Source organism: Mycolicibacterium pulveris, from assembly GCF_010725725.1.
Taxonomy (GTDB): Bacteria; Actinomycetota; Actinomycetes; order Mycobacteriales; family Mycobacteriaceae; genus Mycobacterium; species Mycobacterium pulveris.
On the sequence record NZ_AP022599.1, the window covers coordinates 52,773 to 161,324 of the forward strand.

Annotated in this window: 131 protein-coding genes and 2 pseudogenes (2 of these 133 running past the window's edge); 81 read left to right on the top strand and 52 right to left on the bottom strand. The window is 67.7% G+C overall.

Translation table 11 applies throughout. From position 1 onward, the window contains the following. The 27 genes and pseudogenes from G6N28_RS00365 to G6N28_RS00490 form a co-directional block, all read left to right on the top strand. Positions 1–300, top strand: partial view of a nucleoside triphosphate pyrophosphohydrolase family protein gene (locus G6N28_RS00365; RefSeq protein WP_163896461.1) — the 3' portion only. 150 nt of this gene lie to the left of the window's left edge; 300 of the gene's 450 nt are visible here — the last part of the coding sequence; its start codon lies off the left edge, out of view; the stop codon is at positions 298–300. Positions 301–400: 100 nt separating this feature from the next. Continuing rightward, positions 401–667 carry a hypothetical protein gene (locus tag G6N28_RS00370; protein WP_163896527.1) on the top strand — a complete coding sequence of 89 codons (267 nt, stop codon included), beginning with the start codon at positions 401–403 and terminating at the stop codon, positions 665–667. Further along, complete coding sequence (locus G6N28_RS00375) at positions 664–855, top strand: hypothetical protein (protein WP_163896528.1); 192 nt, start codon at positions 664–666, stop codon at positions 853–855. The genes G6N28_RS00370 and G6N28_RS00375 overlap by 4 nt, the downstream gene beginning before the upstream one ends. Continuing rightward, the gene (locus G6N28_RS00380; protein ID WP_163896529.1) at positions 852–1,304 is read left to right on the top strand and encodes a hypothetical protein; all 453 of its coding nucleotides are present in this window, start codon (positions 852–854) and stop codon (positions 1,302–1,304) included. The genes G6N28_RS00375 and G6N28_RS00380 overlap by 4 nt, the downstream gene beginning before the upstream one ends. Continuing rightward, positions 1,301–2,233, top strand: a complete 933-nt coding sequence (locus G6N28_RS00385) for a DUF5131 family protein (RefSeq protein WP_163896530.1) — start codon at positions 1,301–1,303, stop codon at positions 2,231–2,233. The genes G6N28_RS00380 and G6N28_RS00385 overlap by 4 nt, the downstream gene beginning before the upstream one ends. Positions 2,234–2,274: 41 nt before the next feature. Beyond that, positions 2,275–2,583, top strand: a complete 309-nt coding sequence (locus tag G6N28_RS00390; protein WP_235674423.1) for an ASCH domain-containing protein — start codon at positions 2,275–2,277, stop codon at positions 2,581–2,583. A 21-nt stretch (positions 2,584–2,604) separates the two neighbouring features. Then, a complete protein-coding gene (locus G6N28_RS00395; RefSeq protein WP_163896462.1) occupies positions 2,605–2,781 on the top strand; it encodes a hypothetical protein in 177 nt (58 codons plus the stop codon). Between the two features lie 14 nt (positions 2,782–2,795). Further along, positions 2,796–3,086, top strand: coding sequence for a hypothetical protein (locus G6N28_RS00400; RefSeq protein ID WP_163896531.1), 291 nt, complete (start codon positions 2,796–2,798; stop codon positions 3,084–3,086). Continuing rightward, positions 3,079–3,348 carry a hypothetical protein gene (locus tag G6N28_RS00405; RefSeq protein ID WP_163896532.1) on the top strand — a complete coding sequence of 90 codons (270 nt, stop codon included), beginning with the start codon at positions 3,079–3,081 and terminating at the stop codon, positions 3,346–3,348. Before G6N28_RS00400 ends, G6N28_RS00405 begins: the two co-directional genes overlap by 8 nt. After that, the gene (locus tag G6N28_RS00410) at positions 3,341–3,577 is read left to right on the top strand and encodes a hypothetical protein (RefSeq protein ID WP_163896533.1); all 237 of its coding nucleotides are present in this window, start codon (positions 3,341–3,343) and stop codon (positions 3,575–3,577) included. The genes G6N28_RS00405 and G6N28_RS00410 overlap by 8 nt, the downstream gene beginning before the upstream one ends. Continuing rightward, positions 3,570–3,950: a hypothetical protein gene (locus G6N28_RS00415; RefSeq protein WP_163896534.1), complete on the top strand. Its 381-nt coding sequence runs from the start codon at positions 3,570–3,572 to the stop codon at positions 3,948–3,950. Before G6N28_RS00410 ends, G6N28_RS00415 begins: the two co-directional genes overlap by 8 nt. After that, positions 3,950–4,276, top strand: coding sequence for a WhiB family transcriptional regulator (locus G6N28_RS00420; RefSeq protein ID WP_197745770.1), 327 nt, complete (start codon positions 3,950–3,952; stop codon positions 4,274–4,276). Before G6N28_RS00415 ends, G6N28_RS00420 begins: the two co-directional genes overlap by 1 nt. Next, positions 4,273–4,608 carry a hypothetical protein gene (locus G6N28_RS00425; RefSeq protein WP_163896535.1) on the top strand — a complete coding sequence of 112 codons (336 nt, stop codon included), beginning with the start codon at positions 4,273–4,275 and terminating at the stop codon, positions 4,606–4,608. The genes G6N28_RS00420 and G6N28_RS00425 overlap by 4 nt, the downstream gene beginning before the upstream one ends. Next, a complete protein-coding gene (locus tag G6N28_RS26690; protein ID WP_170307876.1) occupies positions 4,605–4,745 on the top strand; it encodes a hypothetical protein in 141 nt (46 codons plus the stop codon). Before G6N28_RS00425 ends, G6N28_RS26690 begins: the two co-directional genes overlap by 4 nt. Before the next feature lie 132 nt (positions 4,746–4,877). Next, positions 4,878–5,093 carry a helix-turn-helix transcriptional regulator gene (locus G6N28_RS00430; protein WP_163896536.1) on the top strand — a complete coding sequence of 72 codons (216 nt, stop codon included), beginning with the start codon at positions 4,878–4,880 and terminating at the stop codon, positions 5,091–5,093. Then, a complete protein-coding gene (locus G6N28_RS00435; protein ID WP_163896537.1) occupies positions 5,086–5,442 on the top strand; it encodes a hypothetical protein in 357 nt (118 codons plus the stop codon). Before G6N28_RS00430 ends, G6N28_RS00435 begins: the two co-directional genes overlap by 8 nt. After that, positions 5,443–5,796, top strand: a complete 354-nt coding sequence (locus G6N28_RS00440; RefSeq protein ID WP_163896538.1) for a hypothetical protein — start codon at positions 5,443–5,445, stop codon at positions 5,794–5,796. It abuts the gene before it with no gap. After that, complete coding sequence (locus G6N28_RS00445) at positions 5,796–6,965, top strand: hypothetical protein (RefSeq protein WP_163896539.1); 1,170 nt, start codon at positions 5,796–5,798, stop codon at positions 6,963–6,965. The genes G6N28_RS00440 and G6N28_RS00445 overlap by 1 nt, the downstream gene beginning before the upstream one ends. A gap of 109 nt (positions 6,966–7,074) precedes the next feature. Beyond that, positions 7,075–7,542, top strand: a complete 468-nt coding sequence (locus tag G6N28_RS00450) for a hypothetical protein (protein ID WP_163896540.1) — start codon at positions 7,075–7,077, stop codon at positions 7,540–7,542. Beyond that, entirely contained in the window at positions 7,539–7,877 is a 339-nt protein-coding gene (locus G6N28_RS00455) for a flagellar hook-length control protein (protein ID WP_235674413.1), read from the top strand. The genes G6N28_RS00450 and G6N28_RS00455 overlap by 4 nt, the downstream gene beginning before the upstream one ends. A 764-nt stretch (positions 7,878–8,641) precedes the next feature. Next, positions 8,642–9,214 (top strand): hypothetical protein, encoded by a 573-nt coding sequence (locus G6N28_RS26915; RefSeq protein WP_220097481.1) that lies wholly within the window; start codon positions 8,642–8,644, stop codon positions 9,212–9,214. A gap of 266 nt (positions 9,215–9,480) precedes the next feature. After that, positions 9,481–10,041 (top strand): annotated as a pseudogene (locus tag G6N28_RS27390) (recombinase family protein). Then, positions 10,041–10,214: a hypothetical protein gene (locus tag G6N28_RS00470; RefSeq protein ID WP_163896541.1), complete on the top strand. Its 174-nt coding sequence runs from the start codon at positions 10,041–10,043 to the stop codon at positions 10,212–10,214. The pseudogene G6N28_RS27390 and the gene G6N28_RS00470 overlap by 1 nt, the downstream one beginning before the upstream one ends. A gap of 185 nt (positions 10,215–10,399) precedes the next feature. Beyond that, on the top strand, positions 10,400–10,696 hold the full coding sequence (locus G6N28_RS00475) for a hypothetical protein (protein ID WP_163896542.1): 297 nt from the start codon (positions 10,400–10,402) through the stop codon (positions 10,694–10,696). Between the two features lie 353 nt (positions 10,697–11,049). Continuing rightward, positions 11,050–13,629: pseudogene (locus G6N28_RS00480) on the top strand (UPF0182 family protein); the annotation flags it as partial. A gap of 148 nt (positions 13,630–13,777) precedes the next feature. Next, a complete protein-coding gene (locus G6N28_RS00485; protein WP_163896543.1) occupies positions 13,778–14,701 on the top strand; it encodes an ABC transporter ATP-binding protein in 924 nt (307 codons plus the stop codon). Beyond that, positions 14,698–16,329, top strand: a complete 1,632-nt coding sequence (locus G6N28_RS00490; protein ID WP_163896544.1) for an ABC transporter permease — start codon at positions 14,698–14,700, stop codon at positions 16,327–16,329. The genes G6N28_RS00485 and G6N28_RS00490 overlap by 4 nt, the downstream gene beginning before the upstream one ends. Positions 16,330–16,437: 108 nt before the next feature. Here the strand turns inward: G6N28_RS00490 and G6N28_RS00495 are convergent, their stop codons facing one another. From G6N28_RS00495 to G6N28_RS00515, 5 genes are all read right to left on the bottom strand, one after another. Further along, a complete protein-coding gene (locus G6N28_RS00495; protein ID WP_163896545.1) occupies positions 16,438–16,914 on the bottom strand; it encodes an MSMEG_6728 family protein in 477 nt (158 codons plus the stop codon). A gap of 39 nt (positions 16,915–16,953) precedes the next feature. Beyond that, a complete protein-coding gene (locus G6N28_RS00500; RefSeq protein WP_163896546.1) occupies positions 16,954–17,457 on the bottom strand; it encodes a hypothetical protein in 504 nt (167 codons plus the stop codon). Between the two features lie 60 nt (positions 17,458–17,517). Next, positions 17,518–17,940, bottom strand: coding sequence for a hypothetical protein (locus tag G6N28_RS00505; protein WP_235674426.1), 423 nt, complete (start codon positions 17,938–17,940; stop codon positions 17,518–17,520). 513 nt (positions 17,941–18,453) lie between these two features. Then, on the bottom strand, positions 18,454–19,671 hold the full coding sequence (locus G6N28_RS00510; protein ID WP_235674427.1) for a class I SAM-dependent RNA methyltransferase: 1,218 nt from the start codon (positions 19,669–19,671) through the stop codon (positions 18,454–18,456). After that, the gene (locus G6N28_RS00515) at positions 19,668–21,671 is read right to left on the bottom strand and encodes an APC family permease (protein ID WP_197745771.1); all 2,004 of its coding nucleotides are present in this window, start codon (positions 21,669–21,671) and stop codon (positions 19,668–19,670) included. Before G6N28_RS00515 ends, G6N28_RS00510 begins: the two co-directional genes overlap by 4 nt. 78 nt (positions 21,672–21,749) lie before the next feature. Between G6N28_RS00515 and G6N28_RS00520 the strand changes: the two genes are divergently transcribed. Both G6N28_RS00520 and G6N28_RS00525 read left to right on the top strand, forming a co-directional pair. Then, entirely contained in the window at positions 21,750–22,421 is a 672-nt protein-coding gene (locus tag G6N28_RS00520; protein ID WP_163896548.1) for a potassium channel family protein, read from the top strand. 6 nt (positions 22,422–22,427) lie between these two features. Further along, on the top strand, positions 22,428–23,093 hold the full coding sequence (locus G6N28_RS00525; protein WP_163896549.1) for a potassium channel family protein: 666 nt from the start codon (positions 22,428–22,430) through the stop codon (positions 23,091–23,093). 61 nt (positions 23,094–23,154) lie between these two features. Here G6N28_RS00525 and G6N28_RS00530 read toward each other — a convergent pair whose 3' ends face one another. Genes G6N28_RS00530 through G6N28_RS00540 form a run of 3 tightly spaced genes read right to left on the bottom strand, consistent with a single transcriptional unit; the run spans position 23,155 to position 25,704 of the window. Further along, complete coding sequence (locus G6N28_RS00530) at positions 23,155–24,642, bottom strand: MFS transporter (RefSeq protein ID WP_163896550.1); 1,488 nt, start codon at positions 24,640–24,642, stop codon at positions 23,155–23,157. Next, entirely contained in the window at positions 24,632–25,336 is a 705-nt protein-coding gene (locus tag G6N28_RS00535) for a DUF3159 domain-containing protein (RefSeq protein ID WP_163896551.1), read from the bottom strand. Before G6N28_RS00535 ends, G6N28_RS00530 begins: the two co-directional genes overlap by 11 nt. Then, positions 25,333–25,704 carry an OB-fold nucleic acid binding domain-containing protein gene (locus G6N28_RS00540; protein WP_163896552.1) on the bottom strand — a complete coding sequence of 124 codons (372 nt, stop codon included), beginning with the start codon at positions 25,702–25,704 and terminating at the stop codon, positions 25,333–25,335. Before G6N28_RS00540 ends, G6N28_RS00535 begins: the two co-directional genes overlap by 4 nt. Before the next feature lie 135 nt (positions 25,705–25,839). On the opposite strand from G6N28_RS00540, the gene G6N28_RS00545 reads away from it, so the two are divergent. Further along, positions 25,840–26,589: an alpha/beta fold hydrolase gene (locus G6N28_RS00545; protein WP_163896553.1), complete on the top strand. Its 750-nt coding sequence runs from the start codon at positions 25,840–25,842 to the stop codon at positions 26,587–26,589. Here the strand turns inward: G6N28_RS00545 and G6N28_RS00550 are convergent. Together G6N28_RS00550 and dut are read right to left on the bottom strand one after the other, a co-directional pair. Beyond that, positions 26,586–27,332, bottom strand: a complete 747-nt coding sequence (locus G6N28_RS00550; protein WP_163896554.1) for a DUF3710 domain-containing protein — start codon at positions 27,330–27,332, stop codon at positions 26,586–26,588. The two genes, G6N28_RS00545 and G6N28_RS00550, sit on opposite strands and share 4 nt — an antisense overlap. Next, the gene (gene dut / locus G6N28_RS00555; RefSeq protein ID WP_163896555.1) at positions 27,332–27,796 is read right to left on the bottom strand and encodes a dUTP diphosphatase; all 465 of its coding nucleotides are present in this window, start codon (positions 27,794–27,796) and stop codon (positions 27,332–27,334) included. The genes G6N28_RS00550 and dut overlap by 1 nt, the downstream gene beginning before the upstream one ends. 25 nt (positions 27,797–27,821) lie before the next feature. Here dut and G6N28_RS00560 point away from each other — a divergent pair, with 25 nt between their 5' ends. Next, complete coding sequence (locus tag G6N28_RS00560; RefSeq protein ID WP_163896556.1) at positions 27,822–28,304, top strand: DUF3093 domain-containing protein; 483 nt, start codon at positions 27,822–27,824, stop codon at positions 28,302–28,304. Positions 28,305–28,327: 23 nt separating this feature from the next. On the opposite strand, the gene G6N28_RS00565 is transcribed toward G6N28_RS00560, so the two are convergent. Continuing rightward, positions 28,328–28,630, bottom strand: a complete 303-nt coding sequence (locus tag G6N28_RS00565; protein WP_069406643.1) for a DUF4193 domain-containing protein — start codon at positions 28,628–28,630, stop codon at positions 28,328–28,330. Between the two features lie 162 nt (positions 28,631–28,792). On the opposite strand from G6N28_RS00565, the gene cei reads away from it, so the two are divergent. Beyond that, positions 28,793–29,452: an envelope integrity protein Cei gene (cei, locus tag G6N28_RS00570; protein ID WP_163896557.1), complete on the top strand. Its 660-nt coding sequence runs from the start codon at positions 28,793–28,795 to the stop codon at positions 29,450–29,452. Between the two features lie 54 nt (positions 29,453–29,506). Here cei and G6N28_RS00575 read toward each other — a convergent pair whose 3' ends face one another. Then, on the bottom strand, positions 29,507–30,355 hold the full coding sequence (locus G6N28_RS00575) for an inositol monophosphatase family protein (RefSeq protein ID WP_163896558.1): 849 nt from the start codon (positions 30,353–30,355) through the stop codon (positions 29,507–29,509). 106 nt (positions 30,356–30,461) lie between these two features. Between G6N28_RS00575 and ppgK the strand changes: the two genes are divergently transcribed. Next, the gene (gene ppgK, locus G6N28_RS00580) at positions 30,462–31,271 is read left to right on the top strand and encodes a polyphosphate--glucose phosphotransferase (protein ID WP_163896559.1); all 810 of its coding nucleotides are present in this window, start codon (positions 30,462–30,464) and stop codon (positions 31,269–31,271) included. 203 nt (positions 31,272–31,474) lie between these two features. Continuing rightward, the gene (locus tag G6N28_RS00585; RefSeq protein ID WP_235674428.1) at positions 31,475–32,998 is read left to right on the top strand and encodes an RNA polymerase sigma factor; all 1,524 of its coding nucleotides are present in this window, start codon (positions 31,475–31,477) and stop codon (positions 32,996–32,998) included. Positions 32,999–33,040: 42 nt separating this feature from the next. Here G6N28_RS00585 and G6N28_RS00590 read toward each other — a convergent pair whose 3' ends face one another. Beyond that, positions 33,041–33,823 carry a hypothetical protein gene (locus tag G6N28_RS00590; RefSeq protein ID WP_163896561.1) on the bottom strand — a complete coding sequence of 261 codons (783 nt, stop codon included), beginning with the start codon at positions 33,821–33,823 and terminating at the stop codon, positions 33,041–33,043. A 47-nt stretch (positions 33,824–33,870) separates the two neighbouring features. After that, a complete protein-coding gene (locus G6N28_RS00595) occupies positions 33,871–34,230 on the bottom strand; it encodes a DUF952 domain-containing protein (RefSeq protein WP_163896562.1) in 360 nt (119 codons plus the stop codon). Positions 34,231–34,360: 130 nt separating this feature from the next. Between G6N28_RS00595 and G6N28_RS00600 the strand changes: the two genes are divergently transcribed. After that, positions 34,361–34,552, top strand: coding sequence for a DUF7455 domain-containing protein (locus G6N28_RS00600; RefSeq protein WP_163896563.1), 192 nt, complete (start codon positions 34,361–34,363; stop codon positions 34,550–34,552). 62 nt (positions 34,553–34,614) lie between these two features. Continuing rightward, positions 34,615–35,619 (top strand): YihY/virulence factor BrkB family protein, encoded by a 1,005-nt coding sequence (locus G6N28_RS00605; protein WP_163896564.1) that lies wholly within the window; start codon positions 34,615–34,617, stop codon positions 35,617–35,619. Here G6N28_RS00605 and G6N28_RS00610 read toward each other — a convergent pair. Beyond that, positions 35,609–35,845: a DUF3039 domain-containing protein gene (locus G6N28_RS00610; protein ID WP_163896565.1), complete on the bottom strand. Its 237-nt coding sequence runs from the start codon at positions 35,843–35,845 to the stop codon at positions 35,609–35,611. The two genes, G6N28_RS00605 and G6N28_RS00610, sit on opposite strands and share 11 nt — an antisense overlap. Before the next feature lie 65 nt (positions 35,846–35,910). Here G6N28_RS00610 and G6N28_RS00615 point away from each other — a divergent pair, with 65 nt between their 5' ends. The 3 genes from G6N28_RS00615 (at position 35,911) to G6N28_RS00625 (ending at position 38,257) form a co-directional block, all read left to right on the top strand. Beyond that, positions 35,911–36,324 carry a DUF3099 domain-containing protein gene (locus G6N28_RS00615; RefSeq protein WP_163896566.1) on the top strand — a complete coding sequence of 138 codons (414 nt, stop codon included), beginning with the start codon at positions 35,911–35,913 and terminating at the stop codon, positions 36,322–36,324. A gap of 147 nt (positions 36,325–36,471) precedes the next feature. Further along, positions 36,472–37,431, top strand: a complete 960-nt coding sequence (gene sigB, locus G6N28_RS00620; protein WP_170307877.1) for a sigma-70 family RNA polymerase sigma factor SigB — start codon at positions 36,472–36,474, stop codon at positions 37,429–37,431. 130 nt (positions 37,432–37,561) lie between these two features. Further along, entirely contained in the window at positions 37,562–38,257 is a 696-nt protein-coding gene (locus G6N28_RS00625; protein WP_163896568.1) for an iron-dependent transcriptional repressor DtxR, read from the top strand. Here G6N28_RS00625 and G6N28_RS00630 read toward each other — a convergent pair. Both G6N28_RS00630 and G6N28_RS00635 read right to left on the bottom strand, forming a co-directional pair. Continuing rightward, positions 38,254–39,285: a DUF4192 domain-containing protein gene (locus tag G6N28_RS00630; protein ID WP_163896569.1), complete on the bottom strand. Its 1,032-nt coding sequence runs from the start codon at positions 39,283–39,285 to the stop codon at positions 38,254–38,256. The genes G6N28_RS00625 and G6N28_RS00630 overlap by 4 nt on opposite strands. A 102-nt stretch (positions 39,286–39,387) precedes the next feature. Continuing rightward, positions 39,388–40,062: a hypothetical protein gene (locus G6N28_RS00635; protein ID WP_235674429.1), complete on the bottom strand. Its 675-nt coding sequence runs from the start codon at positions 40,060–40,062 to the stop codon at positions 39,388–39,390. Between the two features lie 161 nt (positions 40,063–40,223). Here G6N28_RS00635 and sthA point away from each other — a divergent pair, with 161 nt between their 5' ends. The 4 genes from sthA (at position 40,224) to G6N28_RS00655 (ending at position 44,503) form a co-directional block, all read left to right on the top strand. Next, positions 40,224–41,630 (top strand): Si-specific NAD(P)(+) transhydrogenase, encoded by a 1,407-nt coding sequence (sthA, locus tag G6N28_RS00640; RefSeq protein WP_163905668.1) that lies wholly within the window; start codon positions 40,224–40,226, stop codon positions 41,628–41,630. A gap of 95 nt (positions 41,631–41,725) precedes the next feature. Further along, positions 41,726–42,715: a proteasome assembly chaperone family protein gene (locus G6N28_RS00645; protein ID WP_163896570.1), complete on the top strand. Its 990-nt coding sequence runs from the start codon at positions 41,726–41,728 to the stop codon at positions 42,713–42,715. Between the two features lie 32 nt (positions 42,716–42,747). Continuing rightward, positions 42,748–43,770 carry an alpha/beta fold hydrolase gene (locus G6N28_RS00650; protein WP_163896571.1) on the top strand — a complete coding sequence of 341 codons (1,023 nt, stop codon included), beginning with the start codon at positions 42,748–42,750 and terminating at the stop codon, positions 43,768–43,770. Between the two features lie 46 nt (positions 43,771–43,816). After that, entirely contained in the window at positions 43,817–44,503 is a 687-nt protein-coding gene (locus G6N28_RS00655) for a PhzF family protein (protein ID WP_163896572.1), read from the top strand. Between the two features lie 5 nt (positions 44,504–44,508). Here G6N28_RS00655 and nrdR read toward each other — a convergent pair whose 3' ends face one another. Next, positions 44,509–44,979: a transcriptional regulator NrdR gene (gene nrdR / locus G6N28_RS00660; RefSeq protein ID WP_163896573.1), complete on the bottom strand. Its 471-nt coding sequence runs from the start codon at positions 44,977–44,979 to the stop codon at positions 44,509–44,511. A 160-nt stretch (positions 44,980–45,139) separates the two neighbouring features. After that, entirely contained in the window at positions 45,140–45,589 is a 450-nt protein-coding gene (locus tag G6N28_RS00665) for a LysM peptidoglycan-binding domain-containing protein (RefSeq protein ID WP_163896574.1), read from the bottom strand. Between the two features lie 207 nt (positions 45,590–45,796). Here G6N28_RS00665 and lexA point away from each other — a divergent pair, with 207 nt between their 5' ends. After that, a complete protein-coding gene (gene lexA, locus G6N28_RS00670; protein ID WP_163896575.1) occupies positions 45,797–46,498 on the top strand; it encodes a transcriptional repressor LexA in 702 nt (233 codons plus the stop codon). Between the two features lie 20 nt (positions 46,499–46,518). On the opposite strand, the gene G6N28_RS00675 is transcribed toward lexA, so the two are convergent. Together G6N28_RS00675 and G6N28_RS00680 are read right to left on the bottom strand one after the other, a co-directional pair. Further along, positions 46,519–48,546 (bottom strand): LGFP repeat-containing protein, encoded by a 2,028-nt coding sequence (locus tag G6N28_RS00675; protein ID WP_163896576.1) that lies wholly within the window; start codon positions 48,544–48,546, stop codon positions 46,519–46,521. 222 nt (positions 48,547–48,768) lie between these two features. Further along, complete coding sequence (locus tag G6N28_RS00680) at positions 48,769–49,929, bottom strand: acyl-CoA dehydrogenase family protein (protein ID WP_163896577.1); 1,161 nt, start codon at positions 49,927–49,929, stop codon at positions 48,769–48,771. A 255-nt stretch (positions 49,930–50,184) separates the two neighbouring features. On the opposite strand from G6N28_RS00680, the gene mbp1 reads away from it, so the two are divergent. Continuing rightward, positions 50,185–50,427, top strand: coding sequence for a microaggregate-binding protein 1 (mbp1, locus tag G6N28_RS00685; RefSeq protein WP_163896578.1), 243 nt, complete (start codon positions 50,185–50,187; stop codon positions 50,425–50,427). Between the two features lie 78 nt (positions 50,428–50,505). On the opposite strand, the gene hflX is transcribed toward mbp1, so the two are convergent. Genes hflX through G6N28_RS00710 form a run of 5 tightly spaced genes read right to left on the bottom strand, consistent with a single transcriptional unit; the run spans position 50,506 to position 55,344 of the window. Next, positions 50,506–51,921, bottom strand: coding sequence for a GTPase HflX (hflX, locus tag G6N28_RS00690; protein WP_197745772.1), 1,416 nt, complete (start codon positions 51,919–51,921; stop codon positions 50,506–50,508). A gap of 45 nt (positions 51,922–51,966) precedes the next feature. Next, positions 51,967–52,839 carry a diaminopimelate epimerase gene (gene dapF / locus G6N28_RS00695; protein WP_163896580.1) on the bottom strand — a complete coding sequence of 291 codons (873 nt, stop codon included), beginning with the start codon at positions 52,837–52,839 and terminating at the stop codon, positions 51,967–51,969. A gap of 4 nt (positions 52,840–52,843) precedes the next feature. Next, on the bottom strand, positions 52,844–53,752 hold the full coding sequence (gene miaA / locus G6N28_RS00700; RefSeq protein ID WP_163896581.1) for a tRNA (adenosine(37)-N6)-dimethylallyltransferase MiaA: 909 nt from the start codon (positions 53,750–53,752) through the stop codon (positions 52,844–52,846). Further along, positions 53,749–54,435: a class III extradiol ring-cleavage dioxygenase family protein gene (locus G6N28_RS00705; protein WP_163896582.1), complete on the bottom strand. Its 687-nt coding sequence runs from the start codon at positions 54,433–54,435 to the stop codon at positions 53,749–53,751. Before G6N28_RS00705 ends, miaA begins: the two co-directional genes overlap by 4 nt. A gap of 9 nt (positions 54,436–54,444) precedes the next feature. Further along, positions 54,445–55,344, bottom strand: a complete 900-nt coding sequence (locus G6N28_RS00710; RefSeq protein ID WP_197745773.1) for a DMT family transporter — start codon at positions 55,342–55,344, stop codon at positions 54,445–54,447. A 157-nt stretch (positions 55,345–55,501) separates the two neighbouring features. Here G6N28_RS00710 and G6N28_RS00715 point away from each other — a divergent pair, with 157 nt between their 5' ends. Beyond that, complete coding sequence (locus G6N28_RS00715; RefSeq protein WP_163896583.1) at positions 55,502–56,938, top strand: DUF349 domain-containing protein; 1,437 nt, start codon at positions 55,502–55,504, stop codon at positions 56,936–56,938. A gap of 22 nt (positions 56,939–56,960) precedes the next feature. On the opposite strand, the gene G6N28_RS00720 is transcribed toward G6N28_RS00715, so the two are convergent. Genes G6N28_RS00720 through miaB form a run of 3 tightly spaced genes read right to left on the bottom strand, consistent with a single transcriptional unit; the run spans position 56,961 to position 60,184 of the window. Next, positions 56,961–58,028: a S1C family serine protease gene (locus G6N28_RS00720; protein WP_163896584.1), complete on the bottom strand. Its 1,068-nt coding sequence runs from the start codon at positions 58,026–58,028 to the stop codon at positions 56,961–56,963. Between the two features lie 9 nt (positions 58,029–58,037). Further along, positions 58,038–58,634, bottom strand: a complete 597-nt coding sequence (locus G6N28_RS00725) for an Rv2732c family membrane protein (RefSeq protein ID WP_179961995.1) — start codon at positions 58,632–58,634, stop codon at positions 58,038–58,040. After that, on the bottom strand, positions 58,631–60,184 hold the full coding sequence (miaB, locus tag G6N28_RS00730) for a tRNA (N6-isopentenyl adenosine(37)-C2)-methylthiotransferase MiaB (RefSeq protein ID WP_407664935.1): 1,554 nt from the start codon (positions 60,182–60,184) through the stop codon (positions 58,631–58,633). The genes G6N28_RS00725 and miaB overlap by 4 nt, the downstream gene beginning before the upstream one ends. Before the next feature lie 148 nt (positions 60,185–60,332). Here miaB and G6N28_RS00735 point away from each other — a divergent pair, with 148 nt between their 5' ends. The 4 genes from G6N28_RS00735 to G6N28_RS00750 are packed head-to-tail and all read left to right on the top strand — an operon-like array spanning position 60,333 to position 63,455. Then, entirely contained in the window at positions 60,333–61,061 is a 729-nt protein-coding gene (locus G6N28_RS00735) for an amino acid ABC transporter ATP-binding protein (protein ID WP_163905672.1), read from the top strand. 16 nt (positions 61,062–61,077) lie between these two features. After that, positions 61,078–61,884 (top strand): glutamate ABC transporter substrate-binding protein, encoded by an 807-nt coding sequence (locus tag G6N28_RS00740; RefSeq protein ID WP_163896587.1) that lies wholly within the window; start codon positions 61,078–61,080, stop codon positions 61,882–61,884. Between the two features lie 15 nt (positions 61,885–61,899). Further along, positions 61,900–62,580 carry an amino acid ABC transporter permease gene (locus G6N28_RS00745; RefSeq protein WP_163896588.1) on the top strand — a complete coding sequence of 227 codons (681 nt, stop codon included), beginning with the start codon at positions 61,900–61,902 and terminating at the stop codon, positions 62,578–62,580. Next, positions 62,577–63,455: an amino acid ABC transporter permease gene (locus G6N28_RS00750; RefSeq protein ID WP_163896589.1), complete on the top strand. Its 879-nt coding sequence runs from the start codon at positions 62,577–62,579 to the stop codon at positions 63,453–63,455. The genes G6N28_RS00745 and G6N28_RS00750 overlap by 4 nt, the downstream gene beginning before the upstream one ends. Positions 63,456–63,476: 21 nt before the next feature. On the opposite strand, the gene G6N28_RS00755 is transcribed toward G6N28_RS00750, so the two are convergent. Then, positions 63,477–64,625 (bottom strand): transporter substrate-binding domain-containing protein, encoded by a 1,149-nt coding sequence (locus G6N28_RS00755; RefSeq protein ID WP_235674430.1) that lies wholly within the window; start codon positions 64,623–64,625, stop codon positions 63,477–63,479. Positions 64,626–64,925: 300 nt separating this feature from the next. Here G6N28_RS00755 and G6N28_RS00760 point away from each other — a divergent pair, with 300 nt between their 5' ends. Further along, positions 64,926–65,996 (top strand): hypothetical protein, encoded by a 1,071-nt coding sequence (locus tag G6N28_RS00760; protein ID WP_163896590.1) that lies wholly within the window; start codon positions 64,926–64,928, stop codon positions 65,994–65,996. A gap of 6 nt (positions 65,997–66,002) precedes the next feature. On the opposite strand, the gene G6N28_RS00765 is transcribed toward G6N28_RS00760, so the two are convergent. From G6N28_RS00765 to recA, 3 genes are read right to left on the bottom strand one after another with little or no spacing between them, the layout of a single operon-like run. Then, positions 66,003–66,824: a TIGR03560 family F420-dependent LLM class oxidoreductase gene (locus G6N28_RS00765; protein ID WP_163896591.1), complete on the bottom strand. Its 822-nt coding sequence runs from the start codon at positions 66,822–66,824 to the stop codon at positions 66,003–66,005. A 9-nt stretch (positions 66,825–66,833) separates the two neighbouring features. Then, positions 66,834–67,358: a recombination regulator RecX gene (gene recX / locus G6N28_RS00770; protein WP_163896592.1), complete on the bottom strand. Its 525-nt coding sequence runs from the start codon at positions 67,356–67,358 to the stop codon at positions 66,834–66,836. Continuing rightward, on the bottom strand, positions 67,324–68,376 hold the full coding sequence (recA, locus tag G6N28_RS00775; protein WP_064918395.1) for a recombinase RecA: 1,053 nt from the start codon (positions 68,374–68,376) through the stop codon (positions 67,324–67,326). Before recA ends, recX begins: the two co-directional genes overlap by 35 nt. A gap of 249 nt (positions 68,377–68,625) precedes the next feature. Between recA and hypA the strand changes: the two genes are divergently transcribed. The 19 genes from hypA (at position 68,626) to G6N28_RS00865 (ending at position 84,388) form a co-directional block, all read left to right on the top strand. Then, complete coding sequence (hypA, locus tag G6N28_RS00780) at positions 68,626–68,955, top strand: hydrogenase maturation nickel metallochaperone HypA (protein ID WP_046753229.1); 330 nt, start codon at positions 68,626–68,628, stop codon at positions 68,953–68,955. Between the two features lie 2 nt (positions 68,956–68,957). Continuing rightward, entirely contained in the window at positions 68,958–69,737 is a 780-nt protein-coding gene (gene hypB, locus G6N28_RS00785) for a hydrogenase nickel incorporation protein HypB (protein WP_163896593.1), read from the top strand. Between the two features lie 122 nt (positions 69,738–69,859). After that, entirely contained in the window at positions 69,860–70,915 is a 1,056-nt protein-coding gene (locus G6N28_RS00790) for an NADH-quinone oxidoreductase subunit B family protein (RefSeq protein WP_163896594.1), read from the top strand. Between the two features lie 83 nt (positions 70,916–70,998). After that, positions 70,999–72,795 carry a nickel-dependent hydrogenase large subunit gene (locus G6N28_RS00795; protein ID WP_163896595.1) on the top strand — a complete coding sequence of 599 codons (1,797 nt, stop codon included), beginning with the start codon at positions 70,999–71,001 and terminating at the stop codon, positions 72,793–72,795. A 3-nt stretch (positions 72,796–72,798) separates the two neighbouring features. Beyond that, on the top strand, positions 72,799–73,698 hold the full coding sequence (locus G6N28_RS00800; protein WP_163896596.1) for a NifU-related iron-sulfur-binding protein: 900 nt from the start codon (positions 72,799–72,801) through the stop codon (positions 73,696–73,698). Beyond that, positions 73,698–74,339, top strand: coding sequence for a DUF5947 family protein (locus tag G6N28_RS00805; protein WP_163896597.1), 642 nt, complete (start codon positions 73,698–73,700; stop codon positions 74,337–74,339). The genes G6N28_RS00800 and G6N28_RS00805 overlap by 1 nt, the downstream gene beginning before the upstream one ends. Then, a complete protein-coding gene (locus G6N28_RS00810) occupies positions 74,336–74,980 on the top strand; it encodes a DUF6084 family protein (protein WP_163896598.1) in 645 nt (214 codons plus the stop codon). Before G6N28_RS00805 ends, G6N28_RS00810 begins: the two co-directional genes overlap by 4 nt. After that, on the top strand, positions 74,977–76,308 hold the full coding sequence (locus G6N28_RS00815) for a hypothetical protein (protein ID WP_235674431.1): 1,332 nt from the start codon (positions 74,977–74,979) through the stop codon (positions 76,306–76,308). Before G6N28_RS00810 ends, G6N28_RS00815 begins: the two co-directional genes overlap by 4 nt. Then, positions 76,299–76,418, top strand: a complete 120-nt coding sequence (locus tag G6N28_RS27395; RefSeq protein WP_407664936.1) for a DUF6893 family small protein — start codon at positions 76,299–76,301, stop codon at positions 76,416–76,418. The genes G6N28_RS00815 and G6N28_RS27395 overlap by 10 nt, the downstream gene beginning before the upstream one ends. A gap of 4 nt (positions 76,419–76,422) precedes the next feature. Continuing rightward, positions 76,423–76,917: a hydrogenase maturation protease gene (locus tag G6N28_RS00820; RefSeq protein WP_235674432.1), complete on the top strand. Its 495-nt coding sequence runs from the start codon at positions 76,423–76,425 to the stop codon at positions 76,915–76,917. A gap of 3 nt (positions 76,918–76,920) precedes the next feature. Beyond that, positions 76,921–77,175, top strand: a complete 255-nt coding sequence (locus G6N28_RS00825; protein WP_128107071.1) for a HypC/HybG/HupF family hydrogenase formation chaperone — start codon at positions 76,921–76,923, stop codon at positions 77,173–77,175. Beyond that, positions 77,172–79,448: a carbamoyltransferase HypF gene (gene hypF, locus G6N28_RS00830; RefSeq protein WP_163896599.1), complete on the top strand. Its 2,277-nt coding sequence runs from the start codon at positions 77,172–77,174 to the stop codon at positions 79,446–79,448. Before G6N28_RS00825 ends, hypF begins: the two co-directional genes overlap by 4 nt. Further along, positions 79,445–80,158, top strand: a complete 714-nt coding sequence (locus G6N28_RS00835) for a DUF6390 family protein (protein WP_163896600.1) — start codon at positions 79,445–79,447, stop codon at positions 80,156–80,158. Before hypF ends, G6N28_RS00835 begins: the two co-directional genes overlap by 4 nt. Before the next feature lie 3 nt (positions 80,159–80,161). Then, positions 80,162–80,902, top strand: coding sequence for a hydrogenase assembly protein HupF (locus tag G6N28_RS00840; RefSeq protein ID WP_163896601.1), 741 nt, complete (start codon positions 80,162–80,164; stop codon positions 80,900–80,902). After that, complete coding sequence (locus tag G6N28_RS00845; RefSeq protein WP_163896602.1) at positions 80,899–81,573, top strand: D-sedoheptulose-7-phosphate isomerase; 675 nt, start codon at positions 80,899–80,901, stop codon at positions 81,571–81,573. The genes G6N28_RS00840 and G6N28_RS00845 overlap by 4 nt, the downstream gene beginning before the upstream one ends. Then, complete coding sequence (hypE, locus tag G6N28_RS00850) at positions 81,570–82,676, top strand: hydrogenase expression/formation protein HypE (RefSeq protein WP_163896603.1); 1,107 nt, start codon at positions 81,570–81,572, stop codon at positions 82,674–82,676. Before G6N28_RS00845 ends, hypE begins: the two co-directional genes overlap by 4 nt. Positions 82,677–82,700: 24 nt before the next feature. Further along, a complete protein-coding gene (locus tag G6N28_RS00855; protein WP_046753221.1) occupies positions 82,701–82,982 on the top strand; it encodes a HypC/HybG/HupF family hydrogenase formation chaperone in 282 nt (93 codons plus the stop codon). 1 nt (position 82,983) lies between these two features. Then, positions 82,984–84,111 carry a hydrogenase formation protein HypD gene (hypD, locus tag G6N28_RS00860; protein WP_163896604.1) on the top strand — a complete coding sequence of 376 codons (1,128 nt, stop codon included), beginning with the start codon at positions 82,984–82,986 and terminating at the stop codon, positions 84,109–84,111. Between the two features lie 58 nt (positions 84,112–84,169). Further along, the gene (locus G6N28_RS00865; protein ID WP_163896463.1) at positions 84,170–84,388 is read left to right on the top strand and encodes a hypothetical protein; all 219 of its coding nucleotides are present in this window, start codon (positions 84,170–84,172) and stop codon (positions 84,386–84,388) included. Positions 84,389–84,463: 75 nt separating this feature from the next. Here the strand turns inward: G6N28_RS00865 and G6N28_RS00870 are convergent, their stop codons facing one another. Beyond that, positions 84,464–84,658 (bottom strand): DUF3046 domain-containing protein, encoded by a 195-nt coding sequence (locus tag G6N28_RS00870; RefSeq protein ID WP_163896605.1) that lies wholly within the window; start codon positions 84,656–84,658, stop codon positions 84,464–84,466. A 9-nt stretch (positions 84,659–84,667) separates the two neighbouring features. After that, the gene (locus G6N28_RS00875; protein ID WP_163896606.1) at positions 84,668–85,831 is read right to left on the bottom strand and encodes a glycosyltransferase; all 1,164 of its coding nucleotides are present in this window, start codon (positions 85,829–85,831) and stop codon (positions 84,668–84,670) included. 42 nt (positions 85,832–85,873) lie between these two features. Here G6N28_RS00875 and G6N28_RS00880 point away from each other — a divergent pair, with 42 nt between their 5' ends. Both G6N28_RS00880 and G6N28_RS00885 read left to right on the top strand, forming a co-directional pair. Then, on the top strand, positions 85,874–86,314 hold the full coding sequence (locus G6N28_RS00880) for a limonene-1,2-epoxide hydrolase family protein (protein WP_163896607.1): 441 nt from the start codon (positions 85,874–85,876) through the stop codon (positions 86,312–86,314). Positions 86,315–86,342: 28 nt separating this feature from the next. After that, positions 86,343–86,759 carry a DUF5313 domain-containing protein gene (locus G6N28_RS00885; protein WP_163896608.1) on the top strand — a complete coding sequence of 139 codons (417 nt, stop codon included), beginning with the start codon at positions 86,343–86,345 and terminating at the stop codon, positions 86,757–86,759. Between the two features lie 2 nt (positions 86,760–86,761). On the opposite strand, the gene pspM is transcribed toward G6N28_RS00885, so the two are convergent. The 4 genes from pspM to pgsA form a co-directional block, all read right to left on the bottom strand. Continuing rightward, the gene (gene pspM / locus G6N28_RS00890) at positions 86,762–87,580 is read right to left on the bottom strand and encodes a phage shock envelope stress response protein PspM (RefSeq protein WP_179961996.1); all 819 of its coding nucleotides are present in this window, start codon (positions 87,578–87,580) and stop codon (positions 86,762–86,764) included. 18 nt (positions 87,581–87,598) lie between these two features. Then, entirely contained in the window at positions 87,599–88,411 is an 813-nt protein-coding gene (gene pspA / locus G6N28_RS00895; protein WP_163896609.1) for a phage shock protein PspA, read from the bottom strand. Between the two features lie 119 nt (positions 88,412–88,530). Further along, positions 88,531–88,857: a transcriptional regulator ClgR gene (gene clgR, locus G6N28_RS00900; RefSeq protein WP_163896610.1), complete on the bottom strand. Its 327-nt coding sequence runs from the start codon at positions 88,855–88,857 to the stop codon at positions 88,531–88,533. Between the two features lie 97 nt (positions 88,858–88,954). Next, on the bottom strand, positions 88,955–89,542 hold the full coding sequence (gene pgsA / locus G6N28_RS00905) for a CDP-diacylglycerol--glycerol-3-phosphate 3-phosphatidyltransferase (protein ID WP_163896611.1): 588 nt from the start codon (positions 89,540–89,542) through the stop codon (positions 88,955–88,957). A 41-nt stretch (positions 89,543–89,583) separates the two neighbouring features. On the opposite strand from pgsA, the gene G6N28_RS00910 reads away from it, so the two are divergent. After that, positions 89,584–90,093 carry an amino-acid N-acetyltransferase gene (locus tag G6N28_RS00910; RefSeq protein WP_163896612.1) on the top strand — a complete coding sequence of 170 codons (510 nt, stop codon included), beginning with the start codon at positions 89,584–89,586 and terminating at the stop codon, positions 90,091–90,093. A gap of 49 nt (positions 90,094–90,142) precedes the next feature. Here G6N28_RS00910 and G6N28_RS00915 read toward each other — a convergent pair whose 3' ends face one another. After that, positions 90,143–92,599, bottom strand: coding sequence for an FtsK/SpoIIIE family DNA translocase (locus tag G6N28_RS00915; RefSeq protein WP_179961997.1), 2,457 nt, complete (start codon positions 92,597–92,599; stop codon positions 90,143–90,145). Between the two features lie 99 nt (positions 92,600–92,698). On the opposite strand from G6N28_RS00915, the gene G6N28_RS00920 reads away from it, so the two are divergent. The 3 genes from G6N28_RS00920 to G6N28_RS00930 are packed head-to-tail and all read left to right on the top strand — an operon-like array spanning position 92,699 to position 94,336. Continuing rightward, a complete protein-coding gene (locus tag G6N28_RS00920; protein WP_046753652.1) occupies positions 92,699–93,151 on the top strand; it encodes a DUF2834 domain-containing protein in 453 nt (150 codons plus the stop codon). A 58-nt stretch (positions 93,152–93,209) separates the two neighbouring features. Then, a complete protein-coding gene (locus G6N28_RS00925; protein WP_064892535.1) occupies positions 93,210–93,524 on the top strand; it encodes a putative quinol monooxygenase in 315 nt (104 codons plus the stop codon). Next, positions 93,524–94,336, top strand: coding sequence for a mycofactocin-coupled SDR family oxidoreductase (locus tag G6N28_RS00930; RefSeq protein WP_163896614.1), 813 nt, complete (start codon positions 93,524–93,526; stop codon positions 94,334–94,336). Before G6N28_RS00925 ends, G6N28_RS00930 begins: the two co-directional genes overlap by 1 nt. An 86-nt stretch (positions 94,337–94,422) precedes the next feature. Here G6N28_RS00930 and G6N28_RS00935 read toward each other — a convergent pair whose 3' ends face one another. From G6N28_RS00935 to thyX, 3 genes are all read right to left on the bottom strand, one after another. Continuing rightward, complete coding sequence (locus tag G6N28_RS00935; protein WP_163896615.1) at positions 94,423–96,099, bottom strand: ribonuclease J; 1,677 nt, start codon at positions 96,097–96,099, stop codon at positions 94,423–94,425. Next, positions 96,099–96,947: a 4-hydroxy-tetrahydrodipicolinate synthase gene (dapA, locus tag G6N28_RS00940; protein WP_235674708.1), complete on the bottom strand. Its 849-nt coding sequence runs from the start codon at positions 96,945–96,947 to the stop codon at positions 96,099–96,101. The genes G6N28_RS00935 and dapA overlap by 1 nt, the downstream gene beginning before the upstream one ends. 133 nt (positions 96,948–97,080) lie before the next feature. Next, a complete protein-coding gene (gene thyX, locus G6N28_RS00945) occupies positions 97,081–97,845 on the bottom strand; it encodes an FAD-dependent thymidylate synthase (RefSeq protein WP_163896617.1) in 765 nt (254 codons plus the stop codon). Between the two features lie 146 nt (positions 97,846–97,991). Here thyX and G6N28_RS00950 point away from each other — a divergent pair, with 146 nt between their 5' ends. Further along, on the top strand, positions 97,992–98,291 hold the full coding sequence (locus G6N28_RS00950; protein WP_163896618.1) for a DUF4193 domain-containing protein: 300 nt from the start codon (positions 97,992–97,994) through the stop codon (positions 98,289–98,291). A 2-nt stretch (positions 98,292–98,293) separates the two neighbouring features. Here G6N28_RS00950 and G6N28_RS00955 read toward each other — a convergent pair whose 3' ends face one another. Genes G6N28_RS00955 through G6N28_RS00965 form a run of 3 tightly spaced genes read right to left on the bottom strand, consistent with a single transcriptional unit; the run spans position 98,294 to position 100,836 of the window. Further along, complete coding sequence (locus G6N28_RS00955) at positions 98,294–99,511, bottom strand: winged helix-turn-helix domain-containing protein (protein WP_163896619.1); 1,218 nt, start codon at positions 99,509–99,511, stop codon at positions 98,294–98,296. A gap of 42 nt (positions 99,512–99,553) precedes the next feature. Then, a complete protein-coding gene (locus G6N28_RS00960; RefSeq protein WP_163896620.1) occupies positions 99,554–100,039 on the bottom strand; it encodes a dihydrofolate reductase in 486 nt (161 codons plus the stop codon). Continuing rightward, positions 100,036–100,836: a thymidylate synthase gene (locus tag G6N28_RS00965; protein ID WP_163896621.1), complete on the bottom strand. Its 801-nt coding sequence runs from the start codon at positions 100,834–100,836 to the stop codon at positions 100,036–100,038. The genes G6N28_RS00960 and G6N28_RS00965 overlap by 4 nt, the downstream gene beginning before the upstream one ends. 42 nt (positions 100,837–100,878) lie before the next feature. Between G6N28_RS00965 and G6N28_RS00970 the strand changes: the two genes are divergently transcribed. After that, the gene (locus G6N28_RS00970; protein ID WP_163896622.1) at positions 100,879–101,619 is read left to right on the top strand and encodes a dienelactone hydrolase family protein; all 741 of its coding nucleotides are present in this window, start codon (positions 100,879–100,881) and stop codon (positions 101,617–101,619) included. Positions 101,620–101,673: 54 nt separating this feature from the next. Further along, complete coding sequence (locus G6N28_RS00975) at positions 101,674–102,597, top strand: HpcH/HpaI aldolase/citrate lyase family protein (protein WP_163896623.1); 924 nt, start codon at positions 101,674–101,676, stop codon at positions 102,595–102,597. Here the strand turns inward: G6N28_RS00975 and G6N28_RS00980 are convergent. Genes G6N28_RS00980 through dapB form a run of 4 tightly spaced genes read right to left on the bottom strand, consistent with a single transcriptional unit; the run spans position 102,591 to position 104,711 of the window. Then, the gene (locus tag G6N28_RS00980) at positions 102,591–103,052 is read right to left on the bottom strand and encodes a hypothetical protein (RefSeq protein WP_163896624.1); all 462 of its coding nucleotides are present in this window, start codon (positions 103,050–103,052) and stop codon (positions 102,591–102,593) included. The genes G6N28_RS00975 and G6N28_RS00980 overlap by 7 nt on opposite strands. 2 nt (positions 103,053–103,054) lie before the next feature. After that, complete coding sequence (locus G6N28_RS00985; protein ID WP_163896625.1) at positions 103,055–103,513, bottom strand: flavodoxin family protein; 459 nt, start codon at positions 103,511–103,513, stop codon at positions 103,055–103,057. Then, positions 103,510–103,977, bottom strand: a complete 468-nt coding sequence (locus G6N28_RS00990) for a tetratricopeptide repeat protein (RefSeq protein ID WP_163896626.1) — start codon at positions 103,975–103,977, stop codon at positions 103,510–103,512. The genes G6N28_RS00985 and G6N28_RS00990 overlap by 4 nt, the downstream gene beginning before the upstream one ends. Continuing rightward, on the bottom strand, positions 103,974–104,711 hold the full coding sequence (dapB, locus tag G6N28_RS00995) for a 4-hydroxy-tetrahydrodipicolinate reductase (RefSeq protein WP_163896627.1): 738 nt from the start codon (positions 104,709–104,711) through the stop codon (positions 103,974–103,976). The genes G6N28_RS00990 and dapB overlap by 4 nt, the downstream gene beginning before the upstream one ends. A gap of 172 nt (positions 104,712–104,883) precedes the next feature. Between dapB and G6N28_RS01000 the strand changes: the two genes are divergently transcribed. Continuing rightward, complete coding sequence (locus tag G6N28_RS01000) at positions 104,884–105,789, top strand: NAD-dependent epimerase/dehydratase family protein (protein ID WP_163896628.1); 906 nt, start codon at positions 104,884–104,886, stop codon at positions 105,787–105,789. A 13-nt stretch (positions 105,790–105,802) separates the two neighbouring features. Here the strand turns inward: G6N28_RS01000 and G6N28_RS01005 are convergent, their stop codons facing one another. Beyond that, positions 105,803–106,318 (bottom strand): HTH-type transcriptional regulator AldR, encoded by a 516-nt coding sequence (locus tag G6N28_RS01005; RefSeq protein ID WP_163896629.1) that lies wholly within the window; start codon positions 106,316–106,318, stop codon positions 105,803–105,805. Between the two features lie 91 nt (positions 106,319–106,409). Between G6N28_RS01005 and ald the strand changes: the two genes are divergently transcribed. Further along, positions 106,410–107,525 (top strand): alanine dehydrogenase, encoded by a 1,116-nt coding sequence (gene ald / locus G6N28_RS01010; RefSeq protein WP_163896630.1) that lies wholly within the window; start codon positions 106,410–106,412, stop codon positions 107,523–107,525. A 192-nt stretch (positions 107,526–107,717) separates the two neighbouring features. On the opposite strand, the gene bla is transcribed toward ald, so the two are convergent. After that, positions 107,718–108,552: the 3' portion of a class A beta-lactamase gene (gene bla, locus G6N28_RS01015; protein WP_163896631.1), read on the bottom strand. Its footprint extends 53 nt past the window's final position; 835 of the gene's 888 nt are visible here — the last part of the coding sequence; its start codon lies beyond the right edge, outside the window; the stop codon is at positions 107,718–107,720.

The window sequence follows — 108,552 nt, forward strand, 5'->3', positions numbered from 1 at the left end:
CAGCAGCGCACCATCGAAACAGTCGAGGAGCTGGTGAGGTTTGAGTTCCCCGATATCTGGACGCATGTCACGCAGCGTTGGCCCACCAGCACGCCGTTCACGCAGGCATGCAAGGTTGCCGAGGAAGCCGGTGAGGTAGTCGGGGCAGTAATCAAGCAGCGGGAAGGTCGGCGAACCGAGGAAGCCGTTCTAGATGAGTTGGCCGACACAGTGATCGCCGCGATTTCAGCTATTCAAGCGCGCAGTGATTCGGCTGAACAAGTAGTCCTTGACCGCTGGGTGCAGGTGAGATCGCGATGACTGAATCGAGCCGCGACTGGTATGCCGTTGGCGACGGAGTGAGCCCGGCGGCCGTAACCCTCCCCGCCGCCCTGTTGTGGCTTCCCGAGTGGGGCAACAAATGAGCGCCGAGTACATCGTGATCACACCGCAGATCGAGGGCAGCCCCGAGTGTGGATACGCCATCCGCTACTACAGCGACCACCGCCGCTACGCATCACTCACTCAGGCGGTTCGACACGGCACCGTTGACCTAGACCGCTGTGATGACTTCCTCATCGGCAACGTCCAAGGCCGCCGCCTGACAGCGGTGCAGTGGATGAACGAATGCCGCGACGATGAGCGTGAACGCCGTGAAATCGCCGACCAGTTGGGACTGGACGAATGAGCTTCGCAGCGAAGTACCCCGGCGTGTGCGCGTACGGCGACCGTATCGAACCCGGCGAGCTGGTCGAGTATGTCGACGACGAGCTGGTGCACGTTAACTGCGATGTCCCATCGCTACCCAATGACCGCGACGACCTCACGAAGGTCTGCCGCACCTGCTTCACTATCCACGCCGGGGAGTGCCTATGACCCGCCGCCTGCTCGCCCTTCTGGCGCTGGGTTGGTTGATTGCCGCCGGGATCAAGGTTGCTGCCCCCGCCTCCGCGATGCCCCTGCCTGAGGTTGTGGCGACGATCCGCGACTCCGGCGGCCACTACCAGCGCGGCGCAGCGTCTCTCACCGCCGCTGACTGTTCCGGGCTCGTCTCCGTTGCGCAGTCGTTGGCCATGGGAGGCAAACCCAAACGGTTAGGCAACACGCACAGTTTGTTGGCCGGGCAGTGGCCCCACGCGATCCCTGGAGCCACACCCGATGATGTGTTCATCATCGGGGCTTCCCGTAGCCACATGTCAGCCCAAATCGACGGGGTGAGGGTAGAGGCGACGTGTTGCGGCCGGCCGTTCAAAGTCGGGCCGGGTGCGCGTGACCCGTTCACCTACCCGCACGTATTCCACGTCAACCCGGAGGTACTCGCGTGAGCCGCAACAGTTCCATCGAGTGGTGTGACGACACCTGGAATCCGGTCACTGGATGCACCGAAGTGTCGCCGGGCTGTGATCACTGCTACGCCAAGACATTCGCTGAACGGTGGCGTGGCACGCCCGGCCACTACTTCGAGAACGGGTTCGACGTCCAACTACGCCCCGACAAACTCGACCAGCCGCTCCGATGGCGCAAGCCGCGCCGCATCTTCGTCAACTCCATGTCCGACCTGTTCCACCAGGCGGTCCCCGACGACTACATCGCCCGGGTGTTCGCCGTGATGGCCCAGGCACCCCAGCACACGTTCCAGCTGCTGACCAAGCGTCACGCCCGGATGCGGCACCTGTTGTCCAACACCGGCTTCCAGGCCAAGGTGTACCACCACAGCGGGTCGATGACCTGGCCGCTTCCCAACGTGTGGGTTGGGGTCAGCGCCGAGAACCAGCAGTGGGCCGACACCCGCATCCCCGTGCTGCTCGACACCCCGGCCGCTGTGCGATTCGTCTCAGCAGAACCGCTTCTCGGGCCAATCGACCTGCACACAGATCCGATCGAGGCGGGCTCACCGTTCTGGGGTAGCCAGCTTGACTGGGTGATCGTCGGCGGCGAGAGCGGCCCCGGCGCAAGGCCGATGCATCCCGACTGGGCACGCTCACTCCGAGACCAATGCGCCGCCGCTGGTGTCGCGTTCCTGTTCAAGCAGTGGGGCGAATGGGTGCCCGAACGGATGTTGCTGCACGCGGATAACGCGCCCGCCGTGTTCCTCGCCAGTGATGGCCGGGTCCGCCCGCTCGTCAACGGAAAACCCACCGCAGCGCCGATGAGCCGCGGCGACGACATCACCATCCGCCGCGTCGGGAAGAAAGCTGCTGGCCGTGAGCTGGATGGCCGCACACACGACGACTACCCCCAGGCGGTGCGCTGATGGCGCGGTTGATGAGTGTGTCGTTGACAACGGAAGCTGTTGTGGCGCGGCAGAAAACCGTCACCCGCCGGCTGGGCTGGCTGATGTTGAATGCCGGTGACCGGCTCACCTTGTGCGAGAAGGTGATGGGCCGCAAAAAGGGTGAGCCGTTGGTGCGGCTGGTTGACGTCGAGGTCGTGTCGACCCGGCGGGAGCGGTTGGACGCGGTGACCGCAACCGACGTTGCGCGTGAGGGCTTCCCCGGCATGACACCCGCGCAGTTCGTCGAGTTCTTCTGCGCCACGCACAAAGGCTGCCACCCGGACACGGTCGTGACGCGGATCGAATGGCGCTATTTAGAGGAGGACTGACAAGTGGATTGTTATGTGGTCGTGGACGGTTCGCGCGTGGTTGGTATCAGCGCGAGGTTGCAAGGCGCGGAACTGATCCGCGCTGATGAGGCCCGCCGCCTGGCGGTCGGGATGGACGGGCAGGTCACCGACGAGGACTACCGCACCTGCTACGAGCGGGTGCGGATCGAAAACCACGAACTACAAGACCTCGACTGACGGGAGAGCGCCGAATGCCTAAACAGACGCCGCAGTTTGATCGGTTCGCCGCGCTCAACGACAGCATGAAACGCGTCGCCGACGAAATGACCGGACTGATCGCCCAAGCCCACCGCGAGGGCATCAAAGACGGCGTCGACCTCGCCGCCCAATACCTCGACGAGACGGCCAGTAATGCGCGCGCCGCGCTCGCGCAGCACCCGAACGAGTTGTGCGCCGCGTTCACCGACCTGACCGAGCAGCTGCGTGACGGGATCCGGCTGCTGGCCCACCAGATACCCGACGCGGAGGTGACCAATGGCTGACGTGGACCGAGACGCGATCCGCGCCGAGATCGACCAGTTGTTGCGCTCGGGGATGCCTGAGTCGGTGGCGGAAGGCTTCATGCAGGCGAAGGTGCGGGCGATCGCCGACCGACACGGCGCGGCGGGCTGGGACAAGCTGCGCGACTACTTCGATGAGGTCGGCGCCCAGGCGCACCAGGGCGACCCGGTCAAGAAGGCGCGTGTCGAGAAGTTCAACGACATGCTGATCGCCGAACTGAAGGCGCGGAACAGCAATGGGTGAGCGTCGCTTGTGTGATGTGCGGGGCGCTGTCTGCCGCCCGATCTGCCCGGACTGCGAAGCCGCGCTTTCGGTGATCGCCGACGAACTCAACACCTGTGACGTCGAAATCCCCGGCCACTGCAGCCTCATACCCGACGACAAACGTCACTTCTGCGAAGGCGACGACGGGCACGACGGCGCGCATGAATGCGCCTGCGGACACCGATGGAAAGACGACGACGATGACTGACAGTGTTGCGATGTGGTGGCCCGACGGCCCGAACAAGGTGCTGCGCACAGACTTCGGTGTCGTAGACCACCCCCGGCCCTACCCTGAGAGCGGCGACGTCGGCGAGCTGGTCGCCGCGTCGGTCGAGTTCGTCGACGCTCTGCTCGAGATCGCCGCGCAACGCGAAACCAACCCCGGCCACCCCGCGCTCGCCGAACTGACCTACGGCGGGCAGCCAGCCGGGTGGCGGGCACGCGCACGCGACGGCCGCGTGTTCCTTACCCTGCACTACCTCGGACAGGCGTGGACGTGGGAGATGTTCGAGGCGCACTGGGCGCCCGACTCCCCGCACCAGGAGGGCGGCGACTTCTGTATCGGGAGGTGGCCCGACTGATGAACGTCGATGAGGATTGGCCGCGGCGGGCGGTGTGCCGCGGCATGGACCCCGAATTGTTCTTCCCGGGCGAGAAAGACACCCCGGCGCAGCGGGCCGCGATCGCGATCTGCCAACGCTGCCCCGTCCGTGAGCCGTGCCTGGCGTCGGCCAAGAGGTCGGGCGTCACCTACGGGGTGTTCGGCGGCGTGTTCATCAACCACGTGATGACCGGGCGGCCGGGCCGGCCGGAAGCGCCGTGCGGGACGAGCGGGGCGCGGATGCGTCACCGTAACCGCGGCGAAACCTGCCGAACCTGCGGCATCGACCAGACGGCACGCCGATGAGCTTCCCCGACATCCGCAGCCACACCGCAGGACGCGCAAGACCCTGCATCCACATCCTCGGCCCAATCCCGCCACTGATCCGGGTCGACGCCGCCGCCGCCGCACGACTGACCTGGCAGCCCGTCATCGCCGGGAACATCATCGCCTCCCGCGTCGGCGACACCCTCACGCTGGCAGCCGACGCGCTTGGCCCGCACCGCGATAACAAGCCCCACTACCCCGAAAGCGGCGCGTTCAACCCGCGGCTGCGGTGGCACTACCGGCTGCACGGCGACGGCCCGGTCCTGACCGGCGAGCTCATCGCTGACGCCACGGAAAGCGGTGCGCTGTGACCGACCCGAAGATCCGCGTGCTGTTCACCCCCTCGCAACTGCGCTCGTTCGGCCGCTGCCCCGACTGCGGGCACCACCCCCCGACACAGGACCACCACCCCGACTGCCCCAACCCCGACGCACAGGAGGACACGTGAGCCGCGCCCGCCCCCGCCGATCCATGGCACCTCACCAGCCGACCCGCACGCGAATAAGCCATGCACCCACCCCTAATACCGTCCTGAACCCCCGCTATTCGTCGAGAACCGTTGGAGAGGAGCGCCGGAGCGTTGACCACCACCGCCGCTGAACCGCCGCCGCGCCGCTGGGCGAAGAAACCCGACGCCGCCGCCTATGTCGACGTCTACCCCGAAACCATCGACAACTGGGTCGAACGCGGCCTGATCCGCGCCTACAAATTCGGGCCACGTCTCGTCCGCTACGACCTCAACGAAATCGACGCGATGGGTGCCGCCGCAACAGCCCAGGAGGCAGCCAATGGGTAGCGCGACGTCGAACCCTGACCTCACCAAGAACGTCTGCGGCTGGTTCAAGCCGATCTGGTACGGAGCCGCCGACGCAGCCGGATACAAAGAGCCCGCCACCCTCATGGACACCGGCGAACTGGTCCTGAAGACGATCGCGCCGCGCCCAGACAACTGGATCGACACCGTAGCCGCATTCCTCGCCGCCGGCCTGCCGAAACAACTGATCGAGCGCGCTGTCACCGCCGCGATGGACGTCCCCGTGCCCCACGACGCCCGGTGGCGTTACTTCTGCGGCTACTGCTGCGCCGAACTGCGGGAACTGCGCCGCATCGCCCAAGACGTTCTCAACGCCGAGGAGATGATCTAGATGAGCGACCTGTACAAGCGGACCGTCGCGTTGTGCGCCGACCTTGCCGGGCAGTCAGTCGCCGAGTTTGAACGGCGAATTTCGGGCCAACACCCGCACACCCAGAACGGGCGCGCCGTGGCAGCCGTCATCTTCTACCGGGCCGGTGACTACTGGTCGGACTTCTTCGACATGTCCGACCCCACCGCACTTGCGATCTGGGCCAGCATGTTCGACCAATACCAGCCCTTCGTCACCCCCGAGGTCGCCGAGAAGGCCGTCGATGCCGTCCACGCGGCAGGGGTCGAGCATCCGGCGATCAGCCACTTCCTCCAAGCAGCGGAACGAATCACACAGGAAGGCGGTGCCGTCTGATGGCACGCGAGTACGCCCGGATCCGTATCAGCATCAACAGCGACGACGACTTCGCCAACCTCACCCCCGAGGGCCAGTGGTTCTACACCCGCATCGTCATCCCCGAGCCGACGCTGAACCACTGCGGCGTGTTCGACTGGCGGCCCGCGCGGATGCTCACTCGCGCCCGCGGCCTAACCATCGACTACCTCACCGCCGCCGCCGCCGACTGCGAACGCGGCCGGTTCGTCCTGTTCGACCCCGACACCGAAGAGGGCCTGGCGCGGTCCTACATCCGCAGCGAAGAACTGCTACGCAACCCGAAGATGGCCGTGGCCGTCATGGGCGCCTACCGCGCCGTCGCGTCCAAAACGCTGCGCGCCGCCATCGTCACCGAGATCCGCCGAGCAAACTCCGAGCACCCCGAATACTCGTGCTGGGGCGCCCGCGACATCGGCCTGCAGCTCGCCGAAATCATGGCCCACAAGTCCTCGGATGAGGTCCGATATGTGGACACCATCACCAACCCGAATACCAATCAGATTAGTAATCCGATTACCAACCCGAATACCAATCAGATTAGTAATCCGATTACCAACCGGAATACCAACCACAACGGTAACCACATTGGTAATGCCGAACCGGTGCAGAACACCAATCCGATTACCGATCCCCATACCCAATCGGAATACCAATCCAAATCGGTCCCGATTCCCTGCAGCATGCAACCTGCAGATACTTCCCTGCAGCATGCAACTTCCCCAGGGGGGGAACCTAAGTCGGGTACGTCACCACACCAACCCCACCCCCTCGGCGACGAACCCCCCCGCCGATGCACCAAACACGAAGACACAGACGACCCACCCCCATGCGGCGAATGCGCCGACGCCCGACGCGCAAACGACCGCTGGCAACTCGCAAAGCGCAAACACGACGCCGACACCGCCAACGCACAAAACCTCGCCGCCATCAACGAACGCCGCACCCAAGCCCAAGCACTCCAAGACGCCATCAACAACTGCCCACTCGGATGCGCCCAAAACGACGGCTACACCCCCACCGGCACCGTCTGCAACCACAACCCCAACCAACAACAGATCAACGCCCGCGGCCTCGCCGCCGTCAAAGCAGCCCTAGCCGGACAACCGCCCGACGACCAACCACACCAGGAAGACCCCGAAAGTGCCTAGGAACGCCATTCCGGCGGCAAGAAACCACATCTGTGTAACTCGACAGCACCCCAACCGACCACCCACTAGACAACAACCACCAGCACCCCCAACAGGAAAACTGACAAACATGACCGCCCTCGGCCCCCGCCGCGCCTCCCGAGCCCGCGCGCGAGACGCCTACCGCCTCCGCTGCCAACACAAAACCTGGGACGACATCGCCGCAGCATGCGGCTACGGATCAGCCGCCGCAGCCTGCAAAGCCGTCACCCGCTACATCGAACGCATGCCACCCGAAGAAACCGCCATGGCCCGCGCACTATCCGCCGGCACCTACCGCATGGTCATCAACGAACTCCACCAAATCGCCGAAGCCGCCCAACAGCAGAACAAGCACACCCCGGCACTGCAAGCGCTGCAGGCCATCGCCGACGTCCAAGAGCGCCACGACAAGCTCATCGGGATCGCCCCGGTCGCCCCGGCCACTGAGGTCAACGTGAACATCGGCGCGGCCGAGGCGCTCGAGCAGATGCGGTCACAGTTGACGCGGGTGATCGACGCCGAGGTCATCGGCGAGGTGCGGGAGCTGGGGGCGTGAGCGGCGACCAGGCCGCGGTGAAGGCGGCGAAGAAGGCGGCTGTGGGTGCGGCGATGGACCTGGCCGAGGACATCGCGATGGGCCGCGTCGACGTCGCCGAACTGCGCGCGCTGGTCGCCGAGGAGTGCCGGGCGCTGTTCGGGACGGTGGTCGGGCCGGCTGATCCGCTGTGGGGGCTTCAGTGCGATGTGATGCGGCAGTGCGCGGCGTTGGGTGGGATGTCGTGGGAGGAGCACGCGGAGTGGGCGGCGGTGTTCCGGCCCGCCGACGCCGCCGAGCCGGGGGTGTCGTGGATCGAGCAGGTGTTGGCCGAAGGCGCCGACGACGACGGCTAGCCGTCTATTTGGGGTACACCCGTGTGAGACACCGTGGGTGGGGGGCACGGTGGTGGGGTGACCTGCACTGATGTGTGTCTAAAAAAGTTGTAGACGGCTTGATAGACGCTGGTCTATCATGGTCTAGACACCAGTTGGACACCGAGATTGAGGGGGGACCAAATGACCACCACCGCCACCGAGCGCCAGATCGCCTACGCCCGCCAGCTGCAGGCCGACATCCGCGAGCGCATCACCTGGGAGTTCAACCGCGACACCGTTCGCGGCAGCTTCACCAGGCTGAACCCGAGACGATGGCGCGGGTGCGCGCTGCGCGCCGAGGGCCGCCGCGACGAAGGCGCTGACCGCCGAGGCCCGCGCCGATCAGCGCGCCGCCGCCGACGCCGCCATCGACGCCTACCTCGTCCGTCGCCAGGAGCTCGCCGACGCCGACATCGACAGCATGGACCGCGACCAGATCAGCGCGTACATCGACGACGCCAAGCGCGCGATCTTCTGACCACCACCAACCACACCATCCACGAGAGAGATCAGGAGGACACCATGATTCGAGTCCACGACACCAACACCGGGCGTTCCGCGGTCATCGCCGGCGCTGATGATCTGCCGGAATCCGGCCCTGGTACCCGGACGCCCTGGACGAGGTGTACGAGGTGATCGACCGGCTCGCCGACAACATCCGCAATGTGGAGCCGACGCACGAGGAGTGCGCGTCGGCATCGAGTGGGAGTGGGCCGACGATGACGAGTCGTGAGGAGCGTCTGATGCTGAGAGTGGTTTTCGCCGTGGGGGTGCTCGTCGGCGCGGCGCTGGGTGTGCCGGTCGGCCCGGCGATCATCACCGCCTACGCCGACCCTGCGCCGGTCGTCGACCAGTTCGACCAGCGTTCGTTCCCGTGCCAGGAGGACGTGCTCGGTTACGCGCCGCAGTTCGGGCCAGATCGGGTGGGCTGCATCCACATCGAGGATCTGACCCCGGTGACCGCCGACGGTTCGCAGCAGGCCGTCCCCGATGTGGGGGCGGCCTCGCCGCAAGATGTGATCGCTGAACGGTTCCACGGTGAACGGTGGCTGGACCCATCCTCGCTCGAGGACTTCGCAGAGATCGCCGCCGATGCGGCCCGTGACTGGCGTGAGGCGTGCATGATCCGCACGGTCGAGCAGCTCGACGCGCTACCGGCTGGCGCGGTGATCCGTGTTGGCCGCGGCGGCGTGCTTCAGCGTGGGCGTAGTGGCTGGTTTTCGCCGGGTTTCGAGGTCGGGCAGGACGGCGAGGATCTCGTCGAGTCGGGCGCGGAGATCGTGCTGGTGTGGCACCCGGATTGGAGCGACCAGTGAGCGGCGGGGAACGTCTGACGGCCCGGCAGCTCGAGGTGTTGCGCTCTGCGTGACGCGCCGCCCGGAACTGCGAGCGCATCGGGGCGTCTGGGTACTTCCGCCCGCAGGATGTGGGCCACCGCGTATCCGAGGTGCTGGCGCAACTCGACGCGAAAGGTCTGGTTGAGCGCAGCCCAAAGCGGCCAACGACGTCGAACGCGTTGTACCGGCTGAGCGATTTCGGCGCGGCTGTTGCGGCCGCCGACGCCACTGAGGCGGGATCAGCGATGACCGGCCAGCATGTCGGCTACGTCCGCGTCTCCACCGTCGACCAAAACACCGAACGCCAACTCGACGGCATCGAACTCGACAAGGTGTTCACCGACCACGCCAGCGGCAAAGACACCCGCAGGCCGGCGCTCGAGGAATGCCTCGACTACGTGCGGGAGGGTGACACGCTCGTCGTGCATTCGATGGACCGGCTCGCCCGGTCGCTGGTGATCTGCGGACGGTGGTCGACGACCTGACTGGCCGGGGCGTCGATGCGGTTCGTGAAGGAGAGTTTGACGTTCACGCGTGACGAGTCGGATCCGTGTTCGGTGCTGATGTTGTCGATCATGGGGCGGTCGCGGAGTTTGAGCGGTCGATGATCCGGGAGCGGCAGCGTGAGGGATCGCGATCGCGAAGGCGAAGGCCTACCGGGCCGCAAGCCGGCGCTCACGCGGGCGCAGGTGGTGGAGTCGCAGCGGTTGGCGGCTGGTGAGTCGGCGACCAGGTTGGCTGAGTTCGGGGTGTCGCGGGCGACGGTCTACAACACGCGGTCCCGGGCCGTGGAAGGTGGGCAGTGATGGATCGTGACGAGGTGCGCCAGTTGGTGCGGGATGAGTTGCAGCGGATGGCTGAGGACGGCGAGCTCGAGCGGCTGCTGGAGGTATCGCGGGCGTGCGCGCCGTACCGGGCTGCCGGGGTAACCCGCCGCAGGCAGTCGCGGGCCTGTGACCGGGCGCTCGACGACATCTGACCACCCTGGGCTGACACCCTCGTGGGCATGCGGGATTTGGTGCGGACCCGGCGCGGCGGGTGGCGCGCCGCGACATCCGGCCGCGGCCGAGCTCGCCCGCCGGCTGGACCCGAAGTTCGTCGTAACCCCCACGATCCGGCTCTTGAGCGATATCGCGGTGCGGGCGTTCCACCAGCCTGACCAGCGTGACGTCGTGTCCTGCCCGCCACGAACCGAAGTCGCGACTGCTGGCGATCTGGCTGATCATCTGGGCGTTGATGGAAGACCCGGACAGCGAGAACGTGCTGGTGTCCTACAGCGACGAACTGGCGCAGGCGCACAGCCGTGAGGCGCGCCAGTTGATCAACGAACACGCCGACTTCCTCGGCTACCGGCTGAGTCCGGACAAGACGGCTGTGGGCCGGTGGCGGGTCGAGGGCCGTTGGCCTGTTGGCGACGGGCATCAACTGGTGACCGGGTTCGGTGTACGGGGATTTTGGTGATTGACGACCCGGTGAAGGACGCGGCGGCAGGCGCCCACCAAACCGCCACGGCTGAGGACGGGTTTGTGAATGATCGGTATCGGTCGACGTTGGCGACGTCTTGCTGGTCGTCGACGCTGCTGGTGATGACTCGCTCGGAGTCTGATCTGGCGGGTGAGTTATCGGGGCAGGATCACCGTGTGTGGCCCGCCTGCTGACGTTCGCTGTGGCCGCCGCCGTGGTGGGCGGCAGGGGTGCCGATGGTGTCGGCGTATCGGGTCACGGCCGAGCTTTGCGCCGGTGCGAGAACGCCCGATCGGGCGATCGGACCCTGGTATGAGCGGATCCTGGGTGGCGTTCGGCGCCGGAGGGCGGTCGGGCTGATATCGGGCTTGATCGCGCAGACGAATTGGGCCACCGTTCAGAGGTTTCTCCACGGTGGTTCGTTCGGCGTCACCGATCTCGAGTTCGGCCATGACATCGGGTTCTTTGTATTCGACCTCCCGTTCTACCGCTCCGTGCTGAATTGGCTTTTCGTCGCCGTCTGCCTAGCGCTGGCGGCGAACCTGATGACGCACTACCTGTTCGGCGGTGTGCGGCTTGGCTCCGGCGAAGGTTTGCTCACCGCGGCGGCCCGCGTCCAGTTGGCAGTGCTCGCGGGAATCCTCATCCTGCTCAAAGCCGTCGCTTACTGGTTCGATCGATATGATTTACTGACCTCCTCGCGCAAGGAGCCGACGTTCCGAGGCGCCGGTTATACCGACATTCATGCGGTGTTACCCGCCAGGCTGGTGTTGCTGGCCATCGCGGTGCTGTGCGCCGCATCCTTCTTCGCCGCGATCTTCCTGCGCGACATGCGGATACCAGCGATGGCCGCCGCGCTGCTGGTGCTGTCGTCGATGCTGGTCGGTGGAGGCTGGCCACTGTTGATGGAACAGTTCTCCGTGCGCCCCAACGCGGCCGACGTCGAGCGCCCGTACATCCAGCGCAACATCGAAGCGACTCGGCAGGCTTTTCAGCTCGAAGACGACCAGCTCGAATACCGCCCGTACCCCGGCGTGGGAACCAAGAATCCACGCGACATTCCCGCCGATGTCACCACCATCGCCAACGTGCGGCTACTAGACCCGAACGTACTGTCACGGACTTTCACCCAACAGCAGCAACTCAAGAACTTCTACAGTTTCGCCGACGAACTCGATATCGACCGCTACCGCATCGACGGTGAACTCCAGGACTACATCGTCGGAGTTCGGGAGCTCTCGCCGGACAGCCTGACTGGGAACCAGACCGACTGGATCAACCGCCATACCGTCTATACGCATGGCAACGGGTTCGTCGCCGCCCCGGCGAATCGCGTGAACGCCGCGGTGGGGGACGCCGCTGAAGCGGCCGAAAGCAACAGCGGTTACCCGATTTACGCGGTCAGCGACATCGCGACGCAAGCCGCCGGCGATCAGGTCATACCCGTCGAACAACCGCGGATCTACTTCGGTGAGGTCATCGCTCGGTCGGCGCCGGACTACGCGATCGTCGGCGGTGCCATCGATTCCGCGCCGCGCGAATACGACACCGACACTTCGACCTACACCTACACCGGTGCCGGCGGGGTTCCCATCGGTAACTGGCTGAATCGCACGATATTCGCGGCGAAGTTCGCCGAGCGCAACATCTTGTTCTCCCGTGCCATCGGTTCGGAGTCGAAGGTCATCTTCCATCGCGATCCGCAACAACGGGTACAACGGGTGGCGCCGTGGCTGACGACCGACTCGAACTCCTATCCGGCCGTGGTTGACGGACGTATCGTGTGGATCGTCGATGCCTACACCACGCTCGACGACTACCCCTACGCTCAGCGTAGTTCGCTGGAAGGAGCCGTCACCACGGCCACCGGGGTCGTCCGTCCCGGTAAACAGGTTGCGTACGCGCGCAATTCGGTCAAAGCCGTCGTCGACGCCTACGACGGCACCGTGACGCTATATGAGTTCGACACCGAGGACCCCGTTCTCAAGACCTGGATGCGTGCCTTCCCGGACACTGTCACGCCCGAGAGCGACATCCCAGATGCACTGCGTACCCATTTCCGGTACCCCGAGGACATGTTCAAGGTGCAACGCGATCTGCTAGCGAAGTACCACGTAGACGAACCGCGAGAATTCTTCACCACCAATGCATTCTGGTCAGTTCCCAGCGATCCCACCAACGACGCCAACCCGACTCAACCGCCGTTCTACATTCTCGTGGGCGACGAGGAGACGACCCAACCCTCATTCCGACTCGCCACTGCGATGGTCGGCTACAACCGCGAGTTCTTGTCCGCATACATTTCGGCGGATTCCGACCCGGAAAACTACGGCAAGATCACGGTGCTGCAGTTGCCGACCGACACCCTCACCCAGGGACCGCAGCAGATACAAAACTCCATGATTTCGGACACCCGGGTGGCGTCGGAACGGACTCTGCTCGAACGCTCCAACCGCATCCACTACGGCAACCTGCTCACCTTGCCGATCGCCGACGGCGGCGTGTTGTATGTGGAACCGCTGTATACCGAACGGATTTCGACCAACCCCAACAGCTCGACGTTCCCGCAACTGTCTCGGGTACTGGTGAGCTTCCGGGAACCGGGCGCCGGCGGTGTGCGCGTCGGATATGCACCGACGCTCGCCGAGGCACTCGATCAGGTATTCGGGCCAGGAACCGGACGTGCGGCCACCGCACCGGGAGGTGACGCGGCGAGTGCGCCGGCGGCACCGCCTCCAGACCGGCCGGCCACGTCGCCCCCTGCCGAAGGTCCCACGCCGCAGCGACCACCCGATGCAGTCACCCCACCGGGTGCCGGCAGCGAGTCCCCGGAGACGGCCGCCGAACTGCGCGAGGCGTTGGCCGAAATCCGCGCTGCACTCGAACGGATGGAGAGCGCCGTCGACGCCATCGATTCCCCTAGCCCGTAGCGCCTGCCACCCGACATCGCCGAACGGCGGAAGGCCGTCGGCCCGAACCATTGTCTGGCGCCGGGACACATTCACGCGTAGATTCCTCGACAGGTGCGCCGGGAAGCCTGGTCGGCTGTTGATGCTCGACGTCAGGAAAGGGACCCGGATGCACGATCTGCCCACCACGCCTGCGCGTGCGCAATCGCGATTTGCTGTTCAGATCGATGGCCTGACCAAACGTTTCGGGCGAATCGTCGCGGTCAGTGCCCTCGACCTGACCGTGCAGCGGGGTGAAGTGTTCGGATTTCTCGGCCCCAACGGGGCCGGGAAGTCGACGACGATCCGCATGATGCTCGGCCTCATCCGCCCTGATGCGGGACGGGTCACCGTCCTCGGCACCGACGCCGCTGATGTCCGTCGGGCTCACGAATGTCTGGCGTATGTGCCTGCCGACGTCAGCCTCTGGCCGTTCCTCACCGGCGCGGAGATCCTGGAGTTGATGGCCAATCTGGGCCCACCGGTCGACCTCGAGTACCGGGCAGAACTCGTCGAACGCTTCGCGCTGGATCTCGACCGGCCGGCCAAAGCCTATTCCACCGGCAACCGGCAGAAGGTGGCGATCGTGGCGGCGTTCGCCACCCGGGCCCCGCTGCTGATCCTCGATGAACCCACCAGCGGTCTGGATCCATTGATGGAAAGGGAGTTTCGGCGTTGCATCGACGAGGCCAAACAGCGGAACCAGACGGTGTTCTTGAGCTCGCACCAGCTCGCCGAAGTCGAGGCGGTGTGCGATCGGGTCGCCATCCTGCGTTCCGGCCGCCTCGTCGAAATCGACACCATCGCCGACCTGCGACGGCTGCGCCGAACCGTGGTGGAGGTGTCCTTCCAGCATGACGAGCCGCGACTCGCCGATGTGCCTGGCGTCACCGACGTCGATCGTATCGGAGACAACCGGCTGCGGTTCAACATGTCCGGCCCGCCGAGCGCCGCGCTGCGCGCCCTGGCCGCGGTCGAGATCAGCAGCGTCGCCATGCGCGAGCCCAACCTCGAGGAGATCTTCCTCGATTATTACGGCGAGCTGTCGCGATGACCACCGGAACGGTCACCGCCAGGCATGCCGCGCCCGCACGGCCAACGCCGAGAAGTGCGACCACCAGGCTCGCCACCCGGCAGGTTCGTCGCGGCACTGTGATCGTGTTCGCAGTGTGCGCCGGGATGTCGTTCCTTGTTGCCGCACAATACAAGTCGACATTCCAGGACGCGCTGAGCCCGGAAGCTCTCCGCGCGCTGGCTGAAAACCCAGCCATCCGAGTGCTTTTCGGCACACCAATGGCACTCGACGACGCGGGCGGCTTCACTGTCTGGCGGACGGGCACTCCGCTGCTGGTGGTGGCCGGCGTGTGGATCATGCTCGCCGCTGTCCGCATCACCCGCGGGGAAGAGGACACCGGCCGCTGGGATTTCCTGCTGTCCGGCACTCTTCGGGTTTCCGATACGTTGCGCAGTTGCGCTCTTGCGCTCGCCTGCAGCGCCCTGGTGATCAGCCTCGGCGTTTGGGCCGCGCTGCTGGCCGCCGGCACCGCCGCATGGGGCGCAACTCTTTACGCAGCCGGCTTTCTCGGTGTGACGTTGACGTTCGCCGCGGCCGGGTTCGTAGCCGCCCAGCTGATGCCCAACAGACCGAGAGCCGTCGGCACCGCGGTCGGGTTTCTCGGCGCCAGTCTCCTGCTGCGGATGATCGCAGACGCCGCAACGACGCTGGCCGGACTCGCGTGGATCAGCCCCCTCGGTCTGATCGCCCGAACCGCACCGTTCGCCGACAACAGGGTCGCCCCGCTGGCGGTGCTTGCGTGCTACCCGGTCGCGCTGGGGACGGCAGCGATGGCCATTTCGGCTTCGCGGGACGTGGGAAGCGGGTTGTTGACGGTATCGGACAGTCGTGCGCCGCGCCCGCGATTGCTTGGCTCGGTCATGGGATTCGCCGTGCGGCGTTCCCTGCGGTCGACGCTGGGCTGGGCCGCCGCGATCGCGACGTACTTTGTGGTATTCGGCGCCACCATCGCGTCGATACTTGAATTCTTCGAGCAGAATCCGCGATTCGCGGACTTGGCCGCGGCCGCCGGCTTTGCCGGTCTCAACTCGGCCGAGGGGTTTTGCGCGGCGCTGCTGGCCCTGTGCGCCCTCGCGACGGGAATGTACGCGGACACCAGGATCGGGGCGTTCGTCGACGACGAACAGGCACGTCGCGCGACGCTGTTGTTCGCCTCACCCGTCTCTCGAGCGGGGCTGTTGAGCACCGAGATCGCGGTGGTCGCATTCGGGGTGCTGGCTCTGCACGTCACCGCCGCGGCCGGTATCACCGTCGGCGCCGCCGTGACAGGCGCTCCGCTGAGCTTCTCCGATGCCGTTGCCGGGGCGCTGAACACCGCGCCGATCGCCGCATTGGCGCTCGGCGCTGCGGCGCTGGCCGCGGGGTGGTCACCGTCGGCGGTCACCGCCGTCGGCGCTGTGCCGGTGGTCGGTGGATTCCTGCTCAACGTCGTCGCCGAGAGCATGCACGCACCGGGGTGGGTGGGAAACCTGTCGCCGTTCGTGCATGTGCAACCCGTGCCCCTCCTGGGTCCGGATTGGGCGGCGCTGGGGGTGCTGGTGAGCATCTCCGCTGTCTTGGCCGCGATCGAAATGGCGGGGTATCGACGCCGAGACCTGACATCATGATCGTGCGTGACTATCGGCTGTGGCGAGCGGCTTTCGAGCCCCCTTCACGGGTACGCGCCAACATGATGTCCGCCGCCGGTCAGGCACAGCGTCACTGAACCTGGTAAGTCACTGGATCCGGCGCTGGCGGTCTGATGACGGCCACACGTAGGGCAGGTCGTCGGGCACGTCACCGAAATACTGTCGATAGTGGCCGGGATCCTTGCGGACCAACGACGACTGGTGACTGCGATGAAACTCCTTGTCGCCCAACCACGGTGGCAGTTCGTCGGCGGCGGCCAACTCCTTCTGGGTCCGTACCACGGTCAGCCCCGTGCCCTTCGTCAAGTCGGTGGCAAGGGTTGCCGCGCACGTGTCGGCGCCGCCGCTCTCACACCACACCGCGCACACGTCGAGGCCGTAACGAACCAGTGCCTCCTCGTATCCCGCCCACATCGCGGCCGCGGGATGGTGGCGCCAGCCGTAACCTGGCACGGTCAGCGCGCGCAGCACCTGGATGGTCTCCACCCGCTGCTTACCGAGTCTGCGCCGGTCGAGCACACGCGCGGAAGCGTCAAAGCCGGGGTACGGCAGGAACGTTTGCACCCCGGCGACGTACCCGCGGCGGCGGCGAGCAAAACGTGCTCAGGCGTCGGCGCCGATATCGGGCTTGCCGAACCACCCGCCAGCCGGCCGAATGCCCTTGTACCAGTCCACAACTGCTCCAGAGATTCGGTGCGCATCGGTATCGGAGCGCACCACCGCGATCGACGTCACGAGGTCCTGCAACCCGTTCATCGAGCACTCGTAGCCGATCCGGTGCGCCAAACTCCGCACCCAATCGGCGGCACGCCGGTGCTTGTGCTCGGGAGTCTGCCGCACATCGCACACCACCAGCAGCCGCTGAACTCCGGTGGCGATCGCGGTGTCGGTCACCAGGTCACAGATGTGGGTCTCGCTGGCCTTCTCCTGTCGCTTGGAGTTGATCAGCTCATCGTCGACGATCGCGATGATCGCCTCGCCGGGCCCCGAATCATCGCTTCCGGCGCCGACGACACCGTGGCGGCGGAACTCCGCAGAAATTGACTCATAAAGCTGCGTCGCCTGACCGAACACAATTGGCGACGTGCCGATCTCTCGGACTGCCACCTGAGACTCCATTCTCGTCATGCGTGCTGAGTTCAGCACTGCTCTGCCGCCAGCGAGCGGCTATCCCGTGAGCGTTGCGCAACTGAGTTCTCGTTGCACAGCGCGCTCCTGCTCTTCGGTGAGGTCGAGCGCAACGCGGATGCCATCCCGGTAACCCGCTGCGACATCGTCCTCGAGGTCTGTGCGCAGCTCTTCGGACAACCGCTGTGCGATCGTCCGGAGCGCGGCCAGCGTCCTGGCCCGATGACGTCCGTCGGCGAAATCCATGGCTGCGCTTGCCATCTGGTCCAAGACACAAATGCGCGCATAGCGAAGTGCCGCAGCGTAGCCCTTGCGGTAGGCCGCGCTGCGTTCTTCGGCTGTCGACGGGATCGCCGCGTCATCGCATGCCTTGATCAAGACCTCGAGCACGTCCATCTCGGTTTGTTCGTTTGATGTCGCCGCTTCGCTCGGCCCGTCCGCGCGCCTCATCACGGCGTCCACTTTTCTGTACGTCCCTTCTTTTTCGTATTGTTCGCTAATCCAGCTACCAAAACTGTGAATTTTTGCGCGACGGCGTTGTTGCGCTCAAAATATTCAAACGTAACTGCGTGACCGAAAATTTCTTACTCAATGCAGCCTGTAAGCGTGCGGTCGATTTGCGTCGATCCGGCTCCCTCAAATTGCCCCGCACACTAAATATCGGCTCTGAAAACTAAGCTCAGAGCCGATAGTGTGTGCAGTTCAGACCGCTCAGGACCGAGAGGGACGTTTGCGCTTCGGAAGAAATTCCTCTGAGGCTGCGGCCTTGGCCTTTTTCTCTGCCCGCCGCTCTTTAATTGACTTCCCGGGCTTTTTCGCAGTCTGTTTAGCCATCGTTGCTCCTTTTCACAGTGGCAACCATCACCGACCCTGACCATACCCGAGAAAAAAATAAAAGCCACTGTAGCGATTCGAGCGCCGACGCGCACCCCGTCGGACCGAGTTCTGCTGTGCCAGCGGCGATCTTGGCCCGGCTCAGCGGGTCAGCACCGCGACGCTTTCGACGTGGTGCGTCAGCGGAAACGAGTCGAACACCCGCACCTGCTCCACCGTGTACCCGTGGCTCCGATAGAGCCCGACGTCGCGCGCGAACGCGGCCGCCTCACACCCGATGTGGATCACCCGGGGCACGCCCGCCTCGGCCAACAACGCGATAACCTCGCGGCCCGCGCCCGACCGCGGTGGGTCGAGCACCGCGACGTCTGCACGCTGCCGTTGGGCCATCAGCGCGCGGCGTACCGAGTCGGTGACCACCGACACCCAGCCCAGATCGGCCAGCGCTGCACGCGCCGCGCGCGACGACCCCCGCGACGTGTCGACCGTCACGACCCTGCCGCCGTCTCCGACGGCCTCGGCGAGCACGGCCGCGAAAATTCCTGCGCCGCCGTACAAGTCCCACGCCGTCATCCCCCGGTCCAACTGTGCGAGTTCTGCCACCAGCTCGGTGTAGACCCGCGCCGCGTCGCGATGGGCCTGCCAGAACGCGGTCACCGGCACCCGCCAGGTGCGCTGCCCGATCCGCTGCACGGCCTCGTAGTCGCCCTCGATCACCTGCGTCGCGGCCCGCCGCCCGGTGCGGGGTCCGGTCTGCACGACGTGGCGACGGCCGTCGTCGTCGAGTGCGACATGCACCTGGGCGCCCGGGGGCCAGGTCCGTTCGTTCAGCCCATCGACCATGCCGGCCGGCAGCTGCGCACAACCGAGTTCGGTGATGACTTCCGAACTGTGGTAGCGGTGAAAGCCCAGACGGCCGTCGGCCGCGGTGTGCAGCCGCACCCTGGTCCGCCAGCCCGTGGCACCCGAGACACCCACCGGCTCGGCGACGGCCCGGTCCTCGTCGAGCCAGCGGAAGCCACCGAGGCGGGCCAGCTGGTTGGCGACCACGAAGCCCTTCAGCCGTCGCAGCGCCTCCGGTGTGGCGAAAGCCATATCGCAACAGCCCGCGCCGTCGACGCCGGCGATCGGGCACAGCGGATCCACGCGATCGGCCGACGGCTCGATCACCTCCACGACGTATGCGTGCCAGTACTTTCCGTGATCGGCGACGACACGGGCCCGCACGGTCTCCCCCGGCAGCGCACACCGGACGAACACCACCCGGCCGTCGTGGCGGGCCACACAGCTGCCGCCGTTGGCCGCGGGCCCGGTGGTCAATGTCAGGTCGTGCTCGGCGGCGTCGACTGGGGCGCTCACTCCAAGAAGCCCCTGCGTGCGTCGCCGGGCGCGGACTGCGGTTGCAGCGTCTTGAGCCGCTCCGAGGAACTCAGCTGCCACGGCACCGAGGTCACCATCACGTTCGGCTCGAACAACAGCCTGCCCTTGAGCCGCAGCGCGCTCTGGTTGTGCAGCACCTGCTCCCACCAGTGGCCGACGACGTACTCCGGAATGAACACGGTCACCACCGTGCGCGGCGATTCCTTGATCACCCGCTTGACATAGTCGAGAACCGGGCGGGTGATCTCGCGGTACGGCGACGCGATCACCTTCAAGGGCACGCTGATATCGCTGTTCTCCCATTTGTGCACCAGCGCGCGTGTCTCGGCGTCGTCGACGCTGACGGTGATCGCCTCCAGCGTGTCCGGGCGGGTGGCCCGCGCGTACGCCAGCGCGCGCATGGTCGGCAGATGCAGCTTGGACACCAGCACGATCGCGTGGTTGCGGCTGGGCAGCACCATGTCGCCGATTTCGTCCTCCTGTTCCGCGAGCTCGCGCGCGACGGTGACATAGTGGCGCCGGATGAGCCGCATGAGCACGAACAGGGAGGCCATCGCCAGGATCGCGATCCACGCGCCCGCGGCGAACTTGGACACCACGACGACGATCAACACCGTTCCGGTGCAGACGAACCCGACGGTGTTGATCGCCCGCGAGCGCATCATCTTGCGGCGGGCGGCGGCGTCGGTCTCAGCACCCAGCAGCCGCGTCCAGTGCCGCACCATGCCGATCTGGCTGAACGTGAACGCCACGAACACCCCGACGATGTAGAGCTGGATGAGCGAGGTCACCTGGGCGCGAAACGCGACGACGAACGCGATCGCCGCGACGGCCAGGAACAGGATGCCGTTGGAGAACGCCAGCCGGTCACCCCGGGTGTGCAGCTGCCGGGGCAGGTAACGGTCCTGGGCCAGAATCGATCCCAGCACGGGAAACCCGTTGAACGCGGTGTTGGCCGCCAGCGCCAGGATCAGTGCCGTGACGACGGCGATCAACAGCAGGCCCAGCGAGAAGTTATGGAAGACCGCGTCGGCCAGCTGGGCCACCAGGGTCTTCTGGTGGTAGTCGGCCGGGGCGCCGATCAACTGCTCATGCGGGCGTTCGGCGATCTGCACCCCGGTTAGGTTGGCCAGCACGATGACGCCCATGAACATGGTGATCGCCAGCGCACCCAGCATCGCCAGTGTGGTAGCGGCGTTGCGCGCCTTGGGCTTTCGGAACGCCGGCACCCCGTTGCTGATCGCCTCCACACCGGTCAGCGCGGCGCTGCCGGACGAAAACGCCCGCGCGACCAGAAAAACCAGCGCGAAGCCGAGCACATCGCCGTGCTCGGACCGCATCTCGAACGCCGCCGACTCGGCCTGCAGCGGTTCGCCCAGCAGGTAGATCTGGATGAAGCCCCAGCCGAGCATGATGAACATGCCGACGATGAACGCGTACGTCGGGATCGCGAACGCGGTACCCGACTCCCGGATTCCACGCAGGTTCATCGCCGTCAACAGCACGATCGCCAGCACGGCGAACAGCACCTTGTGATGGTTGACGTACGGCACCGCCGAGCCGATGTTCGACATCGCCGAGGACACCGACACCGCGACGGTCAGCACGTAGTCCACCAGCAGCGCGCTGGCCACGGTGAGCCCGGCGGTGGGCCCCAGGTTGGTGCTGACCACCTCGTAGTCGCCGCCACCCGAGGGGTAGGCGTGCACGTTCTGCCGGTAGCTGGCGATGACGATCAGCATGACCCCGGCGACGGCCAGCCCGATCCACGGCGTCATCGAGTACGCGGCGAGGCCGGCGACCGAAAGGACCAGAAAGATCTCCTCGGGCGCGTAGGCCACCGAGGACAACGCGTCGGAGGCGAACACCGGAAGGGCGATCCGCTTGGGCAGCAGGGTGTGCGAGATCCTGTCGCTGCGGAACGGTCTGCCGAGAACCAACCGTCGTGCGACGGTCGAAAGCTTGGACACGAGTGCCAAGGGTAAGCCTGAAGTCCGATAACCGTCGGAAAGCGGTAGCGTTCCGACTGCGCGGGTTCGAACAGGAGGGACCGTCGAGTGCGGGTAGTGGTGATGGGCTGCGGCCGGGTGGGGGCATCGCTGTCAGACAGCCTGGCCAGGATCGGCCACGATGTGGCGGTCATCGACCGCGACAGCACCGCGTTTCACCGGCTGTCGCCCGAGTTTCCCGGTGAACGGGTCCTCGGCATGGGATTCGACCGTGACGTGCTGCTGCGGGCAGGCATCGAGGAGGCCGGCGCGTTCGCCGCGGTCTCCTCGGGCGACAACTCCAACATCATCTCGGCGCGGGTGGCCCGCGAGACGTTCCATGTGGAGCGGGTGGTCGCCCGCATCTACGACGCCAAGCGCGCCGCGGTCTATGAGCGGTTGGGCATTCCGACGGTGGCCACCGTGCCGTGGACGACGGACCGGCTGCTCAACGTGCTCACCCGCGAGACCGAGACCGCGAAATGGCGCGATCCCACGGGCAACGTCGGTGTCACCGAGCTCGCGCTGCACGAGGAGTGGGTGGGCCGCCGGATGACCGATCTGGAGGCCGCCACCGGCGGGCGGGTGGCGTTTCTGATCCGGTTCGGCGAGGGCGTGCTACCCGACACCAAGACCGTCGTCCAGGCCGGCGATCAGGTGTTCATGGCGGCCATCGCCGGGCATATCGCCGAAGCGCTGGCGATCGCGGCGTTGCCGCCCAGCGAGGACATCGAGGGCTAGACAGCTATGAAAGTCGCCATCGCCGGGGCCGGCGCCGTCGGCCGCTCCATCGCCCGCGAACTCGTCGAGGCGCACGAGGTCACGCTGGTCGAACGCAACCCCGACCACATCGACGTCGACGCGGTACCCGCCGCCCAGTGGCGGCTGGGAGACGCCTGCGAGCTCACCTTGTTGGAGGCGATCAAGCTCGAGGAGTTCGACGTGGTGATCGCCGCCACCGGCGACGACAAGGTCAACGTCGTGGTGAGCCTGTTGGCCAAGACCGAGTTCGCGGTGCCGCGGGTGGTGGCCCGGGTCAACGACCCCCGCAACGAGTGGCTGTTCGACGAGAACTGGGGCGTCGACGTCGCGGTGTCCACGCCGCGCATGCTCGCCTCGCTCGTGGAGGAGGCCGTCGCCGTCGGTGATCTGGTGCGGCTGATGGAGTTTCGCAAGGGGCAGGCCAACCTCGTGGAGATCACCCTGCCCGACGACACCCCGTGGGGCGGCAAACCGGTCAAACGCCTCGAGCTGCCCCGCGACTGCGCGTTGGTGACGATCCTGCGCGGCCCGCGGGTGATCGTGCCCGAATCCGACGAGCCGCTCGAGGGCGGCGACGAGCTGTTGTTCGTCGCCGTCGCCGAGGCCGAGGACGACCTCAAGGCGCTCCTGCTGCACCCCCAGCCGCGCTGAGCTCAGCGCACCGGCGGGCGAGCAGACGCCAACACCCCCACTTCGGGCGGTTTCAGGGGGTCTACGCGTCTGTTCGCGACGGGTAACTCTCGGCGATGCGCACCGGCGGAGGGGCCGGGCGGTCGTGACAGCGCGCGGTCGCGTCGGCGTCGACGCGGCGCACGTCGCTCTGCGCGTTGCGGATACCCACCGCCGAAACCACCCCGGCGAGCGCCAACAGGACGGCGGTGACCAACGCGCCGCTTCGAAAGCCGTCGAAATCGACTGTGTCCCCTACGATCACGCCCGTGAACGCGATCGCGATCAGCCCCGCGACGCGGGAGATGGCGTTGTTGACCGCCGACCCGATGCCGCTCTGCGACGGCTGCACGGCGGCCAACACAGCCGCGGTCAACGGCGAGACCGTGATCGTCAGCCCGAGGCCGAACACCACCAGGCCGGGCAGCATCTGCGTCCACAGGTCGAAGGGTTGGCGCGTCGCGGCCATCAGCACGTAGCCCAGCGCCGCGACCAGGGGACCGACGGCCATGAAGAGTCGGGGCCCGTACCTGCCCGCCAACGCGCCGAAGCGACGGGCCAGCAGGAACGACAGCACCGGGACCGGCAACGTGGCCAGGCCCGCCTGCGTCGCCGACAGCCCCGCGGTCTCCTGAAGGAACAACGCGACGATCAGCATGCCGAGCGACAGCCCGGCGTAGAGAAACACGGTGGCCAGGTTTCCGACGGCGAAGTTGCGGGCGCGAAAGATCTGCAGCGGCATCATCGGGTGCCCGGTGACACCCTCCCACCACGGAAACGCGCACAGGCATGCCAGCCCGGCCAGCAGGCTCACCACCACCGTCGCATGCGAGAAGCCAAGGCGCTGCCCCTCGATCAGCGCGAACACCACCCCGGTGAGCCCACCGGCGTTCAACAGCGCCCCGATGACGTCCACTTGCCGCCGGCCGTCGCCGCCGTCCGACGCGCCGGACAGCTTCGTCGTCAGATACAGCGTGACGGCCAGCGGCACGATGTTCACACCGAAGATCCAGCGCCAGCTCAGCGCGTCGACAAGCATCCCGCCCAGCAGCGGCCCGATCACGAAAGCCGTTCCCGTCCAAGCGGTCCACGTGCCGATCGCCCGGGCCTGGGCGGCGCCGGAGAACCGGGCGTTGATCATCGCCAACGAACTGGGCACCAGGAATGCGGCGCCGACGCCCTGTAGGCAGCGCGCGGCGATCAGCACCCAACCGGTGGGCGCCACCGCGCACAGCACCGATGACACGGCGAACACGACCAGACCGGCACGCAACACGGCCAGCCGCCCGAACTGATCGGAGACGGCGCCGGCCACCAGGATCAGCGCGCCCAGCGTGAGCAGATAGCCGTCGACCACCCACTGCTGAAGCGCCAGCCCGGCACCGAATTCCCGGCTGATGGCCGGCAACGCGAGGTTGACGACCGAGCCGTCGAGGAACGCGACGAACGAGGACAGTACGGCGACCGCGATCAGCGGCCGGTCGGTGTCGTCGGCGCGGCGCCGGCCTGGGCCGTCGGCGTCAGTGGGCATCCGCCACGCCGTCGCGCTCGGTGCGCGTGGCGTCGGTCGCGGCGTCCGCTTGCGCGGCCTCGTGGGCGCGGATGGCGCGCTGTGCCGAGCGGATCGCCAGATAGGTCACCAATGCGGCGACGGCGGTCAACGGCCAGCCCATCGCGATGCGCGCGGCACCGAGCCAGCCCGTCTGGTCGGCGTCGTAGAGGTGGTGCTGCACGATGAACCGCGAGGCGAAGACCAGCACCCAGACCACCGTGGCGGCGTCGAACACCAGCACCGCCTTGCGCACGTCGCGCCAGCCGCGGTCGTGGCCGCTGATCCAGCTCCAGATGTAGCCGACGACCGGCCTGCGCACGAGGACCGAGAGCCCGAACACCGACGCCCACAGCAGCGAGGTCCAGATGCCGAGCAGGAAGTAGCCCTTGGACTCCCCCATCACATAGGCGATCAACGCGCAGATGCCGACCCCGAAAAAGCCCGAGATCGCCGGCTGCGCGCTCTCCCGTCGGGCCAGTCGCCAAACCAGGATGACCGCCGCGACGCTCAGCGCCCACACGATCGCGGGAACCAGCCCGAACAGCGATGACACCGGAACGAACGCCACCACCGGCAGCGAGGAGTAGATCAGCCCGCTGACACCGCCGACCTGGGCGAGGACGGCGTTGACCCTGCTGCTGGGTTCACCCGGTACGGTTCCGGGCTCGCTCACTTCTGGATCTCGTAGTGCGGGTTGTAGATCGCCTTGGCGCCGCTGTCGAGCTTGCCGACCCGGCCGTGCACCTTCAGAGTGCGCCCCGACTCGATGCCGGGTATCCGCCGCTGGCCCAGCCAGACCAGCATCACCGAGTCCGTGCCGTCGAACAGTTCGGCCTTGACCCCGCCGGTGCCGCTCTTGCCGCTGCACTCCACACTGCGCAGGGTGCCGACCATCGTCACTTCTTGACCGCGCTCGCAGTCGATCGCCTTCTGCGCGCCGGTGCTGGCGGCTTCTTCGCTGAGTTCTTCGGCATCGAGTTGCTCCGGGTCCTCCGTCAACCGCCGTGTGAGCCGGCGCAGATACCCCTCGGCCGTAGCCATGGCGTCTCCTGACCTATCGCAGATCCACCGTAGATCTACCCCAACCAACGCCACCGTAGACCTGTTGGTTCCCAGATGCCATGTGGGGGCCGCCTCGCCACGCCGGGCAATTTCACGACAGGGCACTATCGTCTGATGGCCGTCAATCTGCGCGGGGTGACCACGGTTCTGCTGCCCGGTACCGGCTCCGACGACAACTACATCTATCGGGCGTTCGCGGGTGCCCTGCGCGAGGCGGGCGCGGTGCTGGTCACCCCGGCGCCGCGACCGGAACGGCTGGTGGAGGGCTATCGCGACGCGCTGGACGACGCCGCGCGGGCCGGTGCGATCGCCGTCGGCGGGGTCTCCATCGGCGCCGCGGTGGCCACCGAGTGGGCGCTGCGGCATCCGGGTCAGACCGTCGCCGTGCTGGCCGCGCTGCCCGCGTGGACGGGTTCGCCCGACACGGCGCCGGCCGCCATGGCCGCTCGCCATTCCGCACAGTTGCTGCGCGAGCAGGGCCTCGACTCGGCCACCGCGACGATGCGGGCGTCGAGCCCGCAGTGGCTGGCCGACGAACTGGCCCGGTCGTGGGCCGGGCAGTGGCCGGCGCTGCCCGACGCGATGGAGGAGGCCACCCGCTATGTCGCACCGACCTGCGAGGCGCTGGCGACGCTCGCCGTGCCGATGGGGGTCGTCGCGGCCACCGACGACCCCGTCCATCCGATCGAGGTCGCCAGGCAATGGGTCGCGGCGGCGCCGCGGGCGGCGCTGCGCACCGTCACGCTCGACGCGATGGGCGCCGACCCGGCGGTGCTCGGCGCCGCGTGTGTCGCCGCGCTACAAGCGTGCGATTTCGGTGCGCTACGTCGCGGTGAGCGCGACCGCGGGCACCGAAATCGCTAGCCGCCGGTGATCGTGCGCAGCTGCTGCATGGCCGAGCCCTGCTCGCTGCGGCGCGCGGCCGGTGCGGGCGGCGGCTGCTGACCGGCCTGCTGCGCCTGCTGGGCGGCGGCCTGCTGCGCGGCGGCGCGCAGCTGTTCAGCCATCGGCCCGGGAAGCTCGATGGTCAACGGGGTACGCACCGGCATCGGGGTACTGCCGCGGCGAACCACGGTGTCGGCCAAGGCATTTCGTGCCTCTTCGGCGAGCGCATCGATGTGCTGCTGGGGGCCGTTGACGACACAGCGGATCATCCATCGATACCCGTCGACGCCGATGAAGCGCACCACACCGGCCTGGCCCTGATCACCCGCCGCGACGCCGACGACCTCGCGACCCCACGGGCCGTCCTGGATGCTCACCGTGGGGACGTCCTTGCGCAGTGACTCGGCCAGTTCGGCGGCGACCTCGCGCCACAGCCCCGTCGACTTCGGCGCCGCGTACGCGGCGATGGTGAACCGGCCGTGCGGCGTGACCACCCAGACAGCGCTGGGCACCCCCTGCGGGCTGAGCTCCACCTGGACCTGGCCCGCCTCGGGCATCGGGATCAGCACCGAGCCCAGATCCAGCCGACCCACCGTGGCGACCGACGGGTCGTCGAAATCGTCGATGTCGAACGGGCCTTCGAGCTCGTCGTCGGTGCCGCCAGGCGCCGCGGCAACCTCGTCGGGGGTGCCGTCGTCGTTGTCTCGTCTACCTAATGCCATCACAAACTCGCATGTCCGCCGGAGGAACCGTGGCCACCGTCGCCACGGGAAGTGTCAGCAAGGCCTGCCTCGTCGAAAGACGTCACCTCCACCAGCTCGGGCAGTTCGACGCGCTGCACGAGCAACTGGGCGATCCGGTCTCCACGGTGCACGATGATCGGCGCCTGCGGGTCGAGGTTGATCAGCGCCACCTTGATCTCACCGCGGTAGCCGGCGTCAATGGTACCCGGGCTGTTCACAATCGAAAGCCCAACGCGGGCAGCCAAACCCGACCGGGGGTGGACCAGGCCGACCATCCCGTGCGGGATGGCGACCGCGATGCCGGTCGGCACGAGAGCCCGCTGACCGGGCGCCAGCTCGACATCGACCGCGCTGTAGAGGTCGACGCCGGCGTCGCCGTCATGGGCGCGGCTGGGCATCGGCAGATCAGGGTCCAGTCGCACGACGGCCAGAGTGGTGGACACGACGTCAGAGATTACCCTTGGCCGCGTGTCGGACACGCGTGCCACGTCGCAAACCGTTCGCTACCGAGAACGGTTGTGGGTGCCTTGGTGGTGGTGGCCGCCGGGCCTCGGGCTGGGCGCGCTGCTGGCCCTCGAGGTCAACCAGGGCATCCCGAACCTGCCGAACTGGGCGCCGTTCGCGGTGCTGCTGCCGGTCGCGGTCGTCGTATTGCTGTGGCTCGGCAAGACCGAGGTGCGCGTGGTCAGCAGCGCCGACGACACCGAGCTGTGGGTGGGCGCAGCGCACCTGCCGATGAGCGTGGTGTCGCGCATGGCTGAAGTGCCGCGCAGCGCCAAGTCCGCGGCGTTGGGCCGCCAGCTCGACCCGGCGGCCTTCGTCATGCACCGGGCCTGGGTGGGCCCGATGGTTCTTCTGGTTCTCGATGATCCCGACGATCCCACGCCCTATTGGCTGGTGAGCTGTCGTCATCCGGATCGTGTTCTGTCCGCCTTGCGCGGATCGCAGTAGTTCCGCCCCCCTGGTCGCACCGGTCAGGCCGCGCAGTCGGTGCAGAGCATCACGCCGTTCTTCTCGCTGGCCAGTCGGCTGCGGTGGTGCACAAGGAAGCAGCTGGAGCAGGTGAACTCGTCGGCCTGCTTCGGAATGACGCGCACGGACAGTTCCTCGCCGGAGAGGTCAGCGCCTGGCAGCTCGAAGGACTCAGCGGACTCCGACTCGTCGACGTCGACGACCGCCGACTGGGCCTCGTTGCGCCGCGCCTTCAGCTCCTCGAGTGAATCTTCTGAGACATCATCGGTCTCAGTTCGCCGTGGGGCGTCGTAATCGGTAGCCATTTCGTCCCCTCCGATAAACGTTGCAGCAAGGCTTTGTACCAGCGTCGAACGCATCCACCAAATGATTCGTGCCCGGAATGACACACGTTCCACTGTGATTTACATCACATTCCAGGAGGCGCCGCTCGAGGCACTCTAGACCACTGCCTCTAGAGTGCAGGCGTGGTCGCGCAAATCACCGAGGGCACCGCGTTCGACAGGCACGGACGCCCGTTTCGTCGACGCCACTACGCGCCGGCTATCGCGATGTTCGTCGCGTTGGCGGTCGTGACGATGGTGGTCTGGGTCATCGCGCTGAACCGGCCGCCAGACGTCCGCGAGGCGACCGTGTGCAACCCGCCGCCGGTGTCGACGGATCCCGACGCGCCCCCGCCCCCGCCGCTGGGCGTGCAGGTGTCGCGTTCGGAGATGACCGAGGTGGCGCCCGCCAAGCTCGCCGACACCAAGATCCGGGTGCTCAACGCCAGCGGCCAGGGCGGGCAGGCCGCCGAGGTGGCCAGCGACCTGCGCGACCTGGGCTTTGCCGACCCCACCGCGGAGAACGACTCGATTTACGCGTCCACCCGGCTCGCCTGCCACGGCCAGATCAGGTTCGGGCCCGCCGGACGGGCCGCGGCCGCCGCGGTCTGGCTGGTTGCGCCGTGCACCGAGTTGTTCCAGGACGAGCGCCCCGACGACACCGTCGACCTGGCGCTTGGGACCGAGTTCACCGAGCTCAGCACCGGCGACGACATCCAGGCGATGCTGGCCAGCCTGCGCCCGGACGCCACCCAGCCGGCCGATTCGTCGCTGCTGTCCAAGATCCACACCGCGGCCTGCTGACAGCGGTTTCGGCGTCGTTTGTCACGCTCAGCGTGACCAAACGCACCGAAATCCCTACGCGAGGCCCAGCGCGGCGCTGAGCGCGTCGGCGACGCCGGGCGCACAGGCCATGATCATCCCCCCGGGTTGTTCGGCCCCGAGATCCACCGGCGGCAGCCGCACAGTCGCGCCGGCTTCCGCGGCGATCAGCGCACCTGCGGCCCAGTCCCACAACTGCACGCCCTCTTCGTAGTAGGCGTCGAGTTGTCCCGCGGCCACCATGCACAGATCGAGGGCGCACGAGCCGATGCGCCGCACGTCGCGCACCGCGGGCACGATCGTGGCGAGCATCTCGGCCTGCCGTCGCCGATGCTCGGCGTCGTAGGCAAATCCGGTGCCCACCAACGACATTGACAGCTCGGTGGCACCACTGCACCGAAGCGCGCTCGTCACGCCGCCACGCTGCAGCCGTGCCCCGTGACCGACCGCGGCCGAGTACAGCGCGCCGGTGGGCACGTCAGCGACCGCGCCCGCCACCGACGCGCCGTCACGCTGCACAGCGACCGACACCGCGTACGCCTCGATCCCGTAGACGAAGTTCACCGTTCCGTCGATGGGATCGAGCACCCAGGTGAGCTGCCCCGCCGACACGGCGGGCGTACCGCCTTCCTCCTCGCCGAGGACCGGCTCGCCGGGACGCAGCACCGCCAAGCGTTCCCGCAGCAGCCGTTCGGTCTCGGTGTCGACGACGGTGACGGGATCGGTCGGGGTGCTCTTGGCCTGTACGGCCGACGCGGTGTCGGGCTGAGCGGCCGTGTCGCCGAACACCTCGGCCCGGCGCCGCGACACGAATGCCGCTGCCTCGCCTGCCAGTTGTTCGGCGACCGAGCGCAACTGCACCGGGTCGGAGTTGTTTTCGGTCACATCCCTATCGCAGCACAGTTGCTGTCACTCGACAGCGCCGCATGCGCTCTGCCGAGCCACTAAGGTGTGGGAACGCACGAACAGCCGGCCTCGTAGAGGAGCGCCAATGACCGCCACCGATTCCCCAACCGCCGAACCGTCGACCAACGGAGGAAAGCCCCGTCGCGGCTTCGGAGTCGACGTCGGCGGCAGCGGTGTGAAGGGCGGCATCGTCGACCTCGACACCGGTGCGCTGATCGGTGAACGGTTCAAGATCGCCACGCCGCAACCCGCGACCCCCGACGCGGTCGCCACGACGATCGCCGCGGTGGTGCGCGAATTCGGCTGGACCGAGCGGGTCGGCGTCACCTACCCGGGCGTGGTGGTCGACGGCATCGTGCACACCGCCGCCAACGTCGACAAGGCCTGGATCGGCGTCAACGCGCGCGACGTCATCGGCGCCCATCTCGACGGCCAGCCCGTCACCGTGCTCAACGACGCCGACGCCGCGGGCCTGGCCGAGGAGAAGTACGGCGCAGGGCGCGACAACACCGGGGTGATCGTGTTGTTGACGTTCGGCACCGGCATCGGTTCCGCGGTGATCCACAACGGCGCGCTGCTGCCCAACACCGAGTTCGGCCACCTCGAGGTCGGTGGTAAGGAAGCCGAGCATCGGGCGGCGTCCTCGGTGAAGGAGAACAAGGGCTGGAGTTACGAGCGCTGGACCCGCGAGGTGACGAAGGTGCTGGTCGCCATCGAGAACGCGATCTGGCCGGACTTGTTCATCGCGGGCGGCGGGATCAGCCGCAAAGCCGACAAGTGGATTCCGCTGCTGCAGAACCGCACCCCGGTGGTGGCGGCCTCGCTGCGGAACACCGCGGGCATCGTCGGCGCCGCGATGGCCGCTGAGGTCGACATCACAGCTACCGCCCAGTAGGCGCGCCCGACGAGGGTGAATTTGCCGCTCAGGACGGCTGCCTCCGACAGTGTCGTTACAATGGTCGACGGCGGCCGCATACCGGATAGCGGCGAGATCAACCGCCAATATTCGACAGCCAACGCTCTTCGATGGTGCACGCATCCCCGCGCTTCGCGCGGAGCCTCGCCAGCGAAGAAGAGATGCGAGACGAAAGGGTGTACGTGGCAGCGACAAAGGCAAGCCCGGCAACCGACGAGCCGGTAAAGCGCACCGCTACCAAGACCCCCGCCAAGAAGGCCTCGACGGCGAAGTCCAGTACCGGGGCAGCGAAGAAGGCAGCCCACAGTTCGCCGCCGGCCAAGAAGGCCACGAAGTCCAAGAGCCGCACGTCGACCACGTCGGCCAAGACGGCCAAAGCCGCCCCCGCCAAGGCCGCCAAGGCGAAGCCGGCGTCCAGGTCAGCCAAGACCAAGTCCGGCGCCTCGACCACACGCAGTCGCGCCAAGAAGGCCACCGCGGCGGAGACCAAGGTCGACGACGTCGCCGCCGAGGATGTCGAGACCACCGAAGACCTTGACGTCGAGCCCGGCGAGGATCTCGAGGTAGAGGTCGACGCCGCCGACCTCGAACTCGACGACCTCGAGGCCGACGACACCGAGGAAGCCGCGCCCGCCGCCGAAGCCGCCGACGACGAATCCAGCGACGACGAGGACGAGGAGGAGATCGCCGAGCCGTCGGAGAAGGACAAGGCGTCGGGTGATTTCGTCTGGGACGAAGAGGAATCCGAGGCGCTGCGGCAGGCGCGCAAGGACGCCGAGCTGACCGCCTCGGCGGACTCGGTGCGCGCCTACCTCAAGCAGATCGGCAAGGTGGCGCTGCTCAACGCCGAGGAAGAAGTCGAGCTCGCCAAGCGCATCGAGGCCGGCCTGTACGCGACGCAGCTGATGGCCGAGTACGCCGAGAAGGGCGAGAAGCTCACCACCGCGCAGCGCCGCGACATGATGTGGATCTGTCGCGACGGGGATCGCGCGAAAAACCATCTGCTGGAAGCGAACCTGCGTCTGGTGGTGTCGCTGGCCAAGCGTTACACCGGTCGCGGCATGGCGTTCCTGGACCTCATCCAGGAGGGCAACCTCGGCCTGATCCGCGCGGTGGAGAAGTTCGACTACACCAAGGGCTACAAGTTCTCCACCTATGCCACGTGGTGGATCCGCCAGGCGATCACCCGCGCGATGGCCGACCAGGCCCGCACCATCCGCATTCCGGTGCACATGGTCGAGGTGATCAACAAGCTCGGCCGCATCCAGCGCGAGCTGCTGCAGGACCTGGGCCGCGAGCCCACGCCCGAAGAGCTGGCCAAGGAGATGGACATCACGCCGGAGAAGGTGCTGGAGATCCAGCAGTACGCGCGTGAGCCGATCTCGCTGGACCAGACCATCGGCGACGAGGGCGATTCGCAGCTGGGCGATTTCATCGAGGACTCCGAGGCCGTGGTGGCCGTGGACGCGGTGAGCTTCACGCTGCTGCAGGATCAGCTGCAGTCGGTGCTGGAGACGCTGTCCGAGCGGGAGGCCGGCGTGGTGCGGCTGCGGTTCGGACTCACCGACGGCCAGCCCCGCACGCTCGACGAGATCGGTCAGGTCTACGGCGTAACCCGCGAGCGGATCCGCCAGATCGAGTCCAAGACCATGAGCAAGCTGCGCCACCCGAGCCGTTCGCAGGTACTGCGCGACTACCTGGACTGAGCGGCTTCGCGCCGGGTGACGCGACACGGGCCTCGCGGAAACTCAGCGCTTCTTGTCGCGCACCTTGTACGTAGACGGCCAGGATTCGCGGGTCTCGTCGCCGGTCAACGGGGTGCCCTTGCTGCCGATCTTGATGTCGTAGGCCTCTTTGCCCGGCCCCGCCTCGCGGTTGGCGTGCTCGGTGGCCAGATACATCAACTGGTCGATCTCGGCTTCGGCGAACGCGACGAACGTGGTCTTGCGGACGATGTCGTCGGCGCCTGAGGCGATGCGGTCGGGCAGTACCCGGGTCGCGAACGCGGCCCCGGCCAACAACACCGCCGGGATGACCCAGTAGCAGACATAGGACAGCGGGGCGCCGCGATCGAGAATCGACGCGTCGCCGTCGACGATCGGCGGGATCGCCGCCGACACCGTCATGCCGGCGAACGCCCCGACCCAGATCCACGTCAGCGTCGCGGTGACCTTCGCGAACAGATCGCTCTTGACGACGTGTGGTTGCTGTCCCGCTTCGGCGAACTCCCGCACGAACGGCTTGCCGGTCAGCGCCCCGACGAGCGTCGTGAGGAGGGCCCCGAGGATGCTCAACGCCAGCACCCACTTGTGCTGGAGCGTCTCGCCGACCACGAACGTCACCACGGTCAGCACGAGAAACGTCGTGAGAGCGCCTATTTCAAGTAAGCGGCCCGGTCCCCCACGCACTTGTCCGAGCGTGAAAGCCGCGACGGCCACCGCCAGGGCGATCAGCACGGCGACGGCGAACGGGACGTTGCCGACGAGAACCCAGTAGACGATCCACGGCGCCAGGCCTAACAAAATGCCCACGATTTGTAAGTGTACGTAGCGGGCGGCGGCCAGCTCTCGCGGACGTCCTACGGCCCGAGCGCGGCAAACCGTCCGGCGGCGTCCGGCAGGTATCGCGTGACGCTGATCACAGCCTCGATGGGTAATGGGCCGTACAAATGTGGGAACTCCATCCCCGTTGGATCAGCGGGAACGCCGGGTTCCCAGCGAACCGGGGAGGACAGTCGTGCGGGGTCGATGCGCAGCAGCACCAGATCGGTGCGGCCGCCGTAGAGCCGGTTGGCCGGCAGATGCACCTGCTCGGGTGTCGACAGGTGCACGAAACCCGACGTCTCCAGCGAGGCCGGCCGGAGTTCGCCCCTGGGCTGTGCCGCCCGCCAGTCGTCGACGCTGCAGAGGTGGACCAGTGCGACGGGCCGCGATGACATATGGTCAGCCTGCCGCCTCCGCGGCGCGGCGTAACGGTGAGACGCGACACACCGGTAACCATTAGGGAACAACGCCGGAACCCAGAACGTCTGAGACAGTGGAAGCACGCGAAGCAATACGGAGGTCGCCATGAACGCAACGCTCACCAGCCCCGAGTTGACTAGGGCTGATCGCTGCGACCGGTGCGGCGCCGCTGCCAAGGTGCGCGCGAAGCTTCCATCGGGTGCCGAGCTGCTGTTCTGCCAGCACCACGCCAACAAGCATGAGGCGAAGCTGATCGAGTTGGCCGCCGTGCTTGAAAAGAGCCCGGTGGAGGTCTGACCGCGACACGGCTTGTGCCGTGTTGGTCAGGATCAGCTGTCGTCAGCAATGCTGGACTGGTCATGAAAGATGACCAGCCCGCTCCAGTTCGCCCCTCACGTCACCACATTTGGCATGTCGTTCGGCGCACGCTGTCGAAAGCCTGGGATGACTCGATCTTCTCGGAGTCGGCCGAGGCGGCGTTCTGGAGCGCGCTGTCGCTGCCGCCGCTGCTGTTGGGGATGCTCGGCAGCCTGGCCTACGTGGCCCCGCTGTTCGGCCCGGAGACGCTGCCCACGATCGAGGCCCAGATCATCGACACGGCGGGCAGGTTCTTCTCGTCGAACGTCGTCACCGAGATCATCGAGCCGACCGTGCGCGACATCGTCAAAGGGGCCCGCGGCGAGGTGGTCTCGCTCGGCTTCGTGATCTCGCTGTGGGCCGGGTCCTCGGCCATCTCCTCGTTCGTCGACTCGATCACCGAGGCCCACGATCAGACACCGCTGCGCCATCCGGTGCGTCAGCGGTTCTACGCGCTCGGCCTCTATGTGGTGATGCTGGTGGTGGCGATCATCTGCGCCCCGTTCATCGCGCTGGGCCCGCGCAAGATCGCCGAGTTCCTCCCCGACAACTGGGATCACGCGCTGCGGTTCGGCTACTACCCCGCGCTGGTGCTGGGGCTGCTGGTCGGGGTGACCATCCTGTACCGGGTGTCGCTGCCCAAACCGTTGCCGTCACACCGGCTGCTGCTGGGCTCGCTGCTCGCGACGGTGGTTTTCCTGCTGGCCACCTTCGGGCTGCGGTTCTACCTGACGTGGATCACCGCGACCGGTTACACCTACGGTGCCCTCGCGACGCCGATCGCCTTCCTGCTTTTCGCGTTCTTCCTGGGCTTCGCGATCATGATCGGGGCGGAACTCAACGCCGCCGTCCAGGAGGAATGGCCCGCACCGGCCACCCACGCCAAACGCTTCCGGTGGTGGCTGGCGGCGAAGGCCGAATCGCTCAACGGGGGCGGCGCGACAACACCCGCCCGGCCGGCGGTCGACGCGGCCCCCGAACCGGTGGCCGACCGGCCTACGCCTTGAGCTTCTCGTAGATCCGCTTGCACTCCGGGCAGACGGGGGAACCGGGCTTGGCCGACTTCGTCACGGGAAAGACCTCACCGCACAGCGCGACCACGTGCGTACCCATGACCGCGCTCTCGGCGATCTTGTCCTTCTTGACGTAGTGGAAGTACTTCGGGGTGTCGTCGTCGGTGCCGTCGTCGACGCGTTCGTCGGTGTCGGTGCGTTCAATGGTCTGGGTTCGCATATATCCATTCTGCATTCCTCAGATCCGCCCCGTACAACAGACGACATGTGTGAAACAGTGGAGGTATGAAACACGGCCACGAGCTGAGTTTCGACGACGACGGTCGGCCCGTCCTGATCACCCGAGCCGCCCCCGCCTACGAGGAACAGCACCGCCAACGCGTACGTAAGTACCTCACGCTGATGTCGGTCCGGATACCGGCATTGGTGTTGGCCGCGATCGCATACGGCATCTGGCACAACGGGTTGATTTCGTTGGCGATCATCGTGATCTCCATCCCGCTGCCCTGGATGGCGGTGTTGATCGCCAACGATCGACCGCCGCGCCGCGCCGACGAGCCCCGCAGGTACAGCCCGAACCGTCACGCCGAGGCGTTTCCGTCGGCCGAACGGCCCGCGATCAAAAGCGGCGAACCGTTCTCCCCGTACCCGTCGCCGCAAGCGAGCGGCGACGAGCCGCGAGGTGATGTTCCCGGCTGATGAGCTTCTGGGTTGATTCTCAGCACATTCTCAGGTCGCCGCGGAAAAACCGCTGATCAACACGTGTGAGCCGGCCGACGGCTGGGAACTCTTTCGAGCACGTGGGCGTTGTAGCTCATGACAGTTCGACCCGATCAGGAGGCCGTCATGGCAAATGCCACCACAAGCCGCGTTGACCACGACCTGGACGCCCAGAGTCCGGCCGCGGATCTCGTGCGTGTGTACCTCAACGGCATCGGCAAAACGGCCTTGCTCAATGCCGCCGATGAGGTCGAACTCGCCAAGCGCATCGAGGCAGGGCTTTACGCCAAGCACCTGCTCGAAACACGGAAGCGCTTGGGCGAGAAGCGCAAACGTGATCTTGCCGCCGTGGTCCGCGACGGGGAGGCAGCACGCCAGCACCTGCTCGAGGCCAACCTGCGCCTCGTGGTGTCGCTGGCGAAGCGCTACACGGGTCGGGGTATGCCGTTGCTGGACCTGATCCAGGAGGGCAACCTCGGTCTGATCCGCGCGATGGAGAAGTTCGACTACGCCAAGGGTTTCAAGTTCTCGACGTATGCCACGTGGTGGATCCGTCAGGCCATCACCCGCGGCATGGCCGACCAGAGCCGCACCATCCGGCTGCCGGTCCATCTCGTGGAGCAGGTCAACAAGCTGGCCCGGATCAAGCGTGAGTTGCACCAGAGCCTTGGTCGCGAGGCCACCGACGAGGAACTGGCCGCCGAATCGGGCATCCCGGTGGAGAAGATCACCGACCTGCTCGAGCACAGCCGGGACCCGGTGAGCCTGGACATGCCGGTCGGCAGCGACGAGGAAGCACCGCTCGGCGACTTCATCGAGGACGCCGAGGCCATGTCGGCGGAGAACGCGGTGATCTCCGAGCTGCTGCACACCGACATCCGGCACGTGCTGGCAACCCTCGACGAGCGTGAGCAGCAGGTCATCCGGCTGCGCTTCGGCCTCGACGACGGTCAGCCGCGCACCCTGGACCAGATCGGCAAGCTGTTCGGCCTGTCCCGCGAGCGGGTTCGCCAGATCGAACGCGAGGTCATGGCCAAGCTGCGGCACGGCGAACGCGCCGACCGGCTGCGCTCGTACGCCAGTTAGCCATCCCCGGACAAGCCCGCCGATTACTTCGGCGGGCTTGTCTCATCTGGGGCCACGGCCCGCCGCGGCGGCAGCGTAAGACCACAGTTTCTCCAGCTAAGCCGGTAGACTCGCCGTGACGGAGGGTGCCATGAACGATCTTGTCGATACCACTGAGATGTACCTGCGGACGATCTACGACCTCGAGGAAGAGGGCGTCGTACCACTGCGCGCGCGCATCGCGGAGCGTCTTGAGCAAAGCGGCCCGACCGTGAGCCAGACGGTTTCGCGGATGGAACGCGACGGGTTGCTGCATGTCGCCGGTGATCGGCATCTGGAATTGACCGAAAAGGGCCGCCAGCTGGCCGTGGCCGTGATGCGCAAGCACCGGCTGGCCGAACGGCTGCTCGTCGACGTGATCGGCCTTCCGTGGGAAGAGGTGCACGCCGAGGCGTGTCGCTGGGAGCACGTGATGAGCGAGGACGTCGAGCGTCGCCTCGTGCAGGTTCTCAACAACCCGACCACCTCACCGTTCGGCAACCCCATTCCGGGTCTGTCCGAGCTCGGGGCCACCGGTTCGCGATTCGGTGCCGAGCAGGCCAACCTCGTCCGGCTCACCGAGCTTCCGGCCGGCATGCCCGTCGCCGTCGTCGTGCGGCAGCTGACCGAGCACGTCCAGGGCGACGCCGATCTGATCGGCCGGCTCAAAGACGCCGGCGTGGTGCCCAATGCCCGCGTCACCGTGCAGACCAGCGACAACGGTGGGGTCATGATCGTGATCCCGGGCCACGAACAGGTGGAGCTGCCCCATCAGATGGCGCACGCCGTGAAGGTCGAAAAGGTCTAGCCGGCACGCTGCCCGAACACACGCCTGGGCGGTAACCGCACACCCAGGCGGTCGGCCAGCCGAAACCCGGTTGCGGCCAGCTCGCGGATCTGCTCGGGGTGCAGACCCGACTGCAGCGCCGTGTCCAGCATCGCCGCCATCCGGTGGGTGCCGTCGCAGCGCAGCGCCGCCTCCAACGACACTCCCGCCAACGGCCCGTCGCCACGCACGTAGGCCGAGTAGGCCAACAGCACCAGCGCCTCGACCCGCCACGGCTCGGGAAGCCGTCGAGACAACTCGGCCCACAGCGACTCGGCCTGCCCGGCGTTCTCCCCCACCGCCAACGCGTACAGCGTGTCGCGCACGGTGTAATCGGTCAGCGCCCCGGCGAGCCGGGCCACGGTCGCATCAGACAGTTCATCCCCGCCTGCGACCTGCGCGGCGGCTTCGATCGCGGCCTCGACGTCACTTCGGGCTTCGGCGTCGGTACGGCCGCCGTCGTTGCAGATGGTCGCGGCCAGCGCCGCGGCGCGGGCGGGATCGCCCACCGCGATGACGTTCTGCAGTTCCGCCCGGCGCGCGTAGAGCCTGCGCCCGTCCAGCACGGCCGCGGCGGCCAGCGGCGAGGCCGACGGGTCCTCGATGACGCCCGCGCTGCCGCAACCGTCGACGCAGTGCCAGCGGCCACCGGCAGCGACCCGGTCGACCACGTGCGCGGCCAGCAGTTCGATGCCATGCCCGGCGAGCGCGCCGGCCAGCGTTTCGGTCAGCTCGCGGTACTCGTCGTTGCACAGGCGGCAGTTCGCCCCGGCCTCGTCGACCACCACCGCGATCGCCGAATCCGGCCGCGCCGTGGCGGCCACCTCGGCGACGTGTCCGACGGGCAGGTCATCTGCAAGATCGACGCGCATGACGCATCCCATCGTGCCGCGGTCCACGGTCACCAGGACGAGGGATTTCTCCGGCACGAAGCCGAGCACGGCGGGTAAGGCGGCGATCAGGACGCCGGGGCGGTTCAGGTGGAAATCGGGTGATTGCGATGTGGTCATATGTCCACCGTCGCCAGAAAACCGACGGGTTCCGCCGGTTCGGGGCGCGGCGGCGGTCCGGTTGGGGATGAATTCGCGGTTGGGGATGAACCAGCGACGGAACTACGCGCTGCGCCGCACCTTCAACACCGCGTCGTTGAACAACGTATGCAGCGACGCGGTGTCGGGATCCTCGGGGTCGCCCTGGTGCAGCCAGGTGGCGCTGACCCGGGTGTCGCCGATCTGGGCGGCGAAGGTCAGCGTCCGGCGCACCGGACCGGCCGACTGCGGCGTGACCGTCTGGTCGACGGCGAAGCTGTCGTCGGCGTCGACCGGCGGTTCGGGCAGCATCGTCACGGTCACCTCTGAGGTGACGCCGTGCTGCACGGTGGTGAACGACGCGCACCTGCGCAGCTGCTCGGCTCGTTCCCGCAGATCCGGCGCGGGCCGGGTGACCGCGACGATCAGGCTGCTGGCCGTCGCGCTGTCGATGCCCTCGGCGGCCACGCTTCGGTGCGACGCGGTCGGCGGGGGCGCGCAGTCGGACGGCGTGACCACCGATCCGGGCGCCACGCCGTCGATGTCGTTCAGCGCCCGATACACCGCGGTGCCCTCGAGCACCGCGGCCGGATACTGCGCGGGGAACCGTGCCGGTTCGATCAGCAGCGCGTCGATCGGAACCGCCGCGGAATCCGCGAGGCGCGCGGATCCGACGACCATCCGACTGCACCCCGTGAGCACCGTCGACGCCATGACCAGCGCACATCCGTACACCCACCACGTCCGCGTGTTGATCATCGCGGTCATCGTCTCATCGCCACGCTCGGGTGGCGGTCAGGCGCGCGCCGACGTGCGGCATCGAGGCCTGACGAGCCTGAAGAGATGGTGAATTCGCGCGAGTCACCGTGCAAGATCCGCGCGACCCGCGTACACCTTTTGCTATGAGTGCGCTGGGTTCAATGCTGGAGTACGACCTCGTCGTCATCGGTTCCGGTCCCGGCGGTCAAAAAGCCGCCATCGCCGCGGCAAAGCTGGGCAAGTCGGTCGCCGTCGTCGAACGCGGCCGGATGCTGGGCGGGGTTTGCGTCAACACCGGCACGATTCCGTCCAAGACCCTGCGCGAGGCCGTCATCTACCTCACCGGGTTGAGCCAGCGCGAGCTGTACGGAAGCAGCTACCGCGTCAAGGAGAAGATCACCCCCGCCGACCTGCTGGCCCGCACCACCCACGTGATCGGCAAGGAACAAGACGTCGTGCGTTCGCAGCTGATGCGCAACCGCATCGACCTGATCCAGGGCCACGGCCGCTTCCTCGACGCGCACACCGTGCTGGTCGAGGAGCCGACCCGCGGTGAACGCACCACGGTCAGCGGCGACTACATCGTCATCGCAACGGGCACCAAGCCCGCCCGCCCGACCGGCGTGGAGTTCGACGAGGAGCGGGTGCTGGACTCCGACGGCATCCTGGACCTGAAGTCGCTGCCGTCGACGATGGTGGTGGTCGGCGCCGGGGTGATCGGGCTGGAGTACGCGTCGATGTTCGCCGCGCTGGGCACCAAGGTCACCGTCGTCGAGAAGCGCGACAGCATGCTGGATTTCTGCGACCCCGAGATCGTCGAGGCGCTGAAGTTTCACCTGCGCGATCTCGCGGTGACGTTCCGGTTCGGCGAGGAGGTGACCGCGGTCGACGTCGGCTCCGCGGGCACGGTCACCACCTTGGCCAGCGGCAAGCAGATCCCGGCGGAGACGGTGATGTACTCCGCGGGCAGGCAGGGCCAGACCGATCACCTCGATTTGGGCAACGCCGGGCTGGAGACCGACGAGCGCGGCCGTATTCACGTCGACAGCAACTACCAGACCAAAGTGGACCACATCTACGCCGTCGGCGACGTGATCGGCTTCCCGGCGCTGGCCGCCACCTCGATGGACCAGGGCAGGCTGGCCGCGTGTCACGCGTTCGGCGAGCCCGCGAAGGGCATGACCGACCTGCAGCCGATCGGCATCTACTGCATTCCCGAGGTGTCCTACGTCGGTGCCACCGAGGTGGAACTGACCAGAAACGCCGTCCCCTACGAGGTGGGGGTGGCGCGCTACCGCGAATTGGCGCGCGGGCAGATCGCGGGCGACTCCTACGGCATGCTCAAACTGCTGGTCTCCACCGACGACCTCAAGCTGCTGGGAGTGCACATCTTCGGCACCAGCGCCACCGAGATGGTGCACATCGGCCAGGCGGTGATGGGCTGCGGCGGCACGGTGGAATACCTCGTGGACGCGGTGTTCAACTATCCGACGTTTTCGGAGGCCTACAAGGTCGCCGCGCTGGACGTGATGAACAAGTTGTGGGCGTTGAACCACTTCCGCGCCTGAATGGAAGGGCGCGCAACGGGAACGCAACGTGGCAGAAGTTAGTTGTCACGATAGGAAGCGTTAATGTCTTGGCACCGCGGTGAGGAGACGAGAGCATGACAGAGAGTCCAGGAAGTCCCGAACAGCAGTACCAGCCGGAGCCGACCGGCATGTACGAGCTGGAGTTCCCGGCGCCCAAGCTGTCCGCTGCGGACGGCCGTGGTCCGGTGATGATTCACGCCCTCGAGGGCTTTTCCGACGCCGGACACGCGATCCGGCTGGCCGCGCAGCACCTCAAGAACACCCTCGACACCGAGTTGGTGGCGTCGTTCGCGATCGACGAGCTGCTGGACTACCGCTCCCGCCGTCCGCTGATGACCTTCAAGACCGACCACTTCACCAGCTACGAGGACCCCGAGCTCAACCTCTACGCGCTGCACGACAGCGTCGGCACCCCGTTTCTGCTGCTCGCCGGGCTGGAGCCGGACCTGCGCTGGGAGCGGTTCGTCACCGCGGTGCGGCTGCTGGCCGAGCGGCTCGGGGTGCGCCGGGTGATCGGGCTGGGCACCATCCCGATGGCCGTCCCCCACACGCGGCCGATCACGCTCACCGCGCATTCCAGCGACAAGGAGCTGATCGCCGACCACCAGCCGTGGGTGGGCGAGGTGCACGTGCCCGCCAGCGTGTCGAACCTCCTGGAGTTCCGGATGGCCCAGCACGGTCACGAGGCGGTCGGGTTCACCGTGCACGTCCCGCACTACCTGGCGCAGACGGCCTATCCCCCGGCCGCCGAAGCGCTGCTGGCCGAGGTCGCACGGAGCGGCTCGCTGGAGATCCCGCTGGACGAGCTCGCCAAGGCGGGCGCCGAGGTGCTGACCAAGATCAACGAGCAAGTCGAGGGCAGCGCCGAGGTCGCGCAGGTGGTGACCGCGTTGGAGCGTCAGTACGACGCGTTCGTCGCGGCCCAGGAGAACCGGTCGCTGCTGGCACACGACGAAGACCTGCCCAGCGGCGACGAGCTCGGCGCCGAGTTCGAACGGTTCCTCGCCCAGCAGGCCGGCGACAAATCCAAGGATCCGTTCCGCGACGGCGACGACTTCCGATAGCGCCGTCGGCGGCGGCCAGCTAAGTTGTCGCAATGGCCGCTCGAAAGCCCAACCTGCGCTCGGTGCGGGAGCTGACGCCATCGCTGAAATACCGCACCATTCACGGATATCGGCGGGCATTTCGCGTCGCCGGATCGGGACCGGCGGTTCTGCTGATCCACGGCATCGGCGACAACTCCACCACGTGGAGCGCGGTGCAGCCCAAGCTGGCCCAACGGTTCACCGTCGTCGCTCCTGACCTGCTCGGGCACGGCAAGTCCGACAAGCCGCGCGCGGACTATTCGGTGGCGGCCTACGCCAACGGCATGCGCGACCTGCTCAGCGTGCTCGACATCGAGCGCGTGACCGTCATCGGACACTCACTCGGCGGCGGGGTCGCGATGCAGTTCGCCTACCAGTACCCCCAGCTCGTCGAGAGGCTGATCCTCGTGGCCGCCGGCGGGGTCACCAAGGACGTCAACGTGGCGCTGCGGTTCGCCTCCCTGCCGATGGCGGGCGAAGCGCTGGGGTTGCTTCGCCTGCCCCTGGTGCTGCCCACGATCCAGGCGGTGGGCCGGGCGGCTGGAGCGCTGTTCGGCTCGACCGGCCTGGGCCGCGACATCCCCAACATGCTGCGCATCCTGGCGGATCTGCCCGAGCCGACGGCGTCGTCGGCGTTCACCCGCACGCTGCGCGCGGTGGTCGACTGGCGCGGTCAGGTCGTCACCATGCTCGATCGCTGCTATCTGACCCAATCGATGCCAGTGCAATTGATTTGGGGCACAGACGACTCGGTGATTCCGGTGAGCCACGCCCTGCTCGCCCACGCCGCGATGCCCGGTTCGGTGTTGGAGATCTTCGAAGGGTCCAGCCATTTCCCGTTCCACGATGACCCCGACAGGTTCGTCGAGGCCGTCGAGAAGTTCATCGATTCCACCGAACCGTCGGCCTACGACCCCGCGTTCCTGCGCGGTCTGTTGCGGGCCGGTACCAGCGAGGGCACCATCTCCGGCCCGGCCGACACCCGGGTCGCGGTGCTCGACGCGATGGGCACCGACGAGCGCAGCGCCACCTGAGTCGGCGCCGCGCCGGCCCCGGGCGCGCACAAAGTAGCATCGGCGCATGGCCATCGACGTGACAGTGTTGCGCGTTTTCACCGACCAGGACGGCAAGCACGGAAACCCGCTCGGTGTCGTCGACGCCAGCACTGTGGACCCGGGCGATCGGCAACGGATCGCGACCCAATTGGGTTACAGCGAAACGGTGTTCGTCGATCGCCCGCAGCCGGGAACCAACACCGCACACGCCCGGATCTACACCCCTGCCGTCGAGTTGTCCTTTGCGGGGCATCCGACCGTCGGCGCCGCGTGGTGGCTGCGGGAGCAGGGCACGCCGGTGCACACGCTGCAGGTGCCGGCCGGCATCGTCCAGGTGGCCGACGAGGACGGGCTGACCTGTGTCAGCGCACGGTCGGAGTGGGCTCCGGAGTTCGCCATTCACGACCTCACCTCCGCCGAGGAGGTGCTCGCCGCCGACCCCGCCGACTACCCCGACGACGTCAACCACTACCTGTGGGCATGGATCGACCGGGAGAAGGGGGTGGTGCGGTCGCGGATGTTCGCGACCGATCTAGGCGTGCCAGAGGACGAGGCCACCGGGTCCGCCGCGGTGCGCATGACCGACTACCTCAGCCGCGACCTGACCATCGTGCAGGGCAAGGGTTCGGAGATCTTCACCCGGTGGAGCGCTGAGGGCTGGGTGCGCATATCCGGGCGCGTCGTCGACGACGGCGTCCGCCAGATCGACTGAAACCGTCAGCCGGCGGAGGGCTGCGGAGCCTTGCGAAGCGCGCGCAGCGCCTCGATCTCCCGCTCGAAGTCCTCCGCTGAACTGAACCCCCGGTAGACGGAGGCGAACCGCAGATACGCCACCTCGTCGAGTTCTCGCAGCGGGCCCAGGATGGCCAACCCGACGTCGTGGCTGGGCACCTCCGGTGACCCGGCCGCCCGCACGGTGTCCTCGACCTGCTGCGCGAGCAGGTTCAGCGCGTCATCGTCGACCTGTCGGCCCTGGCAGGCGCGCCGGACCCCGCTGATGACCTTTTCGCGGCTGAACGGCTCGGTGACGCCGCTGCGCTTGACCACCGCGAGCACGGCGGTCTCCACCGTGGTGAAGCGCCTGCCGCACTCCGGGCACGATCGGCGGCGCCGAATGGCCTGGCCTTCGTCGGTCTCGCGGGAATCGACCACACGCGAATCGGGATGACGACAGAACGGACAGTGCATCACCGCTCCTTCGCCACGCCAATACACGACTACCTGGGACGACTTTGAGGGTACCTGCGTCGTGCCCCGACAGCCCAGCATCGGGGTGATCTGGGCGTACCGCGTCGCGATATCGATGAACATCGGTGTGCTGCACGGCTTTTCCCCGGCCACGATGCCGTCAGCCGACCGGGGCGATGAGCGTCTGCCCGGCGTGCAGCGCGGCGGAGTCCAATTCGTTGAGTTCGCGGATCCGCTCCGCCACCGCCCCGACGGGCGCGTCGGGGGCGACCCGCTGGGCCACCTGGGTCAGCGTCTCCCCCGTGTGCACCTGGACCACGGCGAGCCGTTCCGGCACCGCGGCGGTGTTTCCGACCACGCCGCCGAACTGGGCGACCAGGCCCAGCCATACCGTGATGGCCGCCGCCACCAGGGAAAGAAGGACCGTGGTGGCCGGGGTGATCGGACGCCGCCGGTGCGGTGCCCGCGACATCACGACACCGGTGCCGCGGTATCTGATCCGCGCGCCGCCCGGACGTCGGGTCGCCGGCCCGCGCCGCGCACCGGACGGCCGGATCCCCGGCCTGACCACGGGTGACGCCTGAATCTTCGGGGTCTCGATGATCGTCATCTTCCTGCCTTCCGGTCCGCTTTTTCGCTCCTGTGTTCGAAGATAGTCGATCACATGTTCGATGAATAGAACGTGTGATCGAACTGTTGCAAAACACTATCGGGGCCCACCGACATCTCCCGGCGCCGGAACCGCCGCCGAGCCGAGCCGCGACACGCGTCGAACACATGTTTGATTAATCCCTGTCAGCGCGTTACATTCGGCGCCATGGATTCCAGCAGCGATTCCCCGGGCGGGACGGCAAGTACCGGCGGGCGCCGACACCCTGATACGGGTTTGACCGAGCGTCAGCGCACCATCCTCGAGGTCATCCGCGCATCGGTCACCAGCCGCGGGTACCCCCCGAGCATCCGGGAGATCGGTGATGCGGTCGGCTTGACGTCGACGTCCTCGGTGGCCCACCAGCTGCGCACGCTGGAGCGCAAGGGCTACCTGCGCCGCGACCCCAACCGGCCCAGGGCGGTCGACGTACGCGGAGTCGACGACAACGTGACGTCCCCGGTCACCGATGTGGCAGGGTCCGACGCGCTACCGGAGCCGACGTTCGTTCCGGTGCTGGGCCGGATCGCGGCGGGCGGACCCATTTTGGCCGAGGAGGCCGTCGAGGATGTGTTCCCGCTGCCGCGCGAGCTCGTCGGCGAGGGATCGCTGTTCCTGCTCAAGGTCGTCGGTGAGTCGATGGTGGACGCGGCGATCTGCGACGGGGACTGGGTGGTGGTTCGTCAGCAGAACGTCGCCGAAAACGGGGATATCGTCGCGGCGATGATCGACGGCGAAGCGACGGTCAAGACGTTCAAGCGGACCGGCGGTCAGGTGTGGTTGATGCCGCACAATCCGGCGTTCGATCCGATTCCCGGCAACGAGGCGGCCGTGCTCGGCAAGGTCGTCACCGTGATTCGCAAGGTTTGACCGGAACGCTGCGCTCGACCCTAGTCGGCGCGCACGAATCCGTTCGCGCGGGCGAATTCCTCGGTGGTGAACCAGATTTCGGCCTGCGCCTCCTCGTAGTGTGTGCTGCCGGGCACCCAGTACCGGCCGGACTTGGTGTCTGCCTTGATCGGATAGCCCTCCGGGGCCTCACCGGAGCTGTCGAGCGATAGCCGAAACGCCGGCTGCGCAGGCTCGGGTTCGTCGGGCTCGATGCGCGCGTGCCTGCCGGTGTCGGTCAACGCGCTGCGTTCGACCTCGGTGGCGGTGGGCACCCGGGTCGGCGCGGTGTCAACATCGTCGGGGTCTTCCTCGTCCAGCTCTGCCACCGGCTGTTCGTCCTGTTCGATGTCGGCCTCGCCCTCGGCTGCGGCGTCGATGTCATCGGCCGGCGGCGCTTCCCACGGGCTCGATACCGGCTCGGGACTGGTCGCTTGCTCGGTTGTCGAGGACAGCGGGCCGATTCCCTCACGCGCGTAACGGTCCCCGAACAGGGCCGCGTCGTAGTCGTCGCCGAACACCCCGGGCTCCGGGGCGCCCGGGCCGGCGCCGAACGCGGGCGCCGCGTTCTCCTCGGCGCCGATCCGGTCCTCGTCGTCGTAGCGGCCGTCCTCGTAGCGGCCATCCTCGTACCGGCCGTCGTCGTGAACGCCGCCGTCCTCGAACCCGTCATGGCCCGGTGCGCGGCCGCGGCGAGTGCGCATCGCCGCGAAGGCCACCAAGCCGATCAGGATCAGTGCGGGCACGATGGCGAGCAGCCACCACCAGCTCCACTGAAGACCCTTGCCGTCGTCACCGTCGGCGCCCTGCGCTCCAGGCGAGGCGGGCGCGTCCTGACCCGGCACCTCCAGGCCGGCCAGCTCCGAGGCCAGGTTGGCCGGGTCGGTCTTGAAGGTGTTCGCCGACCGGTCCCAGGAGATGACGCCGCCGCTGAACCGCTGGGTGACGACGTCGCCCTTCTCGGTCTGATCGGTCATGGGCGCCCCGAGCGGTCCCTCCGCGGCGTCGAGTTTGTCCCACGCCGCGTTCATCGCGCCGCGCACGATCACCGCGCCGTAGTCCGGCGTCCAGAAGATGACCGGCTTGTCCTCGGCGGCGAACGTGCTCATCCGGCTGTTGGTGATGCCGCCGTCCACCTCACCGGTGACCGGGAAGCCGAGATCGCCCTCGGGTCCCCCGACGCTCTCGTATTTGTCGAGCACCTGACCGGTGAGCACGTTGGCGCCGGTGTCCGGGGAGTAGAAGATCTTTCCGCCGGCGAAGTTCTGGCCGAGCCCGTCGGCCCCGATCGAGTACGGAGGGCCTTCCGCGGCGCCGAGCGGTCCCATCGTTCCGCCCGCCGCGCGCCTCGCCGCGTTGATGGCCGCGACCGGGTCATCGGGGACCTCCAGGCCCTGCAATTGGCCGGCCAGTTCCGGAGGCACGGTGGTGAACGTCTTGGTCTTCGTGTCGTAGGACAGCTCTCCGCCGGTGAAGCGCTGGCTGACGACGCTGCCCTGATACCGCTCGTCCTCGGCAGGCACCCCGAGCGCCCCCGACGATCCACCGAGCTGGTCCCACGCCGCGTTGATCGGCCCACGGACGACTCGGGCGCCGGTGTCGGGGGTCCAGAAGATCACCGGGTTGTCGCTGGCGCTGAACGTGGAGTTGCGGCTGCCGGGTGCGCGCCCCGGACCTTCGTCGATGGTGGGGAACCCCAGGTCGCTGTCGGCCGGCCCGCCCAGCGACTCGTACTTCTCCAGAATCGCGCCCTGCATGAAATGCGCCCCGGTATCCGGGGTGAAGAACATCTTGCCGCCGGCGAAGTCCTGGGCGAAGCCGTCGCCGACGGCGTATACCTCACCTTGCCTCGGCCCGAGCGCACCGCCGTCGCCGCCGGTGGCCTCCCATGCCGCGGTGATCGCGTTGTTGGCTTCCACCTCTGGCTGGGCCACCGCGACCGGGGCCGTCAGCACCATCGCCGTCATCGACAACAGCCCGACGATCAAGGAGCCGATCCGTCTCTTACCCCGGGTCCCGTGCCCGCTCATCCGATCCTCCCGCGGTCGGCGCGTAATTCTTGATTCGGACCGCGCCGTCAATTGGCGTCAACAACCAAGAAACAAGCTGACCTTCGAGAGAAAATACCTGCCGACACGCGAAAGTTCCGAACACCCCGCCCGCCGTGTCCGATTGGAGATCATCGAAAAATCACCCGCACAGAGCGATAAGCACAGCTATCCACCGAGGCCACAGCCCCGATTCGGCGTCAATTACACGCCAAGGCTGCGACCGATGATTTCCTTCATGATCTCGGTCGTGCCGCCGTAAATGGTCTGCACCCGAGAGTCCAGATACGCGCGAGCAACCGGGTATTCCCGCATATAACCGTAACCGCCGTGCAATTGCAGACACCGGTCGACCAAATACACCTGCTTCTCAGTCGAATACCATTTCGCCATTGCGGCCTGCTCGGCAGTGAGCTTGCCGGACAAGTGAAGTCGGACGAACTCGTCGACCATGATCCGCACCGCCGTGGCTTCGGTCGCAAGCTCCGCGAGAAGGAACCTGCTGTTTTGGTGGCTGCCGATCGGGCGGCCGAATGCCTTGCGCTCCTTGGCATATTGCAGGGTGAGCTCCAGCGTCGACTCCATTGCCGTAGCGGCCATCACCGCGATGCCGATGCGCTCCTGCGGCAGGTTCTGCATCAGGTAGATGAAGCCTTGGCCCTCCTCACCGAGCAGGTTTTCCACCGGCACCCTGACGTCGGTGAACGACAATTCCGCGGTGTCCTGAGCGTCCAGCCCGATTTTGTCGAGTTTGCGGCCGCGCTCGAATCCCGCCATGCCGCGTTCAACGACCAGCAACGAGAATCCCTGGGCGCCCTTTTCCGGATCGGTGCACGCGGCCACGATCACCATGTCGGCGTTGATGCCGTTGGTGATGAACGTCTTGGCGCCGTTGAGGACGTAGTGGTCACCGTCTCTGACGGCGCGGGTCTTGATGCCCTGCAGGTCACTGCCGGTGCCCGGCTCGGTCATCGCGATCGCTGTGATGATCTCGCCGGTGCAGAACTGCGGTAGCCATCGCCGCTTCTGCTCCTCGTTGGCCAGGTTGATCAGGTACGGGGCCACCACGTCGTTGTGCAGGCCGAAACCCAGACCGCTGTAGCCGCCGGCGGTGGTCTCCTCGACGACCACCATGTTGTAGCGGTAGTCGGGGTTGCCGCCGCCCCCGTACTCCTCGGGCACCGCCATGCCGAGGAAGCCCTGTTTGCCGGCCTCCAACCAGACGTCGCGGTCGACGATCTTGTCCTTCTCCCACTGCTCGTGATGCGGTGCGACGTGGCGCTCCAGAAACGCTCGGTACGACTCGCGGAACAGTTCGTGTTCGGCATCGAAGAGGGTTCGTTCGTATTGGACGACGCCGGCCATGGGACACCTCCGAACGGCAATTTCTACGACGTCAATCTACCCCGCCCAACCGGATGGTTGGGCGTAAACGAGGCGGCCGCGCGTCTCCGAGCCGCCGAAATCTGCACCAGGGCTGTGCGTCGCGACGGTCCGCGACCCTGTCGCAGAAATCGGCGAGCGCACCCCGGGCGACGTGACCTCGCACACTCCGGGTTTAGCAAACCCCCCGAAACGGGAAACAAGGCGTCACACCGAAGCCCACCGGGAGGAAACAGAATGTCGGAGAAGAACAACAGCGGACCCGAGGAAGCCATCAAAGGCGTCGTGGAAGGCGTCAAGGGCAAGGCCAAAGAGGTCGCGGGGGCCGTCGCCGGCCGCGACGATCTGTACCGCGAAGGCCAGGCACAGCAGGACAAGGCCGACGCTCAGCGCAACGCCGCGCAGAAGGAAGCCGAAGCCGAAAGTGCGCGCGCCGCAGCCAAGACCGCTGAGAAGCGCCAAGAGGCCGAGCAGCGGTAGCGACCAAACCCGAAAACAAGAGAAGGGACGCGCGGGGCCGTCAGCCCCTCGCGTCCCTTTCTTGTGCGTATGCCGTCGTCAGACGGTGGCGTACTCGCGCAGGCTCGCCGCCAACGAGATCGGCACGCGTGCCTTGATTCTCGTGCCGACCGCGGTGTGCTCGGTGGTGTCGATCCGACCGTCGGCGTGCACCTTGTTCACGAGATCGCCTCGGTCATAAGGAATTGTCACGTCCACCGCGGTGTCGGTCGGAACGATGAGCTCGGCCATCCGCTGCTGCAGCCGGTCCAGCCCGTCACCGGTGTGCGCGGAGACGAACACCGCATCCGGAAGCGCGCGCCGCAGCTGGGCGAGCGCCAGATCGCTGGCGATGTCAATCTTGTTGACCACCAACAGCTCCGGTGCCGACTTTCCGTTGCGCTCGGCGATCACCTCGTTGACCACCTCGCGCACGGCGTTGATCTGGGCCAACGGGTTGACATCGGAGCCGTCGACGACGTGCACCAGCAGGTCGGCGTCCACCACCTCCTCGAGCGTGGAGCGGAAGGCCTCCACCAACTGGGTCGGCAGATGCCGCACGAACCCCACGGTGTCGGTCAGCACGAACGGGCGACCGTCGGCGAATTCGCCACGGCGCGTTGTCGGTTCGAGTGTGGCGAACAACGCGTCCTCGACCAGCACACCCGCGCCGGTCAGCGCGTTGAGCAGGCTGGACTTACCCGCGTTCGTGTAGCCGACGATCGCGATCGAGGGAACCTCGCTGCGTAGGCGACCGCTGCGCTGGGTGTCTCGGACCTTCTTCATGTCCTTGATGTCGCGTCGCAGCTTGGCCATCCGCTCCCGGATGCGGCGGCGGTCGGTTTCGATCTTCGTCTCACCGGGACCACGCAGACCCACGCCGCCACCGGCACCGCCCGCGCGACCGCCGGCCTGTCGTGACATCGACTCACCCCAGCCACGCAGCCGCGGCAGCATGTACTCCATCTGCGCGAGCGAGACCTGGGCCTTGCCCTCGCGGCTGGTGGCGTGCTGGGCGAAGATGTCCAAGATCAGCGCGGTGCGGTCGATCACCTTGACCTTGACCGCCTTCTCCAGCGCGGTGAGCTGCGCGGGACTGAGCTCACCGTCGCAGATGACGGTGTCGGCTCCGGTGGCCAGCACCACTTCGCGCAGCTCCTGCGCCTTGCCGGAGCCGATATAGGTCGCGGGGTCGGGCTTGTCGCGGCGCTGAATCAGCCCCTCGAGCACCTCGGAGCCGGCGGTCTCGGCGAGCGCCGCCAGTTCGGCGAGGCTGGCTTCGGCATCGGCCGCGCTGCCTTCGGTCCACACGCCGACCAGCACGACGCGTTCCAGCCGCAGCTGCCGGTACTCGACCTCGGAGACGTCGGCCAGTTCGGTCGACAGACCGGCCACGCGGCGCAACGCCGAGCGGTCTTCGAGCGCCAGCTCACCCGTGCTGGGGGTGTCGTTGGTGGGAAATTCGGGATACGTCATAGGCGAATCAAGGTTCGCACGGAGATCACTTTTCATGCACCTCAATTAACGTTGCGACGCGCGCCACCATTCCCCCGATATCTCGCCGTGGGCCACCAGAACCGACGGCCCGCGCAGGTAGCTGCTGGTGTCGGTGACGGTGACGGTCACCTCGCCGCCCGGAATGCGCACACGCAGCGTCCCGGTGGTGGCGCCGGCGGACGCCAGCGCGGCGACGGCCGCCGCGACGGTGCCGGTGCCGCAGGACCGGGTTTCGCCGACGCCGCGTTCATGCACGCGCATCGCGACCACCCCGTCGACCGGTGCGGTCAACACCTCGACGTTCACCCCTTCGGGAAACTGCGCGCGGTCGAAGGACACCGGCGCGGCGACGTCGAGCGCCTCCAACTCGTCGAGGGTCAGGTCGGGATCCACGCATGCCAGGTGGGGGTTGCCCACGTCGATCGCCAGGCCCGCGAAAGGACGGCCGCCGACGATCGCCTCCCCGGTGCCGAAGTGGTTGGCCTTGCCCATTTCCACGGTGACGTCCGCGGTGGTGCGGTTCCACTCGTGTAACACCACGGGACGGGGCCCGGCCAGCGAGCCGACGGTGAATTCGTCGTGGGTCTCCAGCCCGCTGGCGCGCAGGAAGTGGGCGAACACCCGTACCCCGTTGCCGCACATCTGCGCGATCGAGCCGTCGGCGTTGCGGTAGTCCATGTACCAGTCGCCGGCGTCGACGCCCTCGGGCAACCGGTCGAGCACGCCCGCGCGCTCGGCGGCGCCCGCCCTGGTGATTCGCAGCACGCCGTCGGCTCCGAGGCCTCGGCGGCGGTCGCACAGCGCCGTCACCCCAGCCGGTGTCAGCACCAGCTCGGCGTCGGGGTCTTCCAGCAGCACGAAGTCGTTTTGTGTGCCGTGCCCCTTGGCGAACCTCACCAGCTCAGGATACGTGCCGCCACACCCGCAGAGCCGTGTCGACGTTGTCCGACGCGGCGCCGTCGAGCCAGGTGATGCGGTGATCGCGGCGGAACCACGACCGTTGCCGACGCACGTAGCGGCGGGTGCCGACGAATGTCGGCTCGCGGGCCCCGGTGCCGTCGCCGCCGCTGTCGAGGTCGGCGATCACCTGGGCGTAGCCCAACGCGCGGGACGCGGTGACGCCCTCGCGCAGGCCGCGGCCCAGCAGCGTCAGCACCTCGTCGACCAGCCCTTCGGCGAACATCCTGTCGGTGCGTTGCTCCAAGCGTGCATCGAGAACCATTGTGTCCCAGTCTAATCCGATGATCACAGTGTCCCAGCGCGGTGCACCGATCTCGGGGAACGACGCCGCGAACGGCTGCCCGGTCAGCTCGACGACCTCCAACGCCCGCACGATGCGGCGGCCGTCGCTCGGCAGGATCGACGCCGCGGCGGCGGGGTCCACCCGTGCGAGCTCGGCGTGCAACGCGCGCACCCCGACCTCGGTGAGCCGCTGCTCCCACTTGGCCCGCACCGCCGGGTCGGTGGCCGGGAACGTCCATTCGTCGAGCAGGGCCTGGACGTACATCATCGACCCGCCGACCACGATCGGCACCGCCCCGCGGGCCGCGATGGCCTCCACGTCGGCGGCTGCGGCCTGCTGGTAGCGCGCCACGCTCGCCGTCTCGGTCACCTCGAGCACATCGAGCTGATGGTGTGGGATGCCGCGACGCTGGGTCACCGGCAACTTGGCGGTGCCGATGTCCATCCCGCGGTACAGCTGCATGGCGTCGGCGTTCACGATCTCCCCGCCGACCCGCTCAGCCAGCGCGAGCGCCAGCTCCGACTTTCCGGTGCCGGTCGGGCCGACGACCGCGATCGGTCGCGTCATGCCCGCCAGACGCCCGCGAAGTAGCCGACCCCGTAGGGCGCGCCCCGGTACAGCTCCGAGGCGGCAACGGCATTGGACTCGGTGAGCCCGGCGAGCACCTGGTAGCCGACCCGCCCGACGACGCCCTCGGCCAGCCGGGTCAGGGCTGCGGCGTCGCCGGCGGCCAGTGCGTCGTCGAGCGCGGCCTGGACGGGGATGGAGTCCGGATCGTATCCACCTGGCGCGCTGGGGGTCAGCGTGTGCGCGCCGTCGGCGACGACAAGCACGCCGACCGGTTCGGCGGCCCGGTCGATCTCGGCACGCAGCGCTCGGCCCCGGGCCAACGCGGTGTCGACGCCGTGATCTTCGGCGTACACCCGCACCTCGGCGCGCGCGTCGGGGTCGGCTCGGCCGCGCAGCCAGCCGGTGATCAACCCGCACAGCGGCAGCCGAGCGGGTTCCCCGTCCACGTCGGGAGCCAGGGTGACGCGGACGTCGACGCCGTAGCCGGCGAAGGTGCCGGGCCGGTGCGGCGCGACGACGGCGTCGGTGCGGTCCACCCCGACCGCGATCCAGCGGTGCGGCAGTGTGCCCGCCGCCGTGATCGCCGCGTGCCGCAGGTCGGCCAGCTCCTCGGCGGCACCGGCGGCGAGCTCGGGAACCATGACCGGTGCCGACGGAACGATCGCGATGGCGCTCAACACGCCCCCACGCTAATGCGGGACAGCGGGGTGCTCGGCGCTGGCCGCCTCACCGCGGGCCAACGCGGCCGTCGCGACCACCATGACGGCGACGGCGACGACCAGGGCCAACCAGCCGGCGTCGTCGGGACGCAACGACTCCCCGAGGACCACGACGCCGAGCACCGAGGCCACCACCGGCTCGGCCACCGTCATCGTCGGCAGCGACGCGGTCAGCGCGCCGGCCCGAAACGAGGCCTGCTGCAACACGGTGCCCGCGATCGCCACCGCCGCCCACGCATACAGCTCGGGGATGCGCATCAGCGCCAGGACGCCGACCCAGCTGCCGAAGTCGAGCTGGTGCACGACGCCCTTGGTCAGCACCGCGAACAGTCCCCACAGCGCGCCGGAGGCCAACGCCAACAACACCGCGCCGGCGGGTCCCCTCAGGATCCGCGCGCCGAGCACACACAGCACCAATACCGGGCCGAGCACCGCCAGCACCACGGTCCATACCTCGACCGATCCGCGGGCATGCCCTGCGGTCGGGTTTCCGACGGTGACGATGACCACCACCGACACCGCGAGAAGCGCCGCCCACGTCCACTCCCAGCGGGTCACCCGTCGATGCGCCTGCCGCGCGGACATCGGCAGCGCGAACAGCAGCGAGGTCACCAACAGCGCCTGCACCAGAAGCACCGAGCCCAGGCCGAGCGCGGCGGCCTGCAAGCCGAACCCGGCGGCGGCCACCAGGCTGCCCAGCCACCACCGGCGATCGCGGAGCAACCGCAGAAACAGTTCGGTGTGACCGACCGGTTCGTCGGTCACCTCCTGGGCTTGACGCTGGTGGATGACGTCACCGATCGCGATGAATACCGCAGCACCGATGGCAAGCAGGGCGGCAACGTCGCTCGCCTCGTTGATGCCGGCCATCGGCCTCCTCGTCGTTGGCGTCCAGAAGAGGCTAAGCGTGCATCTCGCAAGCCGTGCGCACACGGCGACACAACCTGTTTGAATAGCGTCGAAGCGATCAGGCGCCGCGTTGCGCGGCAGGTGCGCGGCAACGCGCGGAGGGTACGAGGAAACCGACATGACGACGAGCCAGCCTGGGGGCCAGATCCCCTCGCCCAACACCGCCTCCGACAATTCCCCACCCGAGCCCACGCTGGGTGCTTTCCCACCCGAGCCCGCCCCGGGTGCTTTCCCACCCAAGCCCGCCCCGGGTGCTTCCCCACCCAAGCCCTCCCCCAGACCGGGTGCACCGCGGCCCGTTCCCCGTCCCACCGGCCGGCCGGCCCCGGCCGTGGTCGCGGCCCCCGCGAGCGACCCGCACCGGTTCGGCCGCGTCGACCCCGACGGCACGGTCTGGCTGATCACGGGGTCGGGTGAACGGATCATCGGGTCTTGGCAGGCGGGCGACCCCGAGGCGGCGTTCGCCCATTTCGGTCGGCGCTTCGATGACCTGCACACCGAGGTCGCGCTGATGGAGACCCGGCTGGAGTCGGGCAGCGGCGACGCCCGCAAGATCAAGGCGGCCGCAACCGCGCTCGCCGAGTCGCTGCCGACCGCCCATGTGCTCGGCGACGTCGACGCGCTGGCGGCCAGATTGACCGCGATCATCGACCACGCCGACGAAGCCGCCCAGGCCGAGAAGGCCAGGCGCGAGGAGTACCGCGCCGCCCAGACCGCACGTAAGGAAGCCCTCGCGGTCGAGGCCGAGGAACTGGCCGCCAACTCCACGCAGTGGAAGGCCGCCGGCGACCGACTGCGCGAAATCCTCGAGGAATGGCGCACGATCACCGGGCTGGACCGCAAGACCGACGACGCGCTGTGGAAGCGCTACTCGACGGCCCGCGACACGTTCAACCGCAGGCGCGGATCGCACTTCGCCGAACTCGACCGGGAACGGGCGGGCGCACGCCAGGCCAAGGAGGCGCTGTGCCTGCGCGCCGAGGAACTGTCCAGCTCCACCGACTGGGGCCCGACGAGCGCCGCGTTCCGCGAGTTGCTCACCGAGTGGAAGGCCGCCGGGCGCGCGGCCAAAGATGTCGACGACGCGTTGTGGCAGCGGTTCAAGGCGGCCCAGGACGTCTTCTTCGCCGCACGCAACGCCGCGACGGCCGAGCGCGACGCGGAATACCGCGCCAACGCCGAGGCCAAGGAGAAGTTGCTCGCCGAGGCGGAAAAGCTCGACACCTCCGACCTCGACGCGGCCAGGGCCGCGCTGCGCACGATCGGCGAGAAGTGGGAAGCGATCGGCAGGGTGCCCCGTGAACGTGCGGCCGAACTGGAGCGGCGTCTACGCGCGGTGGAAAAGAAGATCCGTGATGCGCCGACCCGCGGCGTGGATCCCGAGGCTCAGGCGCGTGCCGACCAATTCCGTGCTCGCGCAGAGCAATTCGAGCGTCAAGCCGAGAAGGCCGCGGCGGCCGGGCGGGAAAAGGACGCCGCGGAGGCGCGCGCGAACGCCGAGCAGTGGCGCCAGTGGGCCGAGGCGGCCGCCGAAGCACTGGGCAAGGGACGCTAGGGCGTTTCGACGCCGTCGCCGATCAGCCGGTGCGGGCGCCGATGGTCACCGTCGTCTGCCTGCGGTCACCGCCGCGCACATACCCCACTTGTTCCTCGGCGCCCGGTTGGGTCTGGCGCAGCACGCTGAGCAGGTCCTCGACGGTTTCGACGGGCTTGCCGGCGAGTTCGACGATCACATCGCCGGGCCGTAACCCGGCGGCTGCGGCCGGCGCTCCGGGATCGACGCCGACGACGAGCGCGCCCTGCTCGGTGCTTACGCCGAACCTGCGCTGAATCGCGGGGGTGACCTGGCTGGTGGAGATGCCCAGATAGGGGTGGGTGGCCTGACCGTCGGCGAGCAGTTGGTCGGCGACGTCCAGCACGGTGGCCGCGGGGATCGCGAAGCCCAGCGACACCGCCCCGACCTCAGGCGGGATGTAGGCCTCGTTGATCCCGACCACCCGGCCACCGGCGTCGAGCAGCGCGCCGCCGGAGTTCCCCGGCGAGATCGGCGCGTCGGTCTGGATCAGATCGACCAACGACTGGCTCTGCGCCGCCGAACCGGGAATGTCACGGTGCAGGCCGGAGATGATGCCGGCGGTGACGGAGTTCTGGAACCCCAGCGGGCTGCCGATGGCCACCGCGATCTCGCCCGGGCGCGGCAGATCGGTGCGGAACTCGGGCACCGGCAGTTCCTTTCGGTCGGTGCGCACCAGCGCGAGGTCGGTCACCCTGTCGGTGCCGATGACCTGCCCGGCCGAGCTTTCCCCGTCGGCCAACAGAATCGTCACTGTGCGTGCTCGGCCGACCACGTGCGCGTTCGTCACCACCACGTCCGGACGCAGCACCACACCGCTGCCCGCGCCGCCGTCGCGCTGCACGGTCACCACGCTCGGGCTGAGACGCTCGACCACATCGGCGAAGCCGACACTGGCGTCGAATGTCACGTTCGGCGGGTTGGCGGGTGCCGTCGTGGGGGGACTCGCAGGCGGCGGCGGTGCCGGCGCGGCCTGCGGTTGCTCGTTTCGGCCGGCGCACCCGGATGCGGCGACGAGCAGAGCCGCGACGGTCACGGCGGTGCCAAAGCGTTTACCAATGCGTTTCAACATCCACCCCCGCTAGCTGCCCGGCGTGTCAGGACCTTCCGCGTCGTCGTCGAACCGCTCCAACAGGCCTTTCTGTTGCCGCCTGGCGGCCTCCTGACGGCGCGCCGCCTCGGCGGCGAGTTGCACAGCGGTGCGGGCCCACACGGCACGCGCCCAGTGATAGGTCAACACGATCACCGCCAGCCACGCGATGATGAGCCCGATACCGGGCCCCGGGTACGCCTCGGCGGCAGTCTGCCGCGACCACACCGCGAGCATGCCCAGCACGCACCCCACCGACGAACCCGCCAGCGCGACCCACGCCAGCGCCCAGCGCCGGGTCAGCAGCGCCAGCATCGAAAAGCCCACGCTGAGCACCAGCGTCACCCACACGAACGCCCGCGACGGCAGCGACACGGCCGCCTCGGTCGCGGCCTCGCTGCTGGCCAGCACGTCCCAGCCCTTCGCACCCCCGGTGTGCGGCAACACAAAGGTCAGCAACACGACGAAGACGGCGATGGCGATCACCAACGCCCGCGGCCCGGGATCGATTTCGCCGGCGATGCGGCGTTCGGCGGCTTCGATGTCCTCCTTGAACTGCTCGAAGTTGCCGTCGTCGGGGGTGTTCATCGGCCACACCCACTCGACGCCGTCACGGTCTGTGTCGGCGCGCCGATGCCCGGCATCCCCAGGCCGACGCCGGTGCGGGGCCGTTGCCCCGCGGCGTGGGCGTCCCCGGCGCGGGTGCGCCGATGGGCGCTGATCGGCGCGTCGGCGATCAGGTGATGCGGCGCGGCATCGGTGACCGTGGTGGTGACCACGTCGCCGGGGCGGATGTCATAGCCGCACGGATCGAAATGCACGAGGCGGCCGTCGCGGGCGCGCCCCGACATCCGCGCGGTGCTGGCGTCCTTGCGTCCCTCCCCCGTGGCGACCAGCACTTCGACGTTGCCGCCCACCTGTGCCTGGTTCTCCTCCAACGAGATCTTCTCCTGAAGCTCGATCAGGCGCTGATAGCGTTCGCTGACAACGGATTTGGGGACCTGGTCGGCGAACTGTGCCGCCGGCGTGCCCGGCCGTTTGGAGTACTGAAACGTGAACGCGCTGGCGAACCGCGCCTGGGCCACCACGTCGAGGGTGGCTTGGAAATCCTCCTCGGTCTCACCGGGGAAGCCCACGATGAGGTCGGTGGTGATCGCCGCGTGCGGGATCGCGGCGCGAACCCGGTCGATGATGCCGAGGAAACGCTCGGCGCGATAAGAGCGCCGCATCGCCCGCAGCACGCGGTCCGAGCCGGACTGCAGCGGCATGTGCAGCGTGGGACACACATTCGCGGTCTCGGCCATGGCCTCGATCACGTCGTCGGTGAACTCCGCGGGATGAGGCGAGGTGAACCGCACCCGCTCCAGACCATCGATGCGGCCGCACGCGCGCAGCAACTTGGCGAAAGCCCCACGGTCACGCGGTTGTTGAGGATCGGCGAACGACACGCCGTAGGCGTTGACGTTCTGGCCGAGCAGCGTCACCTCCAGCACGCCCTGGTCCACCAACGACTGCACCTCGGCGAGCACGTCGCCGGGGCTACGGTCGACTTCTTTGCCCCGCAGCGCGGGCACGATGCAGAACGTACAGGTGTTGTTGCATCCCACGCTCACCGATACCCATGCGGCGTAAGCAGATTCGCGTGCGGCGGGCAGCGCGGAGGGGAACTCCTCCAACGCCTCGACGATCTCGACCTGGGCGGCCTTGTTGTGACGGGCACGCTCGAGCAGCACAGGCAGCGACCCGATGTTGTGCGTGCCGAACACCACGTCGACCCACGGTGCCCGCTGAAGCACCGTGTCGCGGTCCTTCTGCGCCAAACAGCCGCCGACGGCGATCTGCATGTCGGGGTTGGCCTGCTTGCGCGGCACCAGATGGCTGAGGTTTCCGTACAGCTTGTTGTCGGCGTTCTCCCGCACCGCACAGGTGTTGAACACCACCACGTCGGCGTCCTCACCGGCGACGGCCTTGCGATATCCGGCGGCCTCCAGCAAGCCCGCCAACCGCTCGGAGTCGTGCACGTTCATCTGACAGCCGTAGGTGCGGACCTGGTAGGTACGCACGCCGGACCCAGACGCCGACGTGTGCGTGCGCGTCGACGTGGCCGCCGTCGCGTGTTGGGTAACCACCGAAGTCACGGCCCCATCGTACGGACCGGCCTGCGCGGTGACGTGGGCGGATTGACGACTTCCGGGCACGCTGGGCCTTCCCTCGGTAAGGTCTGCACCCATGGAATCCACGGGGTCGGACGTGAAAGAGGCCGATCCGATCCGATCCGACGTGCCGATGATCTCGATGCGGGCCGTCAACAAGTACTTCGGCGACCTGCACGTGCTCAGGGACATCGATCTGGAGGTCGCGCGCGGTCAGGTGATCGTGATACTCGGACCGTCCGGCTCGGGCAAGTCGACGTTGTGCCGCACGATCAACCGGCTGGAGTCCATCGATTCGGGCACCATCGCCATCGACGGCGAAGTGCTTCCGGAGGAGGGCCGCAAGCTGGCCCAGCTGCGCTCCGACGTGGGCATGGTCTTCCAGTCGTTCAACCTGTTCGCGCACAAGACAATCCTGGAGAACGTCACGCTCGCGCCGCGGAAGGTGCGTAAGGCATCCAAGGAGCAGGCACGCGAGAAGGCGATGGAACTGTTGGAGCGCGTCGGCGTGGCGAACCAGGCCGACAAGTATCCCGCGCAGCTGTCCGGCGGCCAGCAACAGCGCGTGGCCATTGCGCGGTCGCTGGCGATGAACCCGAAGGTGATGCTCTTCGACGAGCCGACCAGCGCGCTGGACCCCGAGATGATCAACGAGGTGCTCAACGTGATGACCTCGCTGGCGGCCGAGGGCATGACGATGCTGGTGGTCACGCACGAGATGGGGTTCGCCCGGGGCGCGGCCGACCGGGTGGTGTTCATGTGCGACGGGGCCATCGTCGAGTCCGCCCCGCCATCGGAGTTCTTCACCAATCCCAAGAGCGACCGGGCCAAAGACTTCCTCGGCAAGATCCTGCACCACTAGTCGAAAGGATTCACCCATGCCATCCATTCCGAGGCGCGTAGTCGCGGCCCTCGTGCTCGCCGTGGCGCTGCCGCTGGCGGCCTGCGGCGGTGGCGGCGGCGGCGACAAGATCGTCATCGGGACCAAGTTCGATCAGCCGGGCCTGGGCCTGAAGAACCCGGACGGCACGATGACCGGGTTCGACGTCGACGTCGCCAGGTATGTCGCCGAGCAGCTCGGTTACAGCGAGGATCAGATCCAATGGAAGGAAGCACCGTCGGCGCAACGCGAGACGCTGATCGCCAACGGTCAGGTCGACTTCATCGCGGCGACATACTCGATCACCGACTCCCGTAAGGAGCGGGTGTCATTCGCGGGACCGTATCTGATCACGGGCCAGAACCTGCTGGTGCGCAGTGACAACACCGACATCGTCGGCGCGGAGTCGCTGGAGAACAACAAGAAGCTGTGCTCGGTGACGGGTTCGACTCCGGCGCAGAACATCAAGGACAAGTACCCCGGTGTGCAGCTGCAGCAGTACGACACCTATTCGGCGTGCATCGAGGCACTGAAGAACGGCGCGGTCGACGCGGTGACCACCGACGAAGTGATCCTGGCGGGCTATGCCGCCCAGAGCCCGGGCACCTTCAAGCTCGTGGGCGGCACGTTCACCGAGGAGCGTTACGGCATCGGGTTGAAGAAGGACGACACCGAGCTGCAGACGAAGATCAACGACGCGCTGGTGAAGATGGAGCAAGACGGCGCGTGGAAGGCGGCCTGGGACAACAACCTTGGCGCGTCGGGGCTGCCAGCTCCCCAACCGCCGGCGATCGACCAGACCTAGCGCACGTCACCGCACGTGGAGATCTTCACCAGGTATCAGGCCCAGATCTTCGAGGCGTTCTGGACCACGATCCAGCTGACGGTCTATTCCGCCGTCGGGGCGCTGCTGCTCGGCACGGTGCTGGCCGCGATGCGGCTGGCCCCGGTCCCGGTGCTCAACTGGCTTGGTGCGGCCTATGTCAACGTGGTGCGCAACACCCCGCTGACGCTGATCATCCTGTTCTGTTCGTTCGGGATATCGCAGACGCTGGGTATCACACTGGTGGATCCCAATTCACTGACGTCGATCGAGGACAGTAACTTTCGGCTCGCGGTGCTCGGATTAACGGTCTACACCGCGTCTTTCGTCTGCGAGACGCTGCGCTCCGGCGTGAACACCGTGCCGCTGGGCCAGGCCGAGGCGGCCCGGTCGCTGGGGTTGTCGTTCGGGCAGAATCTGCGGATCATCCTGTTACCGCAGGCGTTTCGAGCGGTGATCATCCCGCTGGGTTCGGTGCTGATCGCGTTGACCAAGAACACCACCATCGCGTCGGCGATCGGCGTCGCGGAAGCGGCGCTGTTGATGAAGGAGATGATCGAGAACGAGGCGGCCCTGCTGGTGATCGGCACCATCTTCGCCGCTGGATTCGTCATCTTGACGCTGCCGCTGGGGTTGGTGTTCGGGTGGCTCGGTAAGCGGATGGCGGTGGTGAGGTGAGTGGTTCGGTGCTGTTCGACGCCCCGGGCCCGCGGGGGCGGGTTCGCAACCACGTCGTCACCGGGATCACGGTGGTGCTCACCCTGCTGGCGCTGTGGGTGGTGTACACGCGGCTGGAGGCCAAGGGCCAGCTCAGCGCCGAGAAGTGGGAGCCGTTCCTGACGGCGAACCTGTGGACGACCTACATCATGCCCGGCGTCGAAGGCACGCTGACGGCCGCCGGCGTTTCGATCGTGCTCGCGCTGGTGCTGGGATTGGTGCTCGGGGTGGGCCGGATGTCGCACGCCCTTCCGGTGCGGTGGGTGTGCTCGGTGATCGTGGAGTTCTTCCGCGCGGTGCCCGTGCTGATCATGATGATCTTCGCGTACTTCCTGTACGCGTTGTACGGCGTCTTCCCGGGTGAGCATCTGGCGCTGGCGGGTGTGATCACCGGCCTCACCCTGTACAACGGCGCGGTGATCGCCGAGATCGTGCGGGCCGGTGTCGCGGCGCTGCCGCGCGGCCAGACCGAGGCCGCGTGGGCGGTGGGCCTCACCTGGGGGCAGACCATGCGCTCGGTGCTGCTGCCGCAGGCGATCACGTCGATGCTGCCGGTGCTGATCTCGCAGCTGGTGGTGGTGCTCAAGGACTCCTCGATCGGCTTCGTCATCACTTTCGTCGAGTTGGTGCGCCAGGGCACCCAGGTCGGCGCGGCGTACGGCAACTACATCCCCGCTTTGATGGTCGTCGCGGTGCTGATGATCAGCGTGAACTTCACGCTGTCGTGGTTGGCGACATGGGTTGAGGGCCGGATGCGGCGCTCGCGTCGCGGTACGGCGCCACTGGACGCCGAGGCCGTCGAGCAAGAGGGCGCCCCGGGCGCGACGGTTGTCTGACTTCGGACGGAGCCAAGGCGTTCAGTTGAGATCTCCTGCGCTGGTGGCTGCGTCGTCGCCGAACCACTTTTCCCTGATGAGGTTGTAGGTTCCGTTTTCGCGCAAGCGGTACAGCGCTTGGTTCACCGGCTTGCGAAGGGGACTGTGGATATCGAGCACAAATCCTTGGTCTTCCTCTTGGAACACCGGTCCCGCCGTGACTGCCACTCCCTCGCCCCGGTGGGCGACGTAGTAGCGCAGGACCGGGGCATCGAAGACCACCGCCTCGTATCCCTCTTCGCGCAACAGATGATATGAGCCCTCAATGGTTTGCGTCTCGGTGGCGTCAATGCCCATGCTGCGAAGGAAGTTCGCCGCGGTGGTGCCCCCCACTGTTGCCACCGACTTGCCGTAGAGATCCGCCGGTCCGTTGATCTTGGCGTCGAGCTTGGCCACGGTCAGGTTGGCGCTGAGGTTCGCCGAGTAGAACGCGATGAACACGATGCCGGCAAAACCCCACAGAATCGCCAGCGCTTTCGTCACCGCTCTGGTCGGGTAAGTGCTGTTCCTGCCGACCAGTGATCCGACACCCCAACCGAACGATTGGACGATGCCGGGGAAGTATGACCGCGACACAACCGGTTTGGCGTTGTGCCGCTCGATGAACCAAAAGATGTGTGCGGGAACGACGCTGACCACGACGGCGGCGGCCAACCAGATCAGCATCGTCCGGGAGAACAACAAGTCGAGGTAGCCGCCCAAACCGGGTACGGAGGGGCGGGTGTCGTGGACCGGCACGATGATCTGCAACCCGGAACTGAGGGTCGGTTGGGTGAAGTCGAAGGATTGCTCACGCTCGGCCGTCAACGAGATGCCGCCGATCGCCACGTCGGCACGCCCGTCGGCGACGGCCGCCAACTGTCCGCGCACATCGCCGGCGTCGAGGTACTCGGTGGACCAGCCCAGGTCTTTGGTGATCTCGTCCCACAAATCGATGCTGAAACCTGTCATCTGCCCGCTGCTCGTCGGCATGACGAACGGCTCCAGCCGGTGGATCGCGACGGTGACCGACTCCTCGTCAGGCTGGGGTGCGGGCTGCGCCGAGGCCTGCGCAACGACACCGAACACCATGTTCAGCAGGGGCACGCAGAAGACGACCGCCGCCATCGCGCACCACCGCAGAACCGACACTCAGCACGCCCCTTTTCGTTTCGTGGCCGTTTGGCACTATACCGATGGTCCTGTCTACGACCGCAGTAGTCGACGTCGGCGCCAGCACGCAGAGACGAGACCGCGTCGCTGCGCGTGGACAGCGAGGCCAGTTGCGGAGCCCGCAGGTATCCAACCGTTTGATTCGCGCGCGTGTTGAACCGGCGAACCGACTCATACGTGCCCCAAGAGGGTTTCCGTGCTCACCGAGGAGTTGTCATGGATATACCTATCCGTTCGTGCCTCTCATCAGGTGTCGCGGTGATCGGTGTCAGCGGGCTCGTGCTGGCCGCGGTGATGCCGCAGCAGGGGTTCGACGAATCTGACCACCCCGCTGCGGAGCTCACGGCGCAGGTGCAACTGCTGCCGCAGCCGGCGCTCAGCGTGTTGACCTCGCCGCTCGAGCTCATCGACCGACAGGCGACCTTCCATATCGAGTTCGTCACGGATTTCCTCGCGACGGGTGCGGAACTCTTCGGCCGTATCCCGCCGATCGCCGGGAGTCTGCTGCAGGACATCGCGACCGGCACCCCGCTGCCGACCGCAGTCGGCCGTGCGCTGCGCGACTTCGCCGACGTCGAGTTCGAGGCCGGCCGCGAGTTGGTCGGCTTCGCCGAGGAGTGGGCCAACTTTCAGATTCAGTTCCTCCGGGATCTGGTCGCTGGGCTGCCCGCTGTCATCGGCGGGGGGCCGTTCGGTCAACTGGTCACGGCGGCTCTCGATGTGGCGTCTCAGATCGTCGACGGTGTCGTCTCATTCTCGAATGCGGTCATCACTGCGGCGGAAACCGTTGTGGGCAAGGTTCTCGGGGACGACGCCGCAGCCACCCCGCCGACGCCGGCCATTGTCGACGATGCGGAACCGGCTGCGTCGCTGAGTCCGGTACGCGCGGATCTGCGCAAGGTCCGATCGCAGATGGCGCCCGACGAGATTGCGCAATCGCCGGACGTGGCCCCCACTGAGGCGACGGCACCTTCCGATGAGGGCGGCGTCGAGGGCGAACAAGGTTCCGAAGGCACGGTGACCGCCGCGGCCGGTAAGCCCGAGCCAGCCGGGCTCCCGAGGTCGATAGCCGAGGTACGGGACACCCTCACCAGGGCAGGGTTATCCGCTCGGGGTGAGGCCGGCACTGACGCCGTCGACTCGACCGACGCCGATGATGCGACGCCGGGCGCGGCGGACGGGACCGGAGACACCGTCCGCACTCGACCGGGCCACGTCGGGAATGGCCACTTCGCGCCTGGCCACTCTGCGGCCGGCCATGTCGGGGCGGGCCGCTCCGGGGATGGCCACTCGGGGACAGGCCACTTTGGGATCGGCCACTCCGACCGCGGCAAGCCCAAGGGCGACTAGAGCCAGCTACAGCAGCTCCGCGCAGCGGCGCAGCAGCTCCTCTCCCGGCGGCTGATAGAACGACATCACGACATGCTGGCAGCCGGCCTGGGCGTAGTCGGCGATGCTGTCCAGTTGGGCGTCGACCTGTTCGGGTCGGTCGGGATACAAGAACAACTGCACGCCCCGGCGGATCGACGACGGCTCGCGACCCAGTTCGGCGCACGCGGTATCGAGGTGACCGTTGGCCGTGATCCATTCCTGCGGCGAGGTCGACGGCATGTTCCATTCGTCGGCGTGGCGCGCGGCCACCCGCAGCATTCTGGGTTGCGCGGCGCCGACGATGATCGGCGGATGAGGCCGTTGGATGGGCTTCGGTTCGCACAGCGCGTCGGTGAGCGTGAAGAACCGTCCCGTGAACGTGACGGACTCCTCGGTCCACAGCCGCCGAATGACGGTGAGCGCCTCATCGAGCATCGCCACCCGGGTGCCCGCGCGAGGGAAGTCGATTCCGTAGCCGCGGTGTTCGGCCTCGTGCCACCCCGCGCCGAGACCGAAATCCATTCGGCCACCGCAGATGTGGTCGACGGTGACCGCCATCTTGGCCAGCACCGCGGGATTGCGATAGGTCACCCCGCTGACCAGACAGCCCACCCGGGCGCGCTTGACCACCACCGCCATCGCCGCCAGCGTGGTCCAACCCTCCAGCGTCGGGTCGGTGGCCTCGATCAGACCGTAGAAGTGGTCGTAGTTCCACACCGCCGGGAACCCGAGGTCATCGGCGGCGCGCCAGAACCGCTCGAGGGTGGCGTAGTCAAACGTCGGCGCCAGCTTCACCGAAATCAACATGCCGGACGACTAGACCCTCCGCCGCTCGTGCTCGGCGGCTAGCTCCGCGTTGACGACGTCAACGGCGAGCGTCTGGTGATATCCGCGACGCGCGAGCATCCCGACGAGCCTGCGCATCACCTTGACGTCATCGCCGTCGTCGAGCCTCTCCCGCCGCAGCTTCGCCCGCACCAGCTCCTCGGCCCGCGCCCGCTCCGCTCCGGAGTCGATGCCCGCCAGCGCGGCGGTGATCACCTCGTTGTCCACACCCTTGTTGCGTAGCTCGGCGGCCAAGGCCCGCTTGCCTTTTCCGGCGTTCTGGCGCCGGGACCGTACCCACTGCTCGGCGAAGTCAGCGTCATCGACGAGACCGACCTGCGCGAGCCGATCCAGTACCCGGTCGGTGACGTCCTCGGGATAGCCCCGTTTCGTCAGCTGCCCCGCCAGTTCGGCGCGGGTCCGTGCCCGCACGGTGAGCAGGCGCAGACAAACGTTGTGCGCCTGCTCCTCGCGGGAGGCCTCAGAAGTCGACTGGGGCGGGCAGGACTTCGTCATCGGCCACGTCAGCGGTCACCACGGCACCAATGCCGAGCTTTTCCTTGATCTTCTTCTCGATCTCGTTGGCGATGTCGACGTTTTCCACCAGGAAGGCGCGGGCGTTCTCCTTGCCCTGGCCCAGTTGCTCACCCTCGTAGGTGAACCAGGACCCGGACTTGCGGATGAAGCCCTGCTCGACACCCATGTCGATGAGTGAGCCTTCCCTGCTGATGCCCTTGCCGTACAGGATGTCGAACTCGGCCTGCTTGAAGGGCGGCGAGACCTTGTTCTTGACAATCTTGACGCGGGTGCGGTTGCCGACCGCGTCGGTGCCGTCCTTGAGGGTCTCGATCCGTCGGACATCCATGCGAACCGAGGCGTAGAACTTCAACGCCTTTCCACCCGTTGTCGTCTCGGGAGAGCCGAAGAAGACGCCGATCTTCTCCCGCAGCTGGTTGATGAAGATCGCCGTGGTGCCCGAGTTGCTCAGCGCCCCGGTGATCTTGCGTAGCGCCTGGCTCATCAGCCGGGCCTGCAGACCGACGTGGCTGTCGCCCATCTCGCCTTCGATCTCCGCCCGCGGCACCAGCGCGGCCACCGAGTCGATGACCAGGATGTCCAGCGCGCCCGACCGGATCAGCATATCGGCGATCTCCAGGGCCTGTTCGCCGGTATCCGGCTGGCTGACCAGCAGTGAGTCGGTATCGACGCCGAGTTTCTTGGCGTACTCCGGATCAAGTGCGTGCTCGGCGTCGATGAACGCCGCGATGCCGCCGGAGGCCTGGGCGTTGGCCACGGCGTGCAACGCGACCGTGGTCTTACCCGAGGACTCCGGGCCGTAGATCTCCACGACCCGGCCGCGCGGCAGCCCGCCGATGCCTAGCGCCACGTCCAGGGCGATCGACCCGGTGGGAATGACCGATATCGGCTGGCGCACCTCTTCGCCGAGGCGCATCACCGAGCCTTTACCGTGGCTCTTCTCAATCTGCGCGAGCGCCAGCTCAAGGGCTTTCTCGCGGTCGGGTGCCTGCGTCATGGGTGGGTCTCCGTCCCTCTAGATGTTCCGGTGTTCGGATCGGTTTCGATCAGGTGGCCATGACGCTAGAGGCGGCCACCGACAAGTCGGCCTGACCAGCATCTAGCCGTCGAACACTGCCCACGATAGACGAACACCTGTTCGACTCAAGCGTGACACGCCGTCGGCTGCGAAGCCGCCGTGGTCCACGGCTCGCCCCGGGCGGTTCCCGCGGCCTATCGTGGGGTCATCCGGCCGGACGGGGCCTGCATGCATGAAATGGCGATAACGCAGAGTGTCGTCGACGCGGTGTGTGAACACGCCGCGGGCCGTCGGGTGCACAGCGTCAGGCTGGAGGTCGGCGCGCTGTGCGCCGTCGTTCCCGACGCGATGCAGTTCTGCTTCGAACTGGCCACCGAGGGCACCGTCGCCGACGGCGCCCGGTTGGACCTCGACGTCCAGCCGGGGTCGGCGCGTTGTCGCACGTGCGGTGAGAACTTCGTGCTGCCCGACTTGATCCTGTTGTGCCCCTGTGGCAGTGCGGATGTCGAGGTGGTCGCGGGTCGCGACCTGAAGATCTTGTCGATGGAGGTGAGCTGAGCATGTGCGCGACATGTGGCTGCGGCGAGGACAGTCCGACCATCACCGTGGCGGGCGACCCTCACCCTCACCCGCACGAGCACCCGCACGGTCATGTGCACACCGAGACCGTCTCCCTGGAGCAGAAGGTGTTGGCGAAGAACGACCGGCTAGCCGAGGACAACCGCGCCTGGCTGGCCGACCGCCACATCCTCGCGCTCAACGTGACCAGCTCCCCGGGCGCGGGCAAGACGACGCTGCTCGAACGCACCATTCGAGAACTCAATCCCGATCACCCGGTGGCCGTCATCGAAGGCGACCAGGAGACGCTGCTGGACGCCGAGCGCATCAGGGCCACCGGGGCGCGTGCCGTTCAGGTGAACACCGGCGCCGGCTGCCACCTCGATGCCGCGATGGTGCACCGGGCGTTGCAGACCCTCGACCCCGAGCCCGGGTCGATCCTCTTCATCGAAAACGTCGGCAACCTCGTGTGCCCGGCGTTGTTCGATCTCGGTGAACACAGCAAAGTCGTCGTCATCTCGGTGACCGAAGGCACCGACAAGCCCCTGAAGTATCCCCACATGTTCGCCGCGGCCGGGCTGGTGATCGTCAACAAGGTCGACTTACTTCCGTACGTGGACTTTGATCTTGAAAGTTGTTGCGGCTACGTGCGATCCGTGAATCCGGACGCGGAGATCCTGCCGATGTCGGCGACAAGGGGTGATGGTAGCGCGCAGTGGTACCGATGGGTCGACAATCGCACAAACGTCGTCATGCATCCATCACCCGTTGACAACGGTTGACCCCGGGAGTAAACCCAGAAATTAGCGCTCAAGAAGTCGGGCGCACGTCGCTGTGACGGGGGAGCCCCAGCCCTGCTCCCGGTCGTGAGGGCCCCAGCCCGGCCCCCAGAAAGCTGTGACACATGCCGATCGAGGCAGCAGTCAAAGCGGAAGAGGCGTTGATTCACGTTCTCTGGATCAATGCCGGATTGAGTTGCGACGGCGATTCGGTGGCGCTGACTGCCGCCACGCAACCCACTATCGAGGAGATCGCCCTCGGCGCGCTCCCCGGTCTGCCGAAAATCGCCGTCCATTGGCCCCTCATCGATTTCGAATGCGGACCGAACGGGGGCGCTGACGATTTTCTCGAGTGGTTCTTCAAGGCGGACAGAGGAGAGCTGGAACCGTTCGTCCTGGTCGTCGAGGGGTCGATACCGAACGAGAAGATCAAGAACGAAGGCTACTGGTGCGGGTTCGGCAACGACCCGACGACCAACCAGCCGATAACGACAAGCGAATGGCTTGACCGGCTCGCACCCAAGGCGACCGCGGTGGTCGCGGTGGGGACCTGCGCCACCTACGGCGGTATCCATGCGATGGCGGGCAATCCCACCGGCGCGATGGGCGTGCCCGACTATCTCGGGTGGGACTGGAAGAGCAAGGCCGGCATCCCGATCGTGTGCGTGCCCGGCTGCCCGGCGCATCCGGACAACATGGCCGAGACCCTGACGTATCTGCTGTACATGGCCACCGACCAGGCGCCGATGATCCCGCTGGACGACGGGCTTCGGCCGAAGTGGTTGTTCGGCGCGACCGTGCACGAAGGCTGCGACCGGGCCGGCTACTACGAGCAGGGCGACTTCGCCACCGAATACGGCTCGCCGAAATGCATTGTCAAGCTGGGCTGTTGGGGCCCGGTCGTCAAGTGCAACGTGCCCAAGCGCGGCTGGATCAACGGCGTCGGCGGCTGCCCGAACGTCGGCGGCATCTGCATCGGCTGCACCATGCCCGGCTTCCCGGACAAGTTCATGCCGTTCATGGACGAGCCGCCGGGCGGCAAGGTGTCCACCGCGGCGTCGGGGCTGTACGGCTCGGTGATTCGCAACCTGCGCCACATCACGGGCCGCACGGTCGACAAGGAACCGAAGTGGCGGCAGCCCGGCACGCAACTCACCACCGGGGCGACCCGCACCTGGTAGGTGCGGATCCCCGCGGGGCGCCCACGGGCACTTGCCTCGTTGAAAGCTTCGCAGCGCATCTCATCAACGAAAGAGACAGTTCGATGACAACGACCATCCCCGAGCCATCACACGTCAAGCGGGAACCCGGCCAGCTCGTGGAGATGGCGTGGGATCCCATCACGCGCATCGTCGGCAGCCTCGGCATCTACACCAAGATCGACTTCGACAACCGCGAAGTCGTCGAATGCCACAGCACCTCGTCGATCTTCCGCGGCTATTCGATCTTCATGAAGGGCAAGGATCCCCGCGACGCGCACTTTATCACCAGCCGCATCTGCGGTATCTGCGGTGACAACCACGCGACGTGCTCCTGCTACACCCAGAACATGGCCTACGGCGTGCGCCCGCCGCATCTGGGTGAATGGCTGATCAACCTCGGTGAGGCCGCCGAGTACATGTTCGACCACAACATCTTCCAGGAGAACCTGGTCGGCGTGGACTACTGCGAGAAGATGGTCTCGGAGACCAACCCCGGCGTGCTGGCCAAGGCCGAGAACACCCAGGCGCCGCACGCCGGCATGCACGGCTACCACACGATCGCCGACATCATGCGGGCGCTCAACCCGTTCACCGGAGAGTTCTACCGCGAGGCGCTGCAGGTCAGCCGGTGGACGCGAGAGATGTTCTGCCTCATGGAAGGTCGGCACGTCCATCCGTCCACGCTCTATCCCGGCGGCATCGGCGTCACCGCGACGGTCCAGCTGATGACCGACTACATGACACGGCTGATGCGGTACGTGGAGTTCATGAAGCGGGTCGTGCCCATGCACGACGACCTCTTCGACTTCTTCTACGAAGCCCTCCCCGGTTACGACCAGGTGGGCCTGCGCCGCACGTTGTTGGGCTGCTGGGGTTCCTTCCAGGACCCCGAGGTGTGCAACTTCGAATACAAGGACATGGAGCGCTGGGGCGACGCCATGTTCGTCACGCCCGGCGTGGTGATCGACGGCAAGCTGCACACCCACTCGCTGGTGGACATCAACCTCGGCATCCGAATCCTGTTGGGCCACTCGTACTACGACGACTGGACCGATCAGGAGATGTTCGTCAAGACCGATCCGCTGGGCAACCCGATCGACCGGCGCCACCCGTGGAACCAGCACACCAACCCCAAACCGCAGAAGCGTGACTTCGACGGCAACTACAGCTGGGTGATGTCACCGCGCTGGTTCGACGGCAAAGACCACCTCGCGCTCGATACGGGCGGTGGCCCGCTGGCGCGGCTGTGGTCGACCGCGCTGGCCGGTCTGGTGGACATCGGCTACGTCAAGGCCACCGGCAACAGCGTGCAGATCAACCTGCCGAAGACCGCGCTGACGGGGCCGGTCGAACTCGAATGGAAGATCCCGCAATACGGCAGCAACACCTTGGAGCGCAACCGCGCGCGCACCTATTTCCAGGCCTACGCCGCGGCGTGCGCGCTGCACTTCGCCGAGAAGGCGCTGGTGGAGATCCGCGCGGGCCGCACCAAGACGTGGGAGAAGTTCGAGGTGCCCGAGGAGGGCATCGGTTGCGGGTTCACCGAGGCCGTGCGCGGAGTGCTGAGCCACCACATGGTGATCCGCGACGGCAAGATCGCCAACTACCACCCGTATCCGCCCACCCCGTGGAACGCCAACCCGCGCGACAGCTACGGCACACCCGGGCCGTATGAAGACGCGGTGCAAGGCCAACCCATCTTCGAAGAGAACGACAGGGAGCATTTCAAGGGCATCGACATCATGCGCACGGTCCGCAGCTTCGACCCGTGTCTACCGTGCGGTGTGCACATGTACCTGGGCAAGGGGAAGAGCCTGGACCTGCTGCACTCCCCCACCCAGTCCGTCACCGGGGAATAGGACATGGCCCCGCCGACACTGCCAGGCCCGGACGGAATCCAGGACGACGCGCAGTGGCGCACGGCGGGCGATCGTATCCAAACCCTGCTTGACGCAGCGGCTTCGGGCGGTGCGGCGGCGCGAGAACGCGCCGAGCAGTTGGTTCGTGAGGTCACCGACCTCTACGGGGCCGCGTTCGAGCGGATGATGGACGCGGTGACGGTCGCCAGTCCGGAACTCGCCGACCGGTTCGCGGCCGACGACCTCATCGCCAGCCTGTTGTTGGTGCACGGGTTACACCCGCACGGTGTGGAACACCGGGTGGCCCAGGCGCTGGACGGCGTGCGGCCCTACCTGGGTTCGCACGGCGGGGACGTCGCACTGCTCGGAATCGACGCGGGCGTGGACGGCCACACGGTGCGACTGCAGTTGCGGGGCAGCTGCAAGAGTTGCCCCTCCTCCGCGGTCACGCTGGAATTGGCCATCGAGGACGCCGTGCGCGCGGCGGCACCGGAGGTGTGCTCGATCGAAGTCGTTGCCGCAGCGGGAGATCCCGATCGGGAGGTCATTCCGGCCGAGGCTCTGACCAGCCGGCTGCGCCAGCCGACCGCGTGGCAGCCGGTGCCCGAGCTGGCCGAACTGTCCGACGGCGAAGTCGGTGGGTTCCTGGTGGCGGGCGCGACCGTACTGGTCTGCCGGTTCGGCGCAAACATCTACGCCTACCGGGACCGATGTCCCAGTTGCACAACCACGTTGGCAGGTGCCCGCCTTGCCGGCGCCGTGCTGAAGTGCCCGGTGTGCGGCGCCGGTTTCGACGTCGTGCACGCCGGTGCGGGCGTCGGCGGCGACGCCTACCTGGAGCCGGTACCGGTGCTGGTGCGTGACGGTGTGCTGTCGATGGCCGCGCCGCAGGGGGTGGCGTGATGGACGGCACCGGCAGCGTCACCGATGTCCTGGCCCGCATCCGCGCCGGGCGCCCGACCCGGCAGCAGGCAGGCGAACGCTGCGAGATGTGCGCGGAACCCATCGCCGATGAACACCAGCATGTGGTGAACATGGAAGGCCGACAGCTGATGTGCGTCTGCCGCGGCTGCTATCTGCTGTTCACCGACACCGAGGCCGAACTTCGCTACCGCGCCGTTCCGGACCGCTACCTGGCGTTCGAAGACTTCCTGCTGGAGCGGCCGCTGTGGGAGGCCCTGCAGATCCCGGTCGGTCTCGCGTTCTTCTTCCGCAATTCGGCGATGGGCCGCACGGTGGCGTTCTATCCCGGACCGGCCGGCGCCACCGAATCGGAGTTGGATCTGCAGGCCTGGAACGAGCTGCGAGCCACCGACCCCCGGGTCGACATGCCCGCCGAAGACACCGAGGCGCTGTTGGTGCGAGTACCCGCAGACGACGGCGCGCCGCGCGCCTATCTGCTGCCGATCGATGCCTGCTACGAGTTCGTCGGTCGGCTGCGCATGTTGTGGCGCGGTTTCGACGGCGGGCAGGACGTCCGCTCCTACGTCGACGAGTTCTTCGACCTGCTCGATGCTCGCAGCCGGCGGGTGGCGCGGACATGAATGACGTCAGCTTCGCCGTCCTCGACGTCGCGCCGGAGCCCTACTCGGTGACACCGATCCTGATGGCGCGCATCGGCATCGCGTGCATCGCCGAAGAACCGGTGCATGCGATCGCGCTGAAATGCCAGGTGCGCATCGACCCGTCGCGTCGCCCGTACGACGACGAGGAAGCCGCCGGGGTCGTGGAGCTGTTCGGGCCGCGAGAGCAGTGGCCCGCCAGCCAGCACACCTTCCTGTGGCAGCACGCCACCGCCATGGTGCCGGGCTTCACCGGCACCACCCAGATACAGTTGCCGATTTACTGCACGTATGACTTCGAAGTGGTGGCCGCCAAGTACCTACACGCGCTGCACGAGGGCGCCGTCCCGCTTCAGTTCCTGTTCAGCGGAACGGTTTTCACCGCGGGCAACCGCGGGTTCGTGGTCCACCAGGTGCCGTGGGACCGCGACGAGCGCTACGACATGCCGGTGACCGTGTGGCACGACCTGATGCGCCAGCACTTCCCCAACACCGGATGGCTGCGGCTAAACCACGACACCATCGAGGCGCTGGCCGCCTATCGCGCCGCGCGCGGACTGCTCGGGCTCGACGACGCGATCACCTCCCTACTGGCGCAGGATTCGGCGAGGAGTGCACGGTGAGCACTGACACGGCACAGGTGTGGCGCCAGGCCCGCGCCGTCGCCGATGCGGTGCTCTACGAGGGCTACCTGCTCTACCCGTATCGGGCCGGCTCGCGAAAGAACCAGTCACGCTGGCAGTTCGGCGTGCTTGGACCACCCCGCGCCGCCGACACCGGCATCGGCGAGGACAGCTCGCTGTCCGCCCAGGTGCTGCTGCGCCCACACGGGCTGCCGTGGATATCGGGGGCGGTCCGTTTCCTGCAGCTGCAACACCGCGGCCCCGAACGTGATCTCGGTGACGGCCGTTTCGCGCCGGTCGAGGAACTCGACGCGGGCGCCCAGACGTGGCTGCGCTGGGACGAGGCCGTCGAGCGCGAAATCCCCATCGACCGCGTCCCCGCCCCCAGCCTGCCCCGAACCGTCGAGATCTCGGTGCCCGCAGGACATGAGGTGGAGGTCGTGCACGGCGGCCGGCTCGTCCGCACCCGGCAGCAGCTGCGCGGTCTGCTCTCGATATCCGCCGAGCCCGATGGTGACTTGCTGCGGCTCACGTTCGACGTACGCAACACCGCAACTCCCGTCGCCGACAAGGACCAGGCCATCGCCACCTCACTGATCGGCACGCACCTGCTCATCGAGGTCAGCGGCGGCGAGTTCATCTCGTTGCTGGACCCGCCCGATGCGGCCGCCGACGCGGTGGCGCGGCTGCGTCAGCACCGGTGCTTTCCGGTGCTCGCCGGACCTCCGGGCAGCGGGCATCTCATGCTCGCGTCGCCGATCATCCTCTACGACCATCCGCAGATCGCCGAACAGAGCGCCGGCGCGCTCTACGACTCCACCGAGATCGACGAGATCCTCACGCTTCGGGTCATGACGATGACCGATGAGGAAAAGGCGCAAGCCCGCGCCACCGATCCGCTGGCCGCCCAGATCATCGACCGCTGCGACTCGATGTCGCCCGAGGCGATGCTGAATCTGCATGGCGTGCTGCGTGATCCGCATGCCGACCTGGTTCCCGAGGTGCCCGCGGGCGTGAACTGGTGGGACCCGTCAGCCGATACCGCTGTGCGCCCGGAAACAGATGCGGTGCTGGTGAACGGCGTACCGGTGGCGCGCGGCAGCCGGGTACGGCTGCGGCCGTCGCGTCGGGCCGACGCACAGGATCTGTTCTACGCCAACCGGATCGCGCATGTCACCTCGGTGCACGAGGACGTCGACGGCGCTCAGCACATCGGCGTCGTGCTGGACGACGATCCGGCCGCCGACATGCACGACTGGTACGGCCGGTCCCTGTACTTCGCCCCCGATGAAGTCGAACCGCTCGAAGGGAGTCCGAGATGGAAGTAGTGGGTTGGGTCGCCGTCGGTCTCGCCGCCGCCGTCGTGCTCGTCGCGGTCGTGCTGGGCATCAGGTCGATCCCAGATGCACAGCGCTACCTCAAGATGCGCCGGATGTAACCAGGTGTCGGCGCCCCTGGGGATATTGGTTGCCGGGATCGGCAACATCTTCCTCGGCGACGACGGGTTCGGCTCCGAGGTGATCCGCCGTGTTCCCGAGCACGTCGCAGCGCCGGGAGTTCGCATCGTCGACTACGGAATCCGCGGCGTGCACCTGGCGTATGACCTGCTGGACGGATGTGCCGCCCTGGTGCTCGTCGACGCCATTCCGAGCCGAGGTGCGCCCGGTACGTTGCACGTCTTTGCCGCCGACCACGAAAGCCTCACCGCCGCTTCGGGTCTGGATGGGCACGCGATGGATCCGCAGGCGGTGTTCGCCACCCTGACCGCGTTGGGCGGCACCCCGCCCGACACGGTGGTGATCGGCTGCGAGGCAGCCAGCCTCGAGGAGGGCATCGGCCTGTCCGACGCGGTCGAGGCCGCCGTTCCCGGCGCTATACAGGCCGTGATCGACGCGGTCGCCGACCTCTCCGCGCGCTCCGCCGTGAGGGGAGGCTGAACCATGTGCCTCGGAATACCGGGACAGGTCGTGCACATGCTGGCCGGCTACGGCGATCAACTGGCCCTCGTCGACGTCGCAGGCGAGCAGCGCAAGGTCAACGTCGGGATGCTGCCGGAGGAGACGTTTCACCCCGGCGACTGGGTGATCATCCACATGGGCTTCGTCGTCGAGAAGACCGACAAGGCCGGTGCGGACGCGGCGATGTCGGGCCTGCAGCTGATGGGCCGGGGGCAGGACACCGAGGATCCGCCATGACGGGCAGGGTGAGGTTGCGTGTCGACGTGCACGGCGTGGTGCAGGGGGTGGGCTTCCGGCCGTTCGTGTACTCGTGCGCGGCGGCGCTGAACCTGTCCGGCTGTGTGCGCAACGACAGCTCCGGCGCGGTCATCGAAGTCGAGGGCGACGCCGACGACGTCGAGAACTTCCTGCGCCGGCTGCGTGACCGGCCGCCCCCGCTGGCGGTGATCGAATCCGTCGAAACCAGGCCGGTGGCGCTGGTCGGCGGCACCGGGTTCGTCATCTCCGACACGTCGCGCAGCGACGGCGGCCGGACCCTGACATCACCTGACGTCGCCATGTGCGCGCAGTGCGCCGCCGAGCAGGCCGACCCCGCCGACCGGCGCTACCGGCACCCGTTCATCAACTGCACCAACTGCGGACCCCGCTTCACCATCATCGGCTCGCTGCCGTACGACCGCGCATCCACCACGATGGCCGCGTTCGAGATGTGCGCTGAATGTGCCCGCGAATACCACGATCCCGACGACCGCAGGTTTCACGCCCAACCGATCAGCTGCCCGGACTGCGGGCCCACGCTGACCTACCGGGACGCATCCGGCAGGCCGTCGAACGGCGAGGCCGGGCTGCGCGCCGCCCGCGAACTGCTGCGCGACGGCGGTGTGCTGGCGGTCAAGGGCATCGGCGGCTACCACCTAGCCTGCGACGCGGGCAACGGCCGCGCGGTCGCCGACCTGCGGTTACGGAAACGCCGCGGGGACAAGCCGTTCGCCGTCATGGTGCCCGACATGGCCACCACCCGGGATATCGCCGAGGTGGACGACGCGTCGGCGCGGCTGCTGTCGGGTCCGCAGCGCCCGATCGTGCTGATGCCGCGGCGGGTCGGCGCGCCCGTTGCCGAGGCCGTCGCGCCGCACAACCCGGACCTGGGTGTGCTGCTCGCCTACGCGCCGTTGCACCCGTTGCTGTTCGGGCTGGCCGGCGACCCGCCCGGACCGGCCGTGCTGGTGATGACCTCCGGCAACCTGGCCGGAGAGCCGATCTGCTTCGCCGACGAGGACGCGCTCGACCGGCTCGCGCACCTCGCCGACGGGTGGCTGATGCACGACCGCGCGATCCTGGTGCCGTGCGACGACTCCGTCATCCGCGCGGTGGCGGGCCGGGAGGTGCCGATCCGGCGCTCCCGCGGATATGCCCCGCTGCCGATCGCATTGCCCGTGCCGGTACCGCCCACCCTGGCTGTCGGCGCCGACCTCAAGAACACGATCGCGGTCGCCGACGGCAAGTACGCCTGGCTCAGCCAGCACATCGGCGACATGGACGTCCTGGCGACGGTCTCGGTGTTCGATGCGGCCCGGCGGCACCTGCAGGCGCTCACCGCGGTCACACCGCAGGTGCTGGTCGCCGACGCGCACCCGCTGTACCGGTCGACGCAGTGGGCCGACCGCAACGCCGGGCACCGGCCCGTCCGCACCGTCCAACACCATCACGCGCACATCGCCGCGGTGATGGCCGAACACGGCCTCGACGATTCCGCACAGGTGCTCGGCTTCGCGTTCGACGGAACGGGTTACGGCACCGACGGCGCGGTGTGGGGCGGAGAGGTACTGCTCGCCGGCTACAAGGGCGTCCAACGCCTCGCCCACCTCAAATACGTGCCCATGGCGGGCGGCGACGTCAGCGTGCGGCGCCCGTACCGCATGGCGCTCGCCCACCTGTGGGCCGCCGGCATCGCCTGGGATGACGAACTGGAACCCGTCGCCGCGTGTCCGCTCGACGAACGCGAAGTGCTGGCCCGTCAGCTCGACACCGGCTTCGGTTGCGTCTCCACTTCCAGCTTCGGTCGCCTGTTCGACGCGGTGTCGGCGCTGGCCGGGGTGCGCCAGGTGGTCGCCTACGAGGCACAGGCGGCGATCGAGCTGGAAGGGCTGTCTCGCGGCGCAGACTGCGGCACAGGGTCTTACACGTTCGCCCTGACCGACGGCGTGATCGATGCGGCGCCGGTGCTTCGGGCGGTGGTGGGCGACCGGCGTGCCGGGGTGAGCGCCGGGATCATCGGCGCCCGGTTCCACCGCGCCGTCGCGGAGGTGATCGTGCGTATCGCGTGCGCCCACCGGGAGGCATCGCCGACGGTGGTGTTGTCGGGCGGGGTGTTCCAGAACCCGACCCTGTTGCGGCTTGCGCTGCAGGGACTGCAGGACAACGGTTTCGAGGCCATCACCCATCACCGGGTGCCGCCGAACGACGGCGGCATCGCGCTGGGTCAGTTGCTGGTGGGTAACTGCGGATGACTGGGTTGACGACGGGCCAGACGCTGTTCGGTCGGTACGCCTACCCGCCGAACGAACTGGGCTACTGCGGTCCGGCAGACGGGGGCGGCACCTCCGGGCTGGCCTCGCGCGCCGCCGAGTTCGACGGCGCCTGGCCGTATCTGCGGGCCATCGCCGACGTGGTCGGCTCCGATGCGCTCGATGACACGGTGGTCGAGAGCTACTGGGTGGGCGGTCCAGCGCTGGACAAGGTGGACCCGTCCGAACTGCTCTCCCGGCTGCGTTCGGCGTTCGCGGGCCAGATCACCGGCCTGCTCGACGTAATCTCTCCCAGCGCGGACGTGCTGGCGCACCACAGCTTCCACGTCTTCGTGGTCTACCCCTGGGTGCGTTTCCTCGGCCGCGACGCGAGCACCGCCGTGTCCGTCATGCAGAGCTGCCGCATCCGGTGGGGCACCGTCGAATCCGTCGACGACCAGCGCGCGGTGATCTCCTCCCGTCCCCTGCGGTTCGACGACGGCGGCCTGGTGCTCGGCGACCCGCAGGCCGAGACCGTGCACTGGGCGAAGCGTGACGTGTCGCTGACCTCCGCGCCGCTGCCCGGCACCGTCGTCTCGGCGCACTGGGACTGGGTGTGCGCAACCCTGACCGACACCGAATGCGCGGCGCTGGAAGACGCTACCCGCACCACGCTGAACCTCGTCAATTCACTTGTGGAAAAGGGGGGTTGATCGATGACCGTCACCGCGCGACCGGGCGGGTCCTACATCGACGCCGAACTGTCCGCCGACCTCGCGGCGGCCGCGCTGGACATGGCCCGGCGATTCCACCAGGGCGCCACTCTCTGGGTCATCTCCCCGCAGTGGGAGCCGCACGCTCATCACGTCGCCGTCGAGTTCGTCCATCCGGTGATCATGGGCAAGCGTGCGCTACCGTCGGTCGCGCTCGTCGAACCCGATCCGGTGGCGCAGGCCCGGGTGGCCAGCCGACCCGGTGACCTGCTGATCGCGGTCGCGTCCGCCAGCGAACCCGCCGTCGTCGACGCGATGCGCCGCGCCGAGGCGTGGGGCGTGCTGACCCTGTGGATCGGATCCGGTCCACGCCCGAAAGCCGGTGCCGCCGACCACATTCTGTGGATCGACTCCGAGGATCCGATGCTCCCGGCCACCGGGACGTTCGTGTTGATGTATCACCTGCTCTGGGAACTGACCCACGTCTGCTTCGAGCATCCCGGGCTGCTGAGATCCGCCGAGTGCACCGACGACGTCTGCATCACGTGCAGCGACCAGGGCCGGGTCGGCGAGGTGCTGCTCGAACCCAGCACCGCAACCGATCCGGCTCTCGTGCGCACCGCCCAGGGCGAGGAATGGGCGGACGTCACCCTGCTCGGTGGTGTCGCGGTCAACGACCTCGTGCTCGTCCACGCCGGGGCGGCCATCTCCCGCCTCGACATCGGCCAGGAGGTGAACCGATGACAGAGCCCGAAAGCACCGGCTTCCTGTATCCGTTCATCGAATCCGAAGAGACCGACGCCACCAGCCTGCTCGACGATCTGAGCGCCTCGGCGCGCGGCAAGGCCGCCGAAAGCGCCCGGCTGCAACGCGCCTCGCTCGACGAGTACGGCGCTGCACTGACCGCGGCGGGCACCGAGATGGCCGACCGATTCCGCCGCGGCGGGCGGCTCTACACCTTCGGAAACGGTGGCAGCTCCACCGACGCCGCGACGCTGGCGTCGCTGTTCAGCCGGCCGGCCCGGGGACGTCCGGTCGCCGCGTGGTCCCTTGCCGCCGACAACGCCGTGGTCACCGCGCTCGGCAACGACGTCGGCTTCGAGCTGATCTTCAAGCGCCAGATCATCGCCCACGCCCGCAGCCAGGACATCGCGATCGCGCTGTCCACGTCGGGCAATTCGGAGGATTTGATGACCGCCATCACCGAGGCCAAGCAGCGCGGCCTGCTGACCGTCGGATTCTCCGGCCACGACGGCGGACGGATGGCCGACGCCGAGGATCTGGACTACTGCTTCACGGTGCGCTCGCAGAGCATCCACCGCATCCAGGAGAGCCACGCCATGCTCGGCTACCGCCTCTGGTCCGTCGCCCAGGAACACATGGCCCGTCCCCGCAATGGAGCGCACTCGACATGACCGGAACAGTCGACAGGGCAGCAAGCGCCGCGGAGCGCGAAGACCGCGCGCTGGAACGCATCGACCGACAGCGGCAGCGACGGCCCCGCCTGCTCGACGACGTCGTGACGCTCGCACACGGCGCAGGCGGCAAGTCGTCGGCGACGCTGGTCGACGCGGTGTTCCTCGAGGCGTTCCGCAACGCCGAACTCGAACAACTCGGTGACGCGGCCACGCTGCGTAGCGCATCGGGTGAGCGGATGGCGTTCTCCACCGACTCGTATGTCGTTTCGCCGCGGCGCTTTCCGGGCGGCTCGATCGGTCACGTCGCCGTACACGGAACGATCAACGATCTCGCGGTATCGGGCGCGCGACCGCAGTGGCTGTCGGCGGCCTTCGTCATCGAAGAGGGCTTCCCGATCGCCGAACTGCGCGAGATCGTCGCCGACATGAGCGACGCGGCCACGGCTGCCGGTGTGCAGATCGTCACCGGTGACACCAAGGTGGTCGGCAGGGGCGCCGCCGACGGCGTCTACGTCTGTACGGCCGGGGTCGGTGTGATCCCCGAGGACAGAAGGCTTTCCCGAGATCTCGTGCAACCCGGTGACCGCGTGCTGCTCTCGGGGACCATCGGTGAACACGGCATGGCGGTCATGCTCGCCCGCGGCGATCTGGCCATCGACGCCGACATCGCCTCCGACACGGCGCCGGTGCACGAACTGGTGGAGATCCTGCTGGCGGCGGCGCCGTCGACCCGGTGGATGCGCGACGCCACCCGCGGCGGCGTCGGCACCGTGGCCAACGAGTTGGTCAAGGACCGGCCGTTCGCGCTGATCCTCGACGAGGACGCGATTCCCGTGGCGCCGCAGGTGCTCGGCGCCTGCGACCTGCTCGGCATCGATCCGCTGTATGTGGCCAACGAGGGCAAGTTCGTCGCCGTCGTCGCCGCCGCGGAAGCGGAGGCGGCCGTCTCCGCACTGCGGGCCCATCCCCGGGGAGCCGACGCCGCCGTCGTCGGCGAGATCGTTCCCCAACCACCCGGAATCGTGGCGCTGCGAACATCTTTCGGCGGCAGCCGGATCGTCGACATGCTCGTCGGCGACCCGCTGCCGCGAATCTGCTGAACCGACAACCGGAGGGAGAGACTGATGTGCCTGGGCATTCCCGGCCAGGTGGTCGACATCGTCGACGCCGAGCAGTCCCTGGCCAAGGTCGATGTCAACGGCGTGCGCCGCAACATCAGCGTGCGGCTGCTGGCCGACGACAACCTGCGCGTCGGTGACTGGGTGCTGGTACACGTCGGGTTCGCGATGGCCAAGATCGACGAACGTGAGGCCGAGATCACCCTCGACCAGGTGCAGAAGATGGGTGCCGACTACGTGACCGAGATCGAAGCGTTCACTTCGTCCGAGATCGGTTGGGAGGCTTGATATGAGGTTCGTCGACGAATTCCGGGACCCGGCGGCGGCCCGCGCTCTGGTCAAATCGATCACCGAGCTCGCCGCGGGTGACGAGTTCAAGTTCATGGAGGTGTGCGGCGGGCACACCCACACCATCTACCGGCACGGCATCGAGCACCTGCTGCCCGAATCCGTCGAGCTGGTGCACGGGCCGGGATGTCCGGTGTGTGTGATCCCGATGGGCCGGATCGACGACGCGATGTGGCTGGCCGAACAGCCCGGCATCATCTTCACGACGTTCGGCGACATGATGCGCGTGCCGGGATCCGACGGCACCCTGATCGCGGCCAAGGCGCGCGGCGCCGACGTGCGGTTCGTCTACTCCCCCCTCGACGCACTCAAGGTGGCCGTCGACAATCCCGACCGTCACGTGGTGTTCTTCGCCGTCGGTTTTGAGACCACCGCGCCGTCGACCGCGGTGACGCTGGTGCGCGCCCGCGCGCTGGGCGTGACGAACTTCAGCGTGTTCTGTAACCACGTCACGATCGTTCCGCCGATCAAAGCCATCCTCGAGTCGCCCGATCTGCGGCTGTCGGGGTTTCTCGGGCCGGGTCACGTGTCGACGGTGGTGGGTCTGCGCCCGTATCGCTTCGTGCCCGAGGTGTACGGCAAGCCGATCGTGGTCGCCGGGTTCGAGCCGCTGGACATCCTCGCCTCGGTGCACATGCTGCTGCAGCAGATCCGGGAGGGGCGGTGCGAGGTGGAGAACCAGTACACCCGGGTGGTGCGCCCCGAAGGCAACACGCAGGCGTTGAAGCTGATGGCCGAGACGTTCGAGCTGCGTCCGCACTTCGAGTGGCGCGGCCTGGGGTTCATCTCCCAGAGCGCGCTGAAGATTCACCGTGACTACGCGCAGTTCGACGCCGAGGCGATGTTCGAGATGCCCGGCGTGCGGGTCGCCGACCCCAAGGCGTGCCAGTGCGGCGAGGTCCTCAAAGGCGTGATCAAGCCGTGGGAGTGCAAGGTGTTCGGCACGGCGTGCACACCGGAGACCCCGATAGGCACCTGCATGGTGTCTGCCGAGGGCGCCTGCGCCGCGTACTACAACTTCGGCCGGTTGCACCGGCAAACAGCGCTGGTGCTGGGGCGTCGCGGCTAGATTCAGCCGGCACAAGCATCGCCGCAGCCCACGCGGCGAAGGGTGAGGAGTAATGGTCATGACAGAGCCGGAGGACAAGGGATCACGAGACACCGGTTCGGATGTGCCGTCGGGAGGACCCGCCGATCGTCCGTCGGGTGAATACCAGGGTGACGAGTCCGTTCCCACCTACGGAAGCGACGAGAAACCCGACTTCGAAACGAGCTTCACCAACGAACCCCCGCGCGATGTCGAGCCGGAGGTGCCGCCGTACGAGGGCCGCAAGGAGTCCGGGTAGCAAGGCCGATTGCGCGGTTTCATCCGCGACACGCCGAGGCACGCGGATGAATCCGCACACTCGTTGCAGTCCCCGTCACCACTGATCTCGCGGGACGTCGAAGTCCGCGCACAGCGCGCGCCAGACCTCCCGTGGGTCGATGCCGTCCTCGATGGCCTGCACGGCGGTGCGTCCACCCAGCCCGCTGAGCACGTGGTCGACGATGATCGACGCGCCCCGGACGGGGCCGAACTGTTGCTCGACCAGCTCGTGGAATTCCGTCAACCGCACGGGTCCAACCTACGTCAGCGCGTTATGGCACACGCGTACCGGATCCTCCACGCCGGAGATCGAGGAACCGGCGCGGCGCGCGGCATCCCGATACCGCGGCGATGACAGCACCTCGGTGGCCGCCGATGCCAGCGCCTCCGCGGTCAACGGCCGGACCAGCTGGCCGCTGCCTTGTCGCACAACACGATTGGCGATCTCCCACTGATCACCACCGCCGGGCACCAGCACCAGCGGCACCCCGGCCAGCAGCGCCTTGGACACCATGCCGTGACCGCCGCCGCAGATGACCAGGTCGGCCTGCCTCAGGAGTTCGTCCTGGCGGCCCAAGCCGACGGCCGCCCACGGCGGCACCGGCGCGTCGGGCCCCGCCAGCCGCGACACCACCACGCGCGCCCCCTGCGGCAGCGTCTCCCCCGGCGTCAGCGCCTGCAGCGCCACCTCGGCCAGGCCGCGGGTGCCCGTCGTCGCGGTGGACGGCGCGACGACCACCACCGGGCCCGAGCCGGGCGGAACCGTCAGGACCTCGGAGGTCGGCTCGAAGTGCAGCGGACCCACCACCACCGCCTCGGCGGGCCAATCGGGACGCGGCACCTCCAACGCCGGCAGGGTTGCGATGAGCCGTCGCAGCGGCCCGGAATCCTCTGCGGGCAAACCGATTTCGAGGCGTGCCGCCGCCCGCTGCCGTAGCCCTTTGCGCCACGACCGGTTGCTCAGCGCACGCATCACCGCGTCGCGCACCCGGCCGCTGACCCCCACCCCGGGCGCCAGCCCGCTGCCCACCGGCGGCAGGCCCTTCGACGGCCGGTACAGCGGGTGAGGGTTCAACTCGATCCACGGCAGCCCCAGCAGTTCGGCGCAGAACCCGCCGGCGACGGTGATCGCGTCCGACACCACCAGATCCGGCGCCAGCGCCCGCACCTGCGGGGCGTTCTGCACCGCCATGCGCGCCGCGCGCTGGTTGATCTTGGCACCGGCGTCGGCGTCGTCGTCCAGATCGGTCGGGTCCAGCCCGAGCAGCTCCACGGCATCCACCCCGGCGGCGCGCGCGGTGTCCAGCCACTGTTTGCCGGTCAGCAGCGTCGGCGCGTCGCCGCTGGCCAGGAAGCGAAGGCACAACGCGATGGCCGGGAAGGCATGCCCGGGATCGGGTCCGGCCACCACCGCGACGCGCATTGCCCTACCGTGCCACAGGGCCCGCGCACTAGGCTGGCGACCATGACCGACCAGGCTGCCGGACTGAGACCAGACCTCGACAACGTGCGCACCGTGGAGACGTTTCTCTACGCGCTGCAGGACGAGGATTTCGATACCGTGGACAGCTCGCTCGCCGACGGGATCGAGTGGCAGAACGTCGGGTACCCCACGATCCGCGGCCGGCAGCGCATCGTCGGCCTGCTGCGGCGCGGCCAGGGCCGTTTCGGCTTCGAGGTCAAGATTCACCGCATCGCCGCGGAAGGCAACGCCGTGCTGACCGAGCGCACCGACGCGTTGGAGTTCGGGCCGATCCGCATCCAGTTCTGGGTATGCGGCGTGTTCGAGGTGCACGGCGGACGCATCACGTTGTGGCGCGACTACTTCGACACGCTGGACTTCCTCAAGGGCACGGTCCGCGGGCTGGTCGCCGCGGTGTTCCCGTCACTGCGTCCGAGGATGTGAGGGCCGGCCGGTAGCATCGGTGGTCGACATGAGTACCACCACACCACGCGCGCGGCCCAACCTCTGGGAGTACATCGGCTACAGCTACGGCCGGCGTCTGCCCGATTCGATGCGCGACTGGGTCCGCAACGACCTGGCCGGCGAGGGTGCGACGCGCCGCATGATGATCCGCGTCTTCGTTCCCGCGCTCCTGGTGCTGGCGCCGTTCTGGTTGATCCCGACGACGTTCGTCGTGCATCTGTCGATGACGCTGCCGATCCTGATTCCGTTCGTCTACTTCTCGCACGCCCTCAACAAGGTGTGGCGCCGGCACATGTTGGCCAAACACGGCCTGGACCCCGGCCTGGTCGATGAGATCTCGCGCCGTAAGAAGGCCCATGTGCACCAGGCGTACATCGAACGCTACGGCCCGCGGTCGGGACCGCCGAGCTCACACGACATCTGAGGCTACGCGCCGCGCAGCTGACCCAGTTCGTCGAAAGCCTGCGCCCATCCGACCAGCCTGTCGGTGGCGTTGGACAGTTCGTCGCGGTAACGCTGCTGCGACATCGGTGAGCTCGACATCGGCCCAGAGTTCACCGCCGAGACCAATTGCGCTGCGGCGTTGACCATTTCGTTGTACTGCCGCGCACCGTGATGCAGCTGCGCGGTGAACGCCTGGATGGTGGGGGTCAGATGCGTACGTGACTGCGGCGCCGAGCGGACGGCGCGCTCCATCGACACCACCTCGGCGGCGGTGGCCGCCATGGTCGCGGCGGTCTGATCGGCGGCGAAAGTCAGCTCGCGCAGTTCGTCGGGCGGCAGCATGCGGCCCCGCTCCATGACGCCCAGCAGCGAGAAGAAGCCGCGCTCGGAGGCGGCCAGCGCGGCCATCGGCTGCCGCGCAGCAGAGCCCCACGGCGGCAGCCGGCGCGCCGCGCGGGATCGCCGCGGCGGCAACGGCTCGCGTCGCAGCCAGCGATACCTCAGAAACGCCAGGGTCGCCAAGAACGCCGCGCCCGCGGCGATGGGCGTCGGGATGAACAGCACCCAAAACGGCGTGCTCCACGCCGCCAGCAGCGCGGTGACCCCGATCCAGAACACGCACGACACGCTGAAAAACAGCGCCAGCCGCAGCGCCCAGCGCCGCTTGCGCAGCAATTTGGCGCGCGGATCGGATGCGGCATGCAGCCTTTCGGCCAGCACATCGGACCACTCCGCCGCGGTGTCGACGCCGCGCTGCACCATGGACCGCCAGGCCTCGGGTCGACTCGCGCGTGGGTTCACTGTGCTTCCCTACGAAAACTACTGCGACAGCGGGTTTTCCGGCTTGGCCTGCTGATCGACAGCCGGTTGTGCCTGCGCCGGTGTGGCGGTGCCGCCGGCCGGCAGCTGCTCGCCGCGCATCGACGCCCGGATCTGCTCCAGCCGGGAATGGCCTGCCATCTGCACGCTGGCCTGCTGCACCTCGAGCATCCGGCCCTGCACCGAGTTCTGGGCCAGTTCGGCCGACCCCATGGCGTTGGCGTAGCGGCGTTCGATCTTCTGCCGCACCTCGTCGAGGCTGGGGGTGGCGCCGGGCGCGGCGAGCTCGCTCATCGACTGCAGCGACGCGCTGACCTGCTCCTGCATCTTGGCCTGCTCGAGCTGCGACAACAGCTTGGTGCGCTCGCTGATCTTCTGCTGCAGCATCATCGCGTTCTGCTCGACGGCCTTCTTGGCCTGGGCGGCCGCCTGAAGCGCCTGGTCGTGCAGGGTCTTGAGGTCCTCGACGCTCTGCTCGGCGGTGACCAGCTGGGCGGCGAACGCCTCGGCGGCGTTGTTGTATTCGGTGGCCTTGGCGGCATCCCCGGCGGCGGTGGCCTGGTCGGCCAGCGTCAGCGCCTGCCGGACGTTCACCTGCAGTTTCTCGATGTCGGCCAGTTGGCGGTTGAGCCGCATCTCCAGCTGGCGCTGGTTGCCGATGACCTGGGCGGCCTGCTGCGTCAGGGCCTGGTGCTGGCGCTGCGCCTCCTCGATGGCCTGCTGAATCTGCACCTTCGGATCGGCGTACTCGTCGACCTTGGAGCTGAACAGCGCCATCAGGTAGCGCCACGCCTTGACGAACGGATTGGCCATGGATCATTCCGCCTTCGTGTCTGTGGTTGTCTCGGACTCGCCGGCGCCTCGGGTCACCGTGCTGCCCAATCTATCGGGTCGGCACCGATCGCCACACCCAGTCAGTCGTCGGAACCGGCTCAGGCCACAGCCATCGACACAACCTGAGGAATGACGACTTTGGTGCTCTCGTCGATGTTGGCGGCACCGGCACCGGCCACCGCGGCCAGCTCTGCGCGCTCCATCTCCTCGCCGGCGTCCGCGAGCACCCGGGACAACGGGATGTCCAGCGCACCGCAGATGGCGTTGAGCAGTTCGCTGGAGGCTTCCTTGCGGCCGCGTTCCACCTCGGACAGATAGCCGAGGCTGACCCGGGCGGTGTCGGACACCTCGCGCAGCGTGCGCCCCTGCTCGATGCGGGCACGACGCAGCACCTCGCCGATCACCTCGCGCAGCAATGCCGTCATCGTGCTCTCCTTATCAACTCGAGTCGCGGGGTTCCTACTAAGCAACGCTATGCACCGCCGGGATGGTTCCCGAACCGCGCGAATTCGGCTGTGAAGATCAGGCCCGGGCTCGGGAATCCCTGGCCGCGGAGATGACGTAGTCGATGCCGGTGAGCACGGTCAACACGACCGCGGCCCACATCACCACCCACGCGACGGCCAGCAAGGGGCCGGACAGCGGCAGGATGAACAGGCCGATCGCCACCCCCTGCACCAGCGTCTTGAGCTTGCCGCCGCGGCTGGCCGGGATGACGCCGTGCCGCAGCACGGCGAAGCGCAGCACCGTGATGCCGACCTCACGCACCAGGATCAGCACCGTGATCCACCACGGCAGATCGCCGAGGAGTGACAGCCCGATCAGCGCGGCGCCGATCAGGGCCTTGTCGGCGATCGGATCGGCCAGGGTGCCGAACTCGGTGACCATGCCGTAGCTGCGCGCCAACGCGCCGTCGAACCGGTCGGTGACCACCGCGACGGTGAACACCACGAATGCAGCTACCCGCCAGAAGGTTTCATGGCCGTCACCGACGAACAGCAAAACCAGGAACACCGGAACCAACGCCATGCGCACGCCGGTGAGCACGTTCGCGATGTTGGCCACTCGGGCGCGCGGAACCAGCGGATCAGTATGAGGTTGGCCCGGCACCGCCACAGAATATCGGTTGCTCAAACCGATACTCTCCACGTGTGAGCGCAGATTCCGGTCGGGTCGTTGTGCGGCGGGCCCGGGCGTCGGACGTGCCCGCGATAAAAGCGTTGGTGGACATCTACGCCGGCAAAATCCTGCTGGAGAAGAACCTGGTGACGCTGTATGAGGCGGTCCAGGAGTTCTGGGTGGCCGCGGTCGACGACGAGGTGATCGGCTGCGGAGCCCTGCATGTGATGTGGTCGGACCTCGGCGAGGTGCGCACCGTGGCGGTGCACCCGACGTTCCTCGGCCGCGGCATCGGGCACGCGATCGTCGACCGGCTCCTGGGAGTGGCTAGGGAGCTGCGGCTCAAGCGCATCTTCGTGCTCACCTTCGAGGTGGAGTTCTTCAGCAAGCACGGCTTCGCCGAGATCGACGGCACCCCGGTGACCGCGGAGGTCTACGAGGAGATGTGCCGGTCCTACGACACCGGTGTCGCGGAGTTTCTCGACCTGTCCTATGTCAAGCCGAACATCTTGGGCAACACGCGCATGCTGCTCACGCTGTAGCGATTTGTGTGCGTTTTGCTGCGCTCCGCGCGCCTAGACGGAACACAAATCACTCGTCGTCCTCGCCCGTGTCGGCGCCGCGGATCGACGCGAGTGTGGCCGCCAGCTCGTCGGGCTTGACCAGCACCTCGCGGGCCTTGGAGCCCTCGCTGGGCCCGACGATGTTGCGGGTCTCCATCAGGTCCATCAACCGCCCGGCCTTGGCGAACCCGACGCGCAGCTTGCGCTGCAGCATCGACGTCGAGCCGAACTGGCTGGACACCACCAGCTCGACGGCCTGCAGGAAGACGTCCATGTCGTCGCCGATGTCGGGGTCGACGTCGGTGCGCTCGCTGGTGGTCTTGGCGGTGGTGACGCCCTCGGTGTACTCGGGCTCGGCCTGTTCCTTGCAGGCGGTGACCACGGCGTGGATCTCGTCGTCGCCGACGAACGCGCCCTGCAGCCGGATCGGCTTGTTGGCGCCCATCGGCAGGAACAGGCCGTCGCCCATGCCGATCAGCTTCTCGGCGCCCTGCTGATCGAGGATCACGCGGCTGTCGGTCAGCGACGACGTCGCGAACGCCAGCCGCGACGGCACGTTCGTCTTGATCAGGCCGGTGACCACGTCCACCGACGGGCGCTGGGTGGCCAGCACCAGGTGAATGCCTGCCGCGCGGGCCTTCTGGGTGATGCGCACGATGGCGTCCTCGACGTCGCGCGGGGCGGTCATCATCAGATCCGCCAGCTCGTCGACGATCGCCACGATGTACGGGTAGGGCCGGTACTCGCGGTTGCTGCCCAGCGGGGCGGTGATCTCCCCCGACCGCACCTTCTTGTTGAAGTCGTCGATGTGGCGCACCCGCGACGCCTGCATGTCCTGGTAGCGCTGCTCCATCTCCTCGACCAGCCACGCCAACGCGGCGGCGGCCTTCTTCGGCTGGGTGATGATCGGCGTGATCAGGTGCGGAATGCCTTCGTAAGGCGTGAGTTCCACCATCTTGGGGTCGATCAGGATCAACCTGACCTCTTCGGGTGTCGCCCGCGCCAGCAGCGACACCAGCATCGAGTTGACGAAGCTCGACTTGCCCGACCCGGTGGAGCCGGCCACGAGCAGGTGCGGCATCTTGGCGAGGTTTGCCGAAATATATTCGCCCTCAATGTCTTTGCCTAGACCGATCACCAACGGATGGTGGTCGGTACGGGTCGACGGATCGGTCAGCACGTCGGCCAGGCGCACCATCTCCCGGTCGGTGTTGGGCACCTCGATGCCCACCGCGGATTTGCCGGGGATCGGCGCGAGCATGCGCACGCTCTCCGTGGCGACCGCGTAGGCGATATTGCGGTGCAGCGCAGTGATTTTCTCGACCTTGACGCCGGGTCCCAACTCGACCTCGTACCGGGTGACGGTCGGGCCGCGGGTGCAGCCGGTGACCGAGGCGTTCACCTTGAACTGCTGCAGGACCTCGTTGATCGCGTCGACCATCCGGTCGTTGGCCGCGCTGCGCCGCTTGGGCGGATCACCCATGACCAACAAGTCGAGCGACGGCAGCGTGTAGGGACCGTCGACGACGCGGTCCAGGGCCTGCGCCTGTTTCTTGGCGGGCTTCTTCTTGCGGCTGCGGGCGGCCGGCTCCGGGACGGTGGGCGTCTCGTCGTCGATCGGGTAGTTGTCCATCGGCGTGCCGGTCGGCCACGGCTGGGCCCCGTCGTCGCTGTAGCCGGCGGGGTCGTCGTAGTAGCCGTCGGAGAAATCCTCGGGCTGCGCGGCGAAGTCGACGTCGTCGTATTCGTCGTCGTCATGCTCGCCGCGGAAACCGCGCGTGGAGAACATCATCTGCAACGTCGACGGGACCTCACGGATCGTGGTGCCCGTCACCAGCAGGACACCGAACAACGAACCCATGAACAGCAGCGGCGCGGCGATCCATGCGGTGAGCCCGTCGGAGAGCGGGCCGCCGATGGCGAACCCGAAGAACCCGGCGGCGTGCTGACGGGCCGCGGGATCGGCGGGCGAGCCGGCCCACAGGTGCCACAGGCCGAGTGCGGGCAGCGCGACCATCGCCGCACCGAGCACCAGCCGGGGCCGGGCGTCGGGGTCCGGCTCGGTGCGCATCAGCAGCACCGCCACCGCAACCAGCACGATCGGCAACACCACCACCGCCGAACCGACGAGCACCCGCAGGAAGGTGTCGATCCACTCCCCGACAGGTCGGGCCGCGTCGAACCAGGAGCTCGCGACGATCACCACCGCGACGCCCAGCAGGGCCAGCGCGATCCCGTCGCGACGATGGCCGGGCTCGAGGTCACGCGCGCGGCCCACCGACCGGGCCGTCGACCCGACACCCTTGGCCAGCATCAGCCAGCCCGCGCGGACACCGCGGCCCACCGCGGCACCGGCGGTCGCGACCGGCGACGGATTGCGGCGCGATGCCGGCCTGCGTCGCGGCGCCGACCGTGACCCGCTCCGCGAACCGGTCTTTGACATGGTCGAACGGGTGCCAGAGCGCGCGGCGGTCTTACTAGCCATGCCTGCAAGCCTAGTCGCAATAGTCCCAGATACAACATCTGCCACACTGGTCACAAAAGGGTATCTGTTCAGCACCGAGCAGGCATACCGTGCCGAAACATGACCGCCAGCGATATCCGGGCCGGTATGCCCACGTCCAGCAAGGTGCTTTGCGGTGTTTACGCCGCCATTGCCGTCGCCGCCCTGATAGCGACCTGGAGCCAGAACCTGGCCTACTCCGGCCACGGTGCCGACCTGCTGCGGGTGTTCTGGGAGGACACCAAGGCCAACCCGGCGTCGCGGTCGATCACCGCCGACATCGCGCTGTTCCTGCTCGCCGCCGCGGTCCTCATGGTGGCCGAGGCCCGCAAGCACGGCGTGAAGTACGTGTGGGCCTACATCGTCGGCGGATTCCTGATCGCGATCAGCGTGACGTTTCCGTTGTTCCTCATCGCCCGCGAGGTCCGGCTGAGCCGCACGGAGGCCAACCGGTTGTCGACGCCGGACACCGTCGGGCTGGTCGCGCTGGCGGTGGCGGTGGCCGCGTTCACGATCTGGGTGGACGTGCTCTGAACGACGGGCAGTAGGCTGTGCACTCGTCCAGCAGCACTCATCGAGGAGTTCATCGCCCATGCCGATCGTCGTCGTCGCAACCATGACCGCCAAGCCGGAGTCCGTGGACACCGTGCGCGATGCCTGCAAGAAGGCCGTCGAGGCGGTGCATCAGGAACCCGGCTGCGAGCTCTACGCGTTGCACGAGGCCGACGGGACGTTCGTGTTCGTCGAACAGTGGGCCGATGCCGACGCGCTGCAGGCCCACAGCGCCGCGCCCGCCGTCGCGACACTGTTCGGCACGGTCGGCGAGCATCTGGACGGGGCACCCGACATCAAGATGCTGCAACCCGTCGTCGCAGGAGATCCCACCAAGGGGCAGCTGCGCAGCTGATGGGCTCCCTCGACGGCAAGGTCGCCTTCATCACGGGCGCGGCTCGCGGGCAGGGCCGCGCGGAGGCGGTCAAGCTGGCGTCCGAAGGCGCCCACATCATCGCGGTCGACATCTGCGCGCAGATCGGCTCGGTGCCCTATCCCCTTGCCACAGCTGACGATCTCGCGCTGACCGTCAAGCTCGTCGAGGACACCGGCGCGCGAATCGTGGCGCGCCAGGCCGACGTTCGCGATCAGGCCGGGTTGGCCTCAGCGCTGCAGTCCGGGGTCGACGAGCTCGGGCGACTCGACATCGTGGTCGCCAACGCCGGCATCGCACCCATGCAGTCCGGCGCCGACGGCTGGCGCGACGTCATCGACGTCAACCTCACCGGGGTGCACCACACCGTCGAGGTCGCGATCCCGACGCTGGTGGAGCAGGGCGAGGGCGGGTCGATCGTGCTCACCAGTTCGGTGGCCGGGCTGATCGGCGTCGGCAGCGACGATCCCGGCGCGATCGGGTACGTGGCGGCCAAGCACGGCATCGTCGGGTTGATGCGGATCTACGCGAATCTGCTTGCCCAACACAGCATCCGGGTCAACTCGGTGCATCCGGCCGGCGTGGACACCCCGATGATCAACAACGAGGCCACGCGGCAGTGGTTGGGCAGCATCGCCGAGAAGACGCCGCAGGAGATGGGTAACGCGTTGCCGGTGCAGGTGCTGCAGGCCGAGGACATCGCCAACGCGGTGGCGTGGCTGGTTTCCGATTCGGCGCGTTATGTGACCGGGGTGGCGCTGCCGGTGGATGCCGGCTCGGTCAACAAGCGCTGAGGCCGCCGGTCGCGGCGCCGAAATAGCAGCCACGGTCGCGATTTCGTCGGTTCAACGACCCGGAATGCTATTTCGGCGCAGAGGACTCAGACCTCGATGACGGTCGGCACGATCATCGGCTGACGACGGTAGGTTTCGCCCACCCACTTGCCGACCGTGCGGCGCACCGCCTGGGCGATCCGCGCGACGTCGGTGACGTTGTCGCGGGCCAGGGCTTCCAGCTCCTCTTCGACCTTGCGCGCCACGGGTTCGAGCGCCTTGGGGTCCTCGGAGAACCCGCGCGAGTGCAGATGCGCCGGCGCGGCCGCCCGCCCGGTGCCGCGGTGCACCACTACCGTCACCGCGACGAAACCCGAGGACAGGATGAGCCGTTCGCCCAGTGTGGCGTCTCCGACATCGCCGGTGACCAGGCCGTCGACGAACATCTTCCCGGTCGGCACCGCCCCGGCGATCGAGGCGCGGCCGCCCGCCAGGTCGACGCTGACCCCGTTCTCGGCGAGCATGACCGCGTCGGGGTCGACGCCGGTGCGCGCCGCCAGCGCCGCGTTGGCGCGCATCATCCGCCACGTGCCGTGCACCGGCATCACGTTGCGCGGCCGCACCGCGTTGTACAGGAACAGCAGCTCACCGGAGTAGGCGTGACCTGACACATGCACGCGCACTTGCTGATTGGTTACGACGCGAGCGCCGATCTTCGCCAGCGCGTCGATCACGCCGTAGACGGCCTCCTCGTTGCCGGGAATCAGCGACGACGACAGGATGATCAGGTCGCCCGCGGTCAGCGTGATGCTGCGGTGTTCGCCGCGCGACATCCGCGACAGCGCCGACATCGGCTCGCCCTGCGTTCCGGTGGTGATGAGCACGACCCGCTCGGGCGGCATCATCTCGGCCGCACCGATGTCGAGCACGTCGTTGTCGTCGACACGCAGATAACCCAGTTCGCGGGCGATGCCCATGTTGCGCACCATCGAGCGCCCGACGAACGACACCTGCCTGCCCAGCGCCACCGCCGCATCGATGATCTGTTGCACCCGATCGACATTCGACGCGAAACAGGCGACGATCACCCGGCCGGTCGCGCCCCGGATCAGCCGGTGCAGTGTCGGGCCGACCTCACTCTCCGACGGCCCCACCCCGGGGATCTCGGAGTTCGTCGAGTCGCAGAGGAACAGGTCCACCCCGGCGTCGCCGAGCCGCGACATGCCCGGCAAGTCGGTCGGCTTGTCGTCGAGCGGCAGTTGGTCGAGCTTGATGTCGCCGGTGTGCAACACGGTGCCCGCGCCCGTGTGGATCGCGATCGCCAGACATCCGGGAATCGAATGGTTGACGTGAAAGTACTGGCATTCGAACACGCCGTGCGTACTGCGCTGTCCGGCAGCGACTTCGACCAAGATCGGCTTGATGCGGTGCTCGCGGCACTTCTCGGCGACCAGCGCGAGCGTGAACTTCGACCCGACGACCGGGATGTCGGGCCGCAGCTTGAGCAGAAACGGGATCGCGCCGATGTGGTCCTCATGGGCGTGGGTCAGGACCAGCGCCTCCACCTCGTCGAGCCGGTTCTCGATGAGGCGCAGGTCCGGCAGGATCAGGTCGACGCCCGGCTCGTCGTGGTTCGGGAACAACACACCGCAGTCGACGATCAGCAACCGGCCCAGATGCTCGAAAACCGTCATGTTGCGGCCGATTTCGCTGATCCCACCCAGCGCGGTGACCCGCAGCGCACCTGGGGCCAGTGGTCCCGGTGGCTGAAGTTCTTCGTTCACTACCGCAGCACCGCAGCCGCCCGCATGTCCGCGGCCAGCTCCTCGAGTTGCGCGGCGGTGGCAGGCATCTGCGGCAGCCGCGGATCACCTGCTTCGAAGCCCAGCAGCCGCAACGCCGCCTTGGCCAAGGTCACCCCGCCGAGCCTGGTCTGGGCGCTGTTGAGCGGCCCGAGGGTGACGCTGATCTTGCGCGCCGTGGTCATGTCACCAGAATTGAACGCGGTCAGCATGTCTCGGAGCTGGCTGGCGGCCATGTGGCCCCACACGCTGATGAAACCGACCGCGCCCATCGCCAGCCACGGCAGGTTCAGCGCGTCGTCGCCCGAGTAGTACGCGAGCCCGGTCTCGGCCATGATCTGCCCGCCGCCGTGCAGATCGCCCTTGGCGTCCTTGACCGCGACGATGTTGGGATGTTGGGCCAGCGTGCGCAGCGTGTCCCAGGTGATCGGCACGATGGAGCGCGGCGGAATGTCGTAGAGCACCACCGGCAGTGGCGTCGCATCGGCCACCGCGGTGAAGTGCGCCACCAGACCCGACTGCGGCGGCCGGGAGTAGTACGGCGTCACCACCAGCAGCCCGTGTGCACCCTCGGCGGCGCACGCCTTCGCCAGCCGCACACTGTGCGCGGTGTCATAGGTGCCCACCCCGGCGATGATCCGGGCGCGGTCACCGACGGCCTCCAGTACGGTGCGCACCAGCGTGACTTTCTCGTCGTCGGTCGTCGTCGGGGACTCACCGGTGGTGCCGGAGAGCACCAACCCGTCGCAGCCGGCGTCTACCAGGCGGTTCGCCAGCCGCGCCGCGGTCGCGGTGTCCAGGGACCCGTCGGGCTTGAACGGAGTCACCATCGCGGTCAGCACGGTACCCACCTGGCCGGTGACGTCTAATGCGCTGGTACTCACGGCACTAAGATACTCGCTCGACCCCGAAATTCAGCCGATGGCTACCTACGCCTCCGTGGCTGAGTCTGGCCAGCTCCGGCTACGCCTCCGTGGCTAGCGGCGACGTGGCGACCTCCGTCCCATCCGCCAACGTGGCGATCTCGAAATCGGCGAACACCTGCGGCGCCACGCCGACCAACTGGCGCAGGCATTCGACGGCGAGCCGGCGAATCTCCACGTCGGCGTGTTCGCTGGCCCGCACGGCGATGAAATGCCGCCAGGCGCGGTAGTTTCCGGTAACCACGATGCGCGTCTCGGTCGCGTTCGGCAGCACCGCGCGAGCGGCCTGACGGGCCTGTTTGCGGCGCAGCGTGCCCAGCTTCTCCCCGGGCTGATCACCCGTGAACTTCGCCTCCAGCCTCGTCAGCAGCTCCACGTAGGCCGCGCGGCTGGCATCCGCGGCAGCGGTGAAGATCTCCAACAGTTTCGGATCGTCCTCCATTCCGGGCGGCACCACCACCTGCGAGTCGTGCTCGGGGACATAGCGCTGGGACAGCTGCGAGAAGGAGAAGTGGCGGTGCCGGGTCAGCTCGTGGGTGCACGACCGGGAGATGCCGGTGATGTAGAACGACACCGACGCGTGCTCGAGCACCGAGAAGTGCCCGACGTCGATGATGTGCCGCACGTAGGCGGCGTTGGTCGCGGTGCGCGGATTGGGCTTGGACCAACTCTGGTAGCAGGCCCGGCCGGCGAACTCCACCAGCGCAGGCCCGCCCTCGGCGTCGGTGCTCCAAGGCACGTCCGGGGGCGCCAGAAACTCCGTCTTGGCGATCAGTTGCACGCGTAGCGGCGTGGTCTCGGCCACGCGCTCACCCTAACGCGGCGGCTTTGGCCTGCTCGGGAGGTGGTTCTGCCGACTCGGGTTTCAACCCGCGCCGGACGGGGAACAAAGCGGATCCCAGCCGGTGTTAACCAAGCACTGTTCGCAACAGCGATGAGGAGCGTGACCAAATGTCCACGGATTACGACGCACCTCGCGTCAAGGACACCGACGACGTCACCGATGAGTCGGTTCAGGAGATCGCCGCGCGGCGGCGCCAGGTCGACGTCGCAGTGCTGGATGTCGACGACGGCGATCCCGTCGATTCGATCGACCTGCCCGGCGCCGACCTTTCGGGTGAGGAGCTGACCGTCCGGGTGCTGCCGAAGCAGTCCGACGAGTTCACCTGCTCGAGCTGCTTCCTGGTGCAGCACCGAAGCCGGCTGGCGCTGAAGACCGGCGGTCAGACCATCTGCGCGGACTGCGTCTAGGTTCAGCGCAGGACCGCCGCGAGCGGCGCGGCCAGCTCGCCCCTGGTCCCCACGGTGACCTCAGACAGGCCCAGCCACGCCGCCATCGTGCGCAGCTCACCTGCCAGCGGCCCGGCCACCCGCGACGGCTGCTCTCCCGGCTCGGCGAAGGCGCCGACGACGTGCAGCGCGTCGCTGGCCCGGTCGGCCTTCAGGTCGACGCGCCCGACCAGCATGCCGTCGAGCAGAAACGGCCACACGTAGTACCCGTACTGGCGCTTGGCCGCCGGCGTATAGATCTCGATGCGAAACCGAAATCCGTCGAACAGCCGCTCGACCCGCGGCCGGAAGAAGATCAACGGGTCGAACGGGCACAGCAGCGCGGTGCCCCGGTCTCGCCGCGGCACCTTCTGGCCGGTCCGTAGATACGCGGGCGCCTGCCACCCCTTCACCTCGACGGCCTCCAGCTCGCCCTCGGCCACCAGCTCGGCGACCGCCGGTTTGGACTGCCGCGGCGAGAGCCGGAAGTAGTCGCGGATGTCGGCCTCGGTGGCCACCCCCAGCGCGCCGGCCGCGCGCAACGCCAGCTGCCGCACCGCGTCGTCGTCGGCCACTTCCCGGGCGACGACCTCCGCGGGCAGCACCCGTTCGGTGAGGTCGTAGTGCCGCGCGAAGCCCACCCGGGTGGCCGTCGTCAACCGCCCCGAGGCGAACAGCGCCTCGGTCACCCATTTGGTGTCGCTGCGGTCCCACCAGGGCCCCTTGCGGCCGCGCTGTTCGGCCCCCAGGTGCGCCTCGATCTGCCCGGCCGTCGACGGCCCGAGCTCCTCGACGGCCGCGAGGATTTTCTCCGCCAGCCGCAGGTTGTTCTTGACGATGTGGGTCCCCCACCGGCCGTGGGTGTACTCGCGCATCCGCCAGCGCAGCAATGGCCAGTCCTCGACGGCCATCAGCGCGGCCTCGTGCGCCCAGTACTCGACCAGCAGCCGCGGCGAGCGGGTGGTGTGGCTCCATGCGGCCCGATCCAGCGCGTCGCGGTCATACGGCCCGAGCCGGCTGAACACCGGCGCGTAGTGGGCCCGCACCGACACCGACACCGAATCCAGCTGCAGCACCTGGATGCGCGAGATCAGCCGGCGCAGGTGGGCGCGGCTGACCGGGCCTTGCGGTCGGGGCTCGGCGAAGCCCTGCGCCGCGACGGCGATGCGGCGCGCCTGGGCAGCCGTGAGTCTGGTCGCCACGTCGCCATCCTGCAGGACGCCACCGACACTTCTGGGCGGCTGTCAGGCGCGCTCGTAGGTGTAGAACCGGTAGCGCAGCCCCGACCTGCTGGTCTGCCACTCCCCGGCCGCGCCGACCCAGCCCTCGTCGAGGACGGGCGCGACCGCATCGCCGTCTCGACGTGGCAGGTCGATCTCCACCTCGGTGACCTCACAGCGCGTGGCCACCGGCAATGCGGCCGCGTAGACCTCCGCCCCACCGATCACCCAAGTGGTCTCGTCGGTGAGCGCGTCGTCGAGGTTCGCGACCACATCGGCGCCGTCGGCCGCATAGTCGGCGCGACGGGTGAGCACGACGTTGCGCCGGCCCGGCAGCGGACGCACCTTGGCCGGCAGCGACTCCCAGGTCAACCGGCCCATCACCACGGTGTGTCCCATGGTCAGCTCTTTGAACCTGGCCTGATCCTCGGGCAGCCGCCACGGAATGCCGCCGTCGCGGCCGATGACCCCGGAGGTCGATTGGGCCCAGATCAGCCCGACCCACCTCATACAGCCACGGGCGCCTTGATCGCCGGATGCGGATCGTAGTTGAGGATCGCGATGTCCTCGTAGGTGTAGTCGAAGATCGAATCCCGCGGCGCCAGAACGAGTTCCGGATAGGGGCGCGGCTCGCGGCTGAGCTGCAGCCGCACCTGCTCGACATGGTTGTCGTAGATGTGGCAGTCGCCGCCGGTCCAGATGAACTCGCCGACGTCCAGCCCGGCCTGCGCGGCCATCATGTGGGTCAGCAGCGCGTAGCTGGCGATGTTGAACGGCACGCCGAGGAACAGGTCGGCGCTGCGCTGGTAGAGCTGGCAGCTCAGCCTGCCGTCGGCGACGTAGAACTGGAAGAACGCGTGGCACGGCGGCAGTGCCATCTGAGCGATCTGGCCGACGTTCCACGCCGAGACGATGATGCGACGCGAATCGGGGTCGGTCTTGAGCAGATCCAGCGCGGCGCTGATCTGGTCGACGTGCTCGCCCGACGGGGTCGGCCACGATCGCCATTGCACGCCGTAGACCGGCCCGAGATCACCTGTCTCACTTGCCCATTCGTCCCAGATGGTGACGCCGTGCTCCTGTAACCACCGGACGTTGGAATCGCCGCGCAGAAACCACAGCAGCTCGTAGACGACCGATTTGGTGTGCACCTTCTTGGTGGTGATCAACGGAAAGCCGGCGGACAGGTCGTAGCGCATCTGATGGCCGAACACGCTGCGGGTGCCGGTGCCGGTGCGGTCGGATTTCGGCGTGCCATGCTCGAGCACCAGGCGCAGAAGATCCTCGTAGGGCGTTGCGATCGGCACGTCCGCCAGCCTAGTCCGAAACCAACGAGTAGAACGGAAGCCATGCCGACTATCTCCACGACCGTCACCACCGCAGACGGCACCTGCCCCGTCACCCTGCACACCCCCAACGGCAGCGGCCCGTGGACCGGCGTCGTCATGTACGTCGACGCCGGCGGGGTGCGCGACCTCTTCCAGGACATGGCCGCCCGGCTCGCCGGTTTCGGGCACGCCGTGCTGCTGCCCGACGTGTACTACCGCCACGGCGAGTGGGAGCCGTTCGACATGAAGACGGTCTTCAACGATCCCAAGGACCGCGCACGGCTGTTCCGGATGATCGGCAGCATCACGCCCGACATGATGGCCGCCGACGCCGAGGCGTTCTTCGACTTCCTGGCCGCGCGCCCGGAGGTCAAGGGCGACGCGTTCGGCGTGTGCGGCTACTGCATGGGCGGGCGCACGTCGATCATCGTGGCCGGCCGGGTACCCGACCGGGTCGCCGCGGCGGGATCGTTTCACGCCAGCGGACTGGTCACCGACGAGCCCACCAGCCCGCACCTGCTCGCCGACCGGATCAAGGCCACCGTCTACGTCGCCGGCGCCGCCAATGACCAGGGCTTCACGCCCCGCCACGCCGAGATCCTGGACCAGGCGCTGACCGACGCGAACGTCACCCACACCGTCGAGTTCTATCCGGCCGGCCACGGGTTCGCCGTGCCCGACAACGCGCCCTACGATCCCGAGGCCGCCGAACGGCACTGGGTGGCGCTTCAGGGCCTGTTCAAGACGGCGCTGCCGAACTGACCCTTCGACCGACCCTGGCGCGACCGCTGCGGAGCGATGCGCGACGATTATTAGATGCACGACCAGGAACCGCCTGACCAACCGGCCGGCAGTGAGGTCGGGTTCCGCATCGATCCGGTGCTCGCCCGCAGCTGGCTGCTGGTGAACGGCGCGCAGTACGAGCGGTTCGAGCCCGCGGCGAAGTCGCGCGCCGACATCGTGGTCCTCGACATCGAGGATGCGGTCGCCCCCAAGGACAAGGTGACCGCCCGCGACAACGTGGTCCGGTGGCTGTCGGAGGGCCACAGTGACTGGGTACGCATCAACGGTTTCGGCACACCGTGGTGGGCCGACGACCTGGAGATGCTGGCCGGCACATCGGTTGGCGGCGTGATGCTGGCCATGGTCGAGTCCGTCGACCACGTCACCGAAACCGCCAACCGGCTGCCCAACGTCCCGATCGTCGCGCTGGTGGAGACGGCGCGCGGGCTGGAGCGCATCACCGAGATCGCCGCCGCCAAGGGCACCTTCCGGCTCGCGTTCGGGATCGGAGATTTCCGCCGCGACACGGGGTTCGGCGAGAACCCCACCACGCTCGCCTACGCCCGGTCCCGATTCACCATCGCCGCCAAGGCCGCACACCTGCCGAGCGCGATCGACGGGCCGACCGTCGGGCACAGCGCGCTGGTGCTCAGCGAGGCCACTGCGGTATCGGTCGAGTTCGGCATGACCGGCAAGATCTGCCTCACCCCCGAGCAGTGCGTGACGGTAAATGAGGGGCTGTCCCCGTCACCTGATGAAATCGCTTGGGCCAAGGAGTTTTTCATCGAGTTCGAGCGCGACGGCGGCGAAATCCGCAACGGCTCCGATCTGCCCCGCATCGCCCGGGCGAACAAGATCTTGGATCTGGCGCGCGCCTACGGCATCGAGGTGTCCGAGTTCGACGACATCGACGACCCCGCACACATTCCGGCGCCGTCGGACACCTACCACTACTGAGGGTCGTCGTCCTGCCTGCGCAGGAACGTTCGCATTGCGCGCAAAACGCCCCGTCCCGCGTAGATGCCTGCCGCGACGGACAGCACGATCATCGCGACGAACATGATCAGCCAGTTGGACCGGTCGTGGCTGACGTTCCACCACACGATGGTGAACAGCACCGCGCACAAGAACACCACGATGTCGCGCCAGTTGCCCTTGTACGACAACGCCGCTTCGCGCAGTTCGCGGCTGCGCTCCCCGGCCGAGATCAGGTCGTCGATGCGCTGATCGATGCTGGCCTGCAGCCGGGCCCGCCGCTCCACCTGCTCCGGCGGAATGCGTTCCAACAGGTCGAAATCCTTCATGAGCTGGCCGCGGACGTCGGGCGGTTTGAGGTTGCCCGCGATCACGCCCAGCATGGCACCACCGGCGATCGGTGCTGCGCCCAAGGCCAATTCGGCGATTCCCGGCATGTCTATCCTTCCATCAGTGTCGCGGCCAGGGTGCCGCCGAGCTCGTAGGCGCGCTCACGTGCCTCGCGGTCGATGCCGCCGACGATTTCCAGCGCGTCGGCGGACTTGGCGAGCGCAAGCCCGGTCGCCAGCTTTTCTACCGCGTTGACCGCCCCCGCGGTGTCGTTATTGCCGTGCACCCACAGCCCGTACGGCCGGCCGGCGACGTGATCGAGGCTCGGGTAGTAGACGGTGTCGAAGAAGTGCTTGAGGGCCCCGCTCATGTAGCCGAAGTTGGCGGTGGTGCCGAACAGGTAGCCGTCGGCGCCGAGCATGTCGGGCAGCGTCGCGGCCAACGCAGGACGAACCTCGACATCGACGCCGCTGATGCCGGGGTCCCTGGCGCCCTCGAGGACGGCCTCCAACAGTTCGCGGGTGGCAGGCGAGGGGGTGTGGTGCACGACGAGCAGCGTCTTGGTCACGTTGAGCGCGCCTCCATGTCGACCGCCTTCCTCATCGCCTCGCGCGCGCGTCGGCGGTCACCCGCGTAGTCATACGCGCGCGCCAGCCGATACCAGCGCCGCCAGTTGTCCGGGTCGTTCTCCAATTCTTTGCGCACGGTGACGAACAACTCGTCGGCCGCCTCGCGCCGGATTCGTCCCGAGGCCATCCGCGGCAGCGAGCTGATGTCGAGTTCCATTCCGTCTTCGTTGATGATGCGCGCCAGGCGCTGATGCGTCAGCCCGCTACGCAGCGTGCTGACCATCGCCCACACCCCGATCATCGGAAAGGCCATCAACGCAAGCCCCAGGCCGATGGCGGCGGTCTCGCCGGTGCCGATGAACGCCATCGCGATGCGGCCGAGCAGCAGGAAGTAGACGACCAACGCCACGCACATGAAGCCGATCAGCAGCTGCATGCGCAGGACGCGCCCGCCCTCGGTCATCCCAGGTCGAGCAGGGGCTCGATGCCGATCGTCAGCCCCGGGCGGGCGGCCACCTGGCGCACCGCCAACAGGACACCGGGCACAAAGGACGTCCGGTCGATGCTGTCGTGCCTGATCGTCAGCGTCTCCCCCTGGGTGCCGAACAACACCTCCTGGTGCGCGACGAGGCCTGCGAGCCGCACGGAGTGCACCGGGATCCCGTCGACGTCCGCGCCCCGCGCCCCGTCCAGGGCCGTGCTGGTGGCATCGGGGTTTGGCGGCATGCCTTTTCGCGCCTCGGCGATCAGCCGGGCCGTCCGCACGGCGGTGCCCGACGGCGCGTCGGCCTTGTGCGGATGGTGCAGTTCGATGACCTCGACGGATCCGAAGAAGCGGGCGGCCTGGCGGGCGAAGTGCATCGAGAGCACCGCGCCGATCGCGAAGTTGGGCGCGATCAGCACCGCGACATCCGGCTTTTCGGCCAACCACGTCCTGACCTGGGACAAGCGTTCGTCGGTGAAGCCGGTGGTGCCGACGACAGCGTGAATGCCGTTGTCTATCAAGAACTTCAGATTGTCCATCACCGCTTCGGGATGGGTGAAGTCGATCACCACGTCCGTATCGGCGTCGGCCAGTTGGCTCAGCGGGTCGCCGGCATCGACGCCGGCAGTGAACGTCAGGTCCTCGGCGGCCTGGACCGCCTCCACCATCGTGGCGCCCACCTTGCCTTTGGCTCCCAGCACTCCGACCCGCATGCAGACACCTTATCGACACCTGCCTGGCCGCCGAATCTGAGCTTGTGCTCGCATTTCGGGCGACATCTCGCGCAATATCTTCAGTTTCGACCGGCATATCGAACGAATGTTTGATCCCCGCCAGACGACGAAAGCGACGACGGCGCGCCGTGGCGGTGCTTACCATCACCGCATGCGCGACGCGAAGATCCTGATCTCGGGTGTGACCGGTCAGGTGGCGTCGCCGGTCGCCCAAGCGCTTTCGGCGGACAACCAGGTCTGGGGCATCGCCCGGTTCACCGACCCCGCCGCCCGTGACCGTCTCGAACTGGCAGGCGTGCGGTGCGTGACCGTCAACCTGGCCGCCGGTGATTTCACCGGGGTGCCCGCGGATTTCGACTACGTCCTCAACTTCGCCGTCGCCAAAAGCGGCAGATGGGACAAGGACCTGGCCGCCAACGCGGAGTCGGTCGGCCTGCTCATGGCGCACTGTCCCGACGCCGTGGCTTTTCTGCACTGCTCGTCGGCAGCGGTCTACGACCCGCCCGACGACGAGCCGCGCACCGAACGCGCCGCGCTCGGTGACAACCACAAGGCGTTGTTCCCAACGTATTCCATCTCCAAGATCGCCGGCGAAGTCGTCGCCCGGTCGATGGCCCGCGCGCTCGGTGTGCCCACCACCATCGCCCGGCTCAACGTCCCGTACGGCGACAACGGCGGCTGGCCCTACTTCCACATGGAGATGATCCTCGCCGGGATGCCGATCCCCGTGCCGCCTGGTGATACCGCGCGGTACAACCCGATCCACGAAGACGACATCATCGCCACCCTCCCCAAACTGCTCGAGGTCGCGTCCGTCCCGGCGACCACGCTGAACTGGGCAGGCGACCAACTGGTCAGCCTTCAGGAGTGGTGCACCCATCTCGGCTCGCTGGTCGGCCGTGAGCCGATCTTTGAAGAAAGCGAGCAGGCCCTGCGCGGTAACCCGGTCGACATCACCAAGTTGCAGGAGCTGACCGGTGCCCGAACGACGGTGGACTGGCGCGACGGCCTACGCCGGATGGTGACCGCGTTTCATCCGGAACTCACCGGTGCATAACGGATTTGGTGAGCTACAGCGGTGAGGCTCCGCGCAGATGCTCGAAGATCAGCGATGTCTGGGTGCCCGCCACGTCGGCGTCGGCATTGAGGTTCTCCACGACGAACGACCGAAGGTCGTCGATGTCGCGCGCGGCGACGTGCAGGATGAAATCGTCTGCGCCCGCCAGAAAGTAGACGTCCATCACCTGCGGCATGAGCCGGACCTGCTCGATGAAGCGGTGGATCTTGCCCCGCGCGTTGGACTGCAGGCTCACCGAGATCATCGCCTGCAGCGGAAGACCGATGGATGCCGGATCGACGTCGGTGTAGAAGCCGCGGATCACCCCCATCTCCTGCAGGCGCCGAACCCGGCCGTGGCACGTCGACGGCGCGATGCCGACCTGCTCGGCCAGCGCGCTGTTGGAGATCCGCGCGTCGGTATGCAGCGCGGTGAGGATCCGGCGGTCGACGTCGTCGATGGCCGCGGGTTGAAGATTCTTCGGCTGACGCCGCCGATGCACGGCACCGGTCGAAGTTTCCACGCTCATGACCGTATTCTATGGATGTATCACCGGATTTGTTGCTGGTATTCCGACGTTTCTTCATACTTGTCTTCAGCGAGCGGTCGAAGGAGCGGTCATGCGCGTCGGGGTGCCCACCGAGATCAAGAACAACGAATTTCGTGTCGCCATCACCCCGGCCGGGGTCGCCGAGTTGGTCCGCGCCGGCCACGAGGTGCTCGTGCAAACCGGCGCGGGCGAAGGTTCGGCCATCTCCGATGCGGACCTCAAATGCGCTGGGGCCCAATTGATCAACAGCGCGGACCGGGTGTGGGCCGAAGCGGACCTGGTCTTGAAGGTCAAGGAGCCGATCGAGCCCGAGTTCCACCGGATCCGCAGAGGCCAGACGCTGTTCACCTTCCTGCATTTGGCGGCGTCGAAGACATTGGCCGAGGTGTTGCTGGCCTCCGGGGTCACCGCGATCGCCTACGAAACGGTGCGCACCGCCGACGGTGCCCTACCGCTGCTGGCGCCGATGAGCGAGGTCGCCGGGCGGATGAGCGCCCAGGTCGGGGCCTACCACCTGATGCGCAGCCACGGCGGCCGCGGCGTGCTGATGGGCGGCGTGCCCGGGGTGGCACCCGCCGAGGTCGTCGTGATCGGCGCGGGCACAGCGGGGTGCAACGCCGCCCGCGTCGCCGCCGGGATGGGCGCGCACGTCACGGTCTTCGACGTCGACCTGAACAGGTTGCGAACGCTGGACGCCGAGTCCGGCGGCCGCATCCAGACCCGGTACTCCTCGCCGTTGGACCTCGACGACGCGGTCCGCCGCGCCGACCTGGTGATCGGCGCGGTGCTGGTTCCCGGAGCCAGGGCGCCCAAGCTGGTCACGAACGCCACCGTCGCGCGCATGCGGCCCGGCGCCGTGCTCGTCGACATCGCGATCGACCAGGGCGGATGCTTCGAGGACTCGCGACCCACCACCCATGACGACCCCACGTTCACGGTCCACGACGCCGTTTTCTACTGCGTGGCCAACATGCCCGGGGCGCTGCCGCGCACGTCGACGTTCGCCTTGACCAACGCCACCGTGCCCTATGTCCTCAGATTGGCCGATCTGGGCTGGCAGGCGGCCTGCCGAGCCGATCCCGCGCTGGCCAACGGACTGACCAGCCACGACGGTGCGCTGCTGTCCGAGGAAGTGGCCCGCGCCCTCGGTATACCGCACACCGATCCGGCATCTTTGCTGGTCTGAGGCCCGATCCGGCGGCCGTGAGTTTGCTGACATAAGGGTCAACGGGTCAGAAACATAGGGTTTCGCCCGATTCCTCCACGCGACGTTTGTCATAGCGTTGTTCCAGCGGCTGGCGCTTCATACGCGTGGGGGGCGGCCGCTCAAACCAGTTAGCCCCCGGCCAGGAGGGGAGGTCGGGTGGCGCTGGTTTTGTCAGGCCAACAGTGCCGGCAGCACAACACTCGTCAGCTCGCCGATCAGCGGGCGCAGCCCTTGCGCGTTCGGATCGCTTGTCTGCGAACGGGTCATCAGCGCGAACAGCACCCGCTGATTTTCGGGTCCGTAGGCGATGCCCACGTCGTTGGTGCTGCCGTAATCGCCGCTGCCGGTCTTGTCCGCGTTGGTCCACCCGTCTGGAAGACCCGTCCGCATGCTCGACGTCTGGTTCGCGCGCATCCAGTCCTCGAGGAGACTGCGTTGCGGTGGGGCCAGGGCGTCGCCGGCTAGTAGGTTGCGGTAGCCGTTGCCGAGCGCCCGCGGTGTGCTGGTGTCCCGCGGGTCGCCGGGGATCGCCGAGTTCAACGCGGTCTCCCAGCGGTCCAGCCGGGACTCCGCGTCCCCGATGCTGCGCGCGAACGTGGTGATGGCCTGCGGGCCGCCCAGCGTCGCCAGCAGCATGTTGGCTGCGGTGTTGTCGCTGCGTTGTAGCGCCGCCTGACACAGCTCGGCCAGCGTCAACTCGCCGCCGGCCCGCGCTTCGGTGATCGGCGAGTTGATCAGGATGTCCTTGGGGTCGACGAACAGGGATTGCTCCAGCGACAATTCGCCGCGGTCCGCCATCTGCAACACCCGCGCGGCCGCGTAGGTCTTGAACGTCGAGCACATCGCGAACCGCTCCTGTGCCCGGTGCGCCACCGTCCGGGGTGAATCCAGGTTCGAGGCGTAGACACCGATCACCGCGTTGTGGCGTCGTTCCAGCGCCGCGATCTGGGCCTCGATGGGCAAGCCCGGGTCGGCGATCGCGAGTTTGGGCGCGGTCGCCGCGGTC

Bases quoted from the DNA above. Each gene is read 5' to 3' on its own strand.
- G6N28_RS00370 (WP_163896527.1), top strand. From the start codon at position 401: ATGAGCGCCGAGTACATCGTGATCACACCGCAGATCGAGGGCAGCCCC.
- G6N28_RS00375 (WP_163896528.1), top strand. From the start codon at position 664: ATGAGCTTCGCAGCGAAGTACCCCGGCGTGTGCGCGTACGGCGACCGT.
- G6N28_RS00380 (WP_163896529.1), top strand. From the start codon at position 852: ATGACCCGCCGCCTGCTCGCCCTTCTGGCGCTGGGTTGGTTGATTGCC.
- G6N28_RS00400 (WP_163896531.1), top strand. From the start codon at position 2,796: ATGCCTAAACAGACGCCGCAGTTTGATCGGTTCGCCGCGCTCAACGAC.
- G6N28_RS00405 (WP_163896532.1), top strand. From the start codon at position 3,079: ATGGCTGACGTGGACCGAGACGCGATCCGCGCCGAGATCGACCAGTTG.
- G6N28_RS00410 (WP_163896533.1), top strand. From the start codon at position 3,341: ATGGGTGAGCGTCGCTTGTGTGATGTGCGGGGCGCTGTCTGCCGCCCG.
- G6N28_RS00415 (WP_163896534.1), top strand. From the start codon at position 3,570: ATGACTGACAGTGTTGCGATGTGGTGGCCCGACGGCCCGAACAAGGTG.
- G6N28_RS00420 (WP_197745770.1), top strand. From the start codon at position 3,950: ATGAACGTCGATGAGGATTGGCCGCGGCGGGCGGTGTGCCGCGGCATG.
- G6N28_RS00425 (WP_163896535.1), top strand. From the start codon at position 4,273: ATGAGCTTCCCCGACATCCGCAGCCACACCGCAGGACGCGCAAGACCC.
- G6N28_RS00435 (WP_163896537.1), top strand. From the start codon at position 5,086: ATGGGTAGCGCGACGTCGAACCCTGACCTCACCAAGAACGTCTGCGGC.
- G6N28_RS00440 (WP_163896538.1), top strand. From the start codon at position 5,443: ATGAGCGACCTGTACAAGCGGACCGTCGCGTTGTGCGCCGACCTTGCC.
- G6N28_RS00445 (WP_163896539.1), top strand. From the start codon at position 5,796: ATGGCACGCGAGTACGCCCGGATCCGTATCAGCATCAACAGCGACGAC.
- G6N28_RS00450 (WP_163896540.1), top strand. From the start codon at position 7,075: ATGACCGCCCTCGGCCCCCGCCGCGCCTCCCGAGCCCGCGCGCGAGAC.
- G6N28_RS26915 (WP_220097481.1), top strand. From the start codon at position 8,642: ATGCTGAGAGTGGTTTTCGCCGTGGGGGTGCTCGTCGGCGCGGCGCTG.
- G6N28_RS00470 (WP_163896541.1), top strand. From the start codon at position 10,041: ATGGATCGTGACGAGGTGCGCCAGTTGGTGCGGGATGAGTTGCAGCGG.
- G6N28_RS00485 (WP_163896543.1), top strand. From the start codon at position 13,778: ATGCACGATCTGCCCACCACGCCTGCGCGTGCGCAATCGCGATTTGCT.
- G6N28_RS00490 (WP_163896544.1), top strand. From the start codon at position 14,698: ATGACCACCGGAACGGTCACCGCCAGGCATGCCGCGCCCGCACGGCCA.
- G6N28_RS00525 (WP_163896549.1), top strand. From the start codon at position 22,428: ATGAAAGTCGCCATCGCCGGGGCCGGCGCCGTCGGCCGCTCCATCGCC.
- G6N28_RS00530 (WP_163896550.1), bottom strand. From the start codon at position 24,642: ATGCCCACTGACGCCGACGGCCCAGGCCGGCGCCGCGCCGACGACACC.
- G6N28_RS00540 (WP_163896552.1), bottom strand. From the start codon at position 25,704: ATGGCTACGGCCGAGGGGTATCTGCGCCGGCTCACACGGCGGTTGACG.
- G6N28_RS00545 (WP_163896553.1), top strand. From the start codon at position 25,840: ATGGCCGTCAATCTGCGCGGGGTGACCACGGTTCTGCTGCCCGGTACC.
- G6N28_RS00550 (WP_163896554.1), bottom strand. From the start codon at position 27,332: ATGGCATTAGGTAGACGAGACAACGACGACGGCACCCCCGACGAGGTT.
- G6N28_RS00565 (WP_069406643.1), bottom strand. From the start codon at position 28,630: ATGGCTACCGATTACGACGCCCCACGGCGAACTGAGACCGATGATGTC.
- ppgK (WP_163896559.1), top strand. From the start codon at position 30,462: ATGACCGCCACCGATTCCCCAACCGCCGAACCGTCGACCAACGGAGGA.
- G6N28_RS00595 (WP_163896562.1), bottom strand. From the start codon at position 34,230: ATGTCATCGCGGCCCGTCGCACTGGTCCACCTCTGCAGCGTCGACGAC.
- G6N28_RS00600 (WP_163896563.1), top strand. From the start codon at position 34,361: ATGAACGCAACGCTCACCAGCCCCGAGTTGACTAGGGCTGATCGCTGC.
- G6N28_RS00605 (WP_163896564.1), top strand. From the start codon at position 34,615: ATGAAAGATGACCAGCCCGCTCCAGTTCGCCCCTCACGTCACCACATT.
- G6N28_RS00610 (WP_163896565.1), bottom strand. From the start codon at position 35,845: ATGCGAACCCAGACCATTGAACGCACCGACACCGACGAACGCGTCGAC.
- G6N28_RS00615 (WP_163896566.1), top strand. From the start codon at position 35,911: ATGAAACACGGCCACGAGCTGAGTTTCGACGACGACGGTCGGCCCGTC.
- sigB (WP_170307877.1), top strand. From the start codon at position 36,472: ATGGCAAATGCCACCACAAGCCGCGTTGACCACGACCTGGACGCCCAG.
- G6N28_RS00625 (WP_163896568.1), top strand. From the start codon at position 37,562: ATGAACGATCTTGTCGATACCACTGAGATGTACCTGCGGACGATCTAC.
- G6N28_RS00630 (WP_163896569.1), bottom strand. From the start codon at position 39,285: ATGACCACATCGCAATCACCCGATTTCCACCTGAACCGCCCCGGCGTC.
- G6N28_RS00635 (WP_235674429.1), bottom strand. From the start codon at position 40,062: ATGATCAACACGCGGACGTGGTGGGTGTACGGATGTGCGCTGGTCATG.
- sthA (WP_163905668.1), top strand. From the start codon at position 40,224: ATGCTGGAGTACGACCTCGTCGTCATCGGTTCCGGTCCCGGCGGTCAA.
- G6N28_RS00645 (WP_163896570.1), top strand. From the start codon at position 41,726: ATGACAGAGAGTCCAGGAAGTCCCGAACAGCAGTACCAGCCGGAGCCG.
- G6N28_RS00650 (WP_163896571.1), top strand. From the start codon at position 42,748: ATGGCCGCTCGAAAGCCCAACCTGCGCTCGGTGCGGGAGCTGACGCCA.
- G6N28_RS00655 (WP_163896572.1), top strand. From the start codon at position 43,817: ATGGCCATCGACGTGACAGTGTTGCGCGTTTTCACCGACCAGGACGGC.
- nrdR (WP_163896573.1), bottom strand. From the start codon at position 44,979: ATGCACTGTCCGTTCTGTCGTCATCCCGATTCGCGTGTGGTCGATTCC.
- G6N28_RS00665 (WP_163896574.1), bottom strand. From the start codon at position 45,589: ATGACGATCATCGAGACCCCGAAGATTCAGGCGTCACCCGTGGTCAGG.
- lexA (WP_163896575.1), top strand. From the start codon at position 45,797: ATGGATTCCAGCAGCGATTCCCCGGGCGGGACGGCAAGTACCGGCGGG.
- G6N28_RS00675 (WP_163896576.1), bottom strand. From the start codon at position 48,546: ATGAGCGGGCACGGGACCCGGGGTAAGAGACGGATCGGCTCCTTGATC.
- G6N28_RS00680 (WP_163896577.1), bottom strand. From the start codon at position 49,929: ATGGCCGGCGTCGTCCAATACGAACGAACCCTCTTCGATGCCGAACAC.
- mbp1 (WP_163896578.1), top strand. From the start codon at position 50,185: ATGTCGGAGAAGAACAACAGCGGACCCGAGGAAGCCATCAAAGGCGTC.
- hflX (WP_197745772.1), bottom strand. From the start codon at position 51,921: ATGACGTATCCCGAATTTCCCACCAACGACACCCCCAGCACGGGTGAG.
- miaA (WP_163896581.1), bottom strand. From the start codon at position 53,752: ATGACGCGACCGATCGCGGTCGTCGGCCCGACCGGCACCGGAAAGTCG.
- G6N28_RS00710 (WP_197745773.1), bottom strand. From the start codon at position 55,344: ATGGCCGGCATCAACGAGGCGAGCGACGTTGCCGCCCTGCTTGCCATC.
- G6N28_RS00715 (WP_163896583.1), top strand. From the start codon at position 55,502: ATGACGACGAGCCAGCCTGGGGGCCAGATCCCCTCGCCCAACACCGCC.
- G6N28_RS00720 (WP_163896584.1), bottom strand. From the start codon at position 58,028: ATGTTGAAACGCATTGGTAAACGCTTTGGCACCGCCGTGACCGTCGCG.
- G6N28_RS00725 (WP_179961995.1), bottom strand. From the start codon at position 58,634: ATGAACACCCCCGACGACGGCAACTTCGAGCAGTTCAAGGAGGACATC.
- G6N28_RS00735 (WP_163905672.1), top strand. From the start codon at position 60,333: ATGATCTCGATGCGGGCCGTCAACAAGTACTTCGGCGACCTGCACGTG.
- G6N28_RS00740 (WP_163896587.1), top strand. From the start codon at position 61,078: ATGCCATCCATTCCGAGGCGCGTAGTCGCGGCCCTCGTGCTCGCCGTG.
- G6N28_RS00765 (WP_163896591.1), bottom strand. From the start codon at position 66,824: ATGTTGATTTCGGTGAAGCTGGCGCCGACGTTTGACTACGCCACCCTC.
- recX (WP_163896592.1), bottom strand. From the start codon at position 67,358: ATGACGAAGTCCTGCCCGCCCCAGTCGACTTCTGAGGCCTCCCGCGAG.
- recA (WP_064918395.1), bottom strand. From the start codon at position 68,376: ATGACGCAGGCACCCGACCGCGAGAAAGCCCTTGAGCTGGCGCTCGCG.
- hypA (WP_046753229.1), top strand. From the start codon at position 68,626: ATGCATGAAATGGCGATAACGCAGAGTGTCGTCGACGCGGTGTGTGAA.
- hypB (WP_163896593.1), top strand. From the start codon at position 68,958: ATGTGCGCGACATGTGGCTGCGGCGAGGACAGTCCGACCATCACCGTG.
- G6N28_RS00790 (WP_163896594.1), top strand. From the start codon at position 69,860: ATGCCGATCGAGGCAGCAGTCAAAGCGGAAGAGGCGTTGATTCACGTT.
- G6N28_RS00795 (WP_163896595.1), top strand. From the start codon at position 70,999: ATGACAACGACCATCCCCGAGCCATCACACGTCAAGCGGGAACCCGGC.
- G6N28_RS00800 (WP_163896596.1), top strand. From the start codon at position 72,799: ATGGCCCCGCCGACACTGCCAGGCCCGGACGGAATCCAGGACGACGCG.
- G6N28_RS00805 (WP_163896597.1), top strand. From the start codon at position 73,698: ATGGACGGCACCGGCAGCGTCACCGATGTCCTGGCCCGCATCCGCGCC.
- G6N28_RS00810 (WP_163896598.1), top strand. From the start codon at position 74,336: ATGAATGACGTCAGCTTCGCCGTCCTCGACGTCGCGCCGGAGCCCTAC.
- G6N28_RS27395 (WP_407664936.1), top strand. From the start codon at position 76,299: ATGGAAGTAGTGGGTTGGGTCGCCGTCGGTCTCGCCGCCGCCGTCGTG.
- G6N28_RS00825 (WP_128107071.1), top strand. From the start codon at position 76,921: ATGTGCCTCGGAATACCGGGACAGGTCGTGCACATGCTGGCCGGCTAC.
- hypF (WP_163896599.1), top strand. From the start codon at position 77,172: ATGACGGGCAGGGTGAGGTTGCGTGTCGACGTGCACGGCGTGGTGCAG.
- G6N28_RS00835 (WP_163896600.1), top strand. From the start codon at position 79,445: ATGACTGGGTTGACGACGGGCCAGACGCTGTTCGGTCGGTACGCCTAC.
- G6N28_RS00840 (WP_163896601.1), top strand. From the start codon at position 80,162: ATGACCGTCACCGCGCGACCGGGCGGGTCCTACATCGACGCCGAACTG.
- G6N28_RS00845 (WP_163896602.1), top strand. From the start codon at position 80,899: ATGACAGAGCCCGAAAGCACCGGCTTCCTGTATCCGTTCATCGAATCC.
- hypE (WP_163896603.1), top strand. From the start codon at position 81,570: ATGACCGGAACAGTCGACAGGGCAGCAAGCGCCGCGGAGCGCGAAGAC.
- G6N28_RS00855 (WP_046753221.1), top strand. From the start codon at position 82,701: ATGTGCCTGGGCATTCCCGGCCAGGTGGTCGACATCGTCGACGCCGAG.
- hypD (WP_163896604.1), top strand. From the start codon at position 82,984: ATGAGGTTCGTCGACGAATTCCGGGACCCGGCGGCGGCCCGCGCTCTG.
- G6N28_RS00865 (WP_163896463.1), top strand. From the start codon at position 84,170: ATGACAGAGCCGGAGGACAAGGGATCACGAGACACCGGTTCGGATGTG.
- G6N28_RS00875 (WP_163896606.1), bottom strand. From the start codon at position 85,831: ATGCGCGTCGCGGTGGTGGCCGGACCCGATCCCGGGCATGCCTTCCCG.
- G6N28_RS00880 (WP_163896607.1), top strand. From the start codon at position 85,874: ATGACCGACCAGGCTGCCGGACTGAGACCAGACCTCGACAACGTGCGC.
- G6N28_RS00885 (WP_163896608.1), top strand. From the start codon at position 86,343: ATGAGTACCACCACACCACGCGCGCGGCCCAACCTCTGGGAGTACATC.
- pspA (WP_163896609.1), bottom strand. From the start codon at position 88,411: ATGGCCAATCCGTTCGTCAAGGCGTGGCGCTACCTGATGGCGCTGTTC.
- clgR (WP_163896610.1), bottom strand. From the start codon at position 88,857: ATGACGGCATTGCTGCGCGAGGTGATCGGCGAGGTGCTGCGTCGTGCC.
- G6N28_RS00915 (WP_179961997.1), bottom strand. From the start codon at position 92,599: ATGGCTAGTAAGACCGCCGCGCGCTCTGGCACCCGTTCGACCATGTCA.
- G6N28_RS00920 (WP_046753652.1), top strand. From the start codon at position 92,699: ATGACCGCCAGCGATATCCGGGCCGGTATGCCCACGTCCAGCAAGGTG.
- G6N28_RS00925 (WP_064892535.1), top strand. From the start codon at position 93,210: ATGCCGATCGTCGTCGTCGCAACCATGACCGCCAAGCCGGAGTCCGTG.
- G6N28_RS00930 (WP_163896614.1), top strand. From the start codon at position 93,524: ATGGGCTCCCTCGACGGCAAGGTCGCCTTCATCACGGGCGCGGCTCGC.
- dapA (WP_235674708.1), bottom strand. From the start codon at position 96,947: ATGGTGACTCCGTTCAAGCCCGACGGGTCCCTGGACACCGCGACCGCG.
- G6N28_RS00950 (WP_163896618.1), top strand. From the start codon at position 97,992: ATGTCCACGGATTACGACGCACCTCGCGTCAAGGACACCGACGACGTC.
- G6N28_RS00960 (WP_163896620.1), bottom strand. From the start codon at position 100,039: ATGAGGTGGGTCGGGCTGATCTGGGCCCAATCGACCTCCGGGGTCATC.
- G6N28_RS00970 (WP_163896622.1), top strand. From the start codon at position 100,879: ATGCCGACTATCTCCACGACCGTCACCACCGCAGACGGCACCTGCCCC.
- G6N28_RS00975 (WP_163896623.1), top strand. From the start codon at position 101,674: ATGCACGACCAGGAACCGCCTGACCAACCGGCCGGCAGTGAGGTCGGG.
- G6N28_RS00980 (WP_163896624.1), bottom strand. From the start codon at position 103,052: ATGCCGGGAATCGCCGAATTGGCCTTGGGCGCAGCACCGATCGCCGGT.
- G6N28_RS00990 (WP_163896626.1), bottom strand. From the start codon at position 103,977: ATGACCGAGGGCGGGCGCGTCCTGCGCATGCAGCTGCTGATCGGCTTC.
- dapB (WP_163896627.1), bottom strand. From the start codon at position 104,711: ATGCGGGTCGGAGTGCTGGGAGCCAAAGGCAAGGTGGGCGCCACGATG.
- G6N28_RS01000 (WP_163896628.1), top strand. From the start codon at position 104,884: ATGCGCGACGCGAAGATCCTGATCTCGGGTGTGACCGGTCAGGTGGCG.
- G6N28_RS01005 (WP_163896629.1), bottom strand. From the start codon at position 106,318: ATGAGCGTGGAAACTTCGACCGGTGCCGTGCATCGGCGGCGTCAGCCG.
- ald (WP_163896630.1), top strand. From the start codon at position 106,410: ATGCGCGTCGGGGTGCCCACCGAGATCAAGAACAACGAATTTCGTGTC.